Annotated in this window: 74 protein-coding genes, 18 tRNA genes, 1 rRNA gene and 1 other annotated feature (1 of these 94 cut by a window edge); of the genes, 76 read left to right on the plus strand and 17 right to left on the minus strand. The window is 54.4% G+C overall.

Annotation, left to right across the window (positions count from 1 at the left end):
• Positions 1-1,993 carry the 3' portion of a sugar phosphate nucleotidyltransferase gene (locus C7459_RS08755; protein WP_109688459.1) on the plus strand. The gene continues 431 nt to the left of window position 1, outside the view, so 1,993 of the gene's 2,424 nt are visible here — the last part of the coding sequence; its start codon lies beyond the left edge, outside the window; its stop codon occupies positions 1,991-1,993.
• A 55-nt stretch (positions 1,994-2,048) separates the two neighbouring features.
• Here the strand turns inward: C7459_RS08755 and C7459_RS08760 are convergent, their stop codons facing one another.
• From C7459_RS08760 to C7459_RS08770, 3 genes are all read right to left on the minus strand, one after another.
• The gene (locus tag C7459_RS08760; RefSeq protein WP_109688460.1) at positions 2,049-4,253 is read right to left on the minus strand and encodes an S-layer homology domain-containing protein; all 2,205 of its coding nucleotides are present in this window, start codon (positions 4,251-4,253) and stop codon (positions 2,049-2,051) included.
• A gap of 110 nt (positions 4,254-4,363) precedes the next feature.
• Positions 4,364-5,650: a helix-turn-helix domain-containing protein gene (locus C7459_RS08765; protein WP_109688461.1), complete on the minus strand. Its 1,287-nt coding sequence runs from the start codon at positions 5,648-5,650 to the stop codon at positions 4,364-4,366.
• A 207-nt stretch (positions 5,651-5,857) separates the two neighbouring features.
• Positions 5,858-7,213: a PIG-L deacetylase family protein gene (locus C7459_RS08770; protein WP_170119371.1), complete on the minus strand. Its 1,356-nt coding sequence runs from the start codon at positions 7,211-7,213 to the stop codon at positions 5,858-5,860.
• Positions 7,214-7,325: 112 nt separating this feature from the next.
• On the opposite strand from C7459_RS08770, the gene C7459_RS08775 reads away from it, so the two are divergent.
• Positions 7,326-7,613 (plus strand): DUF3905 domain-containing protein, encoded by a 288-nt coding sequence (locus C7459_RS08775; protein ID WP_109688535.1) that lies wholly within the window; start codon positions 7,326-7,328, stop codon positions 7,611-7,613.
• A 63-nt stretch (positions 7,614-7,676) separates the two neighbouring features.
• On the opposite strand, the gene C7459_RS08780 is transcribed toward C7459_RS08775, so the two are convergent.
• Complete coding sequence (locus C7459_RS08780) at positions 7,677-8,702, minus strand: M23 family metallopeptidase (protein WP_109688463.1); 1,026 nt, start codon at positions 8,700-8,702, stop codon at positions 7,677-7,679.
• Between the two features lie 257 nt (positions 8,703-8,959).
• Between C7459_RS08780 and C7459_RS08785 the strand changes: the two genes are divergently transcribed.
• From C7459_RS08785 to C7459_RS08815, 7 genes are all read left to right on the plus strand, one after another.
• Positions 8,960-9,583, plus strand: a complete 624-nt coding sequence (locus tag C7459_RS08785; protein WP_109688464.1) for a DUF47 domain-containing protein — start codon at positions 8,960-8,962, stop codon at positions 9,581-9,583.
• On the plus strand, positions 9,576-10,580 hold the full coding sequence (locus C7459_RS08790) for an inorganic phosphate transporter (protein ID WP_109688465.1): 1,005 nt from the start codon (positions 9,576-9,578) through the stop codon (positions 10,578-10,580). Before C7459_RS08785 ends, C7459_RS08790 begins: the two co-directional genes overlap by 8 nt.
• A gap of 124 nt (positions 10,581-10,704) precedes the next feature.
• Complete coding sequence (locus tag C7459_RS08795) at positions 10,705-11,787, plus strand: hypothetical protein (protein ID WP_109688466.1); 1,083 nt, start codon at positions 10,705-10,707, stop codon at positions 11,785-11,787.
• Positions 11,788-11,930: 143 nt separating this feature from the next.
• Complete coding sequence (locus C7459_RS08800; RefSeq protein WP_245884467.1) at positions 11,931-12,419, plus strand: DUF169 domain-containing protein; 489 nt, start codon at positions 11,931-11,933, stop codon at positions 12,417-12,419.
• A 41-nt stretch (positions 12,420-12,460) separates the two neighbouring features.
• Positions 12,461-12,778, plus strand: a complete 318-nt coding sequence (locus tag C7459_RS08805; protein ID WP_109688467.1) for a hypothetical protein — start codon at positions 12,461-12,463, stop codon at positions 12,776-12,778.
• A 12-nt stretch (positions 12,779-12,790) separates the two neighbouring features.
• Complete coding sequence (locus C7459_RS08810) at positions 12,791-13,063, plus strand: DUF2621 family protein (RefSeq protein WP_109688468.1); 273 nt, start codon at positions 12,791-12,793, stop codon at positions 13,061-13,063.
• A gap of 101 nt (positions 13,064-13,164) precedes the next feature.
• Complete coding sequence (locus tag C7459_RS08815) at positions 13,165-13,437, plus strand: DUF2621 family protein (protein WP_109688469.1); 273 nt, start codon at positions 13,165-13,167, stop codon at positions 13,435-13,437.
• A 47-nt stretch (positions 13,438-13,484) separates the two neighbouring features.
• Here C7459_RS08815 and C7459_RS08820 read toward each other — a convergent pair whose 3' ends face one another.
• A complete protein-coding gene (locus tag C7459_RS08820; protein WP_109688470.1) occupies positions 13,485-14,111 on the minus strand; it encodes a hypothetical protein in 627 nt (208 codons plus the stop codon).
• Between the two features lie 145 nt (positions 14,112-14,256).
• Here C7459_RS08820 and C7459_RS08825 point away from each other — a divergent pair, with 145 nt between their 5' ends.
• Positions 14,257-14,742: a ferritin-like domain-containing protein gene (locus C7459_RS08825; protein WP_109688471.1), complete on the plus strand. Its 486-nt coding sequence runs from the start codon at positions 14,257-14,259 to the stop codon at positions 14,740-14,742.
• 102 nt (positions 14,743-14,844) lie between these two features.
• Here the strand turns inward: C7459_RS08825 and C7459_RS08830 are convergent, their stop codons facing one another.
• Complete coding sequence (locus C7459_RS08830; protein WP_109688472.1) at positions 14,845-15,690, minus strand: zinc metalloprotease HtpX; 846 nt, start codon at positions 15,688-15,690, stop codon at positions 14,845-14,847.
• A 163-nt stretch (positions 15,691-15,853) separates the two neighbouring features.
• Between C7459_RS08830 and C7459_RS08835 the strand changes: the two genes are divergently transcribed.
• From C7459_RS08835 to C7459_RS08845, 3 genes are all read left to right on the plus strand, one after another.
• Positions 15,854-16,975, plus strand: coding sequence for a hypothetical protein (locus C7459_RS08835; protein ID WP_109688473.1), 1,122 nt, complete (start codon positions 15,854-15,856; stop codon positions 16,973-16,975).
• An 87-nt stretch (positions 16,976-17,062) separates the two neighbouring features.
• Entirely contained in the window at positions 17,063-18,259 is a 1,197-nt protein-coding gene (locus C7459_RS08840; RefSeq protein ID WP_109688474.1) for an iron-containing alcohol dehydrogenase, read from the plus strand.
• A 91-nt stretch (positions 18,260-18,350) separates the two neighbouring features.
• The gene (locus C7459_RS08845; protein ID WP_109688475.1) at positions 18,351-18,641 is read left to right on the plus strand and encodes an Mpo1-like protein; all 291 of its coding nucleotides are present in this window, start codon (positions 18,351-18,353) and stop codon (positions 18,639-18,641) included.
• Between the two features lie 59 nt (positions 18,642-18,700).
• Here C7459_RS08845 and C7459_RS08850 read toward each other — a convergent pair whose 3' ends face one another.
• Both C7459_RS08850 and C7459_RS08855 read right to left on the minus strand, forming a co-directional pair.
• A complete protein-coding gene (locus tag C7459_RS08850) occupies positions 18,701-19,936 on the minus strand; it encodes an alanyl-tRNA editing protein (protein ID WP_109688476.1) in 1,236 nt (411 codons plus the stop codon).
• Positions 19,937-19,964: 28 nt separating this feature from the next.
• Positions 19,965-21,152: an aminotransferase class I/II-fold pyridoxal phosphate-dependent enzyme gene (locus tag C7459_RS08855; RefSeq protein WP_109688477.1), complete on the minus strand. Its 1,188-nt coding sequence runs from the start codon at positions 21,150-21,152 to the stop codon at positions 19,965-19,967.
• Between the two features lie 136 nt (positions 21,153-21,288).
• Here C7459_RS08855 and C7459_RS08860 point away from each other — a divergent pair, with 136 nt between their 5' ends.
• From C7459_RS08860 to C7459_RS08870, 3 genes are read left to right on the plus strand one after another with little or no spacing between them, the layout of a single operon-like run.
• A complete protein-coding gene (locus tag C7459_RS08860; RefSeq protein WP_109688478.1) occupies positions 21,289-22,065 on the plus strand; it encodes an enoyl-CoA hydratase/isomerase family protein in 777 nt (258 codons plus the stop codon).
• A gap of 4 nt (positions 22,066-22,069) precedes the next feature.
• Positions 22,070-23,140: a DNA double-strand break repair nuclease NurA gene (locus tag C7459_RS08865; protein ID WP_109688479.1), complete on the plus strand. Its 1,071-nt coding sequence runs from the start codon at positions 22,070-22,072 to the stop codon at positions 23,138-23,140.
• A 3-nt stretch (positions 23,141-23,143) separates the two neighbouring features.
• On the plus strand, positions 23,144-25,006 hold the full coding sequence (locus C7459_RS08870; RefSeq protein ID WP_109688480.1) for an ATP-binding protein: 1,863 nt from the start codon (positions 23,144-23,146) through the stop codon (positions 25,004-25,006).
• An 81-nt stretch (positions 25,007-25,087) separates the two neighbouring features.
• Here C7459_RS08870 and C7459_RS08875 read toward each other — a convergent pair whose 3' ends face one another.
• Entirely contained in the window at positions 25,088-25,561 is a 474-nt protein-coding gene (locus C7459_RS08875; protein WP_109688481.1) for a hypothetical protein, read from the minus strand.
• Positions 25,562-25,727: 166 nt separating this feature from the next.
• Between C7459_RS08875 and C7459_RS08880 the strand changes: the two genes are divergently transcribed.
• From C7459_RS08880 to C7459_RS09005, 26 genes are all read left to right on the plus strand, one after another.
• Positions 25,728-27,458: a lipase/acyltransferase domain-containing protein gene (locus C7459_RS08880; protein WP_109688482.1), complete on the plus strand. Its 1,731-nt coding sequence runs from the start codon at positions 25,728-25,730 to the stop codon at positions 27,456-27,458.
• Positions 27,459-27,559: 101 nt separating this feature from the next.
• Positions 27,560-28,348, plus strand: a complete 789-nt coding sequence (locus C7459_RS08885; protein WP_109688483.1) for a TIGR00266 family protein — start codon at positions 27,560-27,562, stop codon at positions 28,346-28,348.
• Between the two features lie 96 nt (positions 28,349-28,444).
• Entirely contained in the window at positions 28,445-28,867 is a 423-nt protein-coding gene (locus tag C7459_RS08890) for an acyl-CoA thioesterase (RefSeq protein ID WP_109688484.1), read from the plus strand.
• Between the two features lie 232 nt (positions 28,868-29,099).
• On the plus strand, positions 29,100-30,884 hold the full coding sequence (locus C7459_RS08895) for an acyltransferase domain-containing protein (protein ID WP_170119372.1): 1,785 nt from the start codon (positions 29,100-29,102) through the stop codon (positions 30,882-30,884).
• Positions 30,881-36,664: an SDR family oxidoreductase gene (locus tag C7459_RS08900; RefSeq protein ID WP_109688486.1), complete on the plus strand. Its 5,784-nt coding sequence runs from the start codon at positions 30,881-30,883 to the stop codon at positions 36,662-36,664. Before C7459_RS08895 ends, C7459_RS08900 begins: the two co-directional genes overlap by 4 nt.
• Before the next feature lie 21 nt (positions 36,665-36,685).
• Entirely contained in the window at positions 36,686-38,032 is a 1,347-nt protein-coding gene (locus C7459_RS08905; protein ID WP_109688487.1) for a cytochrome P450, read from the plus strand.
• A 13-nt stretch (positions 38,033-38,045) separates the two neighbouring features.
• On the plus strand, positions 38,046-39,413 hold the full coding sequence (locus tag C7459_RS08910; RefSeq protein WP_109688488.1) for a cytochrome P450: 1,368 nt from the start codon (positions 38,046-38,048) through the stop codon (positions 39,411-39,413).
• A gap of 5 nt (positions 39,414-39,418) precedes the next feature.
• On the plus strand, positions 39,419-41,785 hold the full coding sequence (locus C7459_RS08915; protein ID WP_109688489.1) for a KR domain-containing protein: 2,367 nt from the start codon (positions 39,419-39,421) through the stop codon (positions 41,783-41,785).
• Positions 41,782-43,326 carry a hypothetical protein gene (locus tag C7459_RS08920; RefSeq protein WP_146200982.1) on the plus strand — a complete coding sequence of 515 codons (1,545 nt, stop codon included), beginning with the start codon at positions 41,782-41,784 and terminating at the stop codon, positions 43,324-43,326. Before C7459_RS08915 ends, C7459_RS08920 begins: the two co-directional genes overlap by 4 nt.
• A 113-nt stretch (positions 43,327-43,439) precedes the next feature.
• A complete protein-coding gene (locus tag C7459_RS08925) occupies positions 43,440-44,429 on the plus strand; it encodes a metallophosphoesterase family protein (protein ID WP_109688491.1) in 990 nt (329 codons plus the stop codon).
• Positions 44,426-46,030, plus strand: a complete 1,605-nt coding sequence (locus C7459_RS08930; protein ID WP_109688492.1) for an AAA family ATPase — start codon at positions 44,426-44,428, stop codon at positions 46,028-46,030. Before C7459_RS08925 ends, C7459_RS08930 begins: the two co-directional genes overlap by 4 nt.
• Positions 46,027-46,278, plus strand: coding sequence for a hypothetical protein (locus C7459_RS08935; protein WP_109688493.1), 252 nt, complete (start codon positions 46,027-46,029; stop codon positions 46,276-46,278). Before C7459_RS08930 ends, C7459_RS08935 begins: the two co-directional genes overlap by 4 nt.
• Positions 46,257-46,994, plus strand: coding sequence for an ATP-binding protein (locus C7459_RS08940; protein ID WP_211320365.1), 738 nt, complete (start codon positions 46,257-46,259; stop codon positions 46,992-46,994). Before C7459_RS08935 ends, C7459_RS08940 begins: the two co-directional genes overlap by 22 nt.
• Positions 46,995-47,024: 30 nt before the next feature.
• Entirely contained in the window at positions 47,025-47,423 is a 399-nt protein-coding gene (speD, locus tag C7459_RS08945; protein ID WP_109688494.1) for an adenosylmethionine decarboxylase, read from the plus strand.
• Positions 47,424-47,551: 128 nt separating this feature from the next.
• Positions 47,552-47,626: transfer RNA gene (locus C7459_RS08950), tRNA-Ala, on the plus strand.
• 65 nt (positions 47,627-47,691) lie between these two features.
• Positions 47,692-47,768, plus strand: a tRNA-Asp gene (locus C7459_RS08955).
• A 19-nt stretch (positions 47,769-47,787) separates the two neighbouring features.
• Positions 47,788-47,863: transfer RNA gene (locus C7459_RS08960), tRNA-Phe, on the plus strand.
• 19 nt (positions 47,864-47,882) lie between these two features.
• Positions 47,883-47,957 (plus strand) — tRNA-Gly (locus C7459_RS08965).
• A gap of 6 nt (positions 47,958-47,963) precedes the next feature.
• Positions 47,964-48,037, plus strand: a tRNA-Cys gene (locus tag C7459_RS08970).
• A 9-nt stretch (positions 48,038-48,046) separates the two neighbouring features.
• Positions 48,047-48,122 (plus strand) — tRNA-Val (locus C7459_RS08975).
• A 150-nt stretch (positions 48,123-48,272) separates the two neighbouring features.
• Positions 48,273-48,848, plus strand: coding sequence for a hypothetical protein (locus C7459_RS08980; RefSeq protein ID WP_109688495.1), 576 nt, complete (start codon positions 48,273-48,275; stop codon positions 48,846-48,848).
• Positions 48,849-48,896: 48 nt separating this feature from the next.
• Positions 48,897-49,283, plus strand: a complete 387-nt coding sequence (locus C7459_RS08985) for a carboxypeptidase-like regulatory domain-containing protein (protein WP_170119373.1) — start codon at positions 48,897-48,899, stop codon at positions 49,281-49,283.
• Between the two features lie 124 nt (positions 49,284-49,407).
• A complete protein-coding gene (locus tag C7459_RS08990) occupies positions 49,408-49,704 on the plus strand; it encodes a hypothetical protein (RefSeq protein ID WP_109688497.1) in 297 nt (98 codons plus the stop codon).
• Positions 49,705-49,850: 146 nt separating this feature from the next.
• Positions 49,851-49,926 (plus strand) — tRNA-Val (locus C7459_RS08995).
• Between the two features lie 22 nt (positions 49,927-49,948).
• A tRNA-Val gene (locus C7459_RS09000) sits at positions 49,949-50,024 on the plus strand.
• A gap of 23 nt (positions 50,025-50,047) precedes the next feature.
• Positions 50,048-50,123 (plus strand) — tRNA-Val (locus C7459_RS09005).
• Positions 50,124-50,206: 83 nt separating this feature from the next.
• Here C7459_RS09005 and C7459_RS09010 read toward each other — a convergent pair.
• Both C7459_RS09010 and C7459_RS09015 read right to left on the minus strand, forming a co-directional pair.
• Positions 50,207-50,644, minus strand: coding sequence for a hypothetical protein (locus tag C7459_RS09010; RefSeq protein WP_109688498.1), 438 nt, complete (start codon positions 50,642-50,644; stop codon positions 50,207-50,209).
• 26 nt (positions 50,645-50,670) lie between these two features.
• Complete coding sequence (locus C7459_RS09015) at positions 50,671-51,075, minus strand: DUF4878 domain-containing protein (protein WP_170119374.1); 405 nt, start codon at positions 51,073-51,075, stop codon at positions 50,671-50,673.
• A 447-nt stretch (positions 51,076-51,522) separates the two neighbouring features.
• On the opposite strand from C7459_RS09015, the gene C7459_RS09020 reads away from it, so the two are divergent.
• The 9 genes from C7459_RS09020 (at position 51,523) to C7459_RS09060 (ending at position 53,490) form a co-directional block, all read left to right on the plus strand.
• Positions 51,523-51,598 (plus strand) — tRNA-Lys (locus tag C7459_RS09020).
• Between the two features lie 8 nt (positions 51,599-51,606).
• A tRNA-Ala gene (locus C7459_RS09025) sits at positions 51,607-51,682 on the plus strand.
• A 4-nt stretch (positions 51,683-51,686) separates the two neighbouring features.
• Positions 51,687-51,762, plus strand: a tRNA-Asn gene (locus tag C7459_RS09030).
• A 5-nt stretch (positions 51,763-51,767) separates the two neighbouring features.
• A tRNA-Glu gene (locus C7459_RS09035) sits at positions 51,768-51,844 on the plus strand.
• Positions 51,845-51,851: 7 nt separating this feature from the next.
• Positions 51,852-51,927, plus strand: a tRNA-Val gene (locus C7459_RS09040).
• Between the two features lie 79 nt (positions 51,928-52,006).
• A tRNA-Met gene (locus tag C7459_RS09045) sits at positions 52,007-52,082 on the plus strand.
• A 3-nt stretch (positions 52,083-52,085) separates the two neighbouring features.
• Positions 52,086-52,162, plus strand: a tRNA-Asp gene (locus C7459_RS09050).
• A 6-nt stretch (positions 52,163-52,168) separates the two neighbouring features.
• Positions 52,169-52,244, plus strand: a tRNA-Val gene (locus C7459_RS09055).
• A gap of 181 nt (positions 52,245-52,425) precedes the next feature.
• Positions 52,426-53,490, plus strand: a complete 1,065-nt coding sequence (locus tag C7459_RS09060; RefSeq protein WP_109688500.1) for a tyrosine-type recombinase/integrase — start codon at positions 52,426-52,428, stop codon at positions 53,488-53,490.
• A gap of 396 nt (positions 53,491-53,886) precedes the next feature.
• Here C7459_RS09060 and C7459_RS23985 read toward each other — a convergent pair whose 3' ends face one another.
• Both C7459_RS23985 and C7459_RS09065 read right to left on the minus strand, forming a co-directional pair.
• Positions 53,887-54,018, minus strand: a complete 132-nt coding sequence (locus C7459_RS23985; RefSeq protein ID WP_281272764.1) for a hypothetical protein — start codon at positions 54,016-54,018, stop codon at positions 53,887-53,889.
• Positions 54,006-54,896, minus strand: coding sequence for a hypothetical protein (locus C7459_RS09065; protein ID WP_109688501.1), 891 nt, complete (start codon positions 54,894-54,896; stop codon positions 54,006-54,008). Before C7459_RS09065 ends, C7459_RS23985 begins: the two co-directional genes overlap by 13 nt.
• 839 nt (positions 54,897-55,735) lie before the next feature.
• Between C7459_RS09065 and C7459_RS23270 the strand changes: the two genes are divergently transcribed.
• The 12 genes from C7459_RS23270 (at position 55,736) to C7459_RS09130 (ending at position 66,616) form a co-directional block, all read left to right on the plus strand.
• Positions 55,736-55,906 (plus strand): hypothetical protein, encoded by a 171-nt coding sequence (locus C7459_RS23270; protein WP_170119375.1) that lies wholly within the window; start codon positions 55,736-55,738, stop codon positions 55,904-55,906.
• 168 nt (positions 55,907-56,074) lie between these two features.
• A complete protein-coding gene (locus C7459_RS09070; RefSeq protein ID WP_211320367.1) occupies positions 56,075-56,665 on the plus strand; it encodes a tyrosine-type recombinase/integrase in 591 nt (196 codons plus the stop codon).
• A 128-nt stretch (positions 56,666-56,793) separates the two neighbouring features.
• Positions 56,794-57,000: a hypothetical protein gene (locus tag C7459_RS09075; protein ID WP_109688503.1), complete on the plus strand. Its 207-nt coding sequence runs from the start codon at positions 56,794-56,796 to the stop codon at positions 56,998-57,000.
• Between the two features lie 272 nt (positions 57,001-57,272).
• Entirely contained in the window at positions 57,273-58,562 is a 1,290-nt protein-coding gene (locus C7459_RS09080; RefSeq protein WP_109688504.1) for a helix-turn-helix domain-containing protein, read from the plus strand.
• Positions 58,563-59,169: 607 nt separating this feature from the next.
• On the plus strand, positions 59,170-60,531 hold the full coding sequence (locus C7459_RS09085; protein ID WP_170119376.1) for a tetratricopeptide repeat protein: 1,362 nt from the start codon (positions 59,170-59,172) through the stop codon (positions 60,529-60,531).
• A 207-nt stretch (positions 60,532-60,738) separates the two neighbouring features.
• Positions 60,739-60,909, plus strand: coding sequence for a hypothetical protein (locus C7459_RS23275; RefSeq protein WP_170119377.1), 171 nt, complete (start codon positions 60,739-60,741; stop codon positions 60,907-60,909).
• 337 nt (positions 60,910-61,246) lie between these two features.
• A tRNA-Val gene (locus C7459_RS09095) sits at positions 61,247-61,322 on the plus strand.
• Between the two features lie 698 nt (positions 61,323-62,020).
• Positions 62,021-62,767: a hypothetical protein gene (locus tag C7459_RS22965; RefSeq protein ID WP_146200983.1), complete on the plus strand. Its 747-nt coding sequence runs from the start codon at positions 62,021-62,023 to the stop codon at positions 62,765-62,767.
• 422 nt (positions 62,768-63,189) lie between these two features.
• The gene (locus tag C7459_RS09110) at positions 63,190-63,807 is read left to right on the plus strand and encodes a hypothetical protein (RefSeq protein WP_109688509.1); all 618 of its coding nucleotides are present in this window, start codon (positions 63,190-63,192) and stop codon (positions 63,805-63,807) included.
• Positions 63,808-64,363: 556 nt separating this feature from the next.
• The gene (locus C7459_RS09120) at positions 64,364-64,978 is read left to right on the plus strand and encodes a helix-turn-helix domain-containing protein (RefSeq protein ID WP_170119378.1); all 615 of its coding nucleotides are present in this window, start codon (positions 64,364-64,366) and stop codon (positions 64,976-64,978) included.
• Positions 64,979-65,043: 65 nt separating this feature from the next.
• Complete coding sequence (locus C7459_RS09125; protein ID WP_109688511.1) at positions 65,044-65,712, plus strand: hypothetical protein; 669 nt, start codon at positions 65,044-65,046, stop codon at positions 65,710-65,712.
• A gap of 154 nt (positions 65,713-65,866) precedes the next feature.
• Complete coding sequence (locus C7459_RS09130; RefSeq protein ID WP_109688512.1) at positions 65,867-66,616, plus strand: hypothetical protein; 750 nt, start codon at positions 65,867-65,869, stop codon at positions 66,614-66,616.
• A 273-nt stretch (positions 66,617-66,889) separates the two neighbouring features.
• Here the strand turns inward: C7459_RS09130 and C7459_RS09135 are convergent, their stop codons facing one another.
• Both C7459_RS09135 and C7459_RS09140 read right to left on the minus strand, forming a co-directional pair.
• Positions 66,890-67,600, minus strand: a complete 711-nt coding sequence (locus tag C7459_RS09135) for an RraA family protein (RefSeq protein WP_109688513.1) — start codon at positions 67,598-67,600, stop codon at positions 66,890-66,892.
• A 577-nt stretch (positions 67,601-68,177) separates the two neighbouring features.
• The gene (locus tag C7459_RS09140) at positions 68,178-69,281 is read right to left on the minus strand and encodes a HupE/UreJ family protein (RefSeq protein WP_109688514.1); all 1,104 of its coding nucleotides are present in this window, start codon (positions 69,279-69,281) and stop codon (positions 68,178-68,180) included.
• Positions 69,282-69,624: 343 nt separating this feature from the next.
• On the opposite strand from C7459_RS09140, the gene ytxC reads away from it, so the two are divergent.
• From ytxC to C7459_RS09195, 11 genes are all read left to right on the plus strand, one after another.
• On the plus strand, positions 69,625-70,548 hold the full coding sequence (gene ytxC / locus C7459_RS09145) for a putative sporulation protein YtxC (protein WP_109688515.1): 924 nt from the start codon (positions 69,625-69,627) through the stop codon (positions 70,546-70,548).
• Positions 70,549-70,956: 408 nt separating this feature from the next.
• Positions 70,957-71,478 (plus strand): translation initiation factor IF-3, encoded by a 522-nt coding sequence (gene infC / locus C7459_RS09150; RefSeq protein WP_281272766.1) that lies wholly within the window; start codon positions 70,957-70,959, stop codon positions 71,476-71,478.
• Between the two features lie 35 nt (positions 71,479-71,513).
• On the plus strand, positions 71,514-71,711 hold the full coding sequence (gene rpmI / locus C7459_RS09155; RefSeq protein ID WP_109688517.1) for a 50S ribosomal protein L35: 198 nt from the start codon (positions 71,514-71,516) through the stop codon (positions 71,709-71,711).
• 56 nt (positions 71,712-71,767) lie between these two features.
• On the plus strand, positions 71,768-72,121 hold the full coding sequence (rplT, locus tag C7459_RS09160; RefSeq protein ID WP_109688518.1) for a 50S ribosomal protein L20: 354 nt from the start codon (positions 71,768-71,770) through the stop codon (positions 72,119-72,121).
• Between the two features lie 140 nt (positions 72,122-72,261).
• A complete protein-coding gene (locus tag C7459_RS09165; RefSeq protein WP_109688519.1) occupies positions 72,262-72,918 on the plus strand; it encodes a potassium channel family protein in 657 nt (218 codons plus the stop codon).
• Positions 72,919-72,932: 14 nt separating this feature from the next.
• The gene (locus C7459_RS09170; RefSeq protein ID WP_109688520.1) at positions 72,933-73,727 is read left to right on the plus strand and encodes a TrmH family RNA methyltransferase; all 795 of its coding nucleotides are present in this window, start codon (positions 72,933-72,935) and stop codon (positions 73,725-73,727) included.
• 69 nt (positions 73,728-73,796) lie between these two features.
• On the plus strand, positions 73,797-74,147 hold the full coding sequence (locus C7459_RS09175; RefSeq protein WP_109688521.1) for a DUF2512 family protein: 351 nt from the start codon (positions 73,797-73,799) through the stop codon (positions 74,145-74,147).
• A 68-nt stretch (positions 74,148-74,215) separates the two neighbouring features.
• Positions 74,216-74,474: a binding site (T-box leader), on the plus strand.
• A 37-nt stretch (positions 74,475-74,511) separates the two neighbouring features.
• A complete protein-coding gene (gene pheS, locus C7459_RS09180; RefSeq protein ID WP_109688522.1) occupies positions 74,512-75,576 on the plus strand; it encodes a phenylalanine--tRNA ligase subunit alpha in 1,065 nt (354 codons plus the stop codon).
• Between the two features lie 15 nt (positions 75,577-75,591).
• Positions 75,592-78,021: a phenylalanine--tRNA ligase subunit beta gene (gene pheT, locus C7459_RS09185; RefSeq protein WP_109688523.1), complete on the plus strand. Its 2,430-nt coding sequence runs from the start codon at positions 75,592-75,594 to the stop codon at positions 78,019-78,021.
• Between the two features lie 61 nt (positions 78,022-78,082).
• Positions 78,083-78,379 (plus strand): cell division protein ZapA, encoded by a 297-nt coding sequence (gene zapA / locus C7459_RS09190; RefSeq protein ID WP_109688524.1) that lies wholly within the window; start codon positions 78,083-78,085, stop codon positions 78,377-78,379.
• A complete protein-coding gene (locus C7459_RS09195; RefSeq protein ID WP_170119379.1) occupies positions 78,376-78,888 on the plus strand; it encodes a CvpA family protein in 513 nt (170 codons plus the stop codon). Before zapA ends, C7459_RS09195 begins: the two co-directional genes overlap by 4 nt.
• A 73-nt stretch (positions 78,889-78,961) precedes the next feature.
• Here the strand turns inward: C7459_RS09195 and C7459_RS09200 are convergent, their stop codons facing one another.
• The gene (locus C7459_RS09200) at positions 78,962-79,342 is read right to left on the minus strand and encodes a phage holin family protein (protein WP_109688538.1); all 381 of its coding nucleotides are present in this window, start codon (positions 79,340-79,342) and stop codon (positions 78,962-78,964) included.
• Between the two features lie 135 nt (positions 79,343-79,477).
• Between C7459_RS09200 and C7459_RS09205 the strand changes: the two genes are divergently transcribed.
• Positions 79,478-81,829, plus strand: a complete 2,352-nt coding sequence (locus C7459_RS09205) for an endonuclease MutS2 (RefSeq protein ID WP_109688526.1) — start codon at positions 79,478-79,480, stop codon at positions 81,827-81,829.
• A gap of 211 nt (positions 81,830-82,040) precedes the next feature.
• Here C7459_RS09205 and C7459_RS09210 read toward each other — a convergent pair whose 3' ends face one another.
• On the minus strand, positions 82,041-85,313 hold the full coding sequence (locus tag C7459_RS09210; protein WP_170119380.1) for a PBP1A family penicillin-binding protein: 3,273 nt from the start codon (positions 85,311-85,313) through the stop codon (positions 82,041-82,043).
• 353 nt (positions 85,314-85,666) lie between these two features.
• Here C7459_RS09210 and C7459_RS09215 point away from each other — a divergent pair.
• A 16S ribosomal RNA gene (locus C7459_RS09215) occupies positions 85,667-85,853 on the plus strand; the annotation flags it as partial.

An 85,853-nucleotide genomic window follows, 5' to 3' on the forward strand; every position in this document is an offset into this window, starting at 1 on the left:
CACAGAACCGGATGGGCGCATCCTGCGCTTTTTAGAAAAGCCGTCTTGGGGTGAAGTTTTCAGCGATACGGTGAACACGGGCATCTATATTTTTGAACGGGAGATTTTGGACTTCATTCCGGACGATCAGGAATTTGATTTCAGCAAGGACTTGTTCCCGCATCTGATGAACAACGGACATGATCTCTACGGCTATGTCGCGGACGGTTACTGGTCGGATATCGGAAACTTGGCACAGTACCGCCAGACCCAATTTGACATGCTGGAGGGGCGTGTGAACGTGGACATCCACGGACAGCGCGTCGCCCCGCGCGTGTGGATCGGCCAAGGTGTGCGGATGGCAGATGATGTGGTGTTGGAAGAGCCTTGCTACATCGGGCGGGAGACGGTGATCGGAGAAGGCGTACAGATCGGACCCTACTCTGTGATCGGTGTGGGCAACGTCCTGCGCGCAGGATCATCGCTCAAACGCACCGTGATCTGGGATCACAACTACGTCGGAGAAGGCGTAGAATTGCGCGGGGCGACGCTCTGCAGCACGACCAGCATCGAATCACACGCCTCTTGCTTCGAAGGCGCGGTGGTCGGGGATGCCTGTACGATCGGGGCGAAGGCGGTCGTCAAACCACAGGTGAAGATCTGGCCGGAAAAGCGCGTCCAAGAAGGCGCGACCGCGCATACATCGCTGATCTGGGGCGAGAAGTTGGAGAAGCATCTGTTCGGGACGCTGGGCGTGCAAGGCATCTGCAACGTCGACATGACGCCCGATTTCGCGGGCAAGCTGGCTTCGGCGTATGGGGCGACGCTGCCGTATGGCGCACGCATTGCGATCTCCTGTGACGATGATCGCTTCGCTTGCTTGATCAAGCGGGCCTTTGCCGCCGGTCTGCACAGCGCAGGGGTACACACGGTGGACGGAGGATCGATCACCACGCCGATGTTGCGCTATGCGGTGCGCATGCGCGAGACGCAGGGCGGCGTGCATGTGCGGCGCATCGGTGATCCAGGTGATGATCGCCTGTTGATCGAGTTTGTCGACGCGCTGGGGTTGAATCTTGAAAAAGGCGTCGAGCGCAAAATCGAGAACGCCTATTACCAAGAGGACTTCCGCCGTGCCAATTCTCGACACATCGGGCAGGGGGAGCTCTACAGCTACATGCGCGAGGAGTATGTCGCGGATCTGCTCCGCCAAGTCGAGTGCGAGAGGATCAAGCGCGAGCGATTCCGTCTCGTCGTGCAGTACGACTCCTCTTCGCTCGGAGATGTCGTGCCCGAGCTGTTGGAGGAGTTGGGCTGTACGGTACAAGTGTTGGAGACGCACACATCAGCCAAAGGGGAACTGCAAGCGATGGTGGCGAGCGGGCAGTATCAATTCGGCGTGCGAGTCGACGGCAACGGCGAGCGCATCGCATTGGTCACCGAAAAAGGAACGATGATCGAAGACGATCTGCTGCTGGCCTTGCAAGTGCTGGTCCACTTTACTTCCGGTCGTCCGCAAGTCGCTGTGCCGGTCACCGCACCGACGATCGTCGAATTGCTGGCCGAGCAGTTTGGAGGATCGGTCGTGCGCACCAAAGCGAATCCGCGCTCGCTGATGGAGCCGATGCAGGAGGAGCCGTTCCCGATGTTGTTCGACGCGCTCTACACCCTCGTGCGCGTGATGGGGGCGATGGCGAAAAGCGGTCTGTCGCTCTCCGATCTGCTGGAGGGCATCCCACACTTCCACATCCTGCGCTGTGAAGTGCCTTGCCCGTGGGAGGAGAAGGGCAAGGTGATGCGACTCTTAATCGAAGAAACCAAAGGCGAGACGGTCGAGTTGCTGGACGGGATCAAAGTGTTCACCGAAGGCGGGTGGACGTTGATCCTGCCCGACTCAGACGGTCCGCTGTTCCAAGTCTATGCCCAAGGGACGACCAAGCAACTTGCGGAGGAGTTGGCGAATGTGTTTGCTGACAAGATCCGCGACTACCAGAACACGGCGATCGGAAACTAAAAAAGCGTACACCGCAGTTGCTGCGGTGTACGCTTTTTGCCTGATTGCGTTTTCCTTACTTGTAGTAGGGCATCGGGGTGTTGTACGACTGGATCTTGAGCAGTGCTGTGCAGGTCTCTGCGAGCGTGACGTTGCCGTGCGGGGCGAAGCGGTCGTAGGAACCGCGCATGACGCCGAGGCCGTTCAGGATCGCAACAGAACCCTTGGCCCACGTGGAGACTTGGTCACCATCCGAATAGGGGAGGGTAAAAATCTCGCTGTGCTTGGCCAACTCTTCATGGCCGAGGACACGGGTGAGGATCGTCGCCACTTCTTGGCGCGAGATCTTGGCTGCCGGGCGGAACTTGGAGTCCGGGGCAATCCAGCCGCGGAGCACGGCGGTCTCGATGGCGCTGTAGTATTTGGAGTCGGTCGGGACGTCCTCGAACGTCGGCATCTCGCTGGGGTTCAGCCCGCCGCGGACGTTGGCCAGCAGATGGATGAACTCGCCACGGGTGATCTCACCGTCCGGATTCGCTTTGCCGTCCTTCAGCTCAAGCAGGCCGAGGTTTGCAAACTCGGTCAGGGCTTTTTCCGCCCAGTGACCGTTGAGGTCGGATGGCAACGCTGGCGGTTTTTGTGTGCTCGGGTCGAGGCTGATCCATTCGCCGGTCAACCCGTCGACGTAGTGGGCCGACCGCTCCGTGGCGTCGTTCGGCGCGTAGACCAGCACCGGCGTGTTGGCGCGGGTGCCGTCCGCCGCGATCGGGAAGTAGTAGGAGAGCCGCACCGGACGGTTTTTCAGGAAGGTGTCTTTGGCTTTGTCCAGCGTGATAGCTTTGGACGGGTCCGGGTAGACAATCTGGCTCTCCACATCGTTTCCATAATAGGTGTTGCCGTAAAAATTGTTGACGTTGCCTTGCGCATCAAAGACGATCTGCAGGCCGTTCGGTGACGGGACGCCATTTTTCAAAAACGAGAAGGCAACGCCCTTCATCGTGGAGCCTGATTGCTTCGGGTTGTCCCCGATGGAGACCACGTTGATGAACGCGATCGATCCGGTACGGCCAGAGTAGAGCTTTTTCACCAGTTCCAGCGCTTTGGCTTTGATCGTTTCGTCGCTGACTGGCGAGCTGGATGGAGGAGCACTTGTTTCGCTATAGGAGTTGAAGTTCATCAACTCGCCGGTCATCGCATCAAGGGAGACGCGGCCGATGTTCGTTTTGCTTGTCGAGTTGCGGATGCTGAAGCTCCAGGACTTCGTGCCGTTCTCGCTATAGGTAGCCTCGTCGAGTTCCATGTTCGCTTGCAGCAGAGCGGAGGATTTGATCAGCGCCTCTGCCTCAACCTGCGTCATCGAGGTGGTGCGTGGGGTTGGTGCGGTCGGTCCCTTTGGATCGAGCGGCGCGATGCTCATCTTGGTCGGTGTGGTGGCCTTGCCGTAGCGATCGAGCATCTGGCCGGTCTTGGCATCGATCAGCAGCGGGGCGGTGTTGGTGAGGAACATGAAGTTTTCCGTCATCGAGTTGGAATACACGAGATTGACGGTCGGCAAGTTGGTCTTGTACGAGAATTGATAGCTCAGATGCAGGTCGAGCGCGTCGGAGTACGCACTTGTCGCGCGCTCCTTCGGCACGGTGCCTGCCGCTGGGGGGAGCGTCACGTTGGTCCAGTTGCACGTGTACGCGGAGACGGAGCCATCCCCTTGGACGGTGACATTGATCTCATCGTCGAGCACGAACACGCCGTCGGCGGTTTTTCGCTCATACGTGAAATTGAAGTATTTGTAGGGAGCCCCGATGCCATCGACATTGCTGGACGTCAGTTCGGTCTCCTTGAATTCTTGCGGTGCGACTTGTTTGATGAAGTCCTCGGCTTTTTGCTGGGCTTGTTCCTTTGTCAACGCGCTTTCCTCGAGCGGGTCTTTGCTATAGCGGTTCATGCTGACCAGTTTGCCAGTCGTCGCGTCGAGGATGACATTTGCCCCTGCGTAGGTCTTGCTGTCCTGTTGATTGAAATCCAATTGCCAGCGCGGACTGAGTGTGTTGCCCCAATTGTCCTTGGCGCTGGTGCGGTACTCGGAATTGATCAGCGTCCACTTGCTTTCCGGCAAGTTGGCGGCGAGGCGTGCTGTCTGCACCGCTTGTTCCTTGGTCACAACGGACTGAACGTCCGGCGCTGCCTCCGCATAGGCGGCTGGAGTGTTCAGCCACAGCATCGGACTGCCAAGCAACGTGCAGGTGAGCAACATGGCCGTGACTTTATGAATCGGGTTTTTCATGAACGAAACTCCTCCTAAGGCAATAAAAAATGGACTCTTCTAGTAGTTAGACGAGTCCATCTGGAAAATCGTTACACTTATTATCAAAAAATTCCTAATTGAGGGTGATTTTAAAGAATGATGCCGCGATCTTTCAGGTTTTCGGTCAGTGCTTTTTTCATCTCTTGGAGGCAATCGTTGGCGCGTTTGAAGTCTCCGAGTTTCTGATAGAGGTCACCGAGCAGGGAGTGGGTCTCCGCCAGTTCGCTCAAGAGGTTGAATTCACGGAAGAGGTCGCAGGCGCGTTCCATATGGCGCACCGCTTCCTCCGTATGGCCAAGTTCGTCGTGTGCCACCGCCAGCGTGCGCAGCACGGGAGCCACTTCGCGGCTATCAGGCGGCAAGTTGGACAGCGCCATGTCGCAGGCATCCAGACAGGCTTGGAATTGCTTCTCGCGCAGGTGGAGACGGGCGATCTCGCCGTGGACGGAAGCGGCGTCTGTCGGATAGTTGTGGCGGGAGTACTCGTCTACACAGGCGGCAAACAGTTGCATCGCTTCCTCGACCAGCCCTTCCTCACCCTTGAGAATGCCATAGTTGCGTTTGACGTCGATGGCGAGTTTCATGTTCTTGAGCGACTCAAAAATCGCGATGGCATACTGCGAGTACTCGGACGCTTTTTCAAATTCCTGAATTTTCTTGTAGCTCAGACCAAGGCCCAAGTACGTGAAACCGATCTGCTCGAAGTGGTTGCTCTTCGAGAGGAATTTGTAGGCGGTATCGTAATAGTGCAACGCGTCCTTGAATTCGCCAAGCTGGTAATGGATGGTGCCGAGGTTGGTCAGAATCTGAGACTGCAAGTACGGTTCGCTGTGCGGAAGTTCATCGAACAATTCATAGGCCTTGCGCCAATGGTAGATCGCACGATGGTACTTCTGGCGCTTCTGCTCGATGACCCCGAGCTTGTTCAAGGCGGTGAGCAGCGCTGGATAGTTAAATTTCTGCTTGGCGATCTCCAGCACTTCTTCGAACTCGGTGATCGCAGGTTCATAATTCCCCGTGTAGAGGAAGCACTCCCCGAGATCCGATTTGACATCGATCAAGTTCAGGTTCGGAGAAGGCTTTTCCAGCAACGATTCCAACAGACCGATCGCGCGCTCGTAATTGCGCGAGGACAGCAGCGCTTTTGCGACTTTGTGTGCGCTGGTCTGTTCCAATTGCGTCTGGATATCTGCCAAAAAGTGTTCCAACGGGGTCTCCAGCTTTTCAGCGATCGCTTCGAGCACTTTATAAGACGGGTTGGCCTTGTCCGATTCAATTTGGGAAATCATACTTGGCGTGACAAGACCAGAACCTAGGTCACTTTGGGTAAGCCCCTTAGCTACACGGAGTTCGCGGATTTTTTGACCGAGAGACATTAATATTCCTCCAAATTTAGACGATTTCTAGACAACATTTTACTACTTTAGGATAAGAGAATAAAGGGCAAATGAACATTTTGTTGAAATTTTTTATAATATAAGTCAAATGGAACGCTAATTAAGCTTAAATTCTTCCGGTTAGGTGGGATAGGGATAATCTGTCAGATAGTAAAAAACCCGATAGGCATCGGGTTTAGGAACGATTTACGGGGCAGAGAGGTGGAATCGTCGCCATGCGGTGCTGTCTGAACGGCGGCCGCGACTGTAAATTTCCGCACCGATCATCACTGTCTCGGTCTCCTGAAACAACGAGCGAGGCAGGGTGCAGATCGCCAGATCCCCGCGATAGGACCAGCTGGCATGTAAGCGGGTTAAGCGCTGCTTATTTTGATTGCTTATCTCGAGGATCGTCTTGCCGATCGGTGCTTGCGGGAGGCGCAGATGCAGTTGGAACTCGTCCTCCGGGCGGACTGGCTCGGCCGTTTGGATCGCGATCTGCACGCTGTCGCTTTGCACGACGGCACGGATCTCGCGGATGTCGGTGGAGCGAGGATGCAGGGGCGCTTGCTGGTCGCCACGGTCATCGAGTTCCACCGTGGTCAGTTTCTGACGTGGGATCGTCGGCACCGCATAGGTGCTGAGCAGATCGTTGGTGCGCACGAACGATTCCAGCAGGTTTTTCATCATCGAGATCTGTGAGCGGTGTGCGAGGATCGCCGCGTGCTTGTCGGCCTGTACCTGCTGATTCAGGGGCAGGGACAACCACGCGACACCGATGTCTTGCAAGCGCGCTGGATGGGTCAACGGTGCGTCCGGGCGATAGTGGCGCGGGTCGGGGAATTCCGGGTAGTGGATGAGATAATTCCATTCGCGAGGCTTTTCCTCGTAGTTTGTCAGCGCAAACTGCGTGAAGGCGGAGGTCGCCCAGTGGTCGCGATGCACGTCGTGCGGGTCGGGATAGAGCACATCGGTGGGTCGAAATTCGCGGATCACTTCGCCTAGGTCCTCCACGACCGATTGCCCACAGTAGGGCGCCTGCGGGTGGTAGGCGTTGGCATACGGCACCTTGGTGGAACCGTTCACCGCTTGGAAGGGTTGGTTAGGATTCCAGTATTTCAACCACAAGCGGTGCAACCCCGCATCTGGATAGCCCAAAAACGTCACATCCTGCTGGTGCAGGCCGAGCCGTTCCACCGCTTGTAACTCCTCCTGTTGTCGCAAGGTGCCGAGGCGGAGCATGTCAGCAGGGCTCGGGTGATTCACGCCATATTGTTTGACCGCAGCCCCACGAAATCCATCGCCGTTGGTCATCACCACGACCCGGACCGTCCCGCCGCTGGAAAGTGTGGAGGAGATCATCGCCATCCCGGCGAGCGATTCGTCGTCCGGGTGTGGTGCGATCACGAGCAAGCGCTTCGGCGGTGACTGGCGGAATACCTGAGAGGCATCGATGAGGGCGGGAACCAACGGTTTGGTGGTCCCCGTCTCGGGGACGAGCAGTAGAGTTCCAATTAGCCACGTGAGGGCGAGTCGCCCGAACCATCTCTTGTGTCCCTGCACGGCTCCATCCCTCCTGTCTTGTATCCCGTAGGTTTTGAAAAAGCGCTCCCGCTTATTCCCGTAGTAGTCAGGACACGATGCGGATAGACTACGGACAGGAGGTGAGCCATCTATGACAGAGCAAAACGCAAGGGAGAACAAGCTGCGCAAGGTCGACAGCGACTCGCTGGATGCACCGTGGCGCAACACGGTGCTCGAGAATTGGAGCACTGATGTCGACCCGCACATCATGTCCGGCGACAAGTACGTCGACAACGACCATGATCTCGGAACCACCCGTCGAGAGAACATGCAATTGCTGGCTGGGGAGCGCAACCCGGTCATGGCTCCGTTTATGCACCCCACACACGACACCTCGATGAACAACGACGAGGACGAGTATTTTTACGGGGATGACTAAGCACCACCTCTTGTCACAAAAAACAGCCGCGCGATCTCGTCGCGTGGCTGTTTTTTTGCTGACTCATTTCTTTTTCTTGTTGGCCCGCGCCTCGCGTTCCCACTTGCGCAGATGTGGAGTCGGGTCGAACGCCCATTCCTTGGTGCCGGTGTCGCGATACATGCCGTAATGCAGATGCGGGGCGAACTTGCCGGACGTGCCAGGTCGACCATAGCCGCTGGAGCCGACGTAGCCGATCACTTGACCGGGTTTGACCAGCGCACCGCGCTTCATGCCTTTGTCAAAACTCGCGAGATGTGCGTAGTAGTGGTACACGTTGTTCAGGTCGCGGATGCCGACCCGCCAGCCCCCGAACTTGTTCCAGCCAGCGACTTCCACCACACCGTAGGCGGTGGAGAGCACCGGCGTGCCCGTATTGGCAAAAATGTCGCAGCCCTCATGGGAGCGCCGGCCGCCCCAACCGCGCGCATCCCCCCATGTCGATCGGTAGGAGTAGTTGTAGCGCTGCGGGATCGGGAAGGAGTTTCCACGGAGCACCAACGACCCTTCCGTTTGAAACAGGCGGGCGAATCCGGTGATGCGGTCGACGACGATGCCGTCCTGATAATAGTTCCACAACGCGTTGCGAACGGCATTTTCATCATTGCCGTCGCGGCCGAGGAACTTCGCCATCGTGTACAGTTCGTCGTCCGGATCGGTGCGGTTGGCGACTTTGTCCCCGTTGCCATCCTGTCCCATCCCGCCAAACATCTGGATCGTCAGCGGGTTGTTGTCTTGGAGATTCGGGTTGACAGGACCGCTCCACTTTTCCGAGGGCATCTCAATTTGGATCGGTGAGACGTTCGGGTTCTCGCGGTTCTTCTTCCAGTGAATGCCCATCTCGTATTGATTGACGGCCGCGAGGAAGTACCACGGCACGTGTGTTTGTTTCTCAACCTTTTGAAACACGGGCAATTCTTCCTCCACCTGTTGCAACACAGGCAGGTCTTCCTCCGCTCCCTCCGACTCCGCCGCCGCAGCGGGGAGCGGAACGAGAGACAGCGTCAACAACAAGGGCATCCACAGAGAGACAGACAGCCGTTGGTTCATCTACACTCACCTCGTCACATCTAGCTTGGGGGAAATGATACCGCTAGTGTGTCCCGCATCTACATGAGTTCTCCCAGAGAATATGTGGAAGGCGATTGTTAAGATTGTGTAAAAACAGGGATTTTGTCGAAAGAGGGCTATTGTCAGATCGACTGGGAACGATAATAATGGGTAAGGGTTCGATTTACAGTCTTCATACATAACCTTGACAGTTCGTGACTTGCAAAACATTGCCAAACCAAGGAGGCACCCAACTTATGTTGCGATTGGGACCGAGAAATGACGTATTTTTTGATTTGCTGGAGCAAGAAGTGGACAACCTGCAGCTCGGAGCGAAGTCGTTCGTTGAACTGATGGAGAACTACACGGATGTTGAAGCAAAATTCGATGCGATTCAGGATATTGAGCATAAAGGCGATGCGATCACTCGCCAGATCATGGAGAAGCTCAACTCGACGTTCGTGACGCCCATTGAGCGTGAGGATATCTCGGCGCTGGCGTTTACGCTCGATGAGATTCTCGACATCATCACTGGGGTGGCCGACCGTTGCGTGCTGTACCGCATCGGCAAACCGACGCCGGAGATGATCGCGCTTTCGAAAGCGATGGAAGGCGCATGCAACGAGTTGGACAAGCTGATCCACATGTTGCGCGAACTGAAGTACGACCGCATCATCGATTTGACCAAAAGTGTCAAGAAGTGGGAGATGGAGTCTGACCAGATCTACCGCCGTGCGGTGGCAAAACTGCTCAACGATGATACGCTCCACCCGATCTACGTGATCAAGTGGAAGGAGATCTACGAAAAGCTCGAGGACGGCGTTGACTTCTGCGAGGATGTATCGAACCTGGTGGAAGGGGTCGTCTTGAAAAATGCATGACACAAGCTTGTACCTGATCATCGTCGTCGTGGTCTTGGCGTTGCTGTTTGACTACATCAACGGCTTCCATGATACTGCGAACGCCATTGCGACTTCGATCTCGACCAAAGCGATGAGCCCAAAGGCGGCGATCATGCTCGCGGCCGTCATGAACTTGCTCGGGGCGCTGTCCTTCACCGGGGTGGCCAAGACGATCGGCAAAGGCATCGCAGACCCGTCGACGCTCTCGAATGGGATGTGGATCGTAGCGGCGGCGATGATCTCCGCGATCATCTGGAATTTGATCACTTGGTGGTACGGGATTCCGTCCTCCTCGTCGCACGCGCTGATCGGTTCGTTGACCGGCGCAGTCATCGCGTCCGCCGGTTTTTCACAGATCAACTACACCGGGTTCATCGCGATCCTGAAGTCGTTGGTGCTCTCCCCGATCATCTCGCTGGCTTTGGGTTTCATCATCATGCTGGCGTTCCTCTGGCTGTTCCGAAACTTTGCGCCTGCGAAGATGACGCGCAACTTCCGGTTCTTCCAGATTCTCTCGGCGGCGTTCCAAGCGTATCTGCACGGTACCAACGATGCGCAAAAGGCGATGGGGATCATCACGTTTGCCTTGGTAGCAGGTGGCTTCCAATCGACGATGGACGTTCCGCTGTGGGTAAAAATTGCGGCAGCGGCAGCGATGGCGCTTGGAACGGCGTCTGGCGGGATGCGGATCATCCGCACCGTGGGGCGCGGGATCATGAAAATGCAGCCCGTGAACGGTTTCGCCGCCGACGTGACTTCTTCGATCGTCATCGGGACGGCGACGTTCCTGAAACTGCCGGTCTCGACGACGCATGTCATCTCCTCCGCGATCATGGGGGTAGGGGCAGCGAAGGGTTTTAACAAAGTCAAGTGGGATGTGGCGGGCAAGATCGTGACGACGTGGATCATCACGTTGCCGATCACGGCGGTGCTCTCCGCGCTGATCTACTGGCTGTTGGGCGTCTTTTTCTTCTAGTGATCAAAAACCTTCGCCAGAGATGGCGGAGGTTTTTTGTGTGTCATGAATACAATGAATTACCAGTTCCCATACTAGTCAATGTGTAGAAACACAGATGCTACATATTTGGAGGGACACATTGATGAATCAACAGTATGGGAATCAGTACGGCAACACCCAAAATTCACAATTCAACCAAGGTGGCTTCCAGCAAGGCGTTTCCCAGCAACAACTGGATCGCATCCATCAAAACTCGCTGTTCAACGGTCAAGAAACCAGCTACAACAACGCACAAGTGCAACGAATCCATGCACAATCGATGCAAAACGGCACGATGGCGAATCCTCAAGTAAATAACTACGCGCAACAGCAACAAGGCTTCGGCGGCGGACAAACCTTCTCCAACCAAGCATTCAGCAACCAAGGAATGAGCAACCAACAGTTCCAACAAGGCGTGTCCCAACAACAGATCGACCGCATCCACCAAGCGTCGCTGTTCAACGGTCAAGAGACCCAATACAGCACGCCGCAAGTCCAACGCATCCATGCTGCTTCGATGCAAAACGGCACGATGGCAAACCCGCAAGTCAACTCCTACGCACAGCAACAACAAGGCTTCGGTGGTGGCCAAACCTTCAGCAACCAAGCCTATATGAACCAAGGCAACACCAACCAAGGTTACACCCAAGGCCTGAGCAACCAACAGTACCAACAAGGCGTTACCCAGCAACAACTCGACCGCATCCAGCAAGCCACCATGCAAGGCGGCACCCTGGCACAACCGCAACTGAGCAACTTCGGCGGTCAAACCTTCACCAACCAAGGGTTCAACACCCAAGGCATGAGCAACCAACAGTTCCAACAAGGCGTGTCCCAACAACAGCTCGACCGCATCCACCAAGCGTCGCTGTACAACGGGCAAGAAACCCAGTACAGCTCTCCGCAAGTCCAACGCATCCATGCCCAATCGATGCAAAACGGTACGATGGCGAACCCGCAAGTCAACTCCTACGCACAGCAACAACAAGGCACTGGCTTCGGTCAAGGCCTGAGCGCGCAATCCTTTGGCGGCACCGCCTTCAACCAAGTGATGTCTGCAGATGCAGGAATTCGTGATGCAGAAGGCCGGACCGATGTGTACCCGCAAGCTCTGTACACCGGCCGCAACCAGTACGACACCGTCAACACCAACGTCTTGAACCAGATGGTTGGCCGCCAGTTCTAATCCAACGGTGGACCACTTAAAAAGTGGCAGACAAGGGAATTCCCTTGTCTGCCACTTTTTTTTGCGATTAAAAAGGAAAACTCTCCACACAAATCGAACTTAATTTATATACAACTTAGAGTTTCGGAAGGGGCCGCCTCATCATGGATCAACTCGCAAAATATGCACAGGAGTTGGACACCTACGTTCGCACTGACAGTTTCCCGCTGGGGATCAAAGTGTTCAAGCAGGAAGCGGACATCCCCGCCAAGGCGAAGCGTCCGTTGCGCGATCTCCAAAACCGCATCACGATCTGCCAAGGCATCTCGATGGCACGGCGCTATGGTTGGACGCTTGCGATGGGCGCTGATGACCTGTCCTGTCCGATCGCGCTGACCGCATTTGGCTTGGAGCCCGTGTTGCCGTATTACGAAGAGGGGACGCTCGCCTGCGGCATGTATGTCGACTCGCCGGAGGCGGGCGCCCTGACGGAAGCGGACGTTCCGAAGTTCTCTCCAGAGGAAAGCGGTACGATCGTGGTCGGGCCATATTGTCGGACGGCTTGCACTTCACGCAAAAAGGTGGCATCCGCTACCCGATCCCGCACTTCCTGCGCTACGAAGCTGAGTTCCCAGCGACCTATGAGAAACTGATGGAGCTGTTTCAACAACACACACCGAAAGGGTGATTTTGTATGAACCAGACGAAAGTGCAAGTCGAAGGTGTCCTGCTCTCAGACCCATTTCCGTACAACAGCTTTGAAGAGGGCCAGGAGATCTATCTCGCGAAGTTCTGTCCGAACGAACCGTTGAAAGTGTTGGAAGGCAGCCATGTGCAAGAGCTCTTCCTCCACCTCGGGCTCAAACTGCCTACGGGACTGACCGAAGGCCAGCGAGTATCGGTAGTCGGTGCGCTCACTGAACGCAGGATGGTGACGCGCTCAGGAAAAGTCAGCCGCAGCGGCGTGTTTCAGATCATCGTAGAGGATCTTCAGCCCGCGAAAACGGAGTAGGAGGACGAGCAAATGAAATTCGAGGCAAAAGCAAAAACCCTGTTGGACGAACTGGTGGCACCGTTCCCGTTCCTGATGCGCGCGATGGCGAAAAAGATGATCGAAGGCAAAGTGGCGGACGAGGCGAACAAAGCTGGTCACACGGAAGCGACCGTCGATGACGTCGTGCGCGGTTACATCGTCATGGGTCTGGCTCGTGGCAACGATGTGGAGAAAATCAAATCGTCGCTCGTCGGCAAAGTCGAGGACGTTTCCAAGTACGACGACATGTTCGTACAGGCGTAATTTGCAAAAAGAGCAGGACCGGATGCGGTCCTGCTCTTTTTTTTCTGCCCATAAAGGGGTACACTAGAAAAGAATTCTAATGCAGCAGGAGGAAACGACACGTGGAATATACGAAACAATCGAAGGAACTCTTGGACGAGCTGTTGAGCCCGATCCCATTCATGGTACGCCCGATGGCGAAAAAGATGATCGAGAAGCAGATCTTCGCGGAAGCACAAAAGGCCGGCCACAGCACAGTGGACGACGAGGATGTGCTGCGCGGCTACATCATCGCAGGTGCAAAAAAAGAAGCGGATCGCGATCGCATGAAAAAGTTTTTGACCGACAAAGGGTACGACCTCGCACAGTACGAGGAACTGTTTGTCGAAGCATAAAAAGGAGCACAAGCCGCATGCGGCTTGTGCTCTTTTTTTGTTGCCGGTTAGCGGGTGTCCACGTTCCAGTACGGGTTGCCGTTGAAACCGAAGCCGCGGACTTGGACGAAACGGGAGTCAAAGCCCGGACGGACGAGGATGAACCCACGGCTGTGCGAGACATCGAGACGTTCCGTTTTGCCATCGCGGTAGTCGACTTGAATCGTATCGATGAACGGGTTGTAGACACGACCTGCCAGCACGCCATAGCCGTTGTTGATCCCGCTGTTCGGCGGGATGGCGCGCACGACGACGAGGTCTTGGGACGGATCGGACACGGTGAGCGGCCAATGTGCTTGATAGAGCACGATCGAGCCGTCGGCGCGGCGTCCGGCAAAAGCGAGACCGTCGTTGTTGGGGATGGTATAGAGAACATAAGTGCCGTTGGGTGTGTCCTTGGTGTCGAGGATGCGGAAGTCTTTTTGGGACGTGGTCGGCACGGTGAGCGTGCGGAACAGTTCCACTTCGAAGGACTTGAGATCGGTGCTGCGCAAGGGGGAGGTGAGGCCCCCGTTTTGAACTTGTTGGATCTTGGCTCCTTGCTGTACATCCGAGTTTTTGCCGCAGCCGGACAACGCGACGCTCACGGTGAGCAGGGCGGCGAACAGGAGCTTCGAGAGGCGTGCGAACTTCATGACAACCCTCCTCCTTTTGTCGATAGTGTGCCCGGAATGTATGGAGCAAATCCTGCGTGCGTGTCGTTGTTTGCAAGAACCTCTGCTCGATGTGCTGAATAGGCTAGGTATTGTCTTCGTTGAATGTCGAGAGGGAGGCTACTAGATGAACGATCAATCGAATCTGGGAAACTATGGACTTTGGTATTATCCTGTGGCTTTACCGATGGAGACCATCGTTCGAGGACAGGTCTCTCAAAATCTACTCGAAAATGTAGCCAAAGCAACCAACGCTGAATACAATGCCATCCGCGCCTATGAAGCGTTGGTACAACTTGCACCGAACAAGGAGTTCGCGGGTATCATCACCAACATCAGAAATGACGAGATCGCTCACTTTCGGAACTTTTCACAGATTTTCTCCGTCCTGACCAAAGGGCGACAACCTCAACTTACCTCGAATCCACTTCCGACGAATTTCAGAGTCGGTGTGGAGGAATCGATTCGAGACGAATTGGAAGATTCGAAGTTTTACCAAGAGACCACAAAGTTCACAACCGATCAGAGAATCCTAACGACCTTGCGAGATGCATCCGCAGACGAAGCACGCCATGCAACTTGGTTCTCGTACATCTGGAGTAGGACTCCGTAGTCCATTTCGCAAAAAGACAAGCCTTCTCTCATCTGAAGACTTTCGTGAAAAAAACAACCATCTGCACATGCAGACGGTTGTTTTTTTCTTGCAGATTGTGTTTTAGAATCTCATTCCACGCAGGCGGGATACGCGCTCCTGAATCGGGGGATGGGTGGAGAACAGGCTGGTGAGCCCGGAACCTTTGAACGGAAACACGATCATCAAGTGTGAGGTCGAAGGTTGCATTCCGATTGGCGGGATGTGGTGCGCCGCTTGTTCGAGTTTGACCAAGGCGTTGGCGAGAGCGTGCGGGTTGCCGCAGATCTGAGCACCTAGCGCGTCGGCTTTGTACTCGCGGGAACGGGAGATCGCCATCTGGATCAGCAGCGCGGCAATCGGGCCGACGATCATCATGACGAGGGTACCGACGATCCCGAGCGGGTTGTCCTCGTCGTCACGTGAGCCGCCCAACAGCATCGTCCATTGCAGGGCATTCGAGATCCATGTGATCGCCCCGGCAAAAATGGCGGCGAGCGTGGAGATCAGCACGTCGCGGTTTTTGATATGCGCGAGTTCGTGTGCGAGGACGCCTTCCAGCTCCTCCGGTGAGAGGATTTGCAGGATGCCTTCGGTAACCGCGACTGCGGAGTTTGCAGGGTTTCTTCCTGTTGCGAACGCGTTCGGCTGCGGGCTTGGTTGCAAGTACAATTTCGGCATCGGAAGCCCGGCGTTTTGGGTCAATCGGTACATAATATGGAACAGTTGCGGCGCTTCTTGCTCAGACAGTTCGCGGGAACGAGTCATGCGAATCGCGATGGAAGCGGAGAACCAGTACGAGAAAAAGTTGATGCCGATGGCCATCAGCAGGAACAACGTCGCTCCGCCACGCCCGCCGATCAGAGAACCCATCAGAACCATCAGCACTGTCAGCAACGCCATCAGAAACCAGGTCTTCAAGGTGTTCATGTAGTTCGTTCAGCTCCTTATTTGATTCGATACAGATAGGTTGTTCATCCTGTTATACGCAGCACCTCGGGAAAAGTTTCACCGACGTACAAAATTTGTTCTTAGATAAGAACTATCCTATAATTAGAGAAGCAACTCAGATCGGATAGAGGAGCAATCTACGATGAGCCAAGACGCCAAGCAAGTTTCTCGTGAAGAAGAAAGGAACTTGCAATCTGTTTCCCGAGCTGTGAGAACCCCGCAAACATCCAGCAGGATGTCCCCGCTCACTCAACTGCATTCCTTACAAAAAACGATTGGCAATCAAGCGACCACGCGCATGCTACAAACCATGCAGGCGTCCCAGATGAAGCGCAACGCACAAGCATACGCGCCGATCCAAAGGATGCCGATCAAAGACCTTCCCAAAGAATTCGGGACTTTATATGGTTCTACCGGGATCAAGATGTCGGGAGAACTGATGTTATTTAAAAAATGGCTTGCTGGTTTGGTGGAGGAAAAGTTCGACAAAAACGTTGTCGATTTCATCGACGATGATGCGTTTACAAGCGAGACATTGGCCGACTACTTCGCTCAATACCAAGTCTTCAAATCGTCAGTCGGACCCGAGTTGAAAAACAACAAAAAAGCAGATGTGCCAGTACCGCAAGGCATGTACTTGGTGGCCAGCCAATCCGAACTGGAAGCGGGACTCTATACAGACGGGGCTTCCCCTTGTGTCATCGTCGGGTTTCACCTGAAGATGGACGACACGGGGGATGGAGACATTTTGGCGATTGCACACTTTGACAGCGAGTCAGACCCTGGGATGTTTGACGAAATGTATGAAGCTGTGAAGGCGAGAGCAGGCGATGTGATCGACTCGGAGCCTGTGACCAAGATCTACGTGGCTGGAGGCGCCGGCAAGAAAAGTGAACAGGCACAGAGCGGACTCGCAGGATACCAACTGTTTACCGCGATAGCTGCGCTGGCCGATGCAGTTGCTTCCCAAATCAACAATGTCCAAGTCATCAAAAGGCGTTCCTTAGATGGCAAAGAAATCGGTGCCAGAATCGATGCATCGGGTGGTATGAAACGATTCAACAATTCAGCAATCGATCATACGAAACCTGAAGACTTGCAGGACCTCAATGCTCTGCATGCAGCAAAGTTCCTGTTAGACAACGGCAAGATGTTAAAGAATTCGGATGAGCAAGACGTCTCCTCTGGGGTTAACAATAAAAAAGCCATCGAAGACTCCGTAGCCATTGTGGATGCGCAACATGCACAACAAGAAGAGGAATAGTTGAACAAGCGGCAACTCTCTCTCGTTTGTTTCAATCAACCTGTTTCGCTATACTAAGGAGTGTCGATACATAGAGGAGGTTTCCCCATGCTGGACTTTCAATTGCATATGCCGACCCGGATCGTTTTCGGGCGTGGAGAAGTAGAAAAAGTCGGAGCAGAGGCGGCTCGCATCGCGGGCAAGGTCCTGCTGGTAACTGGACGGACAGCAACCCGCAAAACGGGCGTCCTGCAACGCGTGTTGGATTCGCTGGCAATGGCGGGTGTGGAAGTTGTTGTATTTGACCGCATCGAACCGAACCCGCGCACACACACCGTGGACGAGGGCGGTCGCATCGCCCGCGAGGAAAACTGCGGGCTGGTCATCGGCCTCGGCGGCGGTTCGGCGATGGACGCGGCGAAGGCGATCGCGGCAGTCGCCATCTCGGGCATCCCAAGCCATGAATACATCTCTGGCAACCAAACGGGTCGCTGGATGGAGCTCTTGCCTGTCAACGAAGCGCTGCCGATCATGACCGTCCCGACGCTCGCTGCCACCGGTTCGGAAGCGAACAGCGGCGGTGTGCTCACACACGAACCAACCAAGGAAAAAGGCGGCGTCGGCGGCCCGGCCCTCTACCCGAGAGTCGCGATCATCGACCCGGAATTGACCTTCACCGTCGCCCCGGACTATACGGCAGACGGCGCGGTCGATATGTTTACACACTTGTACGAGTCCTACCTGACCGGCGCCGAGGACGCACATGTCCAAGACCACATCTCCGAAGGTCTGATGCGCGCGGCTGTCGAGTGGGGTCCGGTCGCCTACAAGGAACCGGAGAACTACGAAGCCCGCGCTGCACTCATGTGGGCATCGACCGTCGCGCTGATCGGCATCCCGAACGGAGGCCGTGGTGGTGCATTCCCTGTGCATGCGATGGAGCACACCCTGTCGGCGTGGTTTGACATCTCGCACGGACGCGGTCTCGCGATCCTCGCACCGGCGTACTTCCGCATCGTTGCCGCCGATCGTCCGCATCGCATCGCCCGTCTGGGCCGCCATGTGTTTGGCGTACAGGAAGCGGATGACCGCGTAGCTGCGGAGAAAACGATCAAAGCGATGATCGACTGGTTCAAGTCGATGGACGTCTACCTCAAACTGTCCGGCGTCGGCATCGACCGCGAATCGCTTGCCCCGATGGCGGCAGATGCTGTTCGCGTCGGCGGTCGTGGCGCTGGTTTCATCGCGGCAACGCGCAATCTGGAAGTTCAAGATGTGCTGAAGATCTACGAAGAGAGTTTCTAAGCGACATCCCGACCTGCCAAAAAACCTCACGCATCCCTGCGTGAGGTTTTTGAATATGTTATAATAATCAGAAAAGAGGGGGAGTTCACGCATGGAAAACCTGTCCTTCCTTGAAAAATACAAACAAGATCACACCCACCGCATGAACAAAATCACGCACGCCTTTGGAATTCCGATGATCGTCGTGTCGTTGCCGCTCGTGTTCTGGGATTGGAAGTGGGCGCTGGCCCTGTTCGTGGTGGGCTGGATTCTCCAGTTCATCGGTCACGCGTTTGAAGGCAATGCGCCATCCTTTTTCCGCAACCCAGTCTACCTGCTCGTCGGCCCGATGTGGATCGTCAAGCGTGTCGTCGGGTTCGCCACAGGCAAACCTTTGAAGTAGCAAGCAAAAAGAGACTCCGACACGCCTGTGGCGTGCGGAGTCTTTTTTTCTAGTAAGCTCTAGATACCCGAGATCTGCACCAGTTCGATCTCCAGTTTCTGCAAGGCGTCGTCCAACACCTCATGGGCGGACAGTTCGGTGACGCCACCGCCTTGGGCGAGGGTCGGGGAACCGCCGCCCTTGCCGTTGATCAGCGGGAGCACCGACTTGAGCACGTTGCTCATGTCGAGTCCGACCGCTGTGCCACGGGAGAAGACCAGTTGCAACTTCGCACCGGCGGAGACGAGCAGGACCACTACAGACGGTTCGAGTTCTGCCATGCGTTGCGCGAGGCGTTGCAGCTCTTGCATCGGGCGCTCCTCAAAGGTGCGGGCGACGAGCAGGATGCCGCGCTTGGAGAGGGCGGCATCGAGCCACGTCTCCGCTTCGGCAAACAGGAACTGTTGCTTCATGTCTTGCAATGAGCGCTCCAGTTCCTTGCGCTCCGTGAGCAGGCGTTCGATCTTGTCGGGCAGTTCTCCTTCACCGCTGGTCAGGTGGCGGGAGAGTTGGCGGAGGATCTGTTGCTTTTCGGTCATCGCCTTCAACGTGCGCCATCCACAGACGAATTGGATGCGGACATTGCCTTTGTAGCGCTCGTAGCCGAGCAGTTTGATCGGGCCGACTTCCCCGGTGCGCGCCGGATGGGTGCCACCGCACGGACTGTAATCGAAGTCGCGGATGGTGACGATGCGGATGTTCTCCGTCACGCTCGGAGCCTTGCGCAACGGCAGCGCTGCCAATTCCTCTGGGGCGACAAAGCGTGCATCGATCGGACGGTTTTCGAAAACAATCCGATTCGCAAGCGCCTCGACAGCTTCGATGATCACGGGCGAGAGGTCGGGCAGAGCGATGTCCACCGTCACAACTTCACGACCGAGATGAAAGCCGACGGTCGCCCCGTTGTACAATTCCTCAAAAGCGGCGGAGAGGATGTGCTGACCGGTATGCTGCTGCATATGGTCGAAGCGGCGCTCCCACTCGATCTCGCCCTCAACCGTCGTGCCGACCGGCAGAGTTTCGAGATCGACACCTCGTGCCAGACGGTGCCGAACCTGACCCGCTACCTCCTCCACGTCCACGACGTGCAGGCCGTTCAGCGTACCTTGGTCTGACGGTTGCCCGCCGCCAGTCGGATAGTAGGCGGTGCGATCCAGTACGACATAAGGCATACCGTTCGCATCAACGCCCGACTCGGTCACCGTTGCCGTGAATCTGCGCAGGTACGGGTCGTCGTAATACAGTTTGCCAGTCATAGGTAAGGGTCCTCCCTTGAGTCCTGGTCTACTTGTTCATCACAGGGGTCAAAATTCCGCAGGCTGCGATGCGCCGCACCACTTCTTGCAACCGTTCGACCGGTTGTACGAGCGCGATGCGCACATACCCCTCGCCTTGTTCGCCAAACGCTTGGCCTGGAATCATCACGACACCGGCCGACTCGACGAGGCGCAGGCAGAACTCCATCGACGAAATGTCGCTGTACGGCAGTTTCGCCCACACGAACATCGTCGCTTTGGGCTTGTCGACCACCCAACCGAGTTCCGCTAGACCGTCCACCAGCGCGTCACGGCGCTCTTGGTACACGCTGGACATCTCGCGCGTGTAGGACTGATCGCCAGACAAGGCCACCGTCGCCGCCGTCTGCACAGCACCGAACACACCGTAGTCGATGTTCGACTTCAGGGTGGCCAACGCTTTTACCACATCCGCATTCCCTGCGAGGAAACCGATGCGGCACCCGGCCATCGAGAAACTTTTGGACAGCGAGTGGAACTCCACCGCCACGTCCTTCGCCCCTGGAATCTCCAGAATCGACATCGGGCGGTAGTCGTCGAACGCCAACTCCGAGTACGCGAGGTCGTGAACCAGCACGATCTCGTGCTTTTTGCAGAACTCGATCGCTTCACGATATACGCTTTCATCGGCCACCGCCGGAATCGGGTTGCCCGGATAGGAGATCAGCATCATCTTCGCCCGCTTCGCCACCTCTGCTGGAATCGCAGCGAAGTCGGGGAGGAAGTTGTTTTTCGCCAACAACGGGAGCGGTGCGATCTCGACGGATGCGAGGTGAAGCCCTGCCGCGTACACCGGATAGGACGGATCGGGAATCAACGCCAGATCGCCCGGATTCATCAGGGCTGCCGGGAGATGCGAGAGTCCGTCCTGTGAACCCATCAGCGTCAACACTTCGGTCGCCGGATCGAGTTCCACGCCGTTAAACCGCTTTTTGAACCATTCAGAAAACGCGGTGCGCAAGGTCGGGAATCCTTGTTGATGCGCGTACCCATAGGTGTTGGGCTGGAGAACGGCATCTGCCAACGCTTGGCGCACATGGTCGGGCGGAGGCAGGTCGGGTGAGCCGATGCCGAGATCGATCACATCGATGCCTTGCCCCATCAGTCGGTGCTTGTGATTCGCCATTTCTGTGAAGATCGAAGACGTGAGGAATTTGAGTTTATCTGCGTAGTTCATAGTTGTCAGTAGGCCTCCTGCTCGTAGATCTTGAGTTCGATTCGGGCCGCGTTTATGGTACGATGAGGAGCAGTGAACCGATACAACGCAGCGGAGTTAACTCCTCCAGTTTATCATAGAAAGGAAACGATAAGAAATGAATGATGTCGTTCGATATGAAGCTTTTCCGATGGAAGGACTCGCGATCCTGCGCATCGACCGCCCAGATGCAAGCAACGCCGTGAGCACAGCGGTCATGGAAGGACTCGCCCAAGGCTTGCAACGCGTGCGGGACGATCAATCAATTCGAGCTTTGATCTTGACCGGGACAGGCTCCCGCGTCTTTATCTCCGGCGGCGATCTGAAGGAATTCCATTCCGACCTGCAATCTGAGCCACAAGTCTATGAAAAAATGTCGCAGATGCGCCATGTGCTTCACCAGATCGCGACTTTCCCGAAGCCGGTCATCGCAGCGGTCAATGGGGCCGCACGCGGGGGTGGTGGGGAAGTGGCGGCGGCCTGTCACTTCCGAATCGGTTCGGAGACCTCGACGATCGGCTTCATCCAAGTCAAACTCGGCATCGCACCTGGTTGGGGCGGCGGCGTGTTGCTGCAGCAGGTGGTCGGACGTCAGCAAGCCTTGCGGATGATGCTCACAGGCGAAGTGATCAACGCTGAACGAGCGCGCGAGATCGGCTTTTTTGACGAGGTCGTTCCTGCGGGAGATGTGCTGGAAGCGGCAAAAGTGTTCGCAGGCCAGATCGCCGCGAACTCCGCGCAGGCGGTGCAAGGGGTGCTGGAGTTGATGCGAGCGTCGGAAACTCTGCCACTCGCGGATGCGATGGAGCGGGAAACGTCGCTGTGCGCGAAGTTGTGGATGACCCCGGAGCATGATGCGGCGGTGGCCGCTTTTCTGAATCGGAAAAAGGGGTGAGCGGATGAGCTCAGGGATTTTCACGCTGGCGGAGCAGTTGCAGGGATTGAACGCCACCTTGCACGACCAGCGCCGCGCACGCGTCTCAAACAACAGCCTGCGTGCCGCGCTGGAGACCTCCGTCGGTGAATTCTGCCAAGCCCGCCGTCTGCGCGAGGTGGAAACGCAAGCGCTGTTCGGCGGGCGTTCGCTCGTCGGCGTGGACGGTTCGGTCGGTCAAGTCGGTGGCAACTATCCGTATACGTTGCACCTGTTCAAATCGCTCGCCAAATCAACCCTGCCTGATCGCGAGGGGCAGACAGCGGTGGAAAAAGTGGAGCTGTTGTCTCCACTTTTGCCCGAGCACTACCGCGAGATTCAAGCATTTCTGGAAGCGCGCAAACAGGAGATCCAGCAAGGGATTCAATCGGGTGGCGCGATCGACGAACCGGCCCGCCTCAACGATCTCGCCGAACAGCAAGCCTACTTCATGCTCGCTGACCAACGGATGGTTGAACTGGAATTGCGTGCGGCTATCGAAGCGATCCAACGCTTCCGCCCGTATCTCGTGTTGATGGACGGCGGGTTCTCACGCTTGAAAGGCAAGGGTGGCGAGCTGTGGGAGGAATTCGAAGACCTCGCGCTGGCGATGAACACGGTGGTCGTCGGTGTGATCGAGGAAGTCGGCTCCTACCGCTTGCAGTCGCGATTGGGCAACGACGTGCTGCAAGGGTTTGCCCGTGGTCACGACCGCGAGATTCTGTTTGGCACGCTCAACCAAGGCGAGTGGCTGAAGACCAGTCTCGAACGCCCGATCAAAAACGAGTTTTACACCGTGTTCACACGACTCTCCGATCTGCCACAAGCGGGCGCCTGTGACTTCCTGCGCCAACAAGCGGACGCAGTTGACGATGTGATCAATTTCATCTATACCATCACCCCGGACAAGTCACGCGGGATTCCGCTCTGGCTCGACCTCGTCGACGCCGAAGTGCGCCTGACGAAAAAGCAGATCGACTTGATCGTGAAGACCAACGTGGACGTGGAGAACATCGAGTCGTTCCTGCGCGCCCAACGGGACAGGAGGGACTTCTAAGCCATGCAGATCGTCGGACAAACGACCCAGCTCGAAGCGTGGGTGGCTTCGCGTACACGCAAGTTACACATTAACGAAATTCTGATCATCGAAGACCGCGAGCAACGCCAGCCCAAGGCCGAAGTGATTGAGACGATGACGTTCAACCGCTACATCCCGCTCGCCTCTGAGCAGAGCAACCTCGTGGATACTTCCGTGATGGAAGGTTTGCGCGCGGTGGGCTTCGACATCGAGGATGAGGAGGTCCACCTCGGCAAACTGCGCCTATTAGAAGAACTTCAGACCCCGATACAAGTCGGAGCTGCGGTGCGCGTGCCGAAATTTGCAGAGGTGGAGGACCTGCTGATCAAACGCAAGCCGCACGAAGGGTTGACGCTCGGCGTGATCCAAGGTTCTGCCGAGATCGCCAAGGACATGCCAGAGTCTCTGCACAACGTCGCCTTGCTTTTCGACAAGGAATCTGGCGTTCGCGAGCAGGGCGGTGTGCCGTTTGTGTTCGACTACCGCTCGATGGACCAGTATCCGCACATCGGAATCTTTGGCGGATCGGGTTCCGGGAAATCGTTCGGCCTGCGGGTATTATTAGAAGAGATCATGATGAAGCAAGTGCCGGCGGTCGTATTTGACCCGCACTTTGAGCTGACTTTTGACCAAGAGTTCCCCGATCTGCCCGACCACTTCCGTCAGAGTTTTAAAAAGCGTTTCGTGACCCTCGACGCTGGCGAAGACATCGGGATCGAGTTTTCCGAATTGATTGCGGACGACATCGTCTCGCTGCTGCGGGCCTCGTCAGGGAGCATCACCGACGCGATGGAGACGGCGATCAAAGTCCTGCACAAAAAGGCGGACAGCTTCCTGTCCTACTCCACGCGCATGGCGAACCTCGCAGAAGCGCTAGACAATGAAAAGGAAATCCGCGAGCAATCCCGCGACGAGTATCTCCACCCCAACGACAAGGAACGGGTCAAACTCCTCAATGACTTGCTGGTCAAGTACAAGGACAAAGTCGGCGGTTTCTCCGGCACCTTGCGCTCCGTCCTGCGCCGTCTGACGCGCTTGGAGATGGAGGGAGTCTTCACCAGTGCGGGCACCAAACTCGTCGAGGAAGCTTTTGCGAAAAGGCAACTGGTCGTCATCCGGGGCTCGATGTACTTCTTGAACGTGTTCGCGTTCTACGTCGTGCGCAAACTCTATCGCAAGCGCCGCGACTACCGCGACTCGATCCAAAAAGGCCGCCCGGTTGAAGAAAAGTTCCCGCCGTTCGTGATCATCACCGATGAAGCGCACAACTTCGCGCCCAAAGGCGATGTCCCGGCACCGGCCAAGGGCGTTTTGAAGGAGATCGCGCAGGAAGGGCGGAAGTACGGGGTCTTCCTCGTGTTTGCGACCCAGCGCCCCGCGCTTTTGGACGACACGATCACGGCGCAGCTCTCGACCAAGATGGTGTTCCGCACCGTGCGTTCTGTCGACATCTCCGTTATTAAGGAAGAGACCGACATCACGGCGGAGGAAGCCAACCGCCTCCCGTACCTGTCGTCCGGGACGGCGTTCATCTCGTCTGCGATCACAGGTCGTACCACCGCCGTGCGCATCCGCGTCTCGAAAACAACCTCGCCACACTTCAAAAATCCATTTGAAGAGTTGGAGGAAGGGTTCGCGGAACAGGATGAAAAAGTCTGGGAAGCCGTCCTGCCCTCGCTCCCGATCGATGCCGCCAACCTCAACGCCTACCTCACCGAAGTCGGGCGCAAAGTCGGCCGCCTGCTCTCCTTCGACGAGTTGGAGAAGACCTTGGAAGACTTTGTTGACCAAGGCAAACTGATCAAAGTCAGCACGCCATTTGGTTCGCGCTACAGCAAGGCTTAGAACTAGGCCTTGGCAGATAAAAAAAGCTCTCCGACACACGAGTGTCGGAGAGCTTTTTGCGTTGGAGATTGGTGGGTAGGTCTATCGATAGCTGAACTCGTACATCGTCTCACCTGAATTTGCATCGACCACGAAAACTTTTTCATGGTGTGTCGTGCCGTCTGCTGCTGGGAAATCCATTCCGCTGAAGGAGATCAGGTAGACCGGAACTTGCTTCACACCTTGGAGTAGATTGGGGTTCTTGGTCAGGGCATCCGGTTTGATCTGACCCGGTTTCGTGTCGGTGAGCACTTGGTACTCGACCTCGATTTTCTTGTACCCTTGGAGATCGCTTTTGATGAACTCCACAGGCCCGCGCATCGGTGTCGCCGCGTCTGTCGTCGGTTGTTCCAGCAAGAGATTCGGGAGTTTGCTCAGGTCGTGCTGGGTGTTCGCCGGGCCTTTGACGAACTCCACTTCGGAGTAGAACGGCTGGTAGCCATACGATCCATAAATCACGAACATCATCAGAATCGCCAGCCCGATGATCCACTTGCTGCGTTTGCTCATCTTCATCTATATCGCCTCGTTTTCTAATCCATTGGAGAATTCAGCCCTTCTAATTCTAGTAGAATCTGCGCCAAGATGCAATTCCGAAACTTGTCAACCTCTATGCAAATTTAAAATAAAGTTGTAACTTAAAGATAGATAGGTAGATTTTAAAAATAGGGAGGTCAACGTAATGAAGGCTACCAAGAAAAAAATCACCGCCTTGGTCGCAATCGCGGCCGTCAGCACCACCGCCTGGATGATCCCTGCCACCCCGGCATCTGCGGCGCCGTCCTCGCCCGTCATCCTGTTCCCTGGCATCGGAGGTTCGCAACTGTGGGGCATCCCGAACGGGTACAACAATGACAGCGGCAACGGTTCGGACATCGTCTGGGTAGACAAAGCAGCCGACCATTTCTCGCTCGACGTGCTGGTCAATGACGAGGAACTGAAGTACAACCTCGAACTGAAACACGCGACCACCGGAAGCGTCACCGACGTCGTTCCGACGCACAGCGATGTTCGCGTCTGGCCGCTGACCGACAATTATGGACTGAACGGCATCACGCATCTCGACGCTGATAACTGGGATGTAACCGCTTACTTCAACCACATGATCGACCGTTTCGCAGCCGATGGCTACGTGCCGGGCAAGACGTTGTTTGGCTTCCCGCATGACTGGCGCCAAGACTACGACAAGTCGTTCGACAGCATCACGCAGAAAATCAACCAAGCGCTCGCTGCATCGGGGGCTTCCACGGTCGACATCGTGGCGCATTCCCAAGGTGGCATGCTGATGAAAAGCTACCTGCTCGCCCACCCGGAGATGGCTCCGAAAATCAACCACTACGTCACGATGGGCACCCCGTTCCTCGGAGCGGCGCTGGCAGCCCGTGCGACGTCCTCCAAACTCGGCGGCTACAATTTCTCGTTGTCCGGCTTGGTCGACAACGCCACCGGCTACACGATCGCCAAAACCGCGCCGGCAGTCTACCACCTCGCACCGTCCTATCGCTATGAGCAACTGATGTTCTCCACCTATGGCCGCGGCACGATCAACTCTGCGAGCAACCCGGCCTACACGCCGCTCAATGCCAGCCAAGGCTACTACACCCAACTGCGCAACTTCGAAACAGACAAGGCGCTGTTCGACTACTCCTCGCAAAAACACAACGCGTGGGACACGACCGCACCGAGCGTGCAACGCTACCACATCGTCTCGGACAGCGTGAGCACCGAAGCGGCGTACAACTACAGCTACTGCTCCTCCTGCTGGTTCAGCGATCCGAACCAAGTCGATTACATCATGAAAGCGGGCGACGGCACCGTGCCGTTGATCTCCGCACAGAATCCGGGCAACACCAGCGGTCAGATCTACTACGTACACAGCGGTTCCCAAGGGGCTGCCGTCGACCACATGGGTCTCGTCAAGGATGACAACGTCATCTCCAAAGTCATCTCGATTCTCCACGGCTACCCGAGCGCTCCGGTGGCGGGCATCGATTCCACGCCGAATACCGCGCTGAACAACAAATCGCTCACCTCCTACTCGCTGACCGCCGCACCGCAAGAACTCAACGGCACGTTCACCGTCACCGACTCCGCAGGGCGCAAGGAGAAGATCACCTTCCTCGAAGGCAAGTACATCTCCGAAGGTCCCAAGACCGGCGTGCTGATCCGCACGGGTGAAGTCACCGACGAGCACACCGGCAAGCAGCTGCTGAACGTTCAATTGATGCTTCCGACCGAACTGGCCTCCGATATCGAGTTCGTTGCCGCAGAAGATTCCGCTGTCTCGCTGCGCACCTACGAAACGGGCGCAGAAGGTGTTAAAAACAAGCAAGACCTCGGCACATACGCACACAACCAAAAGCAATCGCTCAAGATCAAACACCGCAACGGCAAAGCCAACATCCAACACTAAGCGGCAAAAAAGCTCCCGACCGTTCGCGATCGGGGGCTTTTTTTACCAAAATTTGAAGGTATACTAGAAGAGATAGATACATAGGAGGAGGACTACAAGACATGGCGAGCGCACACGAGATCGATTATAAAATTTACGGGGATGACATGCAATTCGTCGAGATTGAACTGGACCCGCAGGAGAGCGTCATCGCCGAAGCTGGCAGCTTGATGATGATGGAGGATGGCATCCAGATGGAGACGATTTTTGGCGACGGCTCCGGGCAGGGGGGCAAGGGCTTGATGGGCAAGCTGTTCGGCGCGGGCAAACGCCTGCTGACCGGGGAGAGCTTGTTCATGACCGTCTTCACCTCCACTCGCCCAGGCAAAAACCACGTGTCGTTTGCCGCACCGTATCCGGGCAAGATCATCCCGATGGATCTCTCCGCGATGGGCGGAAAAGTGATCTGTCAAAAAGATGCCTTCCTCTGCGCGGCGAAGGGCGTTTCCGTCGGCATCGAATTCCAACGCAAGCTGGGCGTCGGATTCTTTGGCGGTGAAGGTTTCATCATGCAGAAGCTCGAAGGCGATGGCCTTGCTTTTGTCCATGCTGGCGGCACGATCTACGAGCGCCAACTGAATCCGGGCGAGCTGTTGCGCATCGACACCGGCTGTGTGGTCGCGTTTGAACAGTCGGTCAGCTATGACATCGAATTCGTCGGTGGTGTGAAGACGGCGCTGTTCGGCGGGGAGGGCTTGTTCTTCGCCACCTTGCGCGGTCCGGGCCGCGTCTGGGTGCAATCGCTTCCGTTCTCCCGCCTCGCCTCTCGCGTCTTCGCCGCAGCTCCGAAAAACGGGGGCAGCCGTGACGAGGGCAGCATCCTCGGCGGGTTGGGCAGACTGTTAGACTAAGCCTACATGGCGTGCTGTGTTTGGAAAAAGGAGCCTTCCCAACAAGGCTCCTTTTTTATGCTAAGATAGGGTTGCATCCGAATGGAGGGTATCTCAATGTATACATATGAATTGGTTGTGCGTTTCAACGATTGCGATGCTTTGGGGCATGTGAACAATGCGACCTACTACACCTTTTTCGAGGAGGCGCGTGGGGAGTTGTTCCGCATCTTCAACCCGGACTTGAACATCCGCAACTGGAATTTGATCGTCGCGTCGAACGCCTGTGATTTCCTGCGAGAAGCGGTGTACGCGCAGAAACTCACCGTCCTCACGTGGATCGGAAAAATCGGCGGCTCCAGCTTCGTGGTGGAACAGGCGCTCCAAGACGAGCAGGGGAATTGGGTCGCACGCGGCAAGGCTACATTGCTCGGCTTTGATTTTGAACACCACCAAGCCCTTCCGTTGTCAGCGGAACAACGCCAACAACTGGAGCAACATCGCGAAGGCCCGGTGGGTGTGCCCGCACTTCGTTCGTAATTGCATAGGGTATAAAAAAAGGGGAATCCATCGGGTTCTCCTTTTTTGTCGTTCTCTAGGAGAAATGTACAGGAAGTCTTATTTCCTACGAATACCTATTGTTTACCAAATAACCTTGTATATTCCCATATAGGCTTCTATCATGAATTAATAACAATGGAAACATGAGTATATCTTCATTATATTACAAAGGCTTTAAAGTTGAAAATTGATTCCAAACGAGGTGTCTGTTTTGAGTGACAAGGTTGCAGTGTTGTTCCCCGGTCAGGGAGCGTATTACGGTGGAGTTTTTCATGAACTCTCCTCTGCGTATCCGCAAATCCAAGCGGTGTTCGCAGAGATCGAACAGGTCGCAGTGGACAAGCTCGGCCAATCGATCTCCGAGCTTCTCTTTGCGGAGAACAAACTTGAACTCCCTGACTTCTTAGAGCGCCATCCAGACTTGTTGCAGATGGCGTTGTATGGCATCGGCGTCGCCAGTTACAAGCTGCTGGAGGCGCAAGGCTTCCGACCTGAAGTGATGATCGGCCACAGTTTCGGGGAGATCGCAGCGCTGGTCTGCGCCGGAGCTTACACGATACGCCAAGGGGCGGAGATCGTGTGTCATCGCATCCACGCCTTGCAACAGTTGGGGCATGTCCAAGGTTCGATGCTGGCGTTGTCCACAGACCTGCAACGCGTCGAGCATCTGCTCGGCTTGCTCCGCGAGCCGAACGCGGTGGTGTCTGTGTTGAATCATCCCGGTCAGATCGTCGTTTCCGGGCCGGACGATCGGATTCGTGTGCTGAAGGACGTCTGCAAGGCGGTGAACATCTCGACCGTGCTCCTCAAATCACCCTATCCGTTCCACAACCCGATGTTGGCACCGGCGGTGGAGGAGTTTGCACGTCGCTTGAAGCAGATCGAGCAGGCACCGTTGCAGGTGCCAGTCTATTCTCCGATTCTAGGTCGGACGTACAGCGATGAGGATGATCTGGGCGCATGTCTCGCGGAGCACTTCGTCCGCCCTGTGAATTTCTCGGCGGGAATCCGTGGCGCGTTCGAAGCGGGTGTTCGGGTGTTCGTCGAGTGCGGGGCGAGGGATGCCTTGTGCAAAGCGACCCATACGATTTTAAAGGGGGAGGAAGGATTCGTGACGATTCCTTTGTTGCAAAACGGTGTAGGAGAAAAAATTTCGTTGGCACACGCGGAGGGAATTCTGCGTGACCGTGGACTGTTGGCCGCCAACTTGCTCGATCAATTCTGGGCCTCGCATGGCGCGCAGATTCAGAACTACATTCATCAAGAGCTGCTGACGTTCCTGAACCAACAGGTTGGCACGTTGGGAGAAGTGGCGGTTGCGGGGACTCGTGAGGACGTACAGGAAGTGCAGGTAGTACAGGAAGTCCACGCACCTGCTGTCGCCAAGCCGCAACGCCAGCAAGTGTATCAAGAACTGGTTGCGTTTTACGCAGAAGCATTGGAGTACCCGGAAGAGGTGTTCACGGAGGATGTGGCCTTGGAAGCGGAACTGGGTGTGGACTCTGTGAAACAGACTGAACTGATGGCGCGTGTCAGCGAGCAGTACAACTTGCCGCCGCGCCCCTCCGACTTCCGCCTGAGCGATTACCCGACGATGGGACAGATCGCGGCGTATGTCTATGAAAAGTTGCCAGACGGTGCTCCGGCAGACGTTTCCGACACGGCTCCGTCTGGATCTGTTACGACCTTAGCACCCACAGCACCTGATGCACCCGCAACGCCCGCAGCACCTGCTCGCGAGCAATTGTTCGGGCAGCTCGTCTCGCTCTACGCCGAAGCGTTGGAATACCCGGAGGAAGTTTTCACCGAAGATGTGGCGTTGGAAGCCGAACTCGGAGTGGACTCTGTGAAACAAACCGAACTGATGGCGCGCGTCAGTGAGCAATACAACTTGCCGCCGCGCCAAGCCGACTTCCGCTTGAGCGATTACCCGACGATGGGGCAGATCACCGACTTTGTACACTCGATGATGACCAAGGAGGTCGCGCGAGTATGAACGATTTGAAAGGCAAACTGGCGCTGGTCACCGGTGGTGCCAAGGGCGTGGGCAAGATCATCGCCAAACGTCTCGTCGAACAAAACGCACACGTCATCCTCAACTATTTCCACTCCCTCGATGCCGCTAAACAAACCAAAGCCGAGCTGGAAGCGATGGGTGCCCGAGTCGACCTGATCCGCGCATCTGTCGCGATCCAAGACCAAGTGGATCGCATGTTCGACCAGATCGAAGCGGAGTATGGGTACCTCGACATCCTCGTGAACAACGCAGCCTCAGGCGTTTTTGCAGATGTTGAGCACACGGACGAGGCCGCTTTTGACCGCGCCTTGGATACCAATTTGAAGGGGAGTTTCTGGTGTGCCCGCCGTGCGGCCGCTCTGATGAAGAAGCGCGGGGGAGGTTCGATCGTCAACCTGTCCTCGATCGGCTCCTCACAGGTCGCCGCCGACTATCTCACCGTCGGCACCTCGAAGGCGGCGCTGGAGTCGCTAACCCGCTACCTCGCCTACGAGTTCGGCCAGCAGAACATCCGCGTCAACACGGCGTCCGCCAACATGCTGGACAACGATGTGGCGCGACGTTTCCCTGCGTATGAAGAGATGTACCGCCGCGTCGTCGAAGCGACCCCGTTAGGCCGCATCGGCACAGAGGAGGACTTGGCAGACCTCGCGATGTTCCTGCTCTCGGAACAGTCCCGCTTCATGACCGGGCAGATGCTGTTGGTCGATGGTGGCATGTCGCTGGGCGGATCGATTTTGGCACCGCGTCTGCAACCGGAGTTGCCCAAAACGGAACCGGCCGCACCGGCAGACCTCGACGAAGACTGCGCGGACATCGCGATCGTCGGGATGGGCTTGGTCGTGCCTGGCGCGCAGAATCCAGAGGAGTTCTGGGATGTGCTCACCGAAGGCCCGGACCTGTTCCGCTACATCCCGCGCGACCGTTGGGAGAACAATTCCTTCTACTCCAGCGATGCGACCGCCGAGGACAAAACGTATCAGAACACCTCTGGCTTCATTACCGATTTCGTACCCGACACCAACACCGAACTGACGACCTTTTGGCTTCGTCATTCGCTGCAACAATCGCTGGAGGGCGTCAAGCTGCAAGCGGATGACAAGTTTTCATTTGTCGTGGGGTACACCCCGGATGGCAACCAGAACCTCGAAGAGTCGATGATCATCAACAGCACCCTTCATCACCTCAACCAGATCGTCGAAGAGATGGAGGCCACTCCGGCGGAAAAACAGGCGATCTTGGAACAAGCGAGCAAAGCGCTGCAAAAAGAATTTGCCCGCGGTGCCGTTCCCGTCTCCGAACTCCTGCCGCATCGCGTCGGCCACAACGCCATGCGCGATGTGTTGCCAGAAGACACGGAATTGACGTTGGTGGACACCGCCTGCTCCTCGTCGCTGTATGCCGTTGACATCGGCATCAAAGGTCTGCTGACTGGCGAGCACGATGTGGCCGTCTGCGGGGGGGCGTTCGCCTTGGGTCCGCGCAGTTCCGTCCTGTTTGCCAAATTGCATGGGTTGTCGACCAGCGGCCAAGTGCGCCCGCTCGACAAAGCGGCAGATGGCGTGCTGTTCTCCGACGGGGCAGGCGTCGTCGTCTTGAAAAAACTGAATCGTGCGAAACGCGATGGCGATCGCATCCTCGGCGTGGTCAAAGCGTTCGGCGCATCCTCCGACGGCAAAGGCAAAGCGATCTACGCCCCGAGCCCGGACGGTCAAGGGCTGGCGATCGAGCGAGCACTTGCCCAACCCGCCGTGGAATTGGACAACGTCGATTGGGTCATCGCCCATGCGACAGGCACGCCGGCGGGCGACTTGACCGAATTCACGGCGTTGCGCAACAAACTGAGCGCCGACCATCCGATCTACGTCACCTCCAACAAGTCGCTGATCGGACACACCGGCTGGGCCGCAGGGGTCGTGTCCTTGATCCAAGTGCTGATGAGTCTGCAAAAAGGCGTGATCACGCCCCAGCACCGCTTCGACACGCCGCCTGATCTGTTCGGCATCGAATCGTCCAACCTGACGATTCCGAAGTCTCCAGTCGTCTGGGAATCCAAAGGATCGAAACCGCGCACCGCCGCGATCTCCGGATTTGGCTTTGGCGGGACCAATGCGCACTTGGTGGTCGAGGAGTACCGCCCGGACACGCAATCCACGCCCGCGCCCAAACTCGATGAGAGCGACCGCATCGCCATCGTCGGCTGGGCCGCACATGTGCCCGGACTGGATTCCTCCCAAGAGATCACGCAGTGGCTGAAGGGTGCTGGGAAGTTTCCACAAGCAACGTTTGGCGAGTTCTACCCCGAACCGTCGTTCCAAAAAGTCCGCATGCCACCGCGCACTGTCCGCACGATCGACCGCTGCCAACTGATGATCTTGGAATGCTCGCACAACCTGCGCGACCAACTCGGGGAATTCTGGGATGGCAACAAAACATCCACCGGCGTGATCATGGGTCACATGGGCTTGACCCGACATTCGACGTTGTACGGCTCGCGTGTCTACCTCGATGATGTCGTGCGCGTGCTGCGTGAACATGTCGAATCCAGACTGCTGGAGGAGAGCATCGACGGATTGCGCCGCGAAGTGAAACGCTTGGTGATCTCCTCCAACGAGGACTCGTTCCCCGGCATCATGCCCAATGTCATCCCGGCACGGGTGGCGAACTACTTTGACTTGAAGGGCTTGAACATGGCGATCGACACCGGGTTCGAATCTTCCTTCAGCGCCTTGGAAGTGGCGTGTCGCTACTTGCGCAGTCACGAACTGAACATGGCGCTGGTCGGTGGACTGCACGGCAACACCACACCGGAAAACATCCAAGCGATCCGTGAACTCCTGCACAATCCGAGCTTGGAGATCGCGGAAGGTTGCTTTATGTTCGCCCTCGTCCGCGAATCCACCGCCGTCGCAGGAGGTCTCCCAGTGCTGGGCTTCCTCGAGGATGGAAAAGCGTCCGAGACCACCAAGGCCACGGACGTCGAATGTGGCATCAGCGGAGCGAACACCAACTACATGGGAGCAGAGGGTGCGCTCGGCCTCCTCAAAGCCTTGATCCAACGCCAACCGGAGACGACCGTCGTCTGCAAAACGGAAGAGGGCGAGCGTGCCAAAACGCTGCGCTTGACCGTCCCCCACCCGCCGTCTGATCAGCCCAAACAGACACGCGTCCCGGATGCGTTTTTCAAAACCGACGAGTGGGCGCCGGGACAAGCCTTGGAATTGGAACGCCACGTCGCTACACTCGCACCGGTCACAGGGACTGTCGTGCGCGCCGGACAGTCCTTCCTCTCGCCAGACACGCTGGTGATCACCGACCGTCCTGAGTTGATGACCGCCTATGCAGACCGTGCGGTCATCCTCTCGTCAGAACCAGCAACGACCGGCATCCACCACCTCCCGGAGATCACGCAGGAAGCAGTTCAAGCCTTCCTGTCGCAACTGGGACGTAGCTTCAAGCACATCCGCGTCGTCAGCGATCTCAACCTGTCTGCGCCAGTCCCAGACTGCCTCTCCGAAGCGCCGACGCGTCTGCTCAAGCTGCATGATCTGAGCTTCCTCGTGCTCAAGTGTTGCTTCGATGCCTTGGCAGAGGACGGGAGTTCCTACCTGACCCTGCTGCTCAATTCATCGCCGAGCGGTGTCCTGCACCCGTACAGCGGACTCTTCGGCGGATTGACCAAGAGCGCCGCGTTGGAGCTCCCGAACAGCGTGATCCTGCTGGTGCAAACCGATGATGCAAACGTACAAGACGGCATGGCAAAAGCGGAGCAGGAGAGCCGCTACGCACAACTCCTGCCCCTCGTCGCGTACCAAGACGGCGTCCGCAAAACCACAGTCGTCGAACAGGTCGCAGGTGTGCTCCCAGCAGACGGTCTCGCCACGATCGACGAGTCTTCGTTGGTCGTCGCCACCGCCGGTGCGCGTGGCATCACGGCCGAACTGCTGAAGGCGGTCGCCCAGCACTTCCGCCCGACCCTGTACATCATCGGGCGCAACTCGCTCGATCAATACCCGGAGCACGTGTTCCAAGGCACAGAGGCAGAGTTTGCCGCCCGCCGCAAGGACTACCTCCGCGAGCACAAAGCGGCCCATCCGCAGAAAACGCTCGGCCAGTTGAACAAGGAATTCGACCGCATGGCCGAAGCCCGCTCAGCGCGGCAGAACCTGCAAGCGATGATCGCCCACTGCGGTTCGGAAAAAGTTCGCTACATCGCCTGCGATGTCACGAACCGCGCAGACCTCACCCGTGCGTTCGAGATCATCCACCGTGAACAAAAGCGTCCGATCGATCTGCTGATCAACGCCGCAGGACTCAACCGTTCGGCGGCAACCCCAGTCAAACAACTGGGAGACTTCCGCGCCATCCGCGACATCAAGATCCAAGGCTACCTCAACCTCAAGCATGTGCTGAAAAACCACCCGCCGCGCCTGTGGTGCAACTTCGGGTCATTCATCGGGCTGACCGGGCAACTGGGCGAAACCGACTATGCGTCGGCGAACAACTTCCTCTCCACGGCAGCATCCTTCGTTTCGCAGACCCAAGGCAACGACGAGTTCACGATCGGTTGGACGCTGTGGAAAAGCGTCGGTCTAGGTGCCAACCCGCTGACCAAGTCCTTTTTGGAAAAAAGCGCGCTGTTCACCAGCATGTGTACAGAGGAGGGCATCCACCACTTCATCCGCGAGATCTCGCTGGCGCAACGGGCATCGGAGACGTTCCACCTCGGCACAGCGGAGAAAAACGCGATCACTCGCGTCATCCCGGACTTTTTCCAAGGTCGTGTCGCGCCGACGAAGGCAGCAGTACCCACGCATTCCTTCTACCTCGACCGCGAACTCAGCCGCACCTCGAAGGAGGTCGTTTTTGAACGGGTGTTCGATCTGGAGAAGGACGCCTATCTCCGCCATCATGTCGTCAATGGATTTGCAACATTGCCGGGCACGTTCGTCCCGGAGATTGCGGCCGAAGCAGCACTAGCGCTGTACCCGGAGCAGCAGGTCATCGCGTTCGAGGATGTGGTCTTCCATCACTTCCTGCGCGTGTACGACAAGTCCAAACCGAGCACCAAGAAAATCAAAGCGACGATCCTCGAACAGACACCGCACCAAACCAAGGTGCAAGTGCTGGTGCTCACCGACATCGTGGCCCCGAATGGCACGGTGCTGGTGCGAGACAAGTTGCACTTTGAAGCCAAAGTGATTCTGAGTGGCGAAGTCCCGCCTGCGCCGCACTGGTCGCATTGGGACTCGCGTGGAGAGCAGTTCATCCCAGACCCGTACCATTTCCCGAAAGCGCCCGTGCTGCTGACCGACATGTTCGTCTCGACGACCAACACGCGTCAGCATCCGCTTGGCAAACGCGCAACCTACGAACTGGGCGTGGAGTCGAACGATCCGGTGTTCTCCTCGTTCCTGATCCCCAGCATCATGCTGGACGGACTGGCTCGCGTGGCGGTGCTCGGCTATGTGGAAGGGGAGTACCTGCCGTTGGCGGCACCAGCTCGCATCCGCCGAATCGATATGTACGAGACGGGCAGCGACTGTCATTTCGCTGAGAAATATGCGTCGATCGAACTGTATGCCACCCCGCGCAACATCGACTTGGAGCAGGATAGCAGCAACCGCTTTGTGGCGGTGAATCCCGAAGGCAAGATCATTTTCCAGATGCACGACGTGACCGGGACGGTTTTGGGGTATTGCCACAGCGTCAGTGGTGACTTCCTGCAACAGCTCCCCACTTCGCACAGCGTCTCCTAAACCATCGACAGGAGGTCCAACATGACCGCAAACACCAAATTGGTACCACCAGGACCGGTCGAACGATCGGTGCTAGGCAGTTTGACCAAATTTCGTCGCAACCCGTCCCATCTGATGGTGCAGTACTGGCAGGAGCATGGGGAGCTGTACCGCATGCGTCTGGGCCCGTACTGGGTGTACGTTCCGACACACCCGGACCACGTGAAGCACGTGATGGTCGACAACCTGCGAAACTACAGCCGCGGGAAGTTTTTCAAAAACTTTGAACGGTTTATCGGAAAAGGGTTGGTGGCGATCGAAGGCGATGAGTGGGCCAAGCACCGCCGGATCATCCAACCCACGTTCCACCGTGGCTCCGTCGGCAATTTTGGCGAGATTCACACCGCTGGGGCGACCGAACTCGTCCAGCGTTGGGACGAGCATGCGGCGGCAGGCGAGACCTTTGACGCGGCCTATGAGCTATTCGCGATGGTGCTCAGCACGTTCGGAAGGACCTTTTACAACATGGATCTGAGCGTCTACGCGGAGCAGTTCATCCCCGGCTCGCATGAAGGGATGTTGCAACTGATCCAGAACGTTCTGATTCCAGAATGGGTGCCGACTGCCAAAAACCGCGAGTTCAAATCCATCCGCAACTTGCTCGATGACATCGTCGCTCGCATCGTGGACGATCATCGCCAAGGGCTGTGTGGCGATCATGATCTCGTTTCCACGATGTTGAAAAGTTATGACGAAGGCCAGATGACCCTCGACCAAGTTCATGATGAAGTGCTGACACTGCTCGTGGTGGGCACGGACACGACGACGGCGGCCTTGTCGTGGGCGCTGTACTGCTTGACGATGTACGGCGAGGAGCGCAAACGTCTAGAGGAGGAAGTGGACCGCGTCTTGAACGGGCGCGTGCCAACCGTGGCTGACCTCGCGTCCCTGCCGTACACGATGATGTTCCTGAAGGAAGTGCTGCGCCTGTACCCGCCGGTCTGGATCTTGACCCGCGACCCGATCAGCGATGATGAGATCGCTGGCTATCACATCCCGGCTGGCTCCACCGTCATGACGTGCCCGTATCTCGTACACCGCAACCCAGAATTCTGGGAGAATCCCGAAGCGTTCGTGCCAGAGCGGTTCCTGCCAGAGTTGGAAGAGAAGCGTCACCGCTACGCCTACATCCCGTTCGGTGCTGGCCAGCATCAGTGTGTCGGCATGCACTCGTCGCTGCAACAGATGCACATCACGATGGCGATGATCATCCAGAAGTTCAAAGTCGAATTGGCCCCCAGCGGCAGCGTCATCCCTTCGGCTGGCCTGACCATGCATCCGGCAGACGGTGTGCGCGTGAAACTGACCCCGCGGGGAACAACCCACTAAGGAGTGATCGAACATGACGACACCACAACCAAAAGTTCTCCGCGAACCACCTGGCCCCGTTACGCGCTCCATCCTTGGCAACCTCAACGAGTTTCGCCGTGATCCGCACGCACTGATGATCTCCGCGTGGCAACAATACGGTGACTTTGTGCGCTTCCGCTTCGGCAATGTCAACGCGTACCTGCCCGCGCACCCGGATTACATCAAGCACGTGTTGGTCGATAACCACAAAAATTATGCGCGAGGACGTCTGTACAAGACGTTCGAGCGCTTTTTCGGCAAAGGTCTGCTGACCAACGAAGGCGAGTCTTGGATGAAAAACCGGCGGATGCTCCAGCCGGAGTTCCAACAGGAGGCCGTCCTGCAACATACCCAGATCATCACAGAGAGCGCGACGGCGATGCTTGAGAACTGGCGCGTGAAGGCGGATCGAGATGAAGTGGTCGATGGCCACAAAGAGATGGTCGGGCTGGTGCTCCGTCAGTTGGGACGCTCTGTGTTCAGTCTCGATCTGAGTTCGTATGCGGACGAGGTCGTACCGATCATCCAAGCGGGCGTTTCCACGATCATCCGCGACATCGGTTCCGCCAACGAACTGACGCCGAAATGGTTGCCTACGCCGTACAACAAGCGCACGCGCCAAATCAACCAAGCGATTCACAGCATCATCAACCGTGTGATCGAGGAGCACAAGCAGGGGTTGCACGGGGACAACGACCTCGTCTCCCTGCTGCTCAAGGAACAGGCGGAGAACAACCTGAACCAGCGACAAGTGTTCGACGAAGTGACCACCGTCTTTTTGGCGGGGCATGACACGACGGCGGCCGCGTTTGCATGGTTGCTCTACATCTTGGGCTCGCGTCCGGATGTGCGGGAACGCTTGGAGGAAGAAGTGGAGCGCGTGCTGAGCGGTCGCATCCCGACGGCGGAGGACGTCAACCTGCTCCTCTACACGCGGATGGTCGTGATGGAAACGCTGCGCCTCTATCCGCCCGTGTGGGGCTTCCCGCGCGATGCGATCGCAGACGATGAGATCGGCGGCTTCCAGATCAAGGGCGGTTCCTCGATGATCGTCTCCCCGTATGTCGTACACCGACACCCGGAGTTCTGGGACAGCCCGATGAGCTTCAACCCCGAGCGCTTCCGTTCGGGCTGGGACAAGACGCAACATCGCCATGCCTACATCCCGTTTGGACACGGCCCGCGCCAGTGCATCGGCATGGGATTTGCCTTGCAACAGATGATGCTCTCACTCCCGATGATCGTGCAGCAATTCCGAGTGGAACTGGTGCCGACGACAGAGGTCGTCCCTGCCACGACGGCGATCATGCATCCACACGGTGGGCTGCGCATCAAAATCAAGCACAGAGACAGAGGGTGAACTGCATGAGTTCAACTGCAACCGCACGTCTGCGGAATTTGATACCTCCCGCGATCACCTACCCGGCTGACGGTTCGGTGCTCCCGTGCAATCGATATCGGTGGCGACCGATCGAATTGCCGTCGGTCGAGATTCAGGCAGGGAAGTTGGCTGGCAAAAAGGTCTTGGTGGTCGGCGGGGCGGAGGCGACCTATGAGCGCCTCGCCGCACACCTGCGCTCCTATGGCGTCACGTGCTATCGATTTGACGGAGCGGCGCTACAGCCGGGCGTTGAGGTTGATGGCATCCTCGATCTGAACATCGAGGAGCCTTTTTCACTGGCGACGGGCACGGCTTGGGAAGCGCCGTTCGCGTCGACGATTCGCGCTGTGCAAGCGGTCTATGAAGCGTGGGCAGAGGAAACGAACGCCAATCGGCTTTTCTACGTCGCCGTCACCGCGATGGGTGGCCAGATGGGCTATGACGGGGAAAAAGCGGCCCAACCGCTGGGCGGTGTCTGGGCCGGTTTTGCCAAAAGCCTGCCTCGCGAGATCCCGAACTGCCATGTCAAAGTCATCGATGTGGCGCGAGCGGAGTGGGAGAACCTCGAACAGATTCTTGTGCAGGAACTGTTCAATTGGGGCGTGTTCGAAGTCGGGTATCAGAACGGGGTGCGCTATGGCCTGTTCGCTGAGCATGTCCCCTTAGGAGAACCTGTTCGTTCTATTGAAGAAGGAGATACGATCCTGATCTCCGGCGGTGCGCGGGGGATCGGATTCGCCCTCGCCCAAGACTTGGCGCGCAACTTCGGGTGCTCCGTCGTCATCACCGGCCGCAGTGAGTTCCCAAGCGGTGCCGAGGAGTGGTTGGCGCTCGGGGCGGAAGCGTTTAAAAAGTTCCAGTTCGAAAGCCTGCGCACCAGCCCAAGCGTCCTCCAGACCCGCAAACAACTGGAGCGCATCAAGAGCCAACGCGAGCTCTATCACAACGTCCAGCAGATGCAGGATGAAGGGCTGCGCGTTCGATACGAAGCCTGCGACTTTACCGATGAAGGTCAAGTTCACGCGCTGGTGCAAAAAATCGGCCCGTCTCTGCGCGGAGTCATCCACAACGCAGGGATCGAGGAAACCATCCGCCTGAACGCCAAAAGCGTCGAGGCTTGCCTCGCGACCGTTCGGGTCAAGATCAACGGCTTTCTGCATCTGGCCACGGCGTGTGCCGACTTGAACCTGAACTTTTTCTGCAACGTGGGTTCCCTGTCTGGACGTTGGGGTGGCATGATCGGGCAATTGGATTATGCAGGTGGCAACGAAGCGCTGACCCGTCTGGGTTTTTGGGCGACTGCGAACGGACTGTTCGACGTGCAGACGATCTGCTGGCCGACCTGGGACAAACTCGGACTGATCACCAACTACCAAGCGGCACTGAAGTATGCTTCGGCGATCCATGTGCAGGAGGGCATCTATCACTGGCAACGCAATCTGCTGGCGGGCGATGCGGGCGAGTGCATCTACATGGGCAAAGTCGGCAAAGCGCTCGTGCCGATGCAGATCAACGGGTTCCTGCCCGTCTCGATCGTGGAGGCACCCGATATCGAGCGCATCCATTCACAGGTGTTCTACATGGGAGAGGTGCAAGACTTCCGGCTGTTCAAGTCTGTCGCCAGCGTCTCCCGGATGGATCGCCGCTTGACCACCTGCATCGAAGACGTGCGCTGGAACGGCAAGGCGATGATGCCGGTCAGCCTGTTGCTGGAGTACGTGCTCTCACTGGCGGAGTGGGTCGTTCCCGAAGGTTGGCAGGAACTGCCGCTCCGCTCCATCGACGGGTTGGAAGTCAATCTGCCGGCGCTTGCCTATGCAGCAGACGAACCCGCGTGGGAGTTGGGGAAAAAGGCCGTCGGCCATTGGGATGGCGACGCCTGGGTCGTCACCGTCACGCTGTCGAGAGGGAGTCAGCTCGTAGCCCGCTGTCAACTCGTCCACCGTGCCGAGGCTGTACCTGTGCCTGTACCTGTACCTGTGCAAAGGGACTTGCCGTTCACGTCGAACGCACCGGACTTACCGGATACGCCGGAGTCGCCACTGGTGTGGCGCGGAGGCGTTTTTGCCATCGCGCGTTGGCACGCGTCGGTCGGACACGTTCCCGCCTGCTCGTCAGGGCAGATCTGGTCGGTCCCGCATGTGCCGACCATGCGATTGCCCAGCGCCCATCTGGAGAATATCTTCCGCGCTGCCTCGACTCGACAAGCCGATCGCCTCACCGTCCGCCGACTTGGGTTCCTGCAAGAGAACCTGCGCTGTACGACGATTGCACAGGTGGGCGACACGTGGTATGTGCAGGATGAAGCCGGGAATCCCGGGTTCTGGTTGGAAGGTGTTGCATGTTCATGATGTGGCATAAATTTGTGGAAACCGTGCTGCGGGATGACGAAGCCCGCTTCAATTTAGAAGTTCGCTGTGCCAACACAGATGATTTGACCGCTTGGTTGTACGCGACCGTCCAACTGATTTTTGGGCATGATGCGCTATTGGCCCAAGCGTGGGCGGAAAGTGGCGCTGGGAAAAAGGCTCTGGTAGAGCCTGTGCTCGAACAACTCAGCATGCTGCGCTGGCTGGAACCGGGTCGTTTTTTCGACCGCCGTGTTGCGATCCCGCTGCAAGAAGTGAATCTGGCGGTTTTTCACAGCGGATGGTACTACCTGATCCCTGTGAGCGCATCAACTACGCTACAGGAACTGGATGCATACGCCACCTCGATCCTTGCGGGGCCAACCGAGGCGGGGGGAGGAACGGTGGAGGCCGTTCTCGGTCAAACACCGCGTCGCTTGCAAAAAAGTCTCCGCGAGCAACTTCCTGCGCAGACGCTAGAGGGACTAAAAGCCCTCCGTTCCGCACCGATCCTCCTCAACTGGAGCCTACAGGCTTCCAAACAACGCCTGCGCGACATCCGCAACGGTCGCCGTGGCGGGAACGATCACCCGCTCGTGCTGTTCCGCACAGAATCGAGCATCGTGTTTGATATTTCCCATGTCATGTTCGATGGCGTGTGGGCGAAGCGAATTGTCGATGTGCTGACCGAGGTTGCCACGCAGGTGGAACGCACAGCCCCAGTCCCAGCAACGACTCCGCTCAAGTCCCTGCGCTTAGAGAGCGGTTCCAATTTCCCTGTGCCCACGCGTTCATCGGAAGTCACCGCCGAGGCGACGGGGATTCGCTTGCAGGCGATGCAGGAACTTCGCAAGCGACTGGCGGCGCAAGGTATAAAAGTGACGGTCAACGACTTCCTGATCTGGGCGCGATTCGTACACGCCCGCGAATACAAACCGAGCGCCCGCGCGTTGGCAGTGCTGGAACAAGCGGGTGAGAAGTGGGCGGCGCAGATCTGCAAGAGCTGGGAGCAGGAGCGACGCAAGCCGCCGTCCTTGATGATCCTCGTGGACGTGTTCAAAAGGGACCCGCGACTGCGGCTGTACCCGATGACGATCCAAAGTGACGGACGCGAGGAACTGGCCGCGCTCAGCGCGAGGTTGCAACAAAAAATCGCCTCCGCACGGAACGGCAAGAGTTTTGCAACCCATGCCGGACAATTGTTGGTCTGGACGCCGCCGTTTCTGCGTCCGCTCAGCGTGTGGGCCTCGGAGCAGTTGCGCCCGTTCCAGAGTCGTATCCAAGCGGACGAAGTATTCTCGAACCTTGGCTCGGTTGGCGAACACTCGTCGATCTCCCGCTTCACCAGCGCCCGAGGCCGCGTGCAGAGCCAAACCCGCGTCTGGGGCATGGTCACGACTCGCGAGGGCGTGCTCTACGTCACGCTCCGGGATTTCCAACCGCATGTGCAACACCTGTCGCCAAAACTTGCGCAGACTTTGACCCAAGATTATCTCGATGCGTATACCGCGACGGTGAATCGGTTGATCGAGCGTTTTTCCTAAGACGAGGCTCAGGCCTCGTCTTTTTTACATTCCATACATTACAAGAAGGAATTGCCCCGCCGCTCCTTGAAGTCTACATAATAACCAAACAGAGAAGGGGGACGAGCGTTCCCATGAAGCTCTTGTTTTTAACCGATACGCACATCCGCGCCAGTTCTCCACAGAACCGCACGGATGATTTTGTTGCTACATTAAAAGCCAAATTTCGTGAAGTGAATGAGATTGCCAAGCGCGAAGGGGTTCAGGCGATCCTGCACGGTGGCGATCTTTTTGATATTCCGAGCCCTTCGCTTGCTGTCTGCGGCGATTTTGTACAGATCATGGGCGAGGCAGGCGTGCCGATCTACGGGATTGCCGGCAACCATGATGTGTTCGGTCATAACCCGGACACCCTGCCGCGCACGATGCTCGGATTTCTCGACCGCATCGGTCTGTTCCGTTTGATCCATCCGGGCAAGCCGTTGTTTCTCGATCATGCGGGCACCAAAGTCCAAGTGACCGGCCAGCATTACCACTACGATCTCGACCGCCGCGATCCGCGCCTCGATTATTGCGTGGACACGGTGGAGGCGGATTTTGGCATTCATCTGGTACACGGGATGCTGATGGATCGCGCCTTCATGGACGGAGTGGCGCATACGCGGGTAGATCAGATCCTCGACACGGCCGCCGACCTGACGCTCTGCGGGCACAACCACCTCGGCTGGCCGGAAGTGAAGCATGACGGCAAGATCTTCTACAACCCAGGTGGCTTCGTCCGGCTCTCGAACCATCCCACCGATGCCAACCGTCGACCGCAAGTGCTGATCCTCGATTTCACCAGCGGCAAGTTGGAGATCAAAAAAATTCGGCTCAAGACGGCCCGCCCTGGTGACGAATGCCTCGACCGCAGTCAGACAGAGGAGGCGGCATTTGCCGCGCAGCGGCTTGCCGATTTTGTCCAAGGCATCAAGGCGGCTGGCGACTACAAAGTGATCGACATCGGCGCGATCATCGACGAGATCGCTGGACGTGAAGGGTTGCCGGGCGACGTGCGCGAGGAAGCGATGAACCGCATCGCCTCGGCACAGGAACGCCTGACGATCGGGGAGAACAAGCGATGAGCCAGAAAACGATACGAACTCTGCGCATAGAAAATTTCCAATCGCATGAATTGACGGAGATGGCATTTGACGATGGGTTGAACGTGATCGTCGGCGCCTCCGACCACGGCAAGTCGGCGGTGATCCGTGCGCTGCGCTGGTTGCTGTTCAACGAACCGCGCGGTTCCGACTTCATCCGGGTCGGTGCTTCGCAATGCCGCGTCTCCATCGAATTGGTCGACGGCTCTCGCGTCACGCGGGAACGCACACCGTCGAAAAACCGCTACATCGTCGTCGATGCCAGCGGCGAGGAACAAATCTATGAAGGCTTCGGCAATTCCGTGCCCAAGGAAGTCAGCGACATCACGGGTGTCGCCAAGATCATGCTCGATGAGGACACAGAGACGGTTCTGCATCTGGGGACCCAGTTGGAGCCGCCTTTTCTGCTCTCCGAAACGGGGTCGATCAAGGCCAAGGCGATCGGTCGACTGAACGGTGTCCACATCATCGACGCCGCCTCTCGCGATACCAGCCGCGACTTGACGCGTTTGAATTCGGAGGAGAAGCAATACCGTGAGCAATTGGCCGAAGTCGAGCAGGAACTGCTACAGTTCTCCGACCTCGCCTATATGGAGAACATCCTGATCATGCTCGAGGAGCGTCAAGCCCGCCTGAAGCAATTGGGCGCGCGTCTGGAAAATTTGCGCCGTCTGCGCGAACAGCACACGCGGATCAGAGGCGAACTGTCCTCGACGGTACACGTATTGGAGCAAACGCAACACATCGAACGCGCTGCCTTGCGTCTCGAACAGGCAGGGGCGGTGCAGAGCAAGGCCTTGCGCCTGAACCAGACCCGCAACAAGTGGACACAGGTGCGCCAAGCGCTCACCGAGACCGACCACATCCTGCGCGTGACGGAACAGTTGCCACAAGCGCATGTTCAAGTCGAACGGCAGGAGCAACGCTTGGCGGCGTATCGTCGCTTGAGCAAGCTCGCCGCCGACCGGGAGAGCACCGCGATGCAAAAAAGTCGCGTCGATGCGGTCCTCGACCGCACGGCGCAACTCGTGGAGGCCGAGCAGCGAGTCGGGCGGATTGAGCAGTCGGGACAGCGTCTGACCCGTTTGCGCGACATGTCCCGCAAACACGGTGAGACGGGGCAGGTGCTCAGCAAGATCGACATCGTGCTCCGACGAACGGCACAGGTAGCAGATGCCGAGGTGCGGGTGGAACGACTCGCTGCGACGCGGACGAAGTCGCTTTTGCTACATGAATTGCTCGGGAAAAAGCGCGAGATCGACAGGCAGATGCACGCGCTGACCCACATCCTCGAACGGTTGCAAAAAACGCAACACGTCGAATTCAAAGTCGAGGAACTGGCGATGCTCAGCGATCGGCAAAAACGCCTGCACGAGTGGCAGGCGCAGATCGTGGATGTCATCGACCGCTTGCACAAAGCGGACGCCTACCTTGCCAATAACGAGCACGAATTGCGCGACATGATCGAACAATACACGGCGGCGCTGAAGGAATCGGGTTCATGCCCGGTCTGCTTCACCCCGATTGATGAGCATACCACCGAGCGACTGGTGGAGGAATTTAGAGGAGGGGTATCCGAATGAGCACGATGATGGAGAACAAACTCGCGACGTTGAAGGACGGTCTCGCCAAGGCGAAGGACATGCGCTACAAGGCAGAACTGCGCAAGGATGCATTGATGAAGCAACAGGAGGAAATTCTCGAACAGATCCGCGCCGAGGGTGTCGACCCGGACGCGCTGGAGCTGGAAATTGAGAAGCTGGAAATTGAGATCGGCCAACTTGCAGAGGAAGTCGAAGGGATGATCCCGTGGGATCTGATCAAGGGATGAGTGAGCACAAGTCGAATGGGGCTGCTGGTGCACAGGATCGTCCCGCTTGGCCTGATCTTGCCAACCTCGACATGGCCTTGACCGAATTGCGGGCCCGCTACAACCGCCGGCTCGGGGAACAGGATGCGGTGCTGCGCAAGCAAGCGCAGATCCTCGACCGTCTGGAATCGAAGCGCGGAGAGATCGACAAGCTCCAGCAGGTGAAAATTCTCCTGCAGGAATCCTCGGCGTTTGCCCGTGAACAGGCGCGTCGTCAGATCGAGACGATGGTCACCAATGCGTTGCAGTTTATTTTCGGCAATGACGACATGGAGTTTCGCGTGCAGATCGAGGAAGTGCGCGGGAGAGCCGAGGGCGAGTTCCTGGTGGTCTCGACCTATGGCGGTGAGATTCCCGTGCAGACACGTCCACAGGACGCCCGGGGGGGTGGTGTGGTCGATGTGATCTCGCTGGCGTTGCGTGCGGCGCTGTTGCAAGCGAACCGACCGGCGCTGGATGGCCCGATGATCCTCGACGAGCCGGGCAAGCATGTCTCCGAGGAGTACAGCCGCCCCGTGGCCGAGTTTCTCAAGCAGCTCTCCACGGCATTTGGACGCCAGATCATCATGGTTACGCACAACCAACATCTGGCGAATACGGGAGATACTAGTTACATCGTGGAGATGCGTTCTGGGAAAAGCTATGTACGAGTCTTTCAAGGAGTGGAGCAGGCCTAGAGCTGAACCCTCCCGAAAGGAGTGGACGCAATGGATACGATGGGACGTCATGTCGTGGCAGAGCTGTGGGAATGTGATCCCAAACTGCTCAACGACATCGAACAAGTGGAAAAGATCATGGTCAACGCTGCGATCGAATCCGGCGCAGAAGTGCGCGAAGTCGTGTTTCACAAATTCACGCCGCTCGGAGTCAGTGGTGTCGTGGTCATCTCGGAGTCACACCTGACGATTCACAGTTTCCCAGAGCACGGCTATGCCAGCATCGATGTGTACACGTGTGGGGATCGGATCGACCCGAAGGTCGCCGCTGATTACATCGCCCGTGGCCTGCGTGCCAACAAGCAGGAGACGGTGCAATTCGCAAGGGGTTTAGGCAAACTACGCGTGGAAGAACAGACGGTAGAAGCCCCGACTGGCGGCACGCGGTAGGACAGGAGAAACTCTCGCAGGAGAGTTTCTCTTTTTTTTACGAAAAGAGGGTATTGCCATTCTGTTGCGATCATGTTAAGATAACTTCTGTCGCCAACAACGACAAGTTTTCACTCGCTTCACACTGTGGGGAATTAGCTCAGTGGTAGAGCACTGCGCTGGCAGCGCAGGGGTCAGGGGTTCAAGTCCCCTATTCTCCACCAATTTCTTTCTTGACTTCAGGGTACTGATTGTGGTACATTATCTGAGTCGCTTGCATAACTTATACGGAGCTGTGGTGTAGTGGCCTAACATGTCCGCCTGTCACGCGGAAGACCGCGGGTTCGAATCCCGTCAGCTCCGCCACTATTTTTAAATTCAATATGGCTCGGTAGCTCAGTTGGTAGAGCAGTAGACTGAAAATCTACGTGTCGGCGGTTCGATTCCGTCCCGAGCCACCATCTTTACAAAAACTTATACGCGGAAGTGGCTCAGGGGTAGAGCATCGCCTTGCCAAGGCGAGGGTCGTGGGTTCGAATCCCATCTTCCGCTCCATATTTTGGTGGCATAGCCAAGTGGTAAGGCGTAGGTCTGCAAAACCTTGATCCCCGGTTCAAATCCGGGTGCCACCTCCAATTTCATACGCGGTCATAGCTCAGTTGGTAGAGCACCACCTTGACATGGTGGGGGTCACAGGTTCGAGTCCTGTTGATCGCACCACATCAAACACCCTTCGGTAACATTGCCGAAGGGTGTTTTTTTTCATTCTATTCTTCCTGCAAAGTAGACCTGTTGGAACTCCTCCAAACAGGTCTTTTGTATTATTTTCCATAGATAATATCGAAATGGCTCCAACCCGCCGCAGCTCTGTTGCTCGCATCGACCTTGACGTTGCCGACTGCAGCCTACGCAGCGGACAACCCTGTGCAAGAAGCAAGCGGCCACATCAACCAGGTTCAAGGCGCGGGCGTGACGCTCAAAGCGGGCAAATCGGCGGATGCAAAAGACTTGCAGGCTGTCGACTTGTCGCACTTCAAAACCAAACTTGCCAAAGACAAAGCGAAAACGCCTTCCACGGCCTCCCAAGGCATCACGGCTGCTGATTACGGCAACCATACCCCGAACAGCGCGATCTACATCGACCTCAACACCCTCTACCAGAACACCATGTCTGCGCAAGGGCAGTACGTCTACGCCCCGGATGCCAGCAAGCTGACCGCTCTGCTCCCTGCGATGCAAACTGCGAACGTCAACTACGACCTGCACCTGTTCCACATGAACGACACAACGGGCGCACTGGAGAATGAACAAGTCTCCGCATTTGGCGCAGGATCGGACGACCAAGTCGGCTTGGTTGCACAACCGGGGTACTACTTCCTCTGCGTCAACTCCGTACAAGGTTTCGACGCGACCAACCCGTACCTGTTTGAAGTGGCGAACTCCTAGTCCGCCAACTACCACCTGCAAGTCAGCCGTCAAGCGACCTCGATCGCCGTGACCACGGTTACTTCTGATCCTAGCTACATCGGGTACATCAACTACGGCTGGGGCTACAAGTGGCGGATTATAGGCTGGATCACCGTCTCCGGCACCTTGAAGGACCAAGACGGCCAACCGATTGCCAACGCACCGGTAACCCTGCTGCTCAATGAGCGCTTGGGTAAACAGTCGGTGAGCGGCACGACGACGGCGAGCGGAACCTACTCGCTGAACATCCCGAGCTTGAACCCGGGTGCTGGGGACTACTCCTACTATGCCTCTGCCAGCACACACTATTTCGATGTGATCGGCATGGGCGTTGCGTCCAGCCTCTCGAACTCCAGCGAAACGTATGTTGACACGTTGTATCACTTCGCGTACTCGATCTACCATCCGTTTTAAGGTAGCCAAAAAGCCAGCATTCAAGAACTTGAATGCTGGCTTTTTTTCGTAACCCCTCGCTCCAAAAGACAAAAAAATCCACCTATGTTATACTGATTCTTATTTCACAAAGGAGAAGTACAACATGAATCCCGTTGCTTCCGGTCTCATTGCCGGTCTTGTTTTTGGCATCATCTCCGTCCTCGTCATGATCCCGTTGCAGTTCTCAGACAAGCGTGCCGCCATGATCGGATCGTTCATCAACCGCTTTGCGATCGGGTTGGTCATCGCCACGATCGAGCTCGGCCTGCCCGGTTGGGGCAAGGGCATCCTCGTCGGATTGTTGCTTTCGCTGCCAGATGCGATCATCACCAAGTCGTGGGCTCCGATCATCGGCATGGGGGCGATCGGCGGGCTGGTGATCGGGTTACTTGTTGGGTAGAAAAAAGCAGTGCGGACAAGCATGAGCGGGGAAATTTCAGATAAGAATCGAATTTGTCCCGTTTTGCTTGTCCGTACCTCTTGAGATTTCCCGTCGAATCCTGTATATTTGTCTCTGTCACCACGACACTTCCTACTACAATACACGCGGTCATAGCTCAGTTGGTAGAGCACCACCTTGACATGGTGGGGGTCACAGGTTCGAGTCCTGTTGATCGCACCACTTCACTTGCACAATCTCATATGCGGTCATAGCTCAGTTGGTAGAGCACCACCTTGACATGGTGGGGGTCACAGGTTCGAGTCCTGTTGATCGCACCATCTTCACATGCACAATCCCATATGCGGTCATAGCTCAGTTGGTAGAGCACCACCTTGACATGGTGGGGGTCACAGGTTCGAGTCCTGTTGATCGCACCAGAGGCTTCATCATGCGATTCATATACAAGAGCACCCCTTCATCGTTCAACGACGATATAGGGGTGCTCTTGTTTTATTGTGTCTTAGTAACCGTCGTAGGCGTTCCCTGCTCCACTCATACCTGCAGAGTTATGGGGAGTCATGCGAATGAAGTAATCATTGCTCGGGTCGATGTTCGTAAACGTGAAGGAATACCAGCTTCCTACTTTGGGGTAATTCTGACTAAAGTTTTTCATCCCCTTCAGTGTATTGCTGTACCAATGGTATTGGTAGATGGAGTAGTCGATATTTGCAGGTGCCACATTGGTACCCGAATCCTGCCAACCATTGATCGTACATACCTTGCTGCTATTTGTTACGGTGAAGACAGGGGAATCGACAGGAGTCGTAAACGACCCCGACCCGAATCCTGGGCCGAACGAGTAGTAGCCAAGGCCCGGAGAAGCAAACGCAGCAACACTCCCGAAAGACAGAGCTCCAACAATAAATGTCGACGCAATCATGAAACGAAGCGATTTCATACAGACCCTCCTCTACTTTGGGATTGTTAGTTGTTTCCGATCACGATCTTCCACTGACCGTTAAGGAACTCCACGGGTAAGGTTTGCTGGGGTAATTCTTCCTTGTCAGTGGTTGACTTGAGTTCTACGTTCATGTGGGTGTCATCTACTTTTTCAAACGAGATGATCTCCGCCTTTTTTACACGTTCGTTTTTCGCGAGGTTCGTGTAAACCTTGCGTTGGGAAGCCTCGTCCTTGAAACGAGTATCGTTTGTGTACTTCATGATTTCGTCGACATTACCAGATTTCAGAGCGTCAAGGTAGTGGATTACAGCTTTTTTGGCTTCTTGCTCAGGGGTAGCAGATGCTTCGGATTTGGTTACGCCGAAGTACAAACCACCGGCAACAGCTAAAGAAACGATTGTAGATAGTATTACAATTTTTCTGTTCAATTTTGTGGCCTCCTTTATGGAAAATCAACACAATGATAACTCGGTATAATTAAGTTTACAATAGTTATATAGAGTTTTGTCTATGTTACAATAGATAATCTAAGGGGTAGTGCTCTAAAATGCTTGCTGGGCGGGGCAGAATGAAGGAACAGTTGACCCAGCCCGTCTGATGCAAGAGGACTTGTTTTTCTTGCAGAAACAGTTGAGTGGTCATGATAAAACAGAGGTGGAGGAAACCCTTATGAAAGCGAAGTAGTCGCAGTCGTCATTTCACTGAAAAAAGTCGCTTAGATGCTACTGACAGAACCAGCATGATCGATGAGGAAAAGAGGGAATGAACAAGGTTGTTGGAGCTGATGGGGAGAATGCGAGGTATTTGTAGGAGTTTGTTTGACTTTGCGTTTTGATCGCGGATGGGGGCCGTGGTAAGATAAGTCCTGTGAGCACGAGCCATTAGCTCAGTTGGTAGAGCACCTGACTTTTAATCAGGGTGTCGAAGGTTCAAGTCCTTCATGGCTCACCAGTTTTAACGGGGGGTTAGCTCAGTTGGTAGAGCACCTGCCTTGCAAGCAGGGGGTCAGCGGTTCGAATCCGCTACTCTCCACCATTGTTCCTCGATAGCTCAGTTGGTAGAGCGCCCGACTGTTAATCGGATGGTCGCAAGTTCGAGTCTTGCTCGGGGAGCCATCTAGGGCCCGTTGGAGAAGCGGCTTAACTCATCGCCCTTTCAAGGCGACATTCACGGGTTCGAATCCCGTACGGGTCACCACGTTTTCGGAGGCTTAGCTCAGCTGGGAGAGCATCTGCCTTACAAGCAGAGGGTCGGCGGTTCGATCCCGTCAGCCTCCACCATTTTCACTAAAAACAAAGGAAGGTCGACTAAGACCGCGGCGTCCATGCCGCAACGTCGACACTCCGGAATCCTTTCCGTCGCGGGGTGGAGCAGTTGGCAGCTCGTCGGGCTCATAACCCGAAGGTCACAGGTTCAAGTCCTGTCCCCGCAACCACATGGAGCTGTGGTGTAGTGGCCTAACATGTCCGCCTGTCACGCGGAAGACCGCGGGTTCGAATCCCGTCAGCTCCGCCACTTTTTGCGGTCATAGCTCAGTTGGTAGAGCACCACCTTGACATGGTGGGGGTCACAGGTTCGAGTCCTGTTGATCGCACCACACCTTTAAAACCGTGATATATCAATGTTTTCAGTGGACTGACGTAGGACAAATGATGTGACAAATTGGAGCAGGGTGGCGCTCCTAATTCCATCAGGGTAGTGCTCCTACATCGGCTCCACATACGGCAATCCGAAACGCTTCTTCTTCGTAATCAAACGATGAGGGAGCGTTTTTTGTTATGGATAGACGTGTAGGTAAGAAAACGATACAAACTCGGGTCGTAGCAACCACGGCAGCACTTGACGTATCCTTAGACGTTTTGTTCGAGCAGTTCATGTTGGCGAAGGCATCGGAGAATCGAGCGCCGCGAACCCTCGCACAATACCGCGAGAACTATAATTTCTTTCTGGGTTACTTGACTGAGCGGGGCCAATCAAAAGCCTTCCAGAACGTCACTACGGAGCTTTTACGCGAGTATATCGTGTGGATGTTGCATGAGAAGGTTCAGTTCAAGGGGAGCAAGTACGCACCGAAGGTGCAGACTGTTGGGTTGTCCCCTGTGACGGTCAACACCCGACTGAAAACATTACGAGTACTCTTCGGATTTCTGAAGAAGGAGAAGATCATCGCTGAAGATCCGATCAAGCCGATTGAATCTGTAGAGGAAGACGAGAACGAGGTTATTGTTCTTACGGTCGAGGAAATGCGGCGGTTGTTCGCTATGCCGGATCAAAAGCGGTTCAGCGATTTTCGTGATTACGTTCTCATGAACTTTCTGCTGGACACGTTCCTGCGAATCAACGAAGCCCTATCGTTGAAAGTGACGGACGTTGATCTCGATTCGGGGATGGTGACGGTGCGGGGCGAGGTAGCCAAAAGCCGTAAGTCCCGAATGGTTCCGTTGAATAACTACACAGTTCGGTTGTTGCGTGAACTGTTGGCCGAGAACCAAGAGTTTGTTTCCGAATACGTCTTCCTAGCGAATTATGGCGATCCACTCCAAGCCAACCAGTTCAGACACCGTCTCCGTGAGTATTCGGAGGAAGCCGGTATCAAGAAACGGGTACACCCGCACTTATTCCGACACACTGGGGCCACGATGTTCTTGGAGAACGGAGGGGATGTACGCCATTTGCAGATGATGCTTGGTCACAGTGACCTTCGAATGGTTTTACGATACACCCACCTTTCTAAGCAATCCTTAAAGAAGCAGCATGAACAATTTTCTCCGATCAACGCCGTTCGAGGGAAATTGAACAAAGAGCGAAAAATCGAGGTTAAGCAACAGAGGATTGCTATGTAATCAAAACCCCTTGCCGATGATTGGCAGGGGGTTATTGGTTGGAGGGTATTTATCATCTAAGAACACGAAGCTGAGGAGTATCTCACTCGTCGAACCAAGGTGGATCATTGGCGAACTTGTACGGATTGCTGACGAGTCAACCGTAAATCTACCGTCGCTGACAGTCGATGTAATTAAGGACTGGCGGTGTCTGACCACCGGAAGTAGACATCCGCTGGCTGAACGCAGTATCAAGGGTTCGAGGCATCTACCACCGGAAGTCTAGCGCTATTGGCAGAAAATTCACTGAGTACGCTGAGCTTCCGGTGGCTGATGCGAAATAACATCGTGCCGGCATTAACCCGTAGTCCGCTTCGAGTGGTACGAAGACGGAAGGAGCTAGCTGACGATAAATCGTTAGAGCGTCCAGTCCTCAGCGAAGAGTTTTTTCAAACGCTTGTGGATACGGCGCACCTGTTCATGATGCTTGTAGCCGAGTTCCTGCGCGATCTCCGTATAGCTCTCACCCGCAACCATCAATTGAGCCACCTTGCGCTCCTCCAGAGACAGACGCGTATCGTATAGGAAGTCCTGTCCCAATGTGTCAGTGGATCGGCACCGGGCGATGAAAGAACTTTGTGGAGCGGCAAACCGTTTGCGTCAAGAGTGTCAAGGGACACCGTCCCGTAGTTGGCCTTTCGTTTGTCGGTCGTTTTCTCAGCGCGGTACATGTCCATTGCCTTGCTTTTTAGGATCATGGACAACGTTTCGATGAAGTAGAAACCAGAGCTGAAGATGTATCCTTCCGAGGCCAACGTGTAAGTCAGTTCCGCGAACAATCCAACGAAATCCTCGACAGGTAATCCAGTTGATGCGCTCCACCACAACGCCAGATAGTGAAGATATCCAACCTTCTTAAGCTTAAGTCCCTCCAAGCCAGCCCATTGGCGCTGTACGAGTTCGATTTTGCGGGGAGTTTCTTTTGGGAAAGAGCATAAGCGCCGCCACACTGCATCGAACGCTTTACAATACTCGTTGTGGGTCGTTACGATTACTTCGATGTCCTCGTCAAGACTATCCAAAAACTCCGCCCACGCGTCTTTGAAATCTGAGACTGCATCTTCAATACTCAGCGCCCATCGCTGCCGATGACGAGGCCAGGTCTCAAAGCGTCTTAGCTGTGCTTCACGGCGAATCTCCCACCCCAAATCCTGCTTCCAATCGGCAGCAGTCAAGGGTTTAGCTAGTACAGGTTTGGTTAGTTGCTTATTGTTTGGTATAGTACCTTGTCTATATGTAGCCCCAGCGTTTGTATAGTTGTAATACGAGGTTTTGTTGCTGTATTGCACACTTCCGCTCAAATTATTCTTCTTTTTTTTCTTGCGGCGAGCATCCTCTTCCGCGAGCATATCCTTAGCCCGGCTCATTCACTTCACCGCCTGCACGTTTGGTCATGGTTATACGAGTAGCATGTCTGCAAGTGCATTGTTTATGCTGGAGAATTAGTAGCAATTGGCTTTTTCGGCGATTGAACGACGTTATGTATTGACCATCGGCAGTCCACTTCCGGTGGCGCTAGACCCTTCCAGTGAATCGTCGCGTCTCGAAGTTCTGGAGAACTCGCAAAAATTTTTATGAGAATTTGCTATCTGCGACAAGGTGTTATTCTAGCGAGGGAGTCCGGCCCATTTTATTGAACTTCCGAAATCCCTCAAACGTTCGTCTATCGTCGGGCGGGGGGCGTACAGAACACCGTGGTCTATTCTTGCAAGGGAGTGGCTATCGGGAGGTAATGGTACGGAAAAAGTAAAAACCACCCTTTTGGGGTGGCGTCAATCTAGGCCTAGATTTTTTGAATGAAGAGCATTACATAGCTGCATTGATTGCAGATGTAAGCTCTGAGTGGCATTACCTGATCCAAGTTTGTGTTGAATCCAGTTGGCCCTACGTTCGCAGTAGGAAGAGAGTGGTAAGGATTTGGGTCCTCGGACACGGTGAAATTTTGTCTAGAGCAATTTGGGCAACGTGAAACATTGTGATTCTGCATTGGAGGTGACTCACCTTCTTTCATGTCGAACATGATAATCAGTCTAAGTATGATCTTTTGACTTTGTTTTTATTCGAGATTAGAGGGTGGGTTATATTCATCGCAGAACTGATATTCTACGACGAATAATGACGAAAAACCTTGACTTCTCGTCGGAGAATACGTTAGAATGACCTCGGAAATACGTCGCAGAACACGACGGAACAAGAGGTGCGGAACATGACGAACTATCTACAGCAGTTTGCGACATGGTTGAAAGACGAGGACAAGGCGGACAAGACGATCAGTACATACGTCACCGCGCTCAACAAGTTCGTCACTTGGTACGAGCAGAGTGTAGGGGATGCGTTTGAGCCGGAGGGCGTCACGACGATCATGATTCAGGACTAACGTTCCTATATGATGAATACCCTCGACCAAAAGCCAGCTACGATCAACAAGGCGTTGGCGACGCTCAAGACGTTCTTTAGCTGGGCCGTCGACAAGAATCACATTCCTACCGATCCAGCCAGCAAGGTACGCATGAAACGTGTTCAACAGGTCACGGGCCCAAAATGGATGACCGACCAAGAAATCAACCGACTCACATACGCGTTGGACACGGAGAAGAACGAATTCAAGGCGGCAAGAGATCGGGCGATCTTCTACACGATGTTTCGGGCAGGGCTGCGGGTCGAGGAGGTCAGCGACTTAAAGCTAACGCACGTAGATTTCCGGCGCGAAACCGTAACCGTCATGGATGGCAAGGGCGGGAAGTTCCGTGTCGTTCCGATGCACCAGGATTTGAAGAGGACGTTAAAGGCATGGTTGCCGTTCAGGAACGCCAGCAAAAAGCCGGCTCACCAAGAGAGCGAATTCCTACTTGTAACGGAACGATCCGGCAAGATGACAACGCGGGCCATCGAGCATATGATGGACACGTACATGGAGCGGTGCGGCCTTCTGGAACGTGACGCAGACGGAAAGAAGATGGACGGCCAACATTCCTGTCACTCGCTTCGTCACACGTTCGGGAAGCGTCTGTTGGACGCTGGGCGGCCTCTGAACGAGGTCAAGGAGCTAATGGGTCACGACAATATACAGACCACAATGAGGTACGTCACGCCGTCCAGAAACGATCTCAAAAAGGCGATAGAGGCAGTAAGATAACGGGTCTCAGACATAATTGAAGGATCTCCCATGTCAACAAAAAATTGACCTATGAAGAATGAATGGAAACCATATTAGATAGGGCATAATATATCAGTTGTTAAGAGTATCTAGAGGAGGGATCATCGTTGGAGGTTTTTATCTGTCAAAGTTTGAACAAAATCTCTATTGAAATGGGATGCGTAGTTGTTGCAAATTCTGAAAAGGAGGCAAAGAAGCAAGTTGTGAAGGATTTTAAGGCAAAAGGCTGGGACTTATCGGAGGAGCACGTTCATTTGACAAAAGTAAACACCACTGTCCCTCATACCGTGATAATTGACCCGCTTAATGACTAAAGCCCCTGCATGTCCGACCTATGTCATACAGATAAGCATAAAGATGCCGTGAGTCCACGCCGTTACAAGGTTTTCCAAACTAAGAGAGTTCTAAAAAACGGACAAAAAGTGACATTCAAGCACGCTGACCATTCGGCGTGTTTTTTATTGTTCATGGGGGGCTTGCTTACTGTGAATTAGTATCGGTCTGTTTTAAAAGTATGTACATCATGTTACTCATCTGGTAAGATAATTTATGCAAAATATAATCATATTGGGGTAGGTGTGCCATCTTGTTACTTGATCCGTCTATGACAATCGGTCAGCGATTTAAGCATATACGCACGGAAAAAGGTCTCTCTCAGGCTCAACTGGTTGACGGCATTTGCTCAATCGCGGTCGTAAGTCAAATCGAGTGTGATCGCAAATATCCTTCTGCTGAATTGTGGGGGAAATTGGCGGACAAACTTGGTGTTCCACTTCGTGAGATCATGGGTATGCAAGAGAAGCAAATGGAGGCAAGTTTCCAGATCGAAATGATTCGTGTGTACATAGAGAAGGCGGATTATGCTCATGCTGTGGCTCTCATAGTAGAAATGGATCAGCGTAGAGACTTACTTGAGCACCAACGGACTGAGTTGTTGGTGTGCCACGCCGAATGTCTGATTAGAGATGGAAAATATGAAGCATCTTTAGATGTACTGTTGCCATTTTTGGATCAACAGCAGGCACAACAGGCGATTGATGACCAAAAGCTATGTGACACGTACAATAAACTAGGAAATGCCTTTTTCAAAATGCGTGATTTTGAGAAGGCATATTCGGCGTTTGAGCAAGGATACCGCATTAGCAAGAGGCTTCCTGAATACAGTGTTGTAGCCGCAAGAGTTGCATACAATTTGGGTTTAACCTGTAATCAACTGGATTATAAGAATGATGCTCAACGATATCTTAGGGAAGCAAAAGAATTTTTCGAATCAGTGTGTGATATGACTGACGTAGCGGATACATTGTTTGCCCTCGCAATGGCAACTGGGAATGTTGAGTATTTATCAAGGGCCCGTACACTATACGAAGGCTTGAATCTTGAAAGGGAAGCTAACGTCGCCAAACTGCACTTCGCGTACTACATAGAGTCTCAAAAAGATTATCATTCTGCGTTACACAAGATTGACGATGCTAGAAAGGTTTTCGAACGGCTAGGAGATGTGGGGATGTGTACCTACTCAACTGCAAGATCGGCTTTGATCAGCATTGACCACGATGATCTTCCGAAGGCAGAGGAATATTTGAAGCAGGCAGAGGGTTTCATGGAACAGATGGAAGCACTTGATGACTATCTTTGTGCGGAATTCTACCGAGCTAGAGCCCTGTATAATTTTCAACAGAAAAATTATGATCAGTGTATTCTGGATTCACAAACATCGAGTGAAATGTGTGCTAAGATGGGGTTATATGCGGAGAGTGCAGTGAGTCTGCAGCTGTCAGCAGAGGCGTATCATTACAAAGGGATGAATGATACCGCGTTCGAGGTCTCTAAAAAAGCTTTTGAGTTATTACGTCCGAGGGGGAAGAAGATTTGAAAAAGGTGTTGGCGACACTTACTGTATTCGCGTTATGTTCATTGATTGTTTCTGGTATCATAAGTAGCAATGCCAATAACACTTCTACAAAAGTAGCGATCGACGTTGGGCCAGAGCCTAAACTTATTACGATACTGAACTAATATCACGATGCTGCCCTGAATGGGGTAGCATTTTTTTGTGAAAAGGTACGAAAGAACCCCGAAAAACGTGCATGTTCTACAGACGATTGATGCTAATTTAGCGGGAGGTCAATTTCCACAAAAAAGGTTGAACATAAACCGTTTTCATTAGTGGCCAGTTTTGGCCCGTCTGATATTCGCGCACCGGGGTTCATTTCGTTTCGCCCACGAAGGGCAAATCTTTAACTTGGAGCGAGGCAATCTAACAAAGCGACGGCATTATTACTCGCTCCTTACATGCAAAATACTACTTCGAATAATCCAAAGTAGCAATCGTATACTTTTTGAACTATACGCTAATATAGATGGTATTTGGTTTACGATGTATTCGTTCATTATTTTTAGGTGTTGAGTTACTATCACCATTGTAAGGGACTTCCCTTATGCTGGTGATTTTTTCATTTTGCAAGATGGGGGTAACTACGATGTCTACAAACGATGGCAACAAAATAGACAGAGGCAAACAGGCGTTGGTCACGTTAGGTCAGCGTGTCAAGGAGCTACGACTGGAGAAAAACATGACGCAGGGTGAACTTGCGGAAGGGATCGTAACCCCTTCGATGATTTCGCAGATTGAGAACGGTGTCAGTCTCCCGAGTTACCGTACCGTCGCCCATATCGCAACACGGTTAGGGACGACGGTGGACGATCTTTATCAAGGTTTAACGTTCAGTAAAATGCAGATGTCCGGCTACAAACACGCGCTTTCGCAAATGGCTGTCGGGCATTACAATCCCGCGCTGATCGTACTGGAGTCCTTTCACAACGAGGAACTGCTCCACTACGAAATCCCGCCGGATGAACTCAAACTGAATCTCGCCGTCTGTTACAGTGAGACGCAGCGGTACGACGATGCAGTCAGCTTGTTAGAGGACTTGGTGCAGGACTTGTCGAGCGACAATGGGAGGCGTGAGAACTTTCACCTACTTGTAAACGCGAATCTGAGTCTAAGCGAAACGTATGAACGTATGGGCCGTTACTTTGAGGCGTTGTGTTCCGCCATGAGTGCTAGGGAAGTGTATGCCAAACACCAAAGTCCTGATCCCTTCCTTGAGGGCAAGATATTGGTCCATCTAGCAGACCTCAATTCGCGATTGCATCGGTACGAAGAGTCCCAGGCTTGCTATCAACAAGCATTGCGGGTGTATGACCAACTTAGCGATAATCTCGAACATGTCGGTCTGATCTACCAGCGGTTGTCCGAAGTCTATCACCATCAAAACAACTTTGAGATGACGATTGAGTTTGCGAACAAGGCGATACTGGCCTTGCAATCTGCTGGACTGGTCGCTGATTATCGGGAAGCGAAAAGAGTCCTCATCAAACAACAGGTAAACGCTGAGAATTGGCAGGATTCGATTAGAGTCTTGTTGGGTCTCGCCGCGATCTGTACCCAAAGTGATGTGCAACGGGAAGCGACTTTGTATTTGGACGTAGCGGAAATCTATCTGAGCTTTGATGATGCAGACGAGAGCCTCAACTATTGCTTGAAGGCGTTGTCTTTGTTGACTAAGCGTCAAAAAGAGAGCGAATTACTTGGGCGTGCCAACTTCGTACTGGCAGGTGTACACCACCAAAAAGGGGAATACGACAGGGCGATTCATGCGTTGGAAACGGCGGTGACCCTGTTTAAGAGACATCATCAACTACACGATCTCGATCTTGCAGCAAGACAGCTCTGTGTGTTGTTGAAGCACGTAGGGAAGCCGGAAATAGCGTGGGAACTTTTCGACGAGACCCATCACTTCATCGTGGAGCAGTTACGACAAAGAGGCGTTGTTTTGTGACAGTCATCTTTTGGACGGATCAAAAGTGGTACGAAATCTATGTGAACGGTAAATTCGTTTGCGAGATACTAGCTATCAACAAGCCTCACGCAATCATGAAAGCACACCATGAACGGGCTGTGAAGGCATCCAGAGCAGGACGGACAAACGAGTGCTACATAATTTATGCAAAAGAAAAGGGCGAATAGGCAGAAAGGAGGTGAGACAATGTCGAAAATTGAGGCACAGACCAGCGGAGGAGCCGTGGAAGCCTGCTTCGTTGGCGAGGTGTTGCACATTCATGTGAATGGTCAGCTACGCACCACGATGGCGTTTGATGGGCCGCGAACCGTAACGGTTAATCATCATTCTGTCGAAATTGCAGGAACAGGAGTTTGATAAACAGCCTGACGCTTGGGGGAGCTTCTGGTTGCGGAAGAAATAAGGGGAAAATGCTATCGGATGAACAAGGACGCTCTAGTGACGAACTAGGGCGTCTTTTGCTTCGATAAAGTGTGTAGTCTACCTCTAGCCTAGACCGCAGAGACCGAAGGGTGCAACCTCACATGATAGTAAAACGGAGTCCTTTGGGCCAAAGATTTTTTACAGGGTGGTGCTCCGAAATGCTTGCAGGGTGGAGGTGCTAGAGCTATTATATAGAAAGAACGAAGGAGAACCCTTCGGACTGACGTAGGACAAACGTTGACGTGACGCGGTTTCACGCGGCCAATAGATCGCAGTCATAGCTCAGTTGGTAGAGCACCACCTTGACATGGTGGGGGTCACAGGTTCGAGTCCTGTTGATCGCACCAAACAGCAACACCACCCTTTGGTAGAGATACCGGAGGGTGGTTTTTGTTGTGAGTAGGTAAATGTACATAAAATTTATTTACATTAGTTAATAAAGGTGGTATGATGTTACTTGCCGTATAGATTGTACTTATAAGGAGTTGCTTCTCATTGAATAAAAGGAAAACAACGCTTTTGGCAATAACCTGCACCCTAGCAAGCACGATAATGAGTACCGCTTTGGATGCGAGTCCTGCTCGTGCACTCGGGATAAGTCCACAGGGGGCATGCATTGCAGAATGGGTGTACCAAAATCCATCGCAAATTTCTTCCATGCAATTCTACAAGATGAGCGAAGGTACTCATTATATTAACAAAACAGGGAGAGATGTAACGTTCACTTCCACAATCTCGAATACAAGTACAATCGGTGGCTCGGTTAACGGCAGCATTGGGGGCGGGTGGGGGCCAATTAACTACTCACTGGGCTTCCAAGCGAATGCTTCTTATGCTTGGTCAACGAGCGAATCGTACGCTATGACCGTATCGAACAACTATGAAGGTTGGAACGAGTATGGTGTCAACCGTGACCAATACACAGGCTACTACGTCTACGTCAATCAATTTTGCAATGAAAGCAACGGTTCCTACATCACCGTTACCGCCCCACGGACCAAAACAGTTGTGGGTAGAACTCGATTTGTGATGTAGTTGTATTGAGATGACACGAAAACAGCACAGATTGATTTGTTTGGCTGTTCTGTCCGTCGCTAGTGGGTATATAGCCGGTTGTACAACCAAACCTACAATAGTCTCGGCATCAACCATTAAAGTGATCAGCACCCAACAAGCATTGAGCAAGGATAAGCAAACACCGGTTGAGTCAGTAATGAGCCAACTGCAATGGGTTTATACAACGAACGAGCAACTCTCCCCAACTAAAAAAGACATACTTTGGGAAGCAACATTTGGAAATGAAAGTATTGTGACGATTAAAGTTCCCAATAGTACTTATCCCTGGTATAACTTTGTATTCCTGTCTCATCAGGGGCAAGAGTGGAATTTCTCGGCTATTGCGGATTCACCATGTCCTCCCGAGCGAACGACGAGCCAAAAAGAGGGAATCGCACTGCCGATGGAGACGTTTTCTGTTACGAAAATGACAGTAGGATCTGAATTTCGAAGAGTTTGGACATTCGCGAGTGATATAAAAACACTGGTCATTGGTAAATATCCACGCGAATCATTCACACAGCCAGAAGGTGCAAAGGCGCTTAAAATCAAGGATAATGATGCGTGGCAGATCACGAGCGACTCTAATCAAACACTCTTTTACTATTTTGACCAAGGTCAGCTTGTTTGGATGGTAGGTAATTTGAGCGAATCAGAGTTGCTCAATGTAGCCATTTCACTGCCTAGTGTTTCTGACCCCTTGTTTCCATCTACTATGCAACCAAATCGCATGTAGTGTGCAGACGCTCATCATTCAAGAAATTGGATGGGGGCGTTTTTTCGTATTGGACAAACGGATTGGTAAACGAAAGAAACAAACTCGCAGTGCTCATGAACTTGACGCTCTGTGCCTTGATACCCTGTTTGAACAGTCCACTGTACGTGGTGAGGTGACGAAAAGCCGTAAATCCCGCACGATTCGTTTGTTGCGGGAGCAGTTGGCCGAGAACGGTGACTTCGAATTCGAGTACGTCTTTCCTAGTCAATTACGGTGCCCCGTTACAAGCGAACCAGTTCAGAACCCCGGCTTCGTCAGTATCGTGGAATCCGGGGTGTTTTTAAAGATTTTAGATTGTATGTCTTGTTAATTGACATAGAAAAATGTTCGTGATATTTTTTTCTTGCAATACAAATTCGACCTTGGAGGTGTAAAGTTCAATGAAGAATACCGTGATGGGCATTACTGCTGTTGCAATGATGGTTGCTATCACTCCCCCTACTTTCGCAGCAGAAAAAGCGGATTCTCAAAAAAACAAGACCTACGAGACGACATGGAAGCATAATGGAGTAAACATCCATCACTACAGTAACCATGCCTTATCCAAAAATGACAAGGAATCTTTGGAAAAAGTTGTGGATTCCTTGTCAACGGGAAATTCCGGCGGTTCGGTGACACCTAACTATATTCCTGCTCCAGACAATCCGGGCACCACGATTGAAGGGCCGAGTTATAAAACTTATGACAACTCCGTCACGAATCAAATTATCCGTTATGCAATCGACGGAGTAAGTGTTGCTATTGCTAGAACAATGGGAGCAACGCCTTATGGTCAATTTGCATCTGCTGTAGCGGCTGACTGGCTCAGCAATGCTCGGGGGTATTTGAATAGTCACCCCTATGTTTATGAGATGTTCAAAACCTATTACGCATACGATAGTTATTGGGGTCGGAATGAAGTCTATGAATTGCAAGTGAATTACGCATACTCCAATTACACCAGCCCAACAGATGTTTATAACTATGACTCTGGGCTCGCTTACTCTTCGCTCAGATAATTGCTAATAAGAAACAACGCCTGTCAACATGACGGGCTTTGTTTCTTATAAAACGCTGTATTGGAGGTGCTACCGGTTGAAAAAGTGGTTCAAAAAAAAGTGGTCATCAGCGTACACCGTCATCTTTGCTTTAGTTGTTTACCTAGTTGCAACCACAATAGGGCCTAATTGGTACACAAGAATTATCGGTGCTGCTGTCGTCTTTGGCCTCATCTGGATTCTCGAAAAGACAAGGAAGAACCTACAGCGTCAAAAAAATTCAGAGACAAAATCGAATCGCTAGCCCCTATGAGTAAATTATTTACGCCCCCTTCGCGAACCGCCTCACGGATTTGATCGTGTGACGGATCGTATAGATTTCTGCAGATCTGGCGCTCGTTGTAGAAAATCGATGTATACCGATACCGGGAGAATTATCTTGATTCTTCCGGTATTTTTATTTTAAGATGAATTATCATGAATGAGTATGTATTTGGATTAAAATCATGTACAAATTGTTATTGTAATAGTATTGTTTATTTGAATACATAGATCATTCTGGGGTAGGTGTGAAGAATTGTTACTGGATGCGAAGTTCACAATCGGGCAACGATTTAAGCATATACGAATCGAAAAAGGCGTTTCTCAGGCTCAACTGGTTGACGGTATTTGTTCAATCGCCGTTGTGAGTCAAATCGAGTGCGATCGTAAATATCCGTCTGCTGAATTGTGGGGCAAGTTGGCGGACAAACTCGGTGTTCCACTTCGCGAACTGATCGGGATGCAGGAGAAGCAGATGGAAGTCAGCTTTCAGATTGATATGGTTCGCGTATACATTGATAAGGCTGACCATACCCACGCACTCGAATTGATTGATGAGCTGGAGCAACGTGCAGACCTATTGGAACATCAGCGGATTGAATTGTTAATCTGTCGAGCAGAATGCTATCGAACCGCTCGTGTTTTTGAGAAAGTAGTCGAGCTTCTAGTTCCATTTCTGCAAAATCAACAGATACGGCAGAACGTTGAGGACGTAGTCTTGTGTGATACATATAACAAACTTGGCAATGCCCATTACTGGTTGAACGACTTCGAAAAGGCGTATTTCGTCTTTAATAGCCTCGACCCCGATGACGTTCACTTCAAAATATCAAATTGTAGATGTTGGAATACCTTGGGTAATCGTGGTTGAAGTGATATACATATCTTTGGTTGTTTGTGCTGTGTATTTTAGATCGTTGAGGAGGGCAAAAGTCAATGAAGTGGTACAAACAGGTTGATGAAGAGCCAAAGGCATCCGTTGATTTGGAGGCAATGTCGAAAAAAGTTTTAACCTCAAAGATGCTTGCATCCCAGACGGAGCCTCAATTCACTCTTGAATGCCAATTTCTACTCGCACCACATGTTCTAATCAGTCCTAGAACTCAAACAACTGTGCCACTACGGGATGAAGCAACGTTGGGATATTTGCAAGAGAGTATCGTACCGCACTTTAACCGTTGCATTTTATTTTACGAAGACGGGCTTCCGGTGAGCGTCACAGTTAGCAATCTGAAGGACGCATCTAAACAAGAGTTCGAATCCATCTATAAGTCAAAAGAGTTGCACCCCTTGATTCTTGATCTCTACGGAAAAGGGTCACCTCCGCTTGATCAATCCGTGTTTAAAGAACGTCCTATTGTCTACCAGATTGATCGTGGGTCTTTGTGCGGCGAGTTGTTTGAAGGGAATCGGCTAGTGGCGTTTCTACAACAGACGTACCTAGCCGTAGATGGTGGCGTTGGAGGTACTCCGATTGGTTGGACATTTGGTGATCACTTGCGGGAATCTGTTTACCTCAAGTTTCTCAGCACTTTTTGTAGTGAACTCTATATATACGTTTGGCCTAGCGATGGAACCGTTGTTTCTGTGGTAGGTCAACTATAATCATTAGCAAGAATGGCAAGGCGTCCATCCGGGTGTCTGTTTTTGTTTGCCCCCAACCAAGCGGGGCGGATTACTTTATGGTCTTCCATAATCGTCAAACCGATGTTGATCCGATCATTACCAACTGGTCTGAAAGGTCAAAGGGAGGGATTCGATGAAAAACTCTACAAAAATACTCAGTGCTACGTTGGTTGTAGCAGTCGTTAGCACCTTTGGCTATGTGTTTTTAGAGAAAAAAGCACCTTTTGAGGCTACATCTGCACCTGCCCCTGTTGCAGTACAAAAAGCAGTCGCTGATCAACAAGAAAAGACAGACCCAAACCAACCGTTGATTACGGTTCCAGAAAGTGAGTACCCGATCATCGGGAGCCACGGGTCGTTCTGGGTTTATACAAATCTAGGGGAGCTGTACCAGAACGCTGACATCGTAGCTGAGATAAACGTTGTGGATCAAGAAACCGTACCGATTGACATCGGGGATGTTTCAACCTGCTCTCAGGTATCTGTCGTGCAAGTCTATAAAGGTGATTCGGTACCCTCCACCTTGCTTGTTACGGAAGTTGGGGGAGTACAGGACCTGAGCAAACTGCCCAAACTAGACAAGCCTGGGTCGGGGCAGGAGCCAAAAAATCCCCAAGGCATGATCGAGGATACATTGGAAGGTTCTCCAGTCATGAAGCCGGGGAACTCTTATGTTGTTTTTTTGACGAAAAACCCGAATCCCAAGTGGGGTTACAACATCGTAGGAAGCGTGCAAGGGAAACTCAAGATCGACAGCAAAACCAAGAAGATCGTCAACACCGTTGCTCCAGCCTACGTCACGCAAGACATGTTCTTTTTGCAGAGACAATTCAATGGGAAGGACATGATCGTGGCTGAGAACTTGATAAAGCAAGCCAAGTGAGGACAGGTTGTCAGGTTCACCAACTTTGCATGAGGTAATCGAGGATCGAGGAGCGGATTCTGGTGAAGAAGCAGTCAGGGGTTGATGAGATCCAGATCCCGGCGAAGTACGCGGAGTTGGAAGCGCCGGGTTTGTATATGGATCATTTGAAAGTTCCTGTGAAGTAAAAGAAAAAGCCTCCTGCGGTGCCACGCAGGGGGCTTTTATACTGTCGAACACCTGTAGCCTTGAGTTCGTCCGGGAAGGTGTGGACCCGAGGTTCAAGTGGCACGACTATTCCTCGATCGAACCACCGATGCTTTGAAGATGCGCTCTGAACGAATACTCTCGATCGGTAGCCCGCTTTTCCAAATACTCTGCAAAACGCAGTTGCTCCCGCAGCGTCTTACCCGAACGGATCAATTCCGCCTGCTTGCGTTCGGTCTGGGAGATCGTGATTGCAAACTGCAAGAGTTGCTCAAGATCGACCTGACTGGACACAAACAACAAGCCATCATCATCTGCGAACACCAGATCATCAGTTGTGACAGTAAAGTTGCCAAAAGCGGCGTTCTCCAAGGCAACAGACTCTCGGGCATCCAACCGTTGTGGACCTGTTGGACACGCCCCATAGCTAAACACGGGAAAACCAATCTCTCGCAGCTCGGATGTATCGCGATGCAGTCCCCAGACCACCATACCTGCCAAACCGCTGGCCATCGCTTCCAAGACGGTCAAATCCCCGATGCAGGCTTCGTCCGTTCGACCGTGGTTGTCAATCACCAACACATCCCCGTCCGCAGCTGCATGCATCGCTTCTAAAAAGATATCCACACTCCCATAATGTCGCACGGGCAAAACACGCCCAGCCAAGCGCATCCCTGCCACAACAGGTCGAATCCCAGTTGGTGCCACTCTGTAGGGCACATGCATCCGCAAGCAGGCATCTGCAAGCAATGGAGTAGAAAGTGTTTTAAATACGGTATTCAACTGATGTGGATTCAAATGGTTCAACCCCCCATTTCTTCTAATACTATCAATATAGTTCAACGTAGCACGGGATTCCAGACCTTTCGCGTAAAGTCAGGTGGGAAGCACAGGTTCTAGAGCAATTTCAAGTCGGAGAATTTTGATATTCAGCTGCGGTCTCGACCTACCTTGGAAAGTACTACTATAGCCCAGGCATTGGGCAACAATCGCCAACTTCTTTAAGTTTTAATGCAGGCGTTAGCACACAGTTGCAACTCAATGTCACACAATCGACACTCGCACTAAATACGCCAATCACCCAACTGCTGTTGTACAGTCACGGCATCATGGTAAGTTCACAAACGGTCTATGGTAAAGTGACCGGCACATATGTTTTTAGTGTGACCCCAGGTCAAAGTTACTATCTCGACGTGAAAAACACAGGTAGCTGCTCCGTAAACGGAAGTTTTGACGCGTACTTAAACTAATCGAACATTGAGTGCCGCTCCTACTCGATTCATCGATCAACTGAAAGTTCGCCCGCGAGACCGACGAGAACGTCGTCCAGCAAAAAAGCCCGTCCCCGCACAAGTTGCGGGGACGGGCTTTTTTCCTATACAGCGAGGAACGGCAGGATGTTCAGTTCGAACGCACGCTGGACGAACCAGATCAGGCCGAACAGGGCGACACCACCCGAGATTCCACGCACGAACCAGATGTTCCAAGAGAAGCGGCGCACGTAGAGGATGATCGGCAACAGGACGAGCACGACCGCCAGTTGGCCGATCTCCACACCGACGTTGAAGGTGAGCAGCGCTTCAATGAAATGGTTTTTCGGAACTTGGGTTTCCGCGAGCGCACCGGCGAAACCGAAGCCGTGCACGAGGCCGAAGACCCCCGTCAGCATCCAGCGGTAGTTCGCGTTTTTGATGAACTGGTTTTCCAGTGCGACGTAGAGGATCGTGATCGCAATCGCGGATTCGATCAGCCGGCCTGGCAGCGAGACGAACTCCAACGCGGCGAGGATCAGTGTGATCGAGTGCGCGACGGTGAAGGAGGTGACGATTTTCAGGATGTTCGTGAAGCTACCACCGAGGATGATCAACGCCAGCAGGAAGGCCAAGTGGTCATAGCCGGTCAGGATGTGCTGGATGCCCATCACGACGAACTGGCCGAGCGTGTTCCAGAAGGACAGTTCCACGCCTGCTTCCATCGCGAGGTGGCGGGTGGAATTGGTGAACACGAACTCGTCGATAGTGTCACCGTTCTCAATCGTGGCGACGTTTTTGTGCTTGCCGTCCGAGTTTTCAAAGAAAATGTTGTAGTCGAAGTCGATTTTATCGATCAATTCTCCCGAGCTATACACGAGGTCAAACTGCACATTGGCGAGATCCGGCACGGAGACGCTTTCGAGTTCCACAGCCATCTCTTGGCCGTTATTTTTGACATGGAAGCCGTTTTTTAGGTAGTCGAACGACTTGTCCTTGATCTGTCCGCTAAGTTGGGACTCGTCGAGCGATTGCGTTTTCTCGATGTCGTAGCCGTTGATCTCGAGGATCGATTTTTGGTCAATCAACAAGGAGATGTGCATTTTTTTGTTTTCAAACGTGATCTTCGAGGAAGCCAGCGACTGTTGGTGTGCAGACGCGGGACTCACAAGCAACAAACTACATAGGAAGAAAATGGAGAGCATTGCCGAGACAAATTTGAAGCGCATTTGATGGAGGCCCCTTTCACGTTAAATAAACATAAAACAAGTGTAGCATATTATTGAATTGTTTGTCAGTTCTTGGCGAGTCGCAAAAAAAGGTCTGATTACGCCTTGCAAAAGTCGCTGTTTCGTAGGAAACTCTCTAATAAGAGAGTTTTTCTATGATTGAAGTTCTCCAAGGTAGGTGGGGATCGCGAGCATCTGCTCATGGTCCCGACCCTAGCAAGATACAACGCAACCTACAAGCCTTTTGTCCAGAATACCAGAATGGAAGTATACAAGTTAAATACCGCGCATACACTGAGGAATAACACCATGGGTCGACAGGAAGTCTGGAAAGGGGTGTCCCATGAAAAAGTTTACCATCGGCGTCGAAAGATTCCCGGAAAAGCTATGTGAATGTCTCAATGAAGCGCGTGACAAATTGCAGGAGACCGGGGTGTCCTTACAAGGCGAGCGCTTTACACGCGGCAAGTACACCTTTTTTACATATCGCTTGTGCAAGACGATAGAAGGTCAAGCGGACGAACTCACCCAACCTGCGATTCAAGCGCTGGCCGAAGGGGTGGCAGAGTTCATCACCGATGTGTGGGAACGCTCTGAATTAGCCCGCATCGTCGCCAATGACTTCTATTACTACTGTGCAGATGAGGTTGAGTACCTCTCAAGCTCGGCGGTGCAGATGCTCGCTGAACTGAAAGACCAAGACGGATACCCACTCCGTCGTCGCCACATCGTCGAAAGTGTGGTCGAGCAGTTGCGCCAAAGCCCAGAGGTACTGATTGAAGGCATGTTGCGTTTTCGCATGAACGCACTGCAGGCCGATCTGCATCGTGTGATCGAACAGGCGATCGATGAATACCTGATGGATCTGGAGTACCAGGAATTTGTCAAATTGCTGCGCTACTTCGTTGCGGCCCAAGACCCAGGGATGCCGCTGTTGCACATGGTCTGCCATGAGGAAAACGGCTCGCCGCGCCTGTTCGATGGCGAAGGCCGCCCGCTGATGCTCGATGAGTTGGAAGGTGCCAAGCAACAGGCCAATCTGCGCGAGTGCGGTGTGATGATCGAGGAGACGATGAGCGCGTTGATCTCCGCAGCTCCACAGCGCGTTCACATCCACTTGGCGCTGGGCAACGACAATCCACCCCCGATCGTCGAGACGGTGAAAAAAGTCTTCGCCGACGCTGCTGTCATCTGCAACGACTGTCCGCTTTGTGAAACGGCTCGCTCTTGGCAAGCGCCTAGCAATGCCGCCGACCGCAAAATGTGACAAGATTTTCAAATACATGTTGACAGAGCCCAGTAAGTTGTTTATATTGATTTTAAAGCGATACGAATTCTCAACACATGTTGCTGTCAGCGCTTTTGCCTTTGCTGCAGGGAGTAGAGGTGAGGGCGCTTTTTTACGAAAATTGCTCCGTTTTGCTTGACTGTGATCAAACTCTCATGGTATCATGCAATACGGAAGTTCATATGGCAATATACACAAGCAGAAGCACTCGCGCTTCTCACCCAGGAACGCTCACGAGGCAGTGAACGGGTTTTGAGCAGAATATTGTACGGCTCCTAGTCGTCTATTCGTATGCGGGTGCAAGGCTTAATCGCCATTGCACCCGCATATTTAGTTTTTGCTTGTTGTATCACAAGTTTTGCCCAGAACTTCAGGAGGTGACAGGTTATTAGCAAAGAAGAGGTTCAAATCAATGATGGCATCCGCGCTCGTGAAGTGCGGTTGATCGATTCCAATGGTGACCAACTCGGGATCAAATCCCTGCGTGAAGCAATGCAGATCGCAGGTGACAAGAGCTTGGACCTGGTTAACGTGGCTCCGACCGCGAAGCCGCCGGTTTGCCGCATCATGGACTACGGCAAGTTCCGTTACGAGCAGAGCAAGAAGGAAAAAGAAGCCCGTAAAAACCAGAAGATCGTTTCCATCAAGGAAGTTCGCATGACCCCGAATATCGAGGAACATGACTTCCAAACCAAGTTGCGCAACACGGTGAAGTTCTTGAACGAAGGCGACAAAGTGAAAGCTTCTGTCCGCTTCCGTGGTCGTGAGATCACGCACACCGATATCGGAGCACGCGTATTGAACCGCCTCGCGGTTGAATGTGCCGAGATCGCAACAGTCGAGCGTCATCCGAAGCTCGAAGGCCGCAGCATGATCATCATCCTGTCGCCGAAAGTCACCAACAACTAAATTTTCTCTACACTCGATTTGGAGGTTTCGCAATCATGGCTAAGATGAAAACTCACCGCGGCGCGGCGAAGCGTTTCAAAAGAACTGGCTCCGGCAAACTGAAGCGTTCCCACGCGTACAGAAGCCACATGTTCTCCAACAAAGAAACCAAAGTTAAGCGTCACCTGCGCAAGTCCGCGATGGTACACCCGTCCGACCAGAAGCGCATCGAGCAAATGCTCACCTACCTGTAAGCTACAATTTTACATCCACGAACACAACGTTTTTGATTGCATAGGAGGTTACTGAAATGCCGAGAGTTAAAGGTGGTACTGTCACCCGTAAGCGTCATAAAAAAGTACTGAAACTGGCACGCGGTTTCCGCGGCTCCAAACATCGCCTGTTTAGAACTGCTAACCAGCAGGTCATGAAATCCCTGATGTACGCATACCGCGACCGTCGCAACAAAAAACGCGACTTCCGCAAACTGTGGATCGCGCGTATCAACGCAGCAGCTCGCCTGAACGGTCTCTCCTACTCCAAGCTGATCCACGGCCTGAAAGTAGCGGGCGTTGAAGTGAACCGCAAAATGCTGGCTGAACTCGCTGTAAACGACAGCTCCGCTTTCACCGAGCTGGCTACCCTTGCAAAAGGCAGCAAGTAAGTCAACGAAAAGACCTGACCTGCGGGCCAGGTCTTTTTTTTCTTGACCGGGGTTGTGAGATACTTTCGTTCAGGGTATGCTACGAAAAGATACATATCGTTTGACAAGAACTGGGACGCTCTGAAGGGGAGTTGAGCCAGATGGCGCAAAAGCAATTTGCAGTCGTTGGTTTGGGTCGTTTCGGCACCAGCGTTGCTCGTACACTGTATGAGATGGGTTATGATGTGCTGGGGATCGATTCAGATGAAGATATCATTCAAGACCGTGCCGATCTGGTGACACATGCGATCGCATGTGACTCGACAGATGAGAGCGCGTTGAAGGCGATTGGGATTCGGAACTTTGACGTGGTGGTTGTCGCGATCGGGGATGATGTGAAAAACTCGATTTTGACGACGCTGATCTTGAAAGAGATGGGCGTGAAGACCATCGTGGTCAAGGCGCAGGACGAGATGCATGGCAAGGTGTTGGAGAAGATCGGGGCTGACAAGGTCGTCTACCCGGAGCGGGACATGGGCTATCGTGTCGCGCACAATTTGATCTCGCCGAACATTTTGGATTACATTGAGTTGGCGGAGGATTACTCGATTTTGGAGCTGCAGGCGCCGAGCAAGTTTGTCGGCCGCTCGCTGGAGCAGATCGATATCCGCCGCAAGTACGGCTGCAATGTGATGGCGATCAAACATCGGACGCATATTAACATCGCACCGATTGCCAGTGACATCATCCATGAAGGTGATGTGCTGGTTGTTGTGGGGCGCAATGAAGATTTGGATGAATTGGACGAAACGAGATAGAGGTGGCTTACGAGATGGAATTGATTACATCTGTGAAAAACAACCGCGTGAAGGCGTGGGCTTCTCTGAAGCAAAAGAAATTCCGCAACTCGACAGGGCGTTATCTGTTGGAGGGCGTGCGTTTGGTCGAGGAAGCGATTGATGCCGGGGCTCCGATTGAGGAGATCTTGATCAGCGGTGATCAGTTGTCGGGGCGTTTTGACAAGATCATCACGGCGGCGACGGGGATGGGTGTCGCGTTGTATGATGTGGCGGAGTCGGTGCTGGAACATGTGGCCGATACGCAATCGCCACAAGGGGTTATCGCTATCGTCAAGAAGTCGGAAGGCGATGCGTATGCGTTCCTCGCGAACAAGGAGAAGCCGTTGTACCTGATTCTTGATGGGATTCAGGACCCAGGCAATCTCGGGACGATGATTCGGACGGCTGATGCGGTCGGGGCGACCGGTGTGTTTGTCGGTTCGACTTGTGTGGATGTCTACAACCCGAAGGTCGTCCGCTCGGCGATGGGGTCGATGTTCCATCTGCCGGTGTTTGAGGTGGAACTGGGCACGCTGCTCCCGAATCTGCGTGAGCATGGGGTTTCGGTTGTCGCGACCACGGTCGATGCGGAGCAGACCGTTTTTGCAGCTGACTTTGCTGGGGCTGTTGCACTCGTCATCGGGTCGGAAGCGCGCGGCGTTTCGTCGGAGATCGCCGGGATGGTCGATACGCAGGTCACGCTGCCGATGCCGGGCAAGGCGGAGAGCTTGAATGCAGCGACCGCCGCTTCGGTGATGTTGTATGAGGCGCTGCGTCAACGGCTGTAGATTGTTCCTTTTCTTTTCATAGCTCGACAAGCGATAGGGCATCCTCTTGAGTATGGGGGTGCTTTTTTGATGAATCAGGCGTTGGGTTTGATCGTGAAGTTGATAGGGACGTTTGCAGCGGTGTATTTTGTGGCTTTGTTTTTTCCGTTGCATGGGTACATGAACATTTTTCATGCACTGATTTTGAGCATCGTGATCACGTTGATTGGGTTTGTGACGGATCTGGTTGTCCCAACCGCTTTGAATAACATCGTGGCGATTGCCGTGGACTTTGTGATGGCCGCTGTGGTTGTGAAGTTGGGCAGCAATCTATTCCTGAACATGTATGTCAATTTGTACTTTGCCTTGTTTGTCGGTCTCACGGTAGCGTTGGTCGAGTTTTTTTATCACGCGAAGTTTGTGCGCAAGGCGAAGATGTAATTTCTTACAAGGGTGAAGTTGCATTTGCAGTTTTGGTATACTATACTAAGTAGCAACAATCAAAGATTGAATCAGCGTTGATGGAGAGAGTACGCATATCGCCGCGTGATCAGGGAATGGGTGTCATGGACTGAGAACACCCTCACGCATGTGCCTATGCTGAAGTTCACTCCGTAGCTGCTCGCTTGAAGGAGCTTGTTCGTTGAAGCTTTGGGTAGGGCGTGCCGGTGTGACAACACCGTTATCGTAATGAAGTGGAGTCCCACGACTCGTTTTTTTGTGGTGGCTCAATAAGGGTGGTACCGCGAAGACCTTTTCGTCCCTTGTGGAGGAAGGGTCTTTTTTATTTTAGGAGGGAATTCAGATGAGAGAACAGCTGTACTCGCTCAAGGAGCAGGCGCTGACCGACTTGCAACCCCAAGATTCTCTGCAGGCGATCAATGACTGGAAGGTCAAGTATCTAGGCAAAAAAGGCGAACTGACCGCGATCCTGCGCGGCATGGGCGCCCTGAGTGCCGAAGAACGTCCCGTCGTCGGCCAATTGGTCAACGATGTTCGCGACGCGCTGGAACTGGCGTATGGTGAGAAGGAAGCGGAGTTCAAGAAGGCGGAGCGCAACAAGCGTCTCGCAGAGGAAGCGATCGATGTGTCGCTGCCAGGTCGCGCGATCTCGGTCGGCTCGGAACACCCGCTGAACCAATTGATCCGCGATATCGAAGACATCTTCCTCGGTCTGGGCTTCACGGTGGTCGAAGGCCCGGAAGTGGAATACGATTACTTCAATTTTGAAGCGATGAACGTGCCGAAAAACCACCCGGCTCGCGATATGCAAGATACGTTCTATATTACGGAAGAGTTGCTGATGCGCACGCAGACCTCTCCGGTGCAAGCCCGCGTCATGGGGGCCAAGTCGGCCGAAGCCCGCGCCAACGGTCAGGAACATCCGGACCCGATCCGCATCATCTCACCGGGCCGTGTCTACCGCCGCGATGATGATGATGCCACCCACTCCCACGCCTTCATGCAGATCGAAGGTCTGGTCGTCGATCGCAACATCCGCATGAGTGACTTGAAGGGCACGCTGCTGACGTTCGCTCGCCAGATCTTCGGTGAGTCTGTCCAAGTCCGTCTGCGTCCGAGCTACTTCCCGTTCACGGAACCGTCTACCGAAGTCGATGCCACCTGCCACAACTGTGGCGGCACGGGGTGTCGGACTTGTAAAGGCACCGGTTGGATCGAGATCCTCGGCGCAGGGATGGTTCATCCGAGCGTGCTCGAACTGGCAGGCTACGACCCGACGGTATTCTCCGGCTTTGCGTTCGGCATGGGCGTAGAACGCACCGCGATGCGCCGCTATGGCATCGAAGACATCCGCGGGTTCTATCAAAACGATGTGCGCCTGATGCAGAACTTCAAGTCGCGGATGTAGGAGGAGACGAAACTTATGAAAATTAGCTATCAATGGCTGAATGAATATATCGACATCGCGGATCTGACTCCGCAGCAACTGGGTGACAAACTGACCGATGCTGGCATCCCGGTCGAGGTCTTCACCGAACTGAACCAAGGTATCACGGGCGTCGTCGTCGGTCACGTTCTCGAAACGCGCCCGCACGAAAATGCCGACAAACTCCGTGTCTGCACGATCGATGCAGGCACGGGTGAGCATCTGCAGATCGTCTGTGGAGCACCGAACGTCGCGCCGGGACAAAAAGTTCCTTGCGCCGTGGTCGGCTCGGAACTGCCAGGGGACTTCAAGATCAAAAAGGCCAAACTGCGCGGCGTGGAGTCGCAAGGGATGCTCTGCTCAGCGAAGGAACTCGGTCTGGACGTCAAATTGCTGCCGAAGGAACAGACCGAAGGTCTGTACATCCTCCCGACTGATGCACCGGCAGGGACCGACATCGCAGACTATCTGCACCTGAACGATGTCGTCATGGAGTTGGAATTGACCCCGAATCGCTCGGATGCGCTAAACTACCGTGGCGTTGCCTATGAAGTGGCGGCCATTCTCGGTCGCAAAGTCAAGATGCAAGAGGAGTTCAAAGCTCCGAACCTGACCTCGACCCCGGTCGCGGTGAAGATCGAATCTGACCTGTGTACCAAGTACTCTGCACTCGTCGTCAAGGATGTCACGATCGCAGAATCGCCGCTCTGGTTGCAAGCGAAACTGCTGGCTGTGGGTGTGCGCCCGATCAACAACGTGGTCGACGTGACCAACTTCGTGATGTTCGAGTTCGGCCAACCGCTGCATGCCTTCGATCTGGCAAAAGTTGCCGATGACACGATCATCGTCCGCCAAGCACAGGATGGCGAAACACATGTCACGCTCGATGGCGTGGAGCGCAAACTCGACGCCTCGATGCTGGTGATCGCTGACCCGGAAAAAGTGATCGGTCTGGCTGGCGTCATGGGTGGCGAGAACTCCGAAGTGGATCAGGGCACGAAGACCATCGTTCTCGAATCGGCGTACTTCGATCCGGGCACGACCCGCAAAACGGGCAAGGCGCTCGGTCTGTTCTCGGAAGCGCAGAAGCGTTTTGAGAAGGGCATGATCGACCAAGGCATGATCACCAACGCTCTGCTCCGTGCGGCGACTCTGATCGCAGAACTGACAGGCGGCGAAGTGGTCGGTGCTCCGGTGGAAGTGGTCAAAGGTGCGGCTGAGCCGAACGTGCTCGACATCACCCTTGAACGCGTCAACCAATACCTTGGCACTGAGATCGCGGAACACGAGATGGTGGACATCCTGACTGCCCTCGGCTTCCACGTGGCAGGCTTCAAAATCGACGGCGCGCACCGCGTCACCGTCCCGACTCGTCGCCCGGACATCACCCGCGATGTCGATTTGATCGAGGAAATCGCGCGGATCTATGGCTACAACAAGATCCCGGCTACGCTGCCGGCGGGTCATCTCGCCCAAGGTCTGCTCTCTGTCGAACAACGTCTGAAGCGCACCGTGCGCGAACTGTTGATCAACATGGGTCTGACCGAAGTGATCACCTACACCTTCCAAAGCCCGTCCGCACTGGAACGCCTCGGTCTCGCGGAGGAGGAACAACTGACCAAGCGTCTGGCACTGATGCATCCGATGTCGGAGGAGCGCAGCGTTTTGCGCACGCATATGTTGCCGTCCCTGCTCGAAGTGGTCGAATACAATCGCAACCGCAAAGCGAACGATCTCGCGCTGTTCGAAGTTGGCCGCGTGTTCTTCCCACATGAGAATCCGGCAGAACTCCCGACGGAGCGCACACGCGTCTCTGCGATCTTCACCGGAAACTATGGTGCGGTGGGCATCGGGGAGAAACCGCGTCCAGTCGACTTCTTCACCGTGAAGGGCATCGTCGAAAACGTGCTCGCAGGGCTGGGCATCAACGGCGTCACCTACCAAGCGGTAGAGATGGCGAGCATGCATCCTGGCCGCACGGCTGACATCTGGCAAGGCGAGCGTTTCCTCGGCTACCTCGGGGCGCTGCACCCAGAGGTCGAAGAAGCGTGCGACCTGCCGCCGACCTACTACTTCCAATTGCATCTGGAAAACCTCGTCGAAGCGCGGGAAGGTCGTGAAGTCACCGTGGCTCCGCTGCCGAAATTCCCGGCGATGGAACGCGACATCGCGGTGCTCGTAGATGTGAACATCCCGGCCGGTCACATGCTGGGCACGATCAAGCAAGCGGCAGGCGACCTGTTGGAAAGTGTGCGCGTGTTCGACTTCTACCAAGGTCCGCAAGTCCCGGACGGGAAAAAGTCGCTCGCCTTCGGACTGACGTATCGCTCGCCGGAGCGCACGTTGACGGACGAAGAGGTCTCCGAGCGTCACACCCGCGTCCAAGACGCGCTGAAGGAAGGGTATGGAGCGGAACTTCGCGCCTAAGAAGGATTTTCCGACCTGCGAATCGAAATGAGCAGGGAGACTAGAAAGGGGCGAATTTCCCTTGACGAAACATCCCACTTCCGGCAATGTCGAAGTCAATAAAATCAGAGCTGTCATCTACGGCCAAGATTATCAGATAAAGGGCAGAGCCTCTGTCGATCATTTGCGTATGGTTGCGATGCTTGTCGACCACAAGATGAAGGAGATTGGCGAAGCGAATCCACGCCTTGACCTGAACCGTGTCGCGGTGCTCGCTGCTGTCAACGTAGCTGACGAATACTTGAAGCTGCGTCAGGAGTACGAAGATCTCCTGCGTATCCTCGAACAGGCACAGGCATTAGGAGGAGAGTCGGAGTGACCGATGTGGTGATCGGTGTCTTCCTGTTGCTCGCCGCATTGAATGGGTGGCGCACAGGTTTGATACGGCAGATCATCTCGCTGATCGGTGGGCTCGTCGCGTACTTTGTCGCCAAATCGGCCTACCCGTCGTTCGTTCCGGTTGTCGCCAAGTATGTGACGGTGACGACCGCAACAGATGGCGGCAATCCGGTGGCGATGTTGATCGCAGACACCGTTTTGAAAAACCTGCACGGGGCGATTGCCTTCCTGCTGTTGTTTTTCGTCAGCTTCTTCGTCGTGAAGTTTATCGGACGCCTGCTCGACATGATCGCCAACTTGCCTGGGCTCTCGATCGTCAACCGGATTGCAGGAGCAGGGATCGGTCTGACCTTGGCGGTGTTCATCGTGGCGTTGGTCGTCAACGTCATGAACCTGATGCCGCAAGAGTCGATTCGTGGACTGCTGCAACACTCGCAGTTCGCTGCGCTTTTGATCTCGAAATTCAAGGGGTTTCTCCCTGTGGCCTAACCTGCGAAAAAGCCCTAGACCGATATCGGCTAGGGCTTTTTCGTATCACTCGCTTGGAGCAGTGTAGAGCTACTTAGTCGTTGCGATCACGCAAACGCTCGGAGGCGCCGCGACGGCCGCCCAACACGTTGCCTTTGACATCCCCCGGCACGAACAGGTCGATCAAACCGATCACCAACGACGCGAGGATTGCACCGAACAGGGTAACTCGCATGCCCGGTACGAACAGTTGAGCAAGGTAGATCACGACAACACCGCTGATGAAGCCGATAATGCCACGGCTGTACGGCGACACGCGCTTGCCGAACAACAGTTCGATTACCCATCCCATGACAGCGATGATCACTGCTGCGATCAATGCGGATGTGAACGACAAGCGGCTAAACCCCGGGACGAGCATCCCGACTACCATCAAGACGATTGCCGATACGATAAAACGGACGATGGCTCCCATAACTTTTGCCACGTGAAGATCCTCCTCCTTTGCTGCTGTGATGTCATTGTGCGATGCGAGTGTAGGGATAGAATGTCCCGTTTTTTCATGAAAGATGTGTTATAATTGAATGCATTATTTGGGGGTGACTTCACCATGAACGAACGAGTGCTTCGCGTGCTCGAATATGATAAAATTCGCGATCAAGTGGTGTCACTGGCGAGCTCCTCGCTAGGCAAAGCGATGGCGCGAGACTTGTTCCCGTCCACGCAATTGGACGAGGTAGAAGCGTGGCAGCAAGCAACAGCAGAGGGCGTTACCGTGTACCGTCTGCGTGGACTGATCCCGATGGGGGGCATCCATGACAACCGGGGGCCGCTGCGCCGCACGACGATGGGCGGCACGTTGACAGCTGCCGAACTGCTCGACATCGCCGACACGATCATGGCGGGACGCCGGTTGAAAAAATTCCTGCATGATACGCATGAACAGGAAGCTCTGCCGTACCTGATCGATATCATTGAAGTGATTCCCGAGCTGCGCGATGTGGAAGAGGACGTCCGCTCCTGCATCGACGAGAACGCGGGTGTGCGCGATACCGCAAGTTCGGAGTTGCGCCGCATCCGTGGCGACATCCGCACGATGCACGCCCGGATCAAGGACAAGTTAGAATCGATCCTGCGCTCCTCGAACACGCAAAAGATGCTACAGGAACAATTGATCACCCAACGCAACGAACGCTACTGTGTGCCGGTCAAGATCGAGTACCGAGGTTCGTTCGATGGGATCGTCCATGACCAATCCGCGTCAGGGAGCACGCTGTTCATCGAGCCGGCGGCGGTCGTGCAGATGAGCAACAACCTGCGCGAGTTGGAGATCAAGGAAGTGCGTGAGATCGATAAAATTCTCGCGCGTCTCTCAGGCGAGATCGGCGAGCATGCGCACGTTTTGCTCGATGCACAGGAAGCGCTGGCCGAGCTTGATTTTATTTTTGCCAAGGCGACGTATGCGAACAACTTGCGTGCGACCCGTCCGCAGATGAACGACAAAGGGATCATCACGATGCGCCGTGCGCGTCATCCGTTAATTCCTCGCGATGTGGTCGTACCGTCCGACCTGCGATTGGGTGAGGACTTTACACAGTTGATCGTCACCGGTCCGAACACCGGCGGGAAAACGGTTACGCTCAAGACGTTCGGCCTGTTGACGTTGATGGCGATGTCGGGCCTTCATGTGCCAGCTGATGATGATTCGGTGCTCTCGACGTTTGACGAAGTGTTCGCCGATATCGGGGATGAGCAGTCGATCGAGCAATCGCTGTCGACGTTCTCCTCGCACATGACGAACATCGTGAACATTTTGGACCGTGTGGACTTCCGCAGCCTCGTGTTGTTTGACGAGTTGGGTGCAGGGACTGACCCGACGGAAGGGGCAGCGTTGGCGATGTCGATCCTCGACTTCTTGAAGGTGCGCGATGTGAAGACGGTGGCCACCACGCACTACAGCGAGTTGAAGGGCTATGCGTACAACGAGCCGAGCGCCATCAACGCGTCGGTCGAGTTTGATGTGGAGAGTCTGCGTCCGACCTATAAGTTGTTGATCGGGATTCCTGGGCGGTCGAATGCGTTCGCGATCTCGGAGCGCTTGGGTCTGCGCGGCGATATCATCGAGATGGCGAAGGCGCGGTTGAAGACGGAGGATGTGGAAGTCGACAGCCTGATTCGCAAGCTGGAGCAGAACCAACTGACCGCCGAGAAGGAACGGGAAAAGGCGGAGGAGCTCCGCCGCGAGATGGAGCAGCGGATGCTCGACTTCGAACAGGAGCGCGAGGCGTTCCTGATGCAGAAGGACAAGATCATGGAGCGTGCGGAACAAGAGGCGCGCAAGGCTGTCCAGTTGGCAGATCGTGAGGCGAAAGAGATCGTCGAAGAGCTCCGCCGCATCGCAGCTGAAGAACGTGGACAGATCAAGGAGCACCGTCTGATCGAACTGCGCAAGCAGTTGGAGGATGCAGCTCCTGCGATGCCACGCGATGCGCGGGCGTCGAAGGCGAAACCGTCCGCACGACCGCTCCAAGTCGGAGATCATGTCCGCGTCGTCCACCTGAACCAAAAAGGGGACATCGTGGAACTCAAGGGCAAGCAAGCGATGATCCAGATCGGTTCGATGAAGACGAAGGTTACGCTCGATGCGCTTGAGCTACTGCCGAAGGAAAAAGCCCCGACCCGCACGGTTGTCGGTCGCAAAGGAGCCGAGCCGAAACTGGTCGGTTTGGAGCTGGATCTGCGAGGGTACAACATCGAGGATGGCATTATGAAAGTGGACAAATATATCGACGATGCGTTGCTGGCGGGGATGGGCACGTTGCACATCATCCACGGCAAGGGCACCGGTGTCTTGCGCAATGGTATCCAAGACTATCTAAAGTCACACCGTTACGTCAAAACCTACCGCTTCGGTGCGGAAGGCGAAGGCGGCAACGGGGTCACGGTTGTCACGTTGAAGTAAGAGAAAAGCATCCAGCCTCGGAGAGGTTGGATGCTTTTTTGCGTAAGGGGTGTGGTTGGTGAGTAGGTGGGGTGTGTTTTGCGTAAGGAGAGCGTCTGGTGAGTAGGTTGGATGCTTTTTTATTGGAGAGCGTCTGCTGATAGTAGACGGGACGCTTTTTTGTAAAAAAAGAGCATCCGCCTGCGGGAGGGGATGCTCTTGGTGGGTTGGGTTACTTGGTGCCGCTGACCGTCTGTGAGGGTGTTGAGGTTGTGCCGTCTGCACTGACGGAACGGACGCGGTAGTAGTACTTTTGGTTGGCTTCTGCGGTACTGTCGGTGTAGCTGGTGTCTGTCGCTGACCCGACTTGGGCCCAGGTGGAACCGTTGGTGCTGCGTTCCACGACGTAACTTTGTGCGCCGCTCGCTGATCCCCAATTGATGACGAGGCCATTGGCTGTCTTGGTGATCCCCACGCTGGACGGCGGTTGCGCTTTTCCAGTTTGACTTCCGGTGCCGCTGTTGCCATCGCCTGCGGGTCCGCCGTTATTGCCAGTGCCACCATTCCCGCCGGAGACCGTGCCTTTTACCGGGGGGGAGGCGTTTGACTCTTGGCTGCCGGCCAACGCTGTGACTTTGTAATAGAACGTGGCTCCCGGCAATGCGCCTACGTCGGTGAACGTCGTGTCAGACGTGGAGCCGACTTTTTGGAACGTGCCACCTGCTTCGGTGTTGCGATAGATCGTGTAGCCGGTCGCGTTGGGCACCGCACTCCACGAGATCGTCAAGCCCACCGGAGCGGGTGTCGCTTGTACGGATGAGGGAACGGCCAGCGAGACTTGACCTGGCGTTACAGTCACCGTCGAACTCGGTGCAGAATGTGCGCCATCGTTATCCAAGGCGACCACTTGGTAGGAGTAGGACGTACCTGTCTGCACGGACGGATCGGTGAATGCAGGAGTGGTGACTTCCTCGACGATCTGGAACGGACCTGCTTCACTGTTCGCTCGGAGGATGAGGTAGCTTTTCGCTCCACTGACGGCGTTCCAAGTCAGACTGATCGAGTTTGTTGTCGAAGCGGTGATTTTCAGACCGTTCGGGGTCTTGTCCGATTGGACGGAGACTCCGTCCTTGGCATCACCGGCGGGCAATTCCATCTCCCAATCGAGCGGAAGGTAGGACTTGTTGTTATCGGGAAGTTCGTACTTGTCGCGCTTGATGAAGACGCCTTCCTTCACGAGATAGGCAGGAGTCGAATCGGTCGCGAGGAACTTTTTGCCGCCGACTTCGAAGTACTTGGCTTTGACCAGCACATCATCCTGTTCGCGCGGCTCACTGCCTGCGAGGAACATCTCCGTGCTGACGGCCTTCTGTTGGTTGCAGAGCTCAGACGGCAGCTTGCCGGAGTAGGAACAGATGCCGATCTGACGAACGCCGCCCGGATTGGGGAAGAAGGCTTCGGCGTGTTCCTTCTGGGTCGGCAAGAGTTCGGCCATGATCTCGTTCCACAATTTCTTTGGTCGGTTGCCTTCTCCAGACAGCAAGGTGCGTGGTAGGTTATAGCCAACCCAGATGCCGAGCGTTACGTCGGGAGTGTAGCCGATAAACCATGCGTCTTTGTCTTCGTTGGTGGTCCCGGTCTTGCCGGCGATCGGGATGCTTGGGAACTTGCGACCCACTTCGCTGGCTGTGCCTTTGCGAACGACGTCTTTGAGCATGTCATTGATGATAAAGGCAGTGTTCGAGCTGAACACTTGGTCTGTTTTGGACTCATGCTTGTAGACGGAGTTTCCATCGCGATCTGTGATCTCATCAATCATAAACGCATCGCGCCAGACGCCCGCGTTCGGGAACGTCGTGTAGGCGCTGGTCGCTTCCAGCACAGTCAAGCCATGTGACAGGCCACCAATCCCGGCTGAGAGATTCTCGTCTTCCGGTACGAGCGTGGTGACGCCCATTTTGCGCACATAATCGAGACCTGCTTTGGGGGTGATATCATGGAAGACTTTGAGCGCTGGAATGTTGTAGGACTGCTCCAATGCTTTGCGCACGGTCATCAGCCCGTGGAATTTTTTGTCCCAGTTCATCGGGAAGTACTTCCCGTCGGCAGCATTCTGATCCGGCCAAACCATCGGCACGTCGTCGATGACGGAGCCGGAGCCGATTTTTTTCATGTCGATCGCGGGGCCGTAGACCGCAATCGGTTTCATCGTCGAGCCAGGCTGACGGGCTCGTGTTGCGTGGTTGATCTGGTCCTGCTCATAATTGCGACCGCCGCCCATCGCAAGGACACGGCCCGTCTTGTTGTCGATCAATGTCGCGCCGGATTGCTCCATTGCGTTTTCGACGTGGGTCGTCTTGCCTTTGTTGTCCGTCACGTCATACGTAAGATTCTTAGGATAAAAGTCCGGATTGTTAAGCACGGTATCAACCGTGGTCTGCAGGTTGCGGTCGATGGTGGTGTAGATCTGGTAGCCACCGCGGAACAAGGCTTGGCGCGCTTGGTCGAGCGACTCGTACTTGCCAGTTTTCAAAAGCTCCTCGGCTGCGCGGGTTTCAAGCTCCGCATTGAGGTGCGGGAAGAGCCCGGCCTTGATTTCCTTTTTCTGTTGAACCGATTGCAGGTCGGCGGAGATGTCGAACTTTTTCGCCTCTTCGTATTGAGCGGCGTCGATGTACCCGTTTTGCAACATCTCGCGCAGGATATATTCCTGGCGGTCGAGCACGTTGTCCAAGTTCTCATAGACGTTGAACAGGCTCGGGTTGTTCGGTAGCGATGCGAGTACGGTCGACTCGGCAAGGTTCAGGTCTTTTGCCGACTTGTTGAAAATCGATTTGGACGCGCGTTCGATCCCGTAGAGGTTTTCGGTGCCAGACTTGCCAAAGTAGATCCAATTCAGGTAGGTCACGATGATCTCGTCCTTGGTCAGCTGTTTCTCCAACTGAATGGCGAGGTAGGCTTCCTGAATTTTGCGCTCCCAAGTGCGATCCTGCTCTGGGAACATGGCGTTCTTGATCGTCTGTTGTGTGATCGTCGAAGCGCCCGATTTGATAGAGCGTCCGATGGCATTCTGCGCAAATGCGCGGGCCATCGCATACGGGTTGATGCCAAAGTGCGAACGGAAGTTTTTATCTTCTGCCGAGATGAAGGCGTTGACGACAAACGGGGATACATCTTCGGTCGACTTGATCAAGTCGCGGTTGCCGTCTCCTTGCAAGGCAAACATGAACTGCTTGTCCGAATCATAGACTTTGGTGGTCGCCGCCATGTTCGTGATTCCGTTCAGATCGAGTACAGGTGCCCGCTTGGCGATCGTCGCGACATATCCAGCCGCAGCACCACCGCCGATGATCGCAGCGGATAGGGAAACGAAAGAAAAGATTTTAAAGGCCTTCCAAAAGCGCCGTTTTTTCTTCTTCTTCGTTGGGGCCGCTTCGGAAGAGTGGTCCTTCTCAGCGCCGCCGTGTCGGTCACTGCGGGAACCCGTGATTTGTTGATCATCCATGTAAGTTGTCCTCCCCCTAACTTTCCCTATTATACCATACGACAAAAGACGTACAATAATAGCTAGGACTAGACACGATCTGCTACGGGTAGCTTTTGGAAAAGAGTGGGCATCCATACGTTGCCATCAGATTTGGCGTGCGAAAACAAAACTTGGAGGTCATTTGGGCTAATCGCGAATGGTGAGCGCTCAGGCGGGAATTTGTTTTCGTTTGCGGAAATGTTGAATTGTGTCGAGGGAATGGGCATGGTAAGATAACTCTTGTCGCCGCGAGAGACACTACGGTGACGCGATTGATCCTTGAAAACTAAACGAGTGATAGATGAGAATCGATTCGAGCCTTGAATCAAACTTTAATTGAGAGTTTGATCCTGGCTCAGGACGAACGCTGGCGGCGTGCCTAATACATGCAAGTCGAGCGGACTGATACGGAGCTTGCTTCGAGGATGTCAGCGGCGGACGGGTGAGTAACACGTGGGTAACCTGCCTGGCAGACTGGGATAACGCTTGGAAACGAGTGCTAATACCGGATGATCTCTT

Origin of the sequence: Tumebacillus permanentifrigoris, assembly GCF_003148565.1 — a bacterium.
GTDB lineage: Bacteria > Bacillota > Bacilli > Tumebacillales > Tumebacillaceae > Tumebacillus > Tumebacillus permanentifrigoris.

What these genes read in the sequence shown, in the direction of transcription:
- C7459_RS08820 (WP_109688470.1), bottom strand. Translation starts at nt 14,111, where the DNA reads ATGAAGTTCGCACGCCTCTCGAAGCTCCTGTTCGCCGCCCTGCTCACC.
- C7459_RS09085 (WP_170119376.1), top strand. Translation starts at nt 59,170, where the DNA reads ATGTCTACAAACGATGGCAACAAAATAGACAGAGGCAAACAGGCGTTG.
- C7459_RS09170 (WP_109688520.1), top strand. Translation starts at nt 72,933, where the DNA reads ATGGAATTGATTACATCTGTGAAAAACAACCGCGTGAAGGCGTGGGCT.
- C7459_RS08870 (WP_109688480.1), top strand. Translation starts at nt 23,144, where the DNA reads ATGCAGATCGTCGGACAAACGACCCAGCTCGAAGCGTGGGTGGCTTCG.
- C7459_RS08875 (WP_109688481.1), bottom strand. Translation starts at nt 25,561, where the DNA reads ATGAAGATGAGCAAACGCAGCAAGTGGATCATCGGGCTGGCGATTCTG.
- C7459_RS08830 (WP_109688472.1), bottom strand. Translation starts at nt 15,690, where the DNA reads ATGAACACCTTGAAGACCTGGTTTCTGATGGCGTTGCTGACAGTGCTG.
- C7459_RS08920 (WP_146200982.1), top strand. Translation starts at nt 41,782, where the DNA reads ATGATGTGGCATAAATTTGTGGAAACCGTGCTGCGGGATGACGAAGCC.
- C7459_RS23275 (WP_170119377.1), top strand. Translation starts at nt 60,739, where the DNA reads ATGTCGAAAATTGAGGCACAGACCAGCGGAGGAGCCGTGGAAGCCTGC.
- C7459_RS08840 (WP_109688474.1), top strand. Translation starts at nt 17,063, where the DNA reads ATGCTGGACTTTCAATTGCATATGCCGACCCGGATCGTTTTCGGGCGT.
- C7459_RS08860 (WP_109688478.1), top strand. Translation starts at nt 21,289, where the DNA reads ATGAATGATGTCGTTCGATATGAAGCTTTTCCGATGGAAGGACTCGCG.
- speD (WP_109688494.1), top strand. Translation starts at nt 47,025, where the DNA reads ATGGATACGATGGGACGTCATGTCGTGGCAGAGCTGTGGGAATGTGAT.
- C7459_RS08775 (WP_109688535.1), top strand. Translation starts at nt 7,326, where the DNA reads ATGACAGAGCAAAACGCAAGGGAGAACAAGCTGCGCAAGGTCGACAGC.
- C7459_RS08850 (WP_109688476.1), bottom strand. Translation starts at nt 19,936, where the DNA reads ATGACTGGCAAACTGTATTACGACGACCCGTACCTGCGCAGATTCACG.
- C7459_RS08905 (WP_109688487.1), top strand. Translation starts at nt 36,686, where the DNA reads ATGACCGCAAACACCAAATTGGTACCACCAGGACCGGTCGAACGATCG.
- C7459_RS08785 (WP_109688464.1), top strand. Translation starts at nt 8,960, where the DNA reads ATGTTGCGATTGGGACCGAGAAATGACGTATTTTTTGATTTGCTGGAG.
- C7459_RS09010 (WP_109688498.1), bottom strand. Translation starts at nt 50,644, where the DNA reads ATGAAATCGCTTCGTTTCATGATTGCGTCGACATTTATTGTTGGAGCT.
- C7459_RS08890 (WP_109688484.1), top strand. Translation starts at nt 28,445, where the DNA reads ATGTATACATATGAATTGGTTGTGCGTTTCAACGATTGCGATGCTTTG.
- C7459_RS09065 (WP_109688501.1), bottom strand. Translation starts at nt 54,896, where the DNA reads ATGAGCCGGGCTAAGGATATGCTCGCGGAAGAGGATGCTCGCCGCAAG.
- C7459_RS08925 (WP_109688491.1), top strand. Translation starts at nt 43,440, where the DNA reads ATGAAGCTCTTGTTTTTAACCGATACGCACATCCGCGCCAGTTCTCCA.
- ytxC (WP_109688515.1), top strand. Translation starts at nt 69,625, where the DNA reads ATGAAAAAGTTTACCATCGGCGTCGAAAGATTCCCGGAAAAGCTATGT.
- rpmI (WP_109688517.1), top strand. Translation starts at nt 71,514, where the DNA reads ATGGCTAAGATGAAAACTCACCGCGGCGCGGCGAAGCGTTTCAAAAGA.
- C7459_RS09175 (WP_109688521.1), top strand. Translation starts at nt 73,797, where the DNA reads ATGAATCAGGCGTTGGGTTTGATCGTGAAGTTGATAGGGACGTTTGCA.
- C7459_RS08930 (WP_109688492.1), top strand. Translation starts at nt 44,426, where the DNA reads ATGAGCCAGAAAACGATACGAACTCTGCGCATAGAAAATTTCCAATCG.
- C7459_RS08910 (WP_109688488.1), top strand. Translation starts at nt 38,046, where the DNA reads ATGACGACACCACAACCAAAAGTTCTCCGCGAACCACCTGGCCCCGTT.
- C7459_RS08990 (WP_109688497.1), top strand. Translation starts at nt 49,408, where the DNA reads ATGAATCCCGTTGCTTCCGGTCTCATTGCCGGTCTTGTTTTTGGCATC.
- C7459_RS08790 (WP_109688465.1), top strand. Translation starts at nt 9,576, where the DNA reads ATGCATGACACAAGCTTGTACCTGATCATCGTCGTCGTGGTCTTGGCG.
- C7459_RS08880 (WP_109688482.1), top strand. Translation starts at nt 25,728, where the DNA reads ATGAAGGCTACCAAGAAAAAAATCACCGCCTTGGTCGCAATCGCGGCC.
- C7459_RS08915 (WP_109688489.1), top strand. Translation starts at nt 39,419, where the DNA reads ATGAGTTCAACTGCAACCGCACGTCTGCGGAATTTGATACCTCCCGCG.
- C7459_RS09110 (WP_109688509.1), top strand. Translation starts at nt 63,190, where the DNA reads ATGAAGAATACCGTGATGGGCATTACTGCTGTTGCAATGATGGTTGCT.
- C7459_RS09210 (WP_170119380.1), bottom strand. Translation starts at nt 85,313, where the DNA reads ATGGATGATCAACAAATCACGGGTTCCCGCAGTGACCGACACGGCGGC.
- C7459_RS08760 (WP_109688460.1), bottom strand. Translation starts at nt 4,253, where the DNA reads ATGAAAAACCCGATTCATAAAGTCACGGCCATGTTGCTCACCTGCACG.
- C7459_RS08935 (WP_109688493.1), top strand. Translation starts at nt 46,027, where the DNA reads ATGAGCACGATGATGGAGAACAAACTCGCGACGTTGAAGGACGGTCTC.
- C7459_RS22965 (WP_146200983.1), top strand. Translation starts at nt 62,021, where the DNA reads ATGACACGAAAACAGCACAGATTGATTTGTTTGGCTGTTCTGTCCGTC.
- C7459_RS08800 (WP_245884467.1), top strand. Translation starts at nt 11,931, where the DNA reads ATGGATCAACTCGCAAAATATGCACAGGAGTTGGACACCTACGTTCGC.
- C7459_RS09060 (WP_109688500.1), top strand. Translation starts at nt 52,426, where the DNA reads ATGGATAGACGTGTAGGTAAGAAAACGATACAAACTCGGGTCGTAGCA.
- C7459_RS09125 (WP_109688511.1), top strand. Translation starts at nt 65,044, where the DNA reads ATGAAGTGGTACAAACAGGTTGATGAAGAGCCAAAGGCATCCGTTGAT.
- C7459_RS08765 (WP_109688461.1), bottom strand. Translation starts at nt 5,650, where the DNA reads ATGTCTCTCGGTCAAAAAATCCGCGAACTCCGTGTAGCTAAGGGGCTT.
- C7459_RS09205 (WP_109688526.1), top strand. Translation starts at nt 79,478, where the DNA reads ATGAACGAACGAGTGCTTCGCGTGCTCGAATATGATAAAATTCGCGAT.
- C7459_RS09070 (WP_211320367.1), top strand. Translation starts at nt 56,075, where the DNA reads ATGACCGACCAAGAAATCAACCGACTCACATACGCGTTGGACACGGAG.
- C7459_RS08855 (WP_109688477.1), bottom strand. Translation starts at nt 21,152, where the DNA reads ATGAACTACGCAGATAAACTCAAATTCCTCACGTCTTCGATCTTCACA.
- pheS (WP_109688522.1), top strand. Translation starts at nt 74,512, where the DNA reads ATGAGAGAACAGCTGTACTCGCTCAAGGAGCAGGCGCTGACCGACTTG.
- C7459_RS08825 (WP_109688471.1), top strand. Translation starts at nt 14,257, where the DNA reads ATGAACGATCAATCGAATCTGGGAAACTATGGACTTTGGTATTATCCT.
- C7459_RS09130 (WP_109688512.1), top strand. Translation starts at nt 65,867, where the DNA reads ATGAAAAACTCTACAAAAATACTCAGTGCTACGTTGGTTGTAGCAGTC.
- C7459_RS09165 (WP_109688519.1), top strand. Translation starts at nt 72,262, where the DNA reads ATGGCGCAAAAGCAATTTGCAGTCGTTGGTTTGGGTCGTTTCGGCACC.
- C7459_RS09200 (WP_109688538.1), bottom strand. Translation starts at nt 79,342, where the DNA reads ATGGGAGCCATCGTCCGTTTTATCGTATCGGCAATCGTCTTGATGGTA.
- C7459_RS08805 (WP_109688467.1), top strand. Translation starts at nt 12,461, where the DNA reads ATGAACCAGACGAAAGTGCAAGTCGAAGGTGTCCTGCTCTCAGACCCA.
- C7459_RS08885 (WP_109688483.1), top strand. Translation starts at nt 27,560, where the DNA reads ATGGCGAGCGCACACGAGATCGATTATAAAATTTACGGGGATGACATG.
- C7459_RS08900 (WP_109688486.1), top strand. Translation starts at nt 30,881, where the DNA reads ATGAACGATTTGAAAGGCAAACTGGCGCTGGTCACCGGTGGTGCCAAG.
- pheT (WP_109688523.1), top strand. Translation starts at nt 75,592, where the DNA reads ATGAAAATTAGCTATCAATGGCTGAATGAATATATCGACATCGCGGAT.
- C7459_RS08780 (WP_109688463.1), bottom strand. Translation starts at nt 8,702, where the DNA reads ATGAACCAACGGCTGTCTGTCTCTCTGTGGATGCCCTTGTTGTTGACG.
- C7459_RS08845 (WP_109688475.1), top strand. Translation starts at nt 18,351, where the DNA reads ATGGAAAACCTGTCCTTCCTTGAAAAATACAAACAAGATCACACCCAC.
- rplT (WP_109688518.1), top strand. Translation starts at nt 71,768, where the DNA reads ATGCCGAGAGTTAAAGGTGGTACTGTCACCCGTAAGCGTCATAAAAAA.
- C7459_RS23270 (WP_170119375.1), top strand. Translation starts at nt 55,736, where the DNA reads ATGACGAACTATCTACAGCAGTTTGCGACATGGTTGAAAGACGAGGAC.
- C7459_RS08795 (WP_109688466.1), top strand. Translation starts at nt 10,705, where the DNA reads ATGAATCAACAGTATGGGAATCAGTACGGCAACACCCAAAATTCACAA.
- C7459_RS09140 (WP_109688514.1), bottom strand. Translation starts at nt 69,281, where the DNA reads ATGCGCTTCAAATTTGTCTCGGCAATGCTCTCCATTTTCTTCCTATGT.
- C7459_RS08810 (WP_109688468.1), top strand. Translation starts at nt 12,791, where the DNA reads ATGAAATTCGAGGCAAAAGCAAAAACCCTGTTGGACGAACTGGTGGCA.
- C7459_RS08865 (WP_109688479.1), top strand. Translation starts at nt 22,070, where the DNA reads ATGAGCTCAGGGATTTTCACGCTGGCGGAGCAGTTGCAGGGATTGAAC.
- C7459_RS08835 (WP_109688473.1), top strand. Translation starts at nt 15,854, where the DNA reads ATGAGCCAAGACGCCAAGCAAGTTTCTCGTGAAGAAGAAAGGAACTTG.